Consider the following 112107-nt stretch of genomic DNA (forward strand, 5'->3'; position numbering starts at 1 on the left):
TCCAATGCGGCGGCGTCGTCGTAGCTCGCCTGACGGACCTCGGCCCCTTGCTCGGCCAGATCGGCGACCTTCTGCGGATCACGCACGATCGCGACCACCGCAGCGCCCTCGCGCAGCAGCGCCTGTACGACGAGACGGCCCAGCTGTCCGCTGGCACCGGTCACGGCAACGGTCATAACTACCTCCAGAGGTGTGTACGTTTCGTTAAGCACTAACTATTAGTAAGTACTATGCATTCATACACCACTTTGGTCAAGTTGGGTACTATCGGTTGCATGAGTACGCAGCGCACATCGTCGCCAGACCTGGACGATCCGTCGCTGGAAGCCGACGTGTTCGCCAAAAACTGCACGTCAAGGCCGGTTTTGCAGAATGTGGCGAGCCGCTGGGGCATCCTCGCGCTCGTCGCGCTGCGCGAGGGCCCGTACCGGTTCAGCGCGCTGCGCAGGCGGGTCGACGGCGTCAGTGAGCGGATGCTGTCGCAGACCCTGCAGACGCTGGAACGCGACGGCATGGTGCACCGCGAGGTGCACGAGACCATTCCGCCGCGCGTCGAGTACACGTTGACCGAGCTCGGCACCAAGGTCGCCGATCAGCTGCATGCGCTGATCCTGGTGGTCGAGACGAACATGCCACGGGTGCGCGACGCCCAAGCGGCCTACCACCGCGACTGAGCCGACCCAGGGAAGAGACCCGGATCACCACCGGTTGAATATCGGCATGGAACTCGCCCAAGCAGTCGCCTTCGCCCGCGACCATCGCCGGTCCGTGCTGACCACCATCCGCCGCAACGGCCGCCCGCAACTGTCCAACGTGTTGCATGTGATCGGCGGCGACGGCAACATCCGCATCTCCATCACCGCCGACCGCGCGAAGTACCACAACCTGGTGCGCGAACCCTGGGCCGCCATCCACGTCACCCGCGAGGACTTCTTCGCCTACGCGGTCATCGAGGCGATTGCCTCGGTCACCCCGGTAGCAGCGGATCCGCACGACGAGACCGTCGAGGCGCTCGTCGACTACTACCGTGCCGCGAACGGGGAACACCCCGACTGGGACGACTACCGCCGCGCGATGGTCGCCGATCGCCGGGCGCTGGCCACGCTCACCCCGTCGCACGCGTACGGCATGCTCTGATCAGTGCTTCATCAGCTCCGAGACGGTGACGAATCGATAGCCCTCGGCACGTAGTTCGCCGACGATGCGGGGTATCGCGGCCAGCGCGGGCCCCGCAAACTCGTGCATGACGTGCAGCAGGATGATCGAGCCGGGCCGCACCTCGCGCACCGCCTGCGCGGCGATCTCGTCGGCGGTCGCGGTTTCGCCGGAATCCGGCTCGACGTCCCAGGTCACCGAGGTGCGGTCGTGATCGGACAGGTACTTCGGCAGCGACCAGAGCTTCTTGCCGTAGGGCGGGCGGAAGGTAATCGGGCCCCGATAGCCGGTTTTCGCGATCTCGGCGTCGGTGCGTTCGATCTCGTCGCGGACGGTACTCGCGGAGCTGAACACCATCCGGCGATGGTTGTAGCTGTGGTTACCGATCTCGTGCCCGGCCTCGGCGATGGCCCTGCCGTACTCCGGGTGCGCCGCGAGGTCGCTGCCGACCAGGTAGAAGGTGGCCGTAACCTGCTGCTCGGCAAGCACTTTCAACACACCGGGCGCCCGATCGGTCGGCCCGTCGTCCAAGGTGAGCGCCACCACCTTGTCGCTGGTATCCACCCGATGCACCAGCCGCCCCGCCAACTGAAAACTGCGCGAGTTCATCAGGTAGTACCCACCGACCGCCACCAGCAGTAGCACGACAACAATCAGCGCCCCACCGACCAACCACTTACGCATCATCGCTGTCTAGCAAACCCACACCCGGACCACCAGCCCAGCCGCAACGAAAAACGGTGGCGTCCGGACCCTTTGGTCCGGACGCCACCGTCGGTTTATGCGGCCGCGCTCAGAAGTTGATCATGTGCCCGGCGAGGCCGTGGAAGGCCTCCTGCAGGGCTTCGCTGAGCGTCGGGTGGGTGTGCACGTTGCGGGTGAGCTCGTTGATCGTGAGGTCCCACTTCTGGGCCAGGGTGAGCTCGGGCAGCAGCTCCGAGACGTCGGGGCCGATGAGGTGGCCGCCGAGCAGTTCGCCGTACTTGCTGTCGGCGACCAGCTTGACGAAACCGGTCGGATCGCCGAGGCCGTGCGCCTTGCCGTTGGCGGTGAACGGGAAGGTCGCGACCTTCACGTCGTAGCCCTCGTCGCGGGCCTGCTGCTCGGTCAGGCCGAAGCTGGCGACCTGCGGCTGGCAGAAGGTGGCGCGCGGCATCATCCGGTAGTCACCGAGGGTGACGGTGTCCGCGCCCGCGATGGTCTCGGCGGCGACCACGCCCTGCGCCTCCGCGACATGGGCGAGCTGCAGCTTCGCGGTCACGTCACCGATGGCGTAGATGTGCGCCACGTTGGTGCGCATGTAGTCGTCGATCGCGATGGCGCCGCGGTCGGTGAGCTGGACGCCGGCCGCCTCCAGGCCGTAACCCTCGACGCGGGGCGCGAAGCCGACGGCCTGCAGCACCTTGTCGACGGTGACGGTCTCCACATTGCCGGACTTGTTGTCCTTGATCGCGACGGTGACCTTGGCGCCGTCGTCATCGATGGACTGCACGGCGGCACCGGTGGTGATGGTGATGCCGAGCTTCTTGTACTGCTTGGTGATCTCCTTGGAGACGTCCGCGTCCTCGTTCGGCAGCGCGCGGTCCAGGAACTCCACGATGCGCACGTCGACGCCGTAGTTCTTGAGGACGTAGCCGAACTCCATGCCGATCGCGCCCGCGCCGACGATCAGGATCGAGCCGGGCAGGTCGCGGGTGAGGATCTGCTCCTCGTAGGTCACCACGTTGTCGCTGAGCTGAGTGCCGGGCAGCAGCTTGGTGACGGTGCCCGCGGCGATGATCGCGTTGTCGAAGGTGATCGTCTCGGTGCCGCCCTTGGACAGCTCGACCGAGAGGGTGTTCGCGTCGGTGAAGGTGCCTTTACCGTCGAACTCGTCGATCTTGTTCTTCTTCATCAGGAAGTGGACGCCCTTGACCCGGCCGTCCGCGACCTTGCGGCTGCGATCGAACGCGACACCGAAGTCGAAGTTCACCTCGCCCGAGATCCCGAAGGTCTTGGCTTCCTTGGTGAAGATGTGTGCCAGTTCAGCGTTACGCAGCAACGCCTTGGAAGGGATGCAGCCGACGTTCAGGCACACACCGCCCCAGTACTTTTGCTCGACGATCGCGGTACGGAGGCCTAACTGTGCCGCACGGATGGCGGCGACGTAACCGCCAGGACCGGCACCGAGAACGACAACGTCGTAATGGGAAGTCACGACACCGAGCCTAACTCTGTCGCTACGAGTTGGCCCACCGGTCCCCCACAACGATGAGCCGCAGGCCACACCGGGCTGGAAGTTCGGTGCTCGCGAGCGGGCCGGAGTGGCGAATCAGACAAATCGGCTCGCTACTGTTGGGGCAGCTCGATCGGTGACGATCAGCTCGCCACGGTCCATGGCGTCGACGACGCGGCGCCGACCGGGGAGCTCAATCGGATCCCGCTGAGCTCACTTGTGCAACTGTGGGACCTGCTCGCGCGGGCAAGACCGAAGCCGGGGGCCGGGCTCGCCGTGGTCGATGCCGCGCCGCTCGGGACCGATCCGGTCCGGCTCAGGTGTCGTACCCCGGCGCGATACTTGGCCGGTGGTGACAGCTGATGACGTACGGCGGATCGCGATGAGCCTGCCGCGAACAACCGAGGCGCTGGTCCGCGACCGGGTCAAGTATCGGATCGGCCGGATCGTGTATCTGGCGCTGTCCGCGGACGAAACACGCATGGGCTTCGCGTTTCCCAAGGCCGAGCGAGTGGCGCTGGTCGAGGCGGAGCCGGACAAATTCATGATGCCGCGCCAGTCGGACGAGCGGTACAACTGGGTACGAGTGCGGCTGGCCGCCATCGACGAGGCGGAGCTGACCGAGCTCATCGTCGAAGCGTGGCGGATGTGCGTGCCCAAGCGGGTGGCGGCCGAACACCTCGGCTAGTCGCGCCACACCTGCTCGGCGACCCGGGAAAAGTTTCCGCCGAACACCGCCGCGCGATCCGCTTCGCGGAAACCGCGCTGCGCCAGCACCTCGTCGAGACCGGGCACCCGGCTCGTACCCAGCAGATCCTCCGGCGGAACCCATTGCAGCGGGCCCCATTTGGTGTACGACTCGGGGAACAGCTCCGGGTGGTCCGCGAGCATGCCGTTGAAGTCCTCGGCGTCGAACGAATAGTCCGAACCGATTCCGATGTGCTCGATGCCGACCAACTCGACGCCGTGTTCGACATGGTCGGCCATCGCCTCGACGCGTGCGGCAGCGTCGTCGATTCCGTTGTGGCCCAGGAAGATACCCACGCCATTGAGGCCGATCACGCCGCCGGTCGCGGCACAGGCCTTCGCCTGCTCATCGGTGATATTGCGCGGATGCTCCCGCAGCGCGGCGAAATTGGAGTGGCTGTAGATCATCGGCACCCGCGTGTGCGTGGCCAGATCGAGCCCGGTGCGGCGCGAACAGTGCGATCCGTCGACGAACATGCCGACCTCGTTGAGCTTGTGCACGAGATCCACGCCGAAGGCGGTGAGCCCGGTGTCGTCGGCATCGAGACAGCCGCAACCGGCCTTGTTTGCGCTGTTGTAGGTCGGCAGCATCGAGCGGACGCCAAGGTCGTAGAACAGCTCCACGTTGTCGAGGTCGCCGCCGAGCGGACCGGAGTCCTCCAAATCGAAGGCCAGCGCGATAGTTTCCGGATCGCCGATGTCGGAGTGGCTGTGCACCAATCGGAATCGTCCGTCGGCGAGCGCGTCCGCGCGGTACTGCCGCGTCAGCTTCACCGAATCCTCCGTCGAATGCGGCGAATACCCGACGTTCACCGACAAATACGACCCGAGGGGGTATCGGGCGAGGTCCGCGATCCGTGCCGACGGCACCAACGGTAGACAGCAGTGCTGCTCCCACAGAAAGGGCGGCAAGGAAACCTCCTGGTCGGATCGGCCTCGAACCCGCGATCCTACTGAGCGGGTCCGCCGCCAGGCCGCTGCCGCGCGCGGTGTCGGGCCGATCGACCAAGGTCACCAAACTTTTTCGGGCACCGGCACGCCGTAACGCCCTGTCCTATTCGCCCGATTTACTGATTGCTTCATTCTTACTGCCTGAAGGCGGTGCGACATGCGTCGCGTATTTCTTCTGATTGCCTCCGTCGCGACTCTGGTCGGTATTTGGATCACTCCAGGAACGGCCGCGGCGGCGCCCTCGTATTGCGGCCTGGTGTGGGGTTCGCTCGACAAGGCGAGTTCGCCCATGACGCCCGAACCGATCACCGGTATCCGGTCCGGTCGGCACGAATGTTTCGATCGGCTGGTTGTCGATGTCGCGGGTTCGGCCGCGGGCTATCGCGTCGGCTACGTCGATCGGGTGACGATGGACGGATCGGGTGCGCCGGTGCCACTGCGGGGCGGCGCGTTCCTGAACGTCGTCGTCCTCGCGCCCGCGCACGACACCGCGGGCAACACCACCTACCGGCCGGGCAACCGGAACGAGCTTGTCGACGTGGCCGGGTACCAGACCTTCCGCCAGGTGGCGTGGGCCGGCTCGTTCGAGGGCCAGACCACCGTCGGACTCGGCGTCCGCGCACGGCTGCCGATGCGGGTATTCACCCTCGACGGGCCGGGCAGCGGGTCGCGCGTGGTGGTGGACGTAGCGCACTTCTGGTAACCCCCACGCTGTGATTTGCGCTGGTCGGCAACAATGAGGGGATGACCGGCGTTGAGCAGAATGTGACCGACCCTTACCTCTGGCTCGAACAAGTGACCGATGAGCGGGCCCTCGACTGGGCCCGTGCGCACAACAGTGTGGTCGTCGAGCGATTCGCCTCCGCCGACCGGTTCAGCGAGCTCGAACAGCGCATTCTGGACATGCTCGACACCGACACCAAGATCGCCTACCCGGGGCGGCGTGGCAGCTGGCTGTACAACTTCTGGCGCGATGCCGAGCACCCGCGGGGCCTGTGGCGGCGCACCACGTTCGCCGAGTACGCCAAGGAGTCGCCCGACTGGGACGTGCTGATCGACCTGGACGCGCTGGCCACCGCCGAGGACGAGAACTGGGTGTGGGGCGGCGCGGGGGTGCTGCGACCGGAACAGTCGCGCGCGCTGATCAGCCTGTCGCGCGGCGGCGCGGATGCCAAGGTGGTGCGCGAATTCGATATGGCGACACGGGAATTCATCGATCCTGCGGACGGCGGCTTCTTTTTGCCCGAGGCGAAGTCCGAAATGCGCTGGATCGACATCGATGCGGTGTACGTCGGCACCGACTTCGGCCCCGGCTCGCTGACCGACTCCGGCTACCCGCGCATCGCCAAACGCTGGCAGCGCGGCACCGAGTTGACCGAGGCGGTCACCGTTTTCGAAGGCGAAGCCGGTGACGTCGCGGTGTCGGCGGGCTACGACCGGACCCCCGGCTACGAGCGGCATTACATCGGCCGCGCCACCGACTTCTTCAACGAAGACGTGTACCTGCTCGAAAACGACGGCACCCTACGGCATCTGGAGACCCCCACCGATGCCAGCGAATCCTGGTACAAGGATTGGCTGCTGGTCCGGCTGAAGTCGCCGTGGGAGGTCGGCGGCAACGCCTACCCGGCCGGCGCGCTGCTGGCCATAGACTTCGACAAGTTCCTTTCCGGCGCAAGGGAATTCGAGGTGATCTTCACCCCGGACGCGCACACCTCGCTGCACGGTTACGGCTGGACCGAGAACCACCTGCTGCTCATCACCCTCGAGGACGTGCAGACCAAGCTCTACGTGCTGACACCGGGCCCGGGCGGCTGGCGCAGCGAGTCATTGGCCGACACCCCGCCGATGGCGACCACCAGCGTGATGAATCTCGACCCGCTCGAGGGTGGCGACGAATTCATGCTCACCACAAGCGGATTCACCACCCCGGCGACGCTGCTCGCGAGCTCGGTCGGCGGCGGCACCGAGCAGCTCAAGCAGGAGCCCGGCTTCTTCGACGCCGACGGCATCGAGACCGAGCAGTTCTTCGCGACGTCGGACGACGGAACTCAGGTGCCGTACTTCGTGATTCGCCATCGCGACCGCAAGGGCACCCCGGGCCCGACGGTGATGTCCGGCTACGGCGGCTTCGAGGTCTCGCGCACGCCCGCCTACAGCGGTGCGTCCGGGATGGGCTGGCTGGAGCGCGGCGGCACCTGGGTGATGACCAACATCCGCGGCGGCGGCGAGTACGGCCCGCAATGGCACACCTCGGTGCAGAAGGCGAACCGGCACAAGGTGTACGAGGACTTCGCGGCAATCGCGAAAGACCTTGTCGCACGGGGCATCACCACGGCCGATCAGCTCGGCGCGGTGGGTGGCAGCAACGGCGGGCTGCTCATGGGCGTGATGCTGACCCGCTACCCGGAGCTGTTCGGCGCGATCGTCTGCCAGGTGCCGCTGCTGGACATGAAGCGCTACCACCTGCTGCTCGCGGGTGCCTCGTGGATCGCCGAATACGGCGACCCGGACAAGCCCGAGGAGTGGGCATACCTCAGCAAGTACTCGCCGTATCAGAACGCCAAGGCCGACGTGGCCTACCCGCCGATCCTGCTCACCACCTCCACCCGCGACGACCGCGTGCACCCCGGCCACGCCCGCAAGATGGCCGCGCTGTTGGAGGAGCAGGGCCACGAATTCTGGTACCACGAGAACATCGAGGGCGGCCACGGCGGCGCGGCGGACAACAAGCAGTCGGCTTTCCAGGCGGGGCTGATCTACGAGTTCTTCACCCAGATGCTCATCGAGCGGCGCGGGTAACTGCTGGTTCCGGGGCCCTGAGCCTACGGTGTAGATACCATCTACGTCGTAGACCTGGGCCCAGGAGGAGAGCTGTCGTGGATTCCGAGAACCTCGTCGAGGTGACGCGCGCGCGGCGCGCCCGCACCCGGCGGGCGAGTCCGGCGCCGTCGACGCGAACCACCTTGAACCGCGACTATATCGCCGCGGTCGCGCTGACCCTCATCGATCGGACCGGTGTCGACGGATTTTCTATGCGCAAACTCGGCACCGCGCTCGGCGCCGATCCGATGGCCGCCTACCGGCACTTCACCGATCAGCAGGAGCTGTTCGACGGCATCGCCGACGCGATGTTCGCCGAGCTGGACATGGAATCCCTACCGTGGCAGGAACCTTGGCGCGACCTGATGCGCGCCTACGCGCACCGGCTGCGGTCCACGCTGCGCAGGCACCCGAACGCGGTGCCGGTCTTCGCGACCCGCCCGGTGCGCAGTGAACTGGCCGTCGAAACCGGCAGCTGGATGGTGGAACATCTACAAGGGCATGGGTTTTCGGCGACGGTCGCGCTGCAGCTGACCCGCTGCCTGCGCGAGTACGCGATCGGCCACATCCTCAGCCACGCCATCGCCGCGGTCGCCGCGCAGCGCGGCGACGAGCCGGAGCAGGCCACCGACATCGACCATTTCGAGGTCGGGCTGGACGCCATGCTCGACGGTTTCAGCCGCCATCTCGACGTGGGCCGCCGGCACATCTAACGATCGCGCAGCCACTTCTCGATCTGATCGATGGTGGTGGTGTATTCGCGGATCCAGCCGTTGTGCCCCAGCGATTCCGGCTGATGCCAGGTCGTCACGTCGGCCTTGGGCAGCTTGCTCAACAGGTGTTCGGCCGAACCCGGCGGGGTGAGGTCGTCGCCGGTCATGGTGATGGACAGAACCGGCAGCTTCAGGCGGGCGATCCGCTCCTCGTAGTCGATGTCCGCACCGACCGGCTGGAACCGGCCGGTGCGGGCCAGCCGCGCCCAATCCGCGACCAGCACCTTGGACTGCCTGCCGAAGCCGCCCGCCGGGATCCGGTCGCCCGGCCAGAAGCCGGCCAGGCCCGCGGTGAGCGCGGCGGCCGCCGTGCCCACCAGCATGCCCGGGCTCGAAAGTCCAGGGTAGCCACGGTAATACGGCGTTCCGGAGGCGATCAGGATCAGCCCGCCGAGCCTGCCGCGAATCCGCGACGCGTACATGACCGCGAACTGGCCGCCCATGCTGTGCCCGAGCAGGTACGGCGTGCTCGCCGGGAACCGATCGCGCACCACCTCGAAGATCGCCGGAAAGTCGACCGACACCAGCTCGTGGTAGCCGTAGGTGCTGGCGGCGCTCGGCTTCGGCCTGCTGTCGCCGTTGCCGCGCAGCTCGCCGATCGCCATGTCGAACCCGCGCGCCGCCAGCTTCCCGGCGAACCCCTCGTAATACCCGGCGGGCACCCCGAGACCGGGCACGATCACCAGCACCGGCCGCGGTGCGTCCGGCGTGACCGGATGCCGGTGCGCACCGCTGGCCGGGATCAGCCGCACCGGAACGGTGCTGCCGTCCGGCATCTGGATCGGAACCGTCTCCATGCTGGGCACGCTACCGTGCCCGCTCGGCGGCTACGCGCCGACCGCGCCCATGATCACCCTGCTCAGCACCCTGATCACGTCGTCGAGCGGCGGGCGCGGATCCGCACCGCTCCACGAATCCACCACGTAGTTCACCGCGCCGATGATCGCGAGCACCCGCATCTCGTAGTCACCGGTCGGGATCTCGCCGTGCATGGCCGCGTCCTCCGCGGCACCCGCCAGCAGCGACCCCCAGACCCGGCGCAGTTCCAGCCGGAACTTCTCCACCTTCGGTCCCGCACCGACCACCTCGACCAGTGCGACGCGCGCCTTGCGCGGATCCGAGCCGATGGACTCGACGTAGGCGCGAGTGGACGCGTCGATGATCTCGAGCGCGCTCGCGTCGGCCTTACTTTCCAATGACTTGGCGACCGCGTCACGCGACTCGCGGTCGATCTGTTCGTAGAGCTCGAGTAGTAGGGACTCGCGTCCGGTGAACTCCTCGTAGAACTGTCGTGAGGAGAGTCCGGCGTCCTTACAGATGGCGCCGACCGAACTATTGGCGTAGCCGTCGCGCGCGAAGACCGTCAGGCCCGATTCCAGAAAACGCGCACGCCGCTGACGTTGCCGGTCCTCGACGGGTTGCCCGGCATACATTCGACCCGTATTCGCATCCTGTGACATTGGGCCAGACAATACAGAAGCCCAAGAAGCACTCGACATGGATCGGCCCCTTGGTATCAACCCGCAACTGACCGGCTGTTAGCCGAAAGTTGGCAGAGTTGTTGGGAACTCATCGTACGTTTGCTAAGCATTTTTCACACCGAGTCGGCGGTAGGTTCATATGCTCGCTCGATAGCGCGTCATACCGTCGTTGATGGCGATCAACATCAGGCAAATCCATTGTCACTGACAGTTTGCCGTGACACACGTTACAGATGGACGGAGCGGGCAGTGCGCGATTTTGACGGGAATTCATAGAACGAATTCTTACCGAACTGGTCCGGTGGTTATGCCTGATTCGTCCTGTCCCCCAGTGGACTTCACGCCGTACCGGTAGTTCCGAATGGATCGGTGAATAGACGGCGTAGGCGGCACCCTCGCTCGGCATCCGCGAAGGGCGCCCGACCACGGACTTCGTCTTGATGTGGCTATTGGGGTGAGCCGCATGCCGATTGCGGCGGAGCGGGGACTACCGATCGCCGCCGCGGGACAATGCGTCGGCGGCGGCGCACGAAATCGTGGCGCTACTACTGGTACGCGAATACATTGGGCGGCAACATGTCTGGCGTGCCAGTCGGCCTATTTCTTTGGCGCGGAAGGGGTTTCGGACCGTACAGAGTCGAACAGGTCCGCGCAGCGGGCCAGCAGTTCCTGGAGAGTGACTCGTTCGGCGTCGGTGAATCCGGCCGCTACCGCTCGTTCGACCCGGACGGCGCGCGCGTCGGCGTCTTTCATGACGACGGCGCCCGCTTCGGTGAGCCGGGTTTCCAGGATGTTCTTGTGCCACGCGTGCGGGGTGCGCTCGATGAGGCCGCGGTCCTGCAGGTTGGTCAGCACGGTGTTCATCGTCGGCGGCGTCACGCCGCAGAGCCGGGCCAGCGCGGCGGCCGAGATGCCGGGGTTCTCGTCGAGGAAGAGCAGGGCGGCGTACTGCGGGACGGTGACGCCCGCGGGCTTCAGCGCGGCATGCTTCGCCGTTTGCAGCGCCTGCTCGGCACGCTTCACGTAGGAGCCGAGGCGCTCGGAGGAGTGCAGGGACGTCATGACCGCATGGTATCTGCCCGACCTTTCGTAAGACTCTTGACTAATATTAGAACTCTAATCTATGTTCGTATTCATTCTTAGATTTGAGTACGCCTAAGAGATAGACCTGATGAGAGGTATGAGCATGTCCCACGCATCGCGCCGCCGCATGGCGACCTTCGCCATCGCGGTGGCCTGCACCGCCGTTGCGGCCTGTGGAAGCACCGAAACCGCGGCGCAGCCCGCGCCCGACGCGCCGTCCACCCGGATCACCACCGCCTACGACCTGCCGGGCGACCGCGTCTACCCCGAGGGCATCGCCGCCGATCCACGGACCGGCGACACCTACGTCGGCTCGTTCGCCACCGGGGCCGTCTACCGGGCCGTGCCGGGGGCCAAGCAGGCCGAGATCTTCCTGCCGGAGGGTGCCGACGGTCGTCAGACCGCCAATGGACTGAAGGTCGATCAGGCGGGACGGCTCTGGGTGACCGACTCCACCGCCGGAGTTGCCGTGTACGACATCGCGACTCGCGCATTGATCGCCCGTTTCGACGTACCGGGCCCGGCGGCGCGCTTCGTCAACGACCTGGCCATCACCCCGGACGGCACCGCGTACCTGACCGATACCACGCGCAGCGTCGTCTATCGCGTCACCGCCGCACAGGTGGCCGACGCCGCGGCCCACGGCGGACGTGCCGATATGACAACACAATTCGACCTGAGCACGGTCGTCGCGCCGCATGCCCCCGATGTCTTCACCCTGAACGGGATCGTTGCCGACGCGAGCGGCCGCTACCTGCTGACCGTCGACATGAACGTCGGCGAGCTGTACCGCATCGCCCTCACCCCGGATGCGGCGGACCCGATCAGCAAGGTCGACCTGCACGGCGGCAACATGATCCACGGCGACGGACTGGAACTGCGCGACAACACCCTGTGGGTGGTACAGAACACCGACAACACCATCGCCCGCTGGACCGTCGCCGACGACGGCGCCGCAGCGACCATGGACCACCGCATCACCGACGAATCCCTAGGCCTGCCAACCACATTGGTCCGCGTCAACAATCGAACCCTGGTCGTCGCTTCACAATTCGACAAGGGCGGCCCGATGGGCCCCGGCACCCCGAAGCCCTTCACCGTCCTGTCCGTCGACGGCAGCTGACCCAAACCCCACTTGAACATAGGTTAGCCTTACCTGTAGAGTTCGGATCGAAGCGCGGACGGGACTCCGCAGACGCTGAAAGCCGGTCCACCCGAGGGTGGACCGGCTTTCGGTTTCTAAAGGTGTTGCCGGGTGGCTGGACTCAGAAGTCCATGCCGCCCATGCCACCGGTCGGGTCGCCGGCGGGTGCGGCGGACTTCTCCGGCTTGTCGGCGACGACGGCCTCGGTGGTGAGGAACAGAGCCGCGATGGACGCCGCGTTCTGCAGCGCGGAGCGGGTGACCTTCACCGGGTCGGCGACACCGGCGGCAAGCAGGTCCTCGTACACGCCGGAATCGGCGTTGAGGCCGTGGCCGGCCGGCAGGTTGGAGACCTTCTCGGCGACAACGCCCGGCTCGAGGCCGGCGTTGAAGGCGATCTGCTTCAGCGGAGCCGACAGCGCGACGCGCACGATGTTGGCACCGGTCGCCTCGTCGCCCTCGAGCTTCAGTGCGTCCAGAGCAGGCGCCGACTGCAGCAGCGCAACGCCACCACCGGCGACGATGCCCTCTTCGACGGCAGCCTTCGCGTTACGCACGGCATCTTCGATGCGGTGCTTGCGCTCCTTGAGCTCGACCTCGGTCGCGGCACCGGCCTTGATGACCGCAACACCGCCGGCCAGCTTGGCCAGACGCTCCTGCAGCTTCTCCCGGTCGTAGTCCGAGTCCGAGTTCTCGATCTCGGCACGGATCTGCTGCACGCGGCCCTTGATGGCCTCCGCGTCGCCCGCGCCCTCGACGATGGTGGTCTCGTCCTTGGTGATGACGACCTTGCGCGCCTGGCCGAGCAGCTCGACGCCAGCGGTCTCCAGGGAGAGGCCGACCTCTTCGCTGATGACCTCGCCACCGGTGAGGATGGCGATGTCGGCGAGCTGCGCCTTGCGACGGTCACCGAAGCCCGGCGCCTTGACGGCAACGGACTTGAAGGTGCCACGGATCTTGTTGACCACCAGGGTGGACAGGGCTTCGCCCTCGACGTCCTCGGCGATGATCAGCAGCGGCTTGCCGGCCTGGATGACCTTCTCCAGCAGCGGCAGCAGGTCCTTGACGGTCGAGATCTTCGAGCCGACCAGCAGGATGTACGGATCCTCGAGGACCGCTTCCTGACGCTCCGGGTCGGTGACGAAGTAACCCGAGATGTAGCCTTTGTCGAAGCGCATGCCCTCGGTCAGCTCCAGCTGGAGCCCGAAGGTGTTGCTCTCCTCGACGGTGATGACACCTTCCTTGCCGACCTTGTCCATGGCCTCGGCGATGAGCTCACCGATGGACGAGTCGCCCGCGGAGATACCAGCGGTAGCAGCGATCTGCTCCTTGGTGTCGATCTCCTTGGCGGACTCCAGCAGACGAGCCGTGACGGCCTCGACAGCCTTCTCGATACCGCGCTTCAGACCGAGCGGGTTCGCGCCGGCCGCGACGTTGCGCAGGCCCTCGCGCACCAGCGCCTGGGCGAGCACGGTGGCGGTGGTGGTGCCGTCGCCAGCGACGTCGTCCGTCTTCTTGGCAACTTCCTTGACCAGCTCGGCGCCGATCTTCTCGTACGGGTCCTCCAGCTCGATCTCCTTGGCGATGGAAACACCATCGTTGGTGATCGTGGGGGCGCCCCACTTCTTCTCCAGGACAACGTTGCGACCCTTCGGCCCCAGCGTCACCTTGACCGCATCAGCGAGGGCATTGAGGCCCCGCTCGAGACCGCGACGGGCCTCTTCGTCGTACGCAATTGTCTTGGCCATGGCGTTGTTGAGATCCTCCATGTGTATGGCTGACACACAGGACGACCGCAGGTTGGATCGCCCCATTACGCTGGCCAGGTTCGGTGCCCGCGACGGACGACCGAGGGTGTCGATGGAACCCGGTCTCACCGTCCCGACCTGGCACTCATAGGTAGAGAGTGCCAAAGCCATTTTTAGCACTCGGTCGTGCCGAGTGCAAGGTGCTCTGCCCTATGGCGCCGTTCGCGGTCCCTGCGTGGTCACGCTTCGCTACCGCCTCCGGGCCTGGCGCTCACGGCGCGCCCTATCCCTATGCCCGATCGTCGACGCGCAACACCAACGCGACGAACGCATCGGTCCGGCGTTCCTCCGGGGACCTCGGCTCGCCACCCTCCACGGTGACCAGCTCCGCGTCGTGCAACAACAACTCCGCTTCGACCCGCATGATCGCCCGAATAAAGGGGGGCGCCACCTCGGGGGGAAGGTCGCCGTTGACGACGTAGCCGCCGTCCGGCTGTGACTCTGTGGACACATAAGAAAGCGCACGCAACAGATCGGCGCGTCGTTCCCCCGCGATTAGGTCGGAATCCGTTTCATCCGCCATTGCTATAGCTTAGCGGGCCAGCATCGGGGGTAGGTTCCGGAGGGGAAATCATGATCATCTCCGGCATCCTCGTCGAAGGGGGACGGCAGTGCACGAACTGCCCTTCGCATCGCTCTACCGGCACGACTTCGCGCGGGTGGCGGTGGCCGTGCCCCGGGTGCGGGTCGCGGACCCGGCGTACAACGTCGAGCAGACGCTGCTGCTGGCCAGGCAGGCCGCGGCCGACGCGGTGGTGCTGACCGTCTTCCCTGAGCTGGGGCTTTCCTGCTACACCGCCGACGATCTGTTCCACCAGGACGCGCTGGACGAAGCGGTCGAGGCGGCACTGGCGCGCGTGGTCGCGGAGAGCGTCGACATCGATACGGTGCTGGTGGTCGGCGCGCCGGTGCGGACCCAGGGGCGGCTGTTCAACTGCGCCGTCGCGGTGTGCCGCGGCGTCGTGCTCGGTGCGGTGCCGAAGAGCTACCTGCCGAACTATCGGGAGTTCTACGAGAAGCGCCAGTTCGCGGCGGCTCGGGAGAACCTCGGCACACACGTCACGATCGCCGGGCAGCGGGTGCCGTTCGGCGCCGATCTGCTGTTCACGGCGAACAATCTCGACGGGTTCGTGTTCCATCTGGAAATCTGCGAGGACGGGTGGGTTCCGTTGCCGCCCAGCGGTTATGCGGCACTGGCCGGGGCAACGGTGCTGGTCAACCTGTCGGCGAGCAATATCGTCATCGGTAAGGCGGACTATCGCAGGGCGCTGTGCACGTCGCATTCGGCGCGCTATCTGGCCGCCTACCTGTATTCAGCTGCGGGACATGGGGAATCGACGACCGACCTGGCGTGGGACGGGCAGGCGCTGGTGTGCGAGAACGGAGATCTGCTCGCCGAAGGTGCGCGTTTCGCCGATCAGCCTCAGCTGGTCACCGCCGACCTCGATCTGCGCCGATTGGCCGCGGATCGGCTGCGCACCACCAGCTTTGCTGACAATGTGCACGACCACCGCGAGCGGCTCGCCGAACTGCGTCGCATCGAGGTGGAGTTGCCGATCCCGGCGGGCGCGGTTGATCTTCGGCGCGACATCGAGCGCTTCCCCTACGTGCCGGCCGATCCAGCGGTCCGTAACGAGCGCTGTGCCGAGGTGCAGCACATTCAAGTGGAGGGCCTGAGCACCCGGCTGCGCGCCACCGGGATGCAACGGGTCGTCATCGGCGTTTCCGGCGGGCTCGACTCCACCCTGGCGCTGATCGTCGCCGCCAAGACGATGGACCGGCTCGGGCTGCCGCGCGCAAATGTCTTGGGCTACACCATGCCCGGCTTCGCGACCAGCACCCGAACCCGCACCGACGCGCACCGGCTGATGGACGCACTCGGTGTCACCACGCAAGAAATCGATATCCGCCCGTCGGCCACCCAGATGCTGCGCGACCTCGGCCACCCGGCCGCCCACGGCGTGCCGCAGTACGACATCACCTACGAGAACGTGCAAGCGGGCGAGCGCACCTCGCACCTGTTCCGGCTGGCGAACCAGCACGGCGCGCTCGTCATCGGCACCGGCGATCTCAGCGAACTCGCCCTCGGCTGGTGCACTTTCGGCGTCGGCGACCACATGGCGCACTACAGCGTGAACGCGTCGGTGCCCAAGACACTGATCAAATATCTGATCGCCTGGTCGGTGGACACCGCCGAGTTCGGCCCCGCGGCGGGCGAGGTGCTCGGGTCGATCCTGCGGACGGAGATCTCCCCAGAATTGGTGCCCGACACCGACTCCGCCGCGCCGAGCCAGAGCTCCGAGGCCACCGTCGGCCCCTACGAACTGCAGGACTTCCACCTCTACTACCTGCTCCGCTTCGGCTACCGCCCCAGCCGCATCGCCTACCTGGCCAGGCACGCATGGTCAGACCCGACCCAAGGCCCCTGGCCCGACCTGATTCCCGCCGACCAGCGCAACGCCTACGACCTCCCCACCATCAAACATTGGCTCGCCGAATTCCTGCGCCGCTTCATCCAAACCAGCCAATTCAAACGCTCAACCCTGCCCAACGCCCCCAAGGTAGGCTCCGGCGGCTCCCTGTCCCCCCGCGGCGACTGGCGCGCCCCAAGCGACGCCTCCGCCGCGGCCTGGCTGGACGAACTCGACCGCAACGTCCCGGACGAATAGCCGACGCCCAGCAACGAACGCGGCCCGCGCCAGTCAAACCCGTTGCCCTGCAAGCTGATACAACAAGCCTGTACCCGGCGCTGGAGCGCAGCGACCAAGCCCGATGGACAACGCCGTTTATGGTGGGTTAGTGAGTGAAGCACCCGGCTGGAATGCCATCGACGGCGCGCTGCGTCCGATCTACGGCGATATCGAACCTTTCCATTGGGCCACCGATCACCGCTGGTCGCTCGGCGGACCCGATCCACTCGACGGCATCAGCGCGTACGCACGCACCGAACCGGTACCGCACTGGCACTACATCAGTTACGGCATGACCGAGCTGTACGAGAAGGAGTGGGACAACCCCGAGCAGTCCGGTTGGGGCTTCGAGTTCACCTTCCGGCTGGTGCGCAAGCCGACCGACACCGAGCCGCCGGTGTGGCCCGCGAACTTCCTGCAGAATCTCGCGCGCTACGTCTTCCAGTCCGGCAAGTGGTTCGAGCCGGGACACACCATCAAGGCGAACGGCCCGATCGCCGCCAACCAGCCGAATTCGAGCATTCACGCGGTGAGCTTCACCGTCGACCCGGAGCTCGGCACCATCGAAACTCCGCACGGCAGAATGCGATTCCTGCAGATCGTCGGGCTGACGATGCCCGAGTACCGGGCCGCGCAGGGCGGCAAGACGCTCGCGTTGCTCGCGGAACTGGCACCCCACCTACCGCTGTACGTCACCGATATCGAGCGCGAGCCGCTGGTGTCCGAGCCGAAACCCCAAGCGCAGTGGCCACGTTGGGGCGGCGGGTTGCGCGGGCGCGCCTAGGGTTCAGCCGCCCACCCTCACCCCTTGTCGGTGTAGAACGCGGACAGGAGTTCGACGATGTGGGCTTCGACCTTCGCCTTGTCCACGCCGAGCCCGGTGAGCAGGCCAGCGCCGTTCTCCTGTTCGAGCAGGGCGAGCAGGATATGTTCGGTGCCGACGTAGTTGTGGCCGAGGCGAAGTGCCTCACGGAAGGTGAGTTCGAGGGCCTTCTTGGCTTCCGGATCGAAGGGGATGAGCGGGGGAACCTCGCCTACCCCTGCGGGCAGCGCGGCCGTCGCGGCCTCGCGCACCGCTTCCAGGGTAATGCCGCTGGTGAGGATCTCTTTCGCGCCGATGCCGTTGGGTTCGGCCAAGAGGCCGAGCACCAGGTGCGTGGTGCCGATCTCCGAGTTTCCGGCGGTACGAGCGGCGTCTTGCGCGGCAACGATGATGGACCGAGCCCGGTCGGTGAACCTGGCGAAGCCCGCGTTGGGATCCATCAGGGCGGCCTGGGCCACATCGCCGGGGCCCTTGGCCACGAAACGCTTCTGCGCGGCCTGCTTGGTGACGCCCATGCTGGCGCCGATGTCGGTCCACGACGCGCCGGTGCGGCGGGCCTGGTCGACGAAGTGGCCGATCAGGTGATCGGCCAGTTCACCGAGATGATTGCCGGTGACCACGGCGTCGGACAGTTGGTCGAGCACATTGTCGGGGCGGGCTTTCTTGATGCCGTCGATCAGGTCGTCGAGGCGGTAGGGAATCGTCATGCGTCAACGATAGGTTGACGATCGGTAGCCGTCAACCCCGAGTTGACGAAGGCGGGCCCGGTACCGGACGTCGATGCCGGATCAGCGCATCGGCACCGGGAAGCACCTCGGCGACAGCGGAATTCAGGGGCGAGCGGTCCACCCCGCGCCGCGCACGATCAGCTCCTTCACCCACGCCGCCGTTCGGCCGGTCAGCACGGTTCGCGCCGGCGAATCATCGGCGTGCAGGAACTGGATGAGGCCGTCCCGACGACCGAGGCTCAGGCACTGCAGCGCGTACCGGAACCGCAACCGCCCCGGCTCGGCACCGCGCAATCTGGCGGCCACGGCATCGGCCGCGTACTTGCCGGTGGGCAGCGCGGTCGCGCAGGCCATCCGCAGTTCACGACCGCCAGGACCGGCGACCACCGCGCTGTCGCCCGCCGCGTAAACGTCCGGGTGCGAGACCGACCGCAGCGAGTCATCGGTCCGTACGCGACCCGCGCTGTCGACCGAAAGGCCCGCTCGCGCAGCCAGATCCGGCACCGCGAAACCGGCGGTCCACACGGTCGCCGCCGACTCGATCAGCGTGCCGTCGGCCAGCCGCACGCCGTCCGTTGTCACCTCGATCACCTTGGCATCCGAACGGATCTCGACACCGAGGCGCTCGAGCACACCGCGAATATGTGCCTGCGCACGCGGCGACAGCCACGCACCGGGCTCGTCCGGGCTGAGCAGCAGCACGCGCGAATCCGGTTGCGATTCAGCCAGTTCCGCGGCCAGCTCGATGCCGGTGGCCCCGGCGCCGACCACAATGACGGGCCCCCGCATAGCCTCGAAGCGGTCCGCGTCCTCCGGCGTCGACACCGAGTAGGCATGCTCCGCCACCCCGGGGACGCCGTTCGAGTCGCCGATGCTGCCCAGTGCGTACACCAGGGTGTCGTAATCGAGAGCCGTCGCGGTGTCCAGCACTACCCGCTTGCCCTCGGTGTCGATATCCGTCGCACGGGCACGCACGAAGTGGATCTTCTTGCTTTCCAACAGTTCCCGCAGGTCCCATGCCGAAATCCGTTGCCCGGCCGCCTGTTGATGCAGCCGAACCCGTTCGACGAAGCGGGCGCGCGCGTCCACCACGGTGATCTCAGCAGATGTTGACATCAGGAGTTCCGATGAACACCACCCAGAATCCGCTGCCGGGCACCACTTCCGTCGCGATCGTCGGCGCGGGCCCCGCCGGACTGACCGCGGCGATCACCCTGGCCGACGCCGGAGTCGACTTCGTGCTCCTGGACCGCCTCGCCGAGGGCGCCAACACTTCTCGCGCCGCCGTCGTGCACGCCCGAACCCTCGAGGTGCTGCACGAACTCGGCATTGCCGAGGAGCTCATCACCAAAGGCATTGTGGTGCCGCGATTCACCGTGCACGACGGTGCGCGCACACTGGCGACCATCCGATTCGACGACCTCCCGACGCAGTACCCCTTCACCCTGATGGCGCCGCAGGACACCACGGAGGCAGTACTGCTCGCCCGGCTGCGCAAGGCAGGCGGCGACGTCCGTCGCCCGTATCAGGTGACCCATGTCGTCGACGAAAATGACGGTGTCACTATCGAATACACCGATGCCGCAGGCACTACCGGCGCCCTCCGCGCCGACTACGTCATCGGTGCAGACGGCATGCACAGCCTCGTCCGCGAGCAAGCTGGCATCGGTTTCACCGGCGACACCTACCCCGCTTCCTTCGTGCTCGCCGACGTCCGTATGGACTGGCCGATCGCCCGCGACGAAGTGGCACTGCATCTTTCACCAGAGGGCGTCACCGTTGTCGCACCGCTACCCGACGACGCCGAACCGAACCGCTACCGCGTAGTCGCCACCGTCGACGGGGCCCCCGAACACCCCACCCGCGACGACATCCAAACCATCCTCGACACCCGCGGCCCCGGCGGCAGCAGCAAAGTCCGTGAGGTGCTGTGGAGTTCGCGCTTCCGCGTGCATCACCGCGTCGCCGACCACTACCGCGCCGGCCGATTCTTCTTGGCAGGTGACGCCGCCCACGTACACAGTCCCGCGGGCGGCCAAGGCATGAACACCGGCATCCAAGACGCCGCCACTCTCGGACCGCTACTCGCCCGAGTCGTCAACGGCGAGCCGACAGCCCTGCTCGACGCCTACGAAACAACCAGGCGCCCAATAGCACTCGGCGTGGTGGCCTTCACCGACCGGATGACCCGCATGGCCACCCTGACGCCCCGCCCCGCCCGCGCAGTACGCAACCTGACCATGTCGACCCTCACCCGAATCCCCGCCGTCCGCCAGGCGCTCGCCTACCGGCTCGCCGAACTCGCCAACCGCTGACCGTCGAAAGTCGCTGCTAGATACCGGCCTTCGCCGAAGTGGTGTCGCCGTTGGCGAAATCGACCTGCCGCTCGGCATTCGACAACGCGGTGACCACGCAGGTGCCGAAGGACCCCGCGCGGTCGAACAAGGTGGCGCTGCCGACCGCGACACCGTCCGCGCTGATGTGGCTGTCGGCCTCCACGCCGACCTCGGACCCCACCGGCTGCCTGGCCAGGGCCAGGGTCATATCGGTGTTGATGAAGCCGACGCCTGCGCTGCCCCAATTGGTCATCAGGCTCGTCGCCTCGCCGATCACCACGGCGCCGACGAATGGCGAGGGCGTCTCACCCTCGACCACGCACAACGGCACTTGCCACATGCGCTTTCGACTGTCGTTCTGGTGCTCGCGGATCTCGCCGGACCACCCGTCGGCATGGGCGTCACTGCCCCACAGCGGACGGGTTGGTTCGGTGGCGACCGGCACCGCCGGCGGCTGCGGGACCTCCGCCCGCGTCCACAACTGCCCCGGCGGCTGGACCGATCGCTTGAGAAAGACGACCGTCGCCCTGGCCACGTCCACGCAGTCCTGCATCAGCGCGGCGTCGGCGACGCGGATCCGCCGCCCTTCCCGAACCAGCTCCGTCACCACGGTCAGTGGTTTGGCCAGAGTGGGCCGGAACAGGTCAACGGTCAGTCTGGCGGGCATGAAGCCCGCCGAACAATGCTGCTGTTCCAGCGCTCTGGCCATCAGTCCGCAGATCGCAGGCCCATTGACCATCGTGGGCGACCAGGCGCTCGTGGCGAACGGCAACGGCTCGAAGCCGCGCGCGGTCGTCTCGAAGTACCCGTAGCGGACAACCACTTCGATTTCCCCCTGTTTCCGATGCCTACTTGCGGCTCGCCTCGGCGTGCTCGTCGGCGGCGCGCTCCTCGGTTTGTGTTTTGGCCCAACGATAGTCGGGCTTGCCCGCCGGGGAGCGTTTGATCTCGTCGACGAACCACAGGCTGCGCGGCAGCTTGTAGGGGGCGATCTCTTTGGTGAGGAACGGGCGCAGATCATCGATGGTCGGCCGGTTCTCGCCACGGCATTGCACTACCGCGACGACGCGCTGGCCCCAGCGTTCGTCGTCGACGCCCACGACGAGGGCGTCGAAGATCTCCGGGTGGGTCTTGAGCGCCCCCTCGACCTCTTCGGGGTAGATCTTCTCGCCGCCGCTGTTGATGCTGACCGAGCCGCGGCCGAGCATGGTGACCGTGCCGTCTTCCTCGACCCTGGCGTAGTCGCCGGGGATGGCGTAGCGAATCCCGTTGTACTCCTTGAACGTTGCGGCGGTCTTCGCCTCGTCCTTGTAGTAGCCGAGCGGAATGTGCCCGCGGCGAGCCAGGATCCCGACCGCACCCGAGCCGGGCCGCACCGGGTTCCCGTCCTCGTCGAGCACTTCGGTGGAGCCGTCGATCTTCACCCGCGGCCCACCGGTGTGGTTGACGCCCTTGGCCACGATCGACAGACCACCGAAACCGGTCTCCGAGGAGCCGATGGAATCGGAGATCATCCGGTTCGGCAGCAACTCGAGGAACTGATCCTTGATCGCGGGCGAGAACAGCGCCGCACTGCTGGCCACCACGTACAGGCTCGAAAGGTCATAGGGCTGACCGGTTTCCGGGTTGCCCTCGATCAACGCGTCCAGCATCGGCCGCGCCATCGCGTCACCGGTGATGAAGATCAGGTTGATCTTGTGACGATCGATCGCCTGCCACACACCGTGCCCACTGAACTCGGGCAGCATCACGGCTTTGCCACCGTCGAACAAGCTGTGGAACGTCGCCGTCTGCGAACCACCGTGGATCATCGGCGGGATCGGGAACCGAACCATGCTCGGATTGTTGGCCGCACCCACCTTGGACTGCTGCCACTCGTCCTCGATCGGCTCACCGGTGATGAAGTTGATGCCACCGCCGAGCACCCGCCACCAGTCCTCGTGCCGCCACATCACGCCCTTGGGCAGCCCCGTGGTGCCGCCGGTGTAGAGCATGAAGATGTCGTCGGGGGACCGCTCACCGAAGTCCCGCTCGCCCGACGAGGCCGCCAGCGCCGTCTCGTATTCGACCGAATTCGCTGCGGTCTCGATGGTGCCGGTCGTATCGTCATCGACGACGAGAACCGTCTTCAGCAGCGGGGTCTTCGGCCGCACGCCGGCCACCCGATCGCTGTAGCGGCGCTCGTGGATCAACGCGACCATGTCCGAATTGTCGAAGATGTATTGCAACTCGTTCTCGACGTAACGGAAGTTCACGTTGATCATCACTGCCCGCGCCTTGAACACCGCGACCATCGCCTCGACGGCCTCGATCGTGTTACGCGAGTAGATGCCCACCTTGTCACCCGGTTTTACACCGTGTTCGAGCAGGTAGTGAGCCAACTTGTTGGCGCGCTCCTCCAGCTGTGCGTAGGTCACCTCGCGGCCGTCGTCAGCGAGCGCGACGCGGTCGGGCATCAGGTCGATGGAATGTTCGACAAGGTCCGCTATGTTGTAGCTCACAAGGCTAAAAATAGAACGTGTTACTGTTCCTGGCAAGGCTGAATTCCATTACCCCCGCCGACTTCGTCGGCTGCCGTCCCCTGGAACGTCGGGAGATTCCTCAATGCCACACTGCCTCGTCGAGAAACGCGACCATGTCCTCATCGTGACGATGAATCGCCCCGAGGCGCGCAACGCGCTGTCGGCGGAGATGATGGCGATCATGCGCGACGCCTGGGACCAGGTGGACAGCGATCCGGACATCCGGGTGGCGATCCTGACCGGCGCGGGCGGCGCGTTCTGCGCGGGCGCGGACCTGAAGGCGATGACCACCCAGCACCCCGGCGATTCGTTCGCGGGCGGCGGCTGGGATCTGTCGAAGATCGAGGCACTGCTCAAGGGCCGCAGGCTCACCAAGCCGCTGATCGCGGCGGTCGAGGGTGCGGCCATCGCGGGCGGCACCGAGATCCTGCAGGGCACCGACATCCGGGTGGCCGGCGAAAGCGCGAAATTCGGTGTGTCCGAAGCACGCTGGGGACTGTTCCCGCTCGGCGGCTCCGCGGTACGCCTCGTCCGCCAGATTCCGTACACCGTTGCCGCGGACATCCTGCTCACCGGCAGGCACATCACCGCGGCGGAGGCCAAGGAGATCGGGCTGATCGGGCATGTGGTGCCCGACGGCGGCGCGCTCGACAAGGCACTCGAACTCGCCGCGCTGATCGCGGCCAACGGCCCGCTTGCCGTGCAGGCCATCCTGCGCACCATCCGGGACACCGAGGGTATGCACGAGGAAGAGGCGTTCCAGATCGACGCGAAGCTCGGCACCGCCGTCTTCCGCTCGACCGACGCCAAGGAGGGCCCGAAGGCCTTCGCGGAGAAGCGCAAGCCGACCTTCACCGGTAGCTGAAAAAGTAACGCTCAGAGCGCTTGCGAGCCGCGAATGCGCGAGGCCGCCCTCGGCACCATTCGGTGCCGGGGGCGACCCCTCGCCGGAGCTCAACAGCCCGGGTAGTCCATCCAGAACGGCTCCCATTGGTGCCCGTCCGGATCGAGGAAGGTGCGGCTGTACATGCCGACCTGCTCCTCCTGCGACCGCTTGTCCTCGCTGATCTCCTCGGTGCCGCCCGCGGCCAGCGCCGCCGACGCGAGCGCGTCCACCTCCGCGACGCTGGTCAGCGCCAAACCGTAAGTGGCGCCGATCTTCTCGGTGGTGTCCGCGACCTGGCGCTTGCTGAAGGTGGTGAAATACCCTCTGGTCAGCAGCATCAGGCAGATGTTGTCGTCGATCACGATGCAGGCGGCGTCGTCGTCACAGAATTCCTGATTGACCTTCCAGCCCAGCGCCTCGTAGAAATTCTTCGACCGGTTCAGCTCGGCGACAGGTAGGTTGAGAAAAATCATCCGGCTGGTCATGTCGACACCTTTTCGTAGTCCGCCTGTTTAGTTGCGCACAAATAAGGACGGGCCGCGGCCGCGGAACTCATCGCTCGCCCACACGATGTGACAGGCCGCACTGCGGCGGGCCCGCCGATGATCTTGATCCTGCTGGTAGCAAGGTTTTGGGTCTGGGATGTGTCGGTGGGCTGTGGCAGGGTGACACCCATGAACGACCTGTCCGGCCAGACCGCCGGCCTCGCTCCCGACGTGCTCGAATCCTTCGAGAAGCACCGCCGGGAATTGTGCGCTTACGCTTATCGCATGCTCGGCTCGTCCTTCGAGGCCGAGGATGCCGTCCAGGAGACCTTCACCCGCGCGTGGAAGTCCTACGACTCCTTCGAGGGCCGCGCGAGCCTGCGCTCCTGGCTGTATCGAATCACCACCAACGTCTGCCTCGACATGCTCGACGGACCGCAGCGGCGGGCCAGGCCGATGGACCTGTCCGGACCGTCGCGACCGGATTCCCCACTACCCGCGCCGCAGCCGGACTACGTCTGGATCGAGCCGATCCCGAACGCCCTGGCCTTCGGCGCCGACCCCGCCGACCACGCCTCGGCCAAAGACACCTTGCGGCTGGCCTTCGTCGCGGCCTGTCAGCACCTGCCCGCCACCCAGCGCGCGATCCTGATCATGCGGGAGGTGCTGCGTTTCTCCGCCAACGAGACCGCCGAGGCACTCACCATGTCCCCCGCGTCGGTCAACAGCGCGCTGCAACGCGCCAGAGCCACCATGTCCAAGGTGCAGCCCGCCGCCACCGACACCTACGACGAATCGAACGAGGATCAGCGCAAGCTGATCGACAACTTCGTCGAGGCGTTCGAGGCCTACGACATGGACACCCTCACCACCCTCCTCAAAACCGACGTCTCCCTGTCCATGCCGCCGCTCGAATTCTGGGTCTCCGGTCCGGCAAACGTGGCCGCGTTCATGCTCGGCCACGGCAACGCCTGCCGCGACTCCCGCATGATCCGCCTGCCAGGCGCCAACGGCGAACCCGCCTTCGGCCAGTACAAGCCCGGCGACGAGCCCGGCGTCTGGATCCCCTGGTCGATCATCGTGCTCGAACTGGACGGCAACGCCATTTCGGGAATGTGCTTCTTCCTCGATACGGAGAAGTTGTTCCCGCTGTTTGGTTTGGCTCCGGAGCTGCGCGAATCGGTCTGAGGCTGTTCCCGCCCTGTCCGCGGGGAGGTGGGGGAAGAACCGGCCTGTCGGCCGGATGGTGGACGAGAGCACTGGCCTGTCCGCGGGAAGGTGGACGGAAGCAGTCTTTCGTAGGATCCGCAACGGATCTCGGGCAGCAACCCCACCCAATCAACTGCCCACGCTCAACCGCTCACCCTTTGTGTGACCTGCACCCCCAGTACACATGGTGTGCAGGTCACACAACCGGTGCGCGGCCCCAACTCCCCACGCATGCAGCAGAATCCGCACCCAAACTCGGGATCCGCCCGCCTCTAGGGCGCTATTCCGAGTGCGGATCCCGAGTGAGGGTGCGGATTTGTGGCGATACCGGTTTGGGAGTGCTTGGCAGGGCCATGGGCAACGCGTGGGTCCTAGCGTGAGGACTGGCTATGGTCCCGTTGCGGGATCTTCCGTAATAGAGGTGAGTCAAATGGTCGTTCTCGATCACCGAGGTGAGTCAAAAGGTTGCTTTACAAGATCTTTTGGCGACCATTTGACTCACCTCGACGGGGGTTAGGACGCGGGGACGTAGCGTTCGCGGAGTTTGCGTTTGTAGAGCTTGCCGTTGGGGTCTCGGGGGAGTTCGGGGAGGTAGTCGACGGACTTTGGCATTTTGTATTTCGCCAATTGGGTTGCGGCGAAGGCGAGTAGTTCGGCGGTGAGGTCGGGGGTGCCTTCGATGCCCTCGGCGGGTTGGACTACGGCCTTGACCTCGGCGCCCCAATCCGGGTGCGGGATTCCGAAGACCGCTACGTCGGCGACCTTCGGGTGGGTAACCAGCACGTTTTCGATCTCGGCCGGGTAGATGTTCACGCCGCCGGACAGGATCAGGTCGGAGCGGCGGTCGTGCAGGTACAGGTAGCCGTCCTCGTCGAGGTGGCCGATGTCGCCGACGGTGAAAAGGTCACCGACGCGGGAGTCCTCGGTCTTGGCCTTGTCGTGGTGGTATTCGAAACTCGAAGCGCCCATCCGCATGTAGACCAGGCCTGGCTCACCGGCAGGCACCTCGGTGCCGTCTTCTTCGCTGAGCACCTTGATCACCGACCACGGCCACGCCTTGCCGACCGAGCCGGGCTTTTGCAGCCACTCGGTCCCGTTGATCACCGTGCCACCGCCCTCGGTGGCCGCGTAATACTCGGTGACCGTCGGGCCCCACCAGTCGAGCATCTTCCGCTTGGTCTCCTGCGGGCACGGCGCGGCGCCGTGGATCATGCTGCGCAGGGAGGACACGTCGTACTTGGCCCGCACCTCTTCCGGCAGCGCGAGCAGGCGGTGGAACTGGGTCGGCACCATGTGGCTGTGCGTCACGCGGTACTTGTCGATCAGCCGCAGCATGTCCTCGGCATCCCAGCGATCCATCAGAATGAGCTTGTGCGCCAACTGAATCGAGATGGTCGCATAGTTCAGCACCGCGGTGTGATAGAGCGGTGAGCCACAGATGTGCACGTGGTTGTCGTAGGGTGCCAGGTCGAACAAGCCGAAGAACGCCATCGTATGCGGCGGAACAACATCCGGGTCGGCGCCGGTGAGCGGGCGGCGAACGCCCTTGGGCCGCCCGGTGGTTCCGGAGGTGTAGAGCATCGGCGCGCCGGTGCTGCGGTCGGCCGGTCGCCCGGTATCCGCGGCGCCCAGCCAGGCCACCGACTTGAAGCCCTCGATCTCACCTACCGAGAAGCGTGCCGCGGCAGGCAATTTCGCCTCGTCGGCGGCGGCCTTACCGGTGGCGGCGAAACGATCGCTGACCAGGAAGGCCTTGGCTTCGCTGTCCTGCAGGATGTAGGCGACCTCGGGGCCGGTGAGGTGCCAGTTCACCGCGACGATGTACAGCCCGGCCTGGTACGCCGCGAAGTAGGCGGCGATCGCCTCGACGCAGTTGTGCACCATGCTCACCAGCACATCGCCGGTTTCCAGGCCGAGCCCGCGCAGGCCGGTGGCGTATCGATCGGCGAGCGTGGCCAATTCGCGATACGTCACCTCCCGGCCCGCCGGATCGACCATGGCGATCCGATCGGGTTCGGCTTCGGCGATGTTCCAGAGACCGAGAATTTTTACTGACTCCTGCGTCGACGTCACTCTTTGAATCTAGAACGTGTTCTACATATCGACAAGGGGTGCGAGCCGACGTAAATGTTCGACATCCGGAGCCGACACCAACATCATGGTGACCCCGGCCGCCGACCAGACCCCGAGTTGCTTACGAACATGCTCCTCGTCGCCGATGATCGCGGTATCCAGAATCATTTCGTCCGGCACCACGGCCGCCGCCTCGGCCTTCTTGCCCGCCATGAACAGCCTGCCGATCTCGTCGACCTCACGTTCGTAGCCCATCCGCCGATAGACCTGCGCGTGGAAATTCTGCTCCGGCGCACCCATGCCGCCGATGTAGAGCGACATGATCCAGCGCATCTTTTCCAGCTCGCTCGCCGCGTCGTCGGTGATCACCACCTGGCAGCTCGCGGCGATCTCGAAGTCCTCGCGCGAGCGGCGCGCGCCGGCCCTGGCGAAACCCTCGTCCAGCCAGTCGTTGTACATGTTCGCCAGCCGCGGCGCGTAGTAGATCGCCAGCCACCCGTCGGCGATCTCCGCGGTCAGCGCCACATTCTTCGGGCCTTCCGCGCCGAGCCAGATCGGCAAATCCGCACGTAGCGGATGCACGATCGGCTTGAGCGGCTTGCCGAGTCCGGTCGACCCCGGACCCGTGTAGGGCAGCGGGTAATTCGGCCCGTCATTGGTGACCGGCGCCTGCCGCTCCAGGATGCGCCGGATGATCCCGACGTACTCGCGGGTGCGCTGCAGCGGCTTGGCGAACGGCTGCCCGTACCAGCCCTCCACCACCTGCGGCCCGGACACCCCGAGCCCGAGGATGGCCCGGCCGCCGCTGAGATGATCCAGCGTGAGCGCGTGCATCGCGGTCGCGGCGGGCGTACGGGCCGACATCTGCACCACCGAGGTACCGAGCCGTACCCGCTCCGTCGACGACCCCCACCAGGTCAGCGGGCCGAACGCGTCCGATCCCCACGATTCCGCGGCGAATACCGCATCGAACCCGGCGTCCTCGGCCGCGACCACCAACTCCCCCGCATGCCGCGGCGGCTGCGCCATCCAGTACCCGAGTTGCAGTCCGAACTTCATGGAACACCCTTTCCGAGACAACTGCTTGCCAGCAGAATAAGAACCTGTTCTACTCGACATTGTGACTCAGGGGAATACTGCATCCGGCGTAATCGCGGATGAGAGAGGGGCGAAATTGAACACTTCGTCGCGCAGCGACTCCATGAGGGGTGGCGGCCGGGCGGCGGGTGGGCACGCCGCACCTGACGTGCTGAGCGCGCCCCTTAGGGTGCGATTCGACTACACCCGATCCGTCGGACCGACGATCGGCAACTTCCTGACCAACCTGCGCGCCCGCAAGGTCGTCGGCGTGCGCGGGTCCGACGGGCGAGTGCTGGTGCCGCCGCCGGAATACGATCCGGTGACCGCCGAACCGCTCACCGAATTCGTCGACATCGCCGATACCGGCACCGTCGAATCGTGGACCTGGGTGCGCGAACCGCTGCCCGGCCAGCCGTTCGACCGGCCGTTCGCGTGGGCGCTGATCCGGCTGGACGGCGCCGACACCGCGCTGCTGCACGCCGTCGACGTCGCCACGCCCGACGACATCCAGACCGGCCAGCGGGTGACCGTCCGATGGGCCGCCGAGACCACCGGCAGCATTCACGACATCGCCTGTTTCGTGCCCGGCGAAAAGTCCGGCGCGCCGACCGAGGTCGCCGCCGATGGCGACCCGATCACCGTGATCACCACGCCGGTCGACCTCAGCTACAACCACACCGCTTCCCCGCAGGAGACCGTCTACCTGCGCGGATTGGCCGAAGGCAAGCTGCTCGGCGGCCGCACCGACGCCGCGGGCAAGGTGTACTTCCCGCCGCGCGGCGCCAACCCGACCGACGGCAGGCCCACCGACGAGGTCGTCGAGCTGCCCGACCACGGCACGGTCACCACGTTCTGCATCGTCAACGTGCCGTTCCTCGGTCAGCGGATCAAGCCGCCGTATGTCGCGGCCTATGTGCTGCTGGACGGCGCGGATATCCCGGTGCTGCACCTCGTACTCGGTTGCGAGGCAAGCGAAGTGCGCATGGGCATGCAGGTGGAAGCCGTGTGGAAGCCGCGCGAGGAGTGGGGCTTCGGGTTGGAGAACGTGGACCACTTCCGCCCCACCGGCGAGCCCGATGCCGAGTACGACACCTACAAGCACCACCTCTGAGAGGCGCACGTTGACTGACAACGACCTGTCTACCCACCCCGCCGCCTCCGCACGCTCCGACGGCTACCGCCCCCCGGAGATCGCGGTCGTGGGATTCGCCCACGCACCGCACGTGCCGGAAACCTTCGGCACCACCAATGGTGTGGAGATGCTGGTGCCCTGCTTCCAGCAGCTCTACAGCCAGCTCGGCATCAACAAGTCCGACATCGACTTCTGGTGCTCCGGCTCGTCGGATTACCTTGCCGGACGGGCTTTTTCGTTCATCTCGGCGATCGACGCGATCGGTGCGGTGCCGCCGATCAACGAGTCGCACGTGGAGATGGACGCCGCCTGGGCGCTGTACGAGGCGTGGGTGAAACTCCGCTCGGGACAGGCGAAGACCGCACTGGTGTACGGCTTCGGCAAGTCGTCGGCGGGCACGCTGCGCCAGGTGCTCACTATGCAGCTCGATCCGTATCTGGTGGCCCCGCTGTGGCCGGATGCGTGGTCTATCGCGGGCCTGCAGGCCAGAGCCGGGCTCGACGCGGGCCGCTGGACCGAACGCGATATGGCGGCGGTGGCCGCGGGCGACGGCGACGTCGAAAGTCTGCTCAACGCACCTTATGTCGCCGACCCGCTGCGCGCCCACGACGTCGCGCCGATCACTGACGGCGCGGCCGCCATCGTCCTCGCGGTCGGCGACCGGGCGCGCGAACTCTGCGAGCGACCGGCCTGGATCACCGGCATAGCGCACCGGGTGGACACCCCGGTGCTCGGCGCGCGCGACCTCACCGTCTCGCCGTCTACTTCGGCTGCGGCGCAGGCGGTTACCGGTGGCGACACCACCTTCGACATCGCCGAACTGCACGCGCCGTTCAGTCATCAGCAGTTGATCCTCGCCGAGGCGATCGGCCTGAAGAACGGCACGAAGGTGAATCCGTCGGGTGGTGCGCTCGCCGCGAATCCGATGTTCGCCGCCGGGCTGGAGCGAATCGGCTTCGCGGCCAAGGCCATCATGGCGGGAACGGCGAATCGTGCACTCGCCCATGCCACCAGCGGGCCCGCGCTGCAACAAAACCTTGTGACAGTTCTTGATTCGGAGGCGAGCCGATGAGCGTCCCGGCCGCGGTGCTCGGCACCGGACAAACCCATCACGTGACGAAAAGAACCGATGTATCGATGGCGGGCATGTGCCGCGAGGCCATCGATCGCGCGCTCGTCGACGCCGGTCTCACCATCGCCGACATCGACGCGGTGGTCGTCGGCAAGGCGCCGGATCTGTTCGAGGGCGTCATGATGCCCGAGCTTTATATGGCGGATGCGTTGGGCGCCACCGGAAAACCGCTGCTGCGGGTGCACACCGCCGGCTCGGTCGGCGGCTCCACCGGCGTGGTCGCCGCCAATCTGGTGCAGGCCGGGGTACACAAGCGGGTGCTCGCCGTCGCCTGGGAGAAGCAGTCGGAGTCGAACGCCATGTGGGCGTTGTCGATTCCGGTGCCCTTCACCATGCCGGTCGGCGCGGGCGCGGGCGGCTACTTCGCGCCGCATGTGCGCTCCTACATCCGTCGATCGAACGCGCCGAGCCATATCGGCGCGATGGTCGCGGTCAAGGATCGCCGCAACGGCGCCAAGAACCCGCTCGCACACCTGAAACAGCCTGACATCACCCTGGAATCGGTGCTGGCCTCGCAAATGCTGTGGGACCCCATTCGTTTCGACGAGACCTGCCCGTCCTCCGACGGCGCGTGCGCCGTGGTGATCGGCAACGAAGAGGCGGCGACCGCGGTCGAAGCCACCGGCAAGCAGGTCGCCTGGGTGCACGGCACCGCGATGCGCACCGAACCGACCACCTTCGCCGGCCGCGATCAGGTCAACCCGCAGGCCGGGCAGGACGCGGCCGCCGCGCTGTGGAAGGCCGCGGGCATCACCGATCCGCTCAACGAGATCGACGTTGCCGAGATCTACGTGCCGTTCTCCTGGTTCGAGCCGATGTGGCTGGAAAACCTGGGCTTCGTGCCGCAGGGTGACGGCTGGAAACTCACCGACAAGGGCGAAACCGAGATCGGCGGCATTCTGCCGGTCAACCCGTCCGGCGGCGTGCTCTCCTCCAACCCGATCGGCGCGTCCGGGCTCATCCGGTTCGCCGAGGCGGCCAAGCAGGTCATGGGGCGCGCCGGTGCCTGCCAGGTCGAGGGCGCGCGCAAGGCCTTCGGTCACGCCTATGGCGGTGGGTCCCAGTACTTCTCGATGTGGGTTGTCGGGTCGGACAAGCCATGAGCGCGCTGCAGTTCACCCTCGGTATCGCGCTGAGCCCGCTGGACCAGCTGCCAGAGCTGGCGAAAACCGCTGAGGAGTGCGGGTTCTCGTCGATCGCACTGCCGGACTCGCTGTTCTATATGAAGTCCGCGGCCGCGAAGTACCCCTACACCGCCGACGGCAGCAGGTTCTGGGGGCCGGAGACGCCATGGGTCGACCCGCTCATCGGGGCGACCGCCATGGCGGTAGTGACCAGCCGAATCCGGTTCTACACCAACGTACTGAAGCTGGGTTCGCGCAATCCGCTGCTGCTCGCCCGCCAGGTCGGTTCGGTGGCCAATCTTTCCGGCAACCGCTTCGGCTTCGGCGTCGGGATCGGCTGGGCACCGGAGGAATTCGAGTGGTGCGGGGTGCCGTACGCGCGCCGCGGTGCCAGGGTCGACGAGATGATCGAGGTCATCAAGCTGGTCCTCGGCGGCGGCATGGTCGAATTCCACGGCGAGTTCTTCGATTTCGATGAGCTGCAGGTCAGCCCCGCGCCGACCGAGCCGGTGCCGTTCTATATCGGCGGGCACACCGAGGCGGCGCTGCGCCGCGCCGCCAGGGTCGGTGACGGCTGGACCTCGGCGATGATGACCTACGAGGAGCTGTGCGGCACCATCGGCAAGCTAGACGCGTTACGTGCCGAATTCGGCCGCGGCGATGAGTCGTTCGAGATCCAGGCGGTGTGCGTCGACCGGTTCGGCCGGCCGGGCTATCAGGATCTGGCGAAGGCGGGCGTGACCGACGCGATCGTGGTGCCCTGGCTCTTCGACGGCATCGGCTTCGACGGCGACCTCGCCGCCAAACAGGACTCACTGCGGCGCTTCGCCGCCGCGAACATCGAGGATCCGATTGTCGCGGAGGTATCGGCATAACAACCACAACGGACCATCCGGCTCGGACTGCCGGGCTCGCCTCACAGGCCGCGGTGCGAGCCAGGGACAAGGCGGCGTGGGTCGCGCTGTTCGCCGAGGACGGCATCGTCGAAGACCCCATCGGCCCTTCGAGTTTCGACCCTGAGGGCAAGGGCCACCGGGGCAAAGAGGCGATCGCGGCGTTCTGGGACAAGGCGATCGCGCAGACCGAGTTGATCGAGTTCCTGTTCGGCGACTCGTTCGCCTGCGGGAACGAGATCGCGTTCACCGGCACCATCCGCAGCACGCTCGGCGGCCATCAGATCGACGCCGATGGTGTCTTCACCTACCGGGTCGATGACACCGGCAAAATCGCCGCGCTGCGGGCATTTTGGGAAGTCGACCGCGCGATGGCCACCGCGAAGAAGATCGGCTGAGCCGAGAACCAACAGGCGAAGGGCCCTCGAACCGGAGTGGGGACTACCGGTGCGAGGGCCCTTTTTTCGTCGGTACCCGCCGGCGTCAGTGCGCGACGGGACAGGTCTTGTAGTCGACCGGGAACTCCTTGATCCCGTTCAGCCAGCCCGAACGTAGCCGCTTCGGGTTACCGACCTTGGTGATATCCGGCAGGTGATCGGCGATGGCGTTGAAGATCAGGTCGACCTCCAGCCGGGCCAGATTCGCGCCGACGCAGAAGTGCGCGCCGGTTCCGCCGAAGGACAAGTGCGGGTTGTCCTTTCGCATGATGTCGAACTTCTCCGGGTGCTCGAAAACGTCCTCGTCGAAGTTGGCCGACCGGTAAAGCATGACCAGCCGCTGCCCCTTCTTGATCTGCACGCCGCCGAGCTCGGTGTCCTCCAGCGCGGTCCGCTGGAACGAGGTCACCGGGGTGGCCCACCGGATGATTTCGTCGGCGGCGGTAGCCGGGCGATGCTGCTTGAACAGCTCCCACTGATCCGGGTTCTCCATGAACGCGTTCATGCCGTGTGTGATGGCGTTGCGCGTCGTCTCGTTCCCCGCGACGGCAAGCATGATCACGAAGAACCCGAACTCTTCCTCGCTGAGCTTGTCGCCGTCGACATCCGCCTCGATCAGCGTGGTGACGAGATCGTTGGCCGGGCATTCCTTCCGCGCCGCCGCCATTTGGTATGCGTAGCCGAGGATTTCGGCCGACGCCATGACCGGGTCGGCGTCATTGTCCGGGTCGTCGTAGCCGGTCATATCGTTCGACCAGGTGAAGACCTTCATCCGGTCTTCCTGCGGGACGCCGATCAGCTCGGCGATCGCCTGCAGCGGCAGTTCACACGCGATCTGTGCGACGAAGTCACCGGTTCCGGACGCGGCCGCCGACTTGACGATCGTCTCCGCCCGCGCCGAAAGTTCCGCCCGCAGACCGTTTATCGCGCGCGGCGTGAAGCCACGGGAGATGATCTTGCGGAGCTTGGTGTGCTCGGGAGCGTCCTTGTTGATCAAGACGAACCGCTGCAGTTCGATCTGCTCGCGGGTGATGTCGTCGTTGAACCGCGGGATGGCGGTGTTCTCGAAGGTGGAGAACACCTCGCCGCGCCTGGATACCTCTTTGACCTCGGCGTGCTTGCTCACCACCCAGAAGCCCTCGTCATGGAAGCCACTGACCTCGACCGGCTGCGGATTCCACCAGACCGGGGCGGTGCGGCGCAGCTCCGCGAATTCCTCGACCGGAATCCGCTCCGCGTAGATGTCGGGGTCTGTGACGTCGAATCCGTCCGGCAGATTCGGCCGGACATTCCGAGGGTCTACCACCAGATGTCTCCTTCGACAAACTGAAACACGTTCTATAATCATTGAAGCATAGGCGGCCGGATCAGGAAAGAAACCGGACAGAACCGCCCAGCAACTACGTGAACTCGTTTCAGTTTCAGTCTCAAACGAAAGGTTGGACATGGGCACACCCGTCATCGTCGAGGCCGCTCGAACCCCCATCGGCAAGCGCGGCGGCTGGCTGTCCGGCCTGCACGCCGCCGAACTGCTCGGCCTCGCCCAGCACGGACTGCTCGAGCGCGCGCACCTGGATCCGGCACTGGTCGAACAGGTCATCGGCGGCTGCGTCACCCAGGCCGGCGAGCAGTCCAACAACGTGACCCGGGTGGCCTGGCTGCATGCCGGACTGCCCTGGCAGGTCGGCGCGACCACCATCGACGCGCAGTGCGGCTCGGCGCAGCAGGCCAATCACCTCATCGCCGGACTCATCGCGACCGGCGCGATCGACATCGGCGTCGCCTGCGGCGTCGAGGCGATGAGCCGAGTTCCGTTGGGCGCCAATGTCGGCGAGCACGCCGGGCCGCGCAGGCCCGCGTCCTGGAACATCGACCTGCCGAATCAGTTCGAGGCGGCCGAGCGGATTGCCAAGCGGCGCGGCATCACTCGCGCCGACGTCGACGAGTTCGGCGCGCGCTCGCAGCGGCTGGCCGGACAGGCGTGGGCCGAGGGCCGCTTCGACCGCGAGGTGCTCACCGTCACCGCGCCCGCGGTCGACAAGGCGGGAAACCTGACCGGCGAGAAGCTGGACGTGGCACGCGACCAAGGCCTGCGCGAGACGACAGCCGAGGGACTGGCGAAGCTGAAGCCGGTGCTGGAGGGCGGCATCCACACAGCGGGCAGCTCGTCGCAGATCTCCGACGGCGCGGCCGCGGTGCTGCTGATGGACGAAAAGGCCGCGCAGCGAGCCGGATTGCGGCCGCGCGCGCGGATCGTCAGCCAGGCGCTGGTCGGTTCGGAGCCGGAGTTCCATCTGGACGGTCCGGTGCAGGCCTGCTCGCGCCTCTTGGAGCGATCGGGTATGACCATCTCCGACATCGATCTCTTCGAAATCAATGAGGCGTTCGCCTCGGTGGCGTTGTCGTGGGCCTCGGTGCACCAGCCGGACATGGACCGGGTGAACGTCAACGGCGGCGCGATCGCGATCGGCCATCCGGTCGGCTCGACCGGATCCCGGCTCATCACAACGGCTTTGCACGAGCTGGAGCGAACCGGCCGCAGCACCGCCATGGTGCTGATGTGTGCCGGTGGCGCATTGGCGACAGGGACCATCATCGAACGGATTTAGGGCCTTCGACCCCCGGAAACGGGATTGTTGAACGTTCATCCCCCAGGCCTGGAAACGTGTCGTACGCCACATCACCGCCTCGACTTGCAACTAGATGAGACGTCAGCTATCTTTCCGCTATCAGGACCGTATCGGGGAAGACCTCCGCGACGGGCCAGAACCGGTCCGTACCTCGGCTTCTCGAGAGCCGTTGGGGTGACCCGCAAACGCGACGGTCCCAGTACCTTCGCCGGACCGGCACCTAGAAGCTTCAAGGAAATCCGGAATCAGGCGTAGGTTTTCAGTTACTGAGCCGCTAATATCAATGATACGTATCCGAGATAACGACTGTTAGTACAGCGAAGGGAATTGGGCGGCTCACAATGGCTGATTTCGCGGCGCGGCTGAACAAGCTGTTCGAAACCGTGCATCCCCCGGGGCGTAAGCCGCACACCAACGCGGAGGTTGCGGCTGCGCTGACTGCCTCCGGACATCCGATCTCGAAACCGTACCTGTCGCAGTTGCGGTCGGGACAACGGACGAACCCGTCCGATGAGACGGTCGCCGCCCTGGCGAAGTTCTTCAAGGTCAAGCCGGACTACTTCTTCAACGACATCTATGCCGCCAAGATCGATCATGATCTGGAGTTGCTGTCCCAGCTGCAGGGCTATGGACTGCGACGGCTGTCGAGTAGAGCGTTCGACCTGTCCGAAGAATCTCAGAACCTACTCACGTCCATGGCGGAGAAGTTGCGAGCAAGTGAAGGCTTGCCCGAAATTCCTCCGGATGGCACCGAATAGGTTCGCTTGCACGACAAGCACAGTGCGGCCCTCCGGGTCGCACTGTGCTGTGTTATGTGTGTGTCCAATGTGGAGCGCAGGACAGGGCATGCCCGGAAAAATAGGGGCGGGCACTGTCAAGGCCTCTGACGTTGTCCCGATCACCGCCGGATGCACGAACATTCGACAAACTTGGAACTAGCTCGCACGCAAGTTTTCCCCGGACAACTGATTTCGACTCAGCCGAATCCGGCACCACTGTCCCGGACTACAGATCTAGTGGCACTCAGCAGGGCCCTGAATACGCGCCAGACCCCTTCGCGCTCAATTTCGGACGTGCTCCAGCGATGTCGCGTCATACGCCTTGGCGATCGCCTGGACCCAGCCGCGCGGACTAATCCCCTCCGGCGGAGCAATCCATCGTGCGTCGACCGCCACATCGCCCAACGGGTTTCTCGCCCACTGCGCCACCGTGTCCGCACGATCGCTCACCGACCGCGGTGGCGGTGCCACCATGGCGAGCACCACACCGCCGCCCGACTGCAGATAAAGAGCGTCCATGATCTGCGCCACTTGATCGGATGCCCGCAACTGAGTCGACGTTCCGGTCTGGTCGTGCGCGACCACCTCGGGGAAGCGACCGATCATGACGCGGTGCAGCAGCCGAATCTGGCGCAGCAGCAGCCGCGCTCGCAGCCACAGCTCCACCACGATCCAGACCGCGCCGAACGCGACGAGCAGGCTCGCGATCTCCCACGCCTGCCATGCCCAGTTCGGCTGCCCCGGCGGCACGGGCGCCGCGTCGGTGAACGCGCGCCGGATCTCCAGCACCGCGAGCACCGCGACGACCGCGGATCCGGTGGTGTAGATCGCGATACCGCGACCGAGTGTGGTCCAGTCGAGGTTGCGCAGACCGGTGATGACGATGAACACCGCGCCGAACGCGACGACCTCCCAGCCGAAGGTGAACGACCACGCGATGGCCGCGGCCACCGCCACCAGACCGATGCTGTAGATCACCATGGCGACCTGACGCAGGTTCTGCCGGGAGACGACCGGCCAGGCGGCCGAGGCGACCACCGAGGTGGCCGTCACGAAGGCGATCCAGGCCGAGACCACTACCCCGTCGGACAGCCAGCCCGCGTGCACGCCGTGCGGGCGCAGGTTGTCGATGGCCACCGCGATCTCGGGGACCGCGACGGTGGCGGCCAGCGCGACGGCGGCGACCGCGACCACGATGGCCACCCGGGCCGTCGTGGCGGGCTTGACCAGCACGCGCCCCACGCGCGCGCCGGCCGCCATCCAGACCAGCAGAGCCGTCAACCAGAGGGTCATCCCAGAGCCTCATCGAATCGAAGGACCGAGACGCCTGCGCCACGGCTGTTGAACACGCGGAGTCGGGTCATCAACATGGCGGCGAAGGTCTCGGCCTCCCACTCGGCGAGCTCGTCCGCGCCGTCGTCGACGATCTGCTGGTGCGCCCGCTGGCTCAGCATGTAGGCGATGAGATCGTCGCTGGCTTCTAGCGTCACCTCGGGCGCTGGTGCGCCCTCGTGGTTGAACACGATGTGCCCCAACTCATGTGCGAGGGTGTGTTCCCGGCTCGGCAGTGACTGGGCCAGCACGATCACGTCGCGATCGGGGTAGAGCCTGCGCTGACCGCACACCCCCGGCCCCAATTCCGCACTGGCGATTTCGATTTCGCGATGCCGCTCGCTCGCGATGGCGAGCACCACCTCGTCGAGGGTGGTGGCATCGGAGTCCGCGGCCACGGCGCACACGGCATCGACGGCCGCCGCCACCCGACGGTAGGACCGCGAGCTGTTCTGAGTCTTGCTATCACTCATGCCAGCACCCCTCACGGCCTCGGGAAGAACATGGCACGGGCGGCGTCGACTCGGGCCTGCGCGGCCGAGGCACCCTGGAAACTCACTGCGCCGGAACCGGCTCCGGCCAGTCCGAGGGCGAGCAGGCCGCCGATCACCGACAGAAGTTTGGGTTTGGGGAGGCCGTCGTTCGCGCTTGTCGGGCGAACGTCGGGGTTCGGCTTGGCGGGTGCCGCCAGCACCGGGGCGGGCGGTGCCGGCGGAGGAGGCGGCGGCGGCACTGCGGCAGGAGCCGCCGCCGGGGCAGGCGCGAGCACCGGGAGCCCGGGGATGCTCGGCAGGACGGGAGCGGGCACCGGCGGCACCGCGATGGGCGGCAGCGCCGGCGGGGCAGGGGGCGCGGGGATCGGGATCAACAGCAATAGCAGCGGGGCGGCCGAACCGACCGCCGCCGAACCGACTGCGGCGGAACCCACTGCGGCAGAACCGGTTGCGGCAGATCCGACGCCCGCAGATCCGACCCCGGCAGAACCGACACCCGCGGAACCGACACCGGCCGATCCAACGCCCGCGGAACCGACGGCAGCCGAACCTGTTGCGCCGACACCGATTCCGGCGGAGCCCACGGCAGCGGAGCCCGTCGCCAGCGCGCCGACTCCGGCCGAGCCGGTGGCACCGAGCGCGGCCGAACCGGTACCGAGGAGGATGCCGAGGCCCGCCGACCCCGAACCGAGCGTCAGGCCGAGTCCGGCGGAACCGGTACCGAGTACCGCGCCCAGCCCGGCGGAACCAGCGGCGCCCGCCGCGGCAGAACCACCGGCCGCCGCGGAACCGGCCGCGGCGGAACCGGCAGCCGCCGATCCGGCAGCGGAACCCGAACCGATCGCGGGGTTGGTCGGCACCGCACTGACATCTGACGGCTGACCGGGCACCGACAGTGGGTGCCACGGATCTCCGGTGTCATAGGGCGGCGGAGCGGGGTCTACGGCGCATGCTGGACAGCGCTCCGAGGGCCGCGCTTCGGCCGCTACCGGGCCGAGCAGCGCAAAGCCGGCCACAGTCCCAGCTACTGCAACCACACGGAACGTGCGACCAACGGCCATGCGCCAAACCTTCCCCTCATTCGCAAAGCGCAGATCTCACCCGGTCGCGACTCTCACACGGGACTTTTAACGGATGGGGGCCATAGTAAACCCCTATCGTCAGGTGCGCAGGAAGAAGGTCGGAAGCCCGATCAGGCCCCGTACACCGGTTCGGGTGGCATACCCTTGGCAATCAGGTCAGCTACCACCGGGCCTAGTTCGGCAGGCGACCACCTGGCACCGCGGTCGACCGCGACACCGTGCCGCCACCCCTCGGCCAGTGCCACTTTCCCGCCCTCGACCTCGAACATGCGTCCGGTGACCGCCGCGGATTGCGCGCTGCCGAGCCAGACGACCAGCGGCGAAATGTTCTCCGGAGCCATCGCGTCGAAGCCGTCCGCCGGCCGCGCCATACTGTCGGCAAACACCGTTTCGGTCATCCGCGTGCGGGCCGCGGGTGCGATGGAATTCACAGTGACGCCGTAGCGGCCGAACTCTGCGGACGCGGTCAGCGTCAGTCCCGCGATGCCCGCCTTGGCCGCGCCGTAGTTGCCCTGGCCGACGCTGCCCTGCAGGCCCGCACCGGAGCTGGTGTTGATGATGCGGCCGTCGACCGGGCGGCCCGCTTTGGACTCACCGCGCCAGTACTCGATCGCGTGCCGCATGGTGACAAAGTGGCCCTTGAGGTGCACGCGGATCACCGCGTCCCACTCGTCCTCGCCGAGGTTGACCAGCATCCGGTCCCGGACGAAGCCCGCGTTGTTGACCAGCACATCCAAGCCGCCGAAGGTGTCCACGGCCTGCCGGATAAGTCGTTGGCCGCCTTGCCAATCCGCGACATCGTCGCCGTTGGCCACGGCGCTGCCGCCGAGCGCCTCGATCTCCGCGACGACCTGTTCGGCGGGGGTCTCGCCGGTCGCGGCGCCGTCGAGCGCCGAGCCGAGGTCGTTGACCACCACGCGCGCCCCGGCCGCGGCGAAGGCGAGCGCGTGCGCGCGTCCGATGCCGCGGCCCGCGCCGGTGACGATGACGGTGCGGCCTGCGCAGATCTGCTCGGTGTCCATAGCGGTGTCCTCTTCGTGTGTGTCCGTTTTATTCAGGACTGCTGGCCGATGGCCGCAGTGGACGCGGCCAGGAAGGCCGGACGCTCGCCACCGCCGTGCACCAGCAGGGCGGCCCCGCTGACGTAGCCGGCCAGCGGGGAGGCCAGGAAGACGGCGCAGCGGCCGACGTCGTCCGGCTCGGCCATCCGGCCGAGCGGAATGGTCTCCCCCACCGCGTCGATGCCTGCCTGGTCGCCGTAGTGCAGTTGGCTCTGCTCGGTGACGACCGGACCGACGACGAGCGAGTTGACCCGCACCTTCGGCGCCCATTCGACGGCGAGCGACGAGGTCAGGCTGTCCATCCCTGCCTTGGCGGCGCCGTAGGCGGCCGTGCCCGGCGACGGCCGGTGGCCGCTGACGCTGGAGATGTTGACGATCGAGCCGCCGTCCGGCTGCTGCTGCATCACCGCGTTCGCCGCCTGGGAAACCAGCAGCGGGGCAAGCAGATTCAGCTCGACGATCTTGGCGTGGAAGTTCTTGCTCGCGGTGGCGGCGAGGGCGAACGGGGCGCCGCCCGCGTTGTTGACCAGGTGGTCGAGCCGGCCGTGCCGCTCGACGACCGCGTCGATCAGCTCGCGCACCGCGTCGGCGTCGCGAATATCACAGGACAGGAATTCGATGGTTCGGCCGTCGGCCTCGATCGGTGCGTCGCCCGGCCGCCGTGCGCAGGCGATCACCGTCGCACCCGCCGCGAGGAACGCCCTGCTCACGCCGGCACCCACGCCACGGACGCCGCCGGTCACCAGAACGACGCGGTCGGCCAGATCGATTTCGAGTGCCACCGTGCTAACCTACCAAGCAACTGCTTGCTTTGCCAATGCTGAGCTCAGGCCGGGCCGGGTCGATACGACGGGCCGTGGCCGCCATGAAGGGATAGGGCGATGGGGATCAACCGTCACTCCGAATCAACCGGCATCACCGTGGTCACGGTCGACTATCCGCCGGTCAACGCCATACCGACGGACGGTTGGTTCGATATCGCCGATGCCGTCCGGGAGGCGGGCCGGGACAAGGAAACGCGAGTCGTGGTGCTGCGCGCCGAGAATCGCGGTTTCAACGCGGGCGTCGACATCAAGGAGATCCAGAGCAAGCCGGGTCATCAGGCCCTGATCGACGCGAATCATGGCTGCTTCGAGGCCTTCGCGGCGGTATACGACTGCCCGGTGCCGGTGATCGCGGTGGTGCAGGGCTTCTGCCTCGGCGGCGGGATCGGCCTGGTCGGCAACGCCGACGTCGTGATCGCCTCGGACGACGCCACTTTCGGCCTGCCCGAGGTGGACCGCGGCGCGCTCGGCGCGGCCACCCACCTGTCCCGGCTGGTGCCGCAGCACCTGATGCGAGCCCTGTTCTACACCGCGAGCACCATCACCGCGCAGCAGTTGCAGCACTTCGGCTCGGTGTATCAGGTGGTGCCGCGCGCCGAACTCGACGCCGCGGCAATGGAAGTCGCCAAGAACATCGCGGCCAAGGACGGCCGGGTGATCCGGGCGGCGAAGCGGGCGCTCAACGGCATCGATCCGCAGGACGTGCACCGCAGTTACCGGTACGAGCAGGGATTCACCTTCGAACTCAATCTCGCCGGTGTCGCCGACGAGATCCGCGCGCGGTTCGACGACGATCTGGCCGCGCGTAAGTCCGAGCAGTAACGGCGGCGTGCGCGCAGGCCCGGAGGCGGCAGCCTGCGTAACCACGAAGGGACCGGGAACGCCGCCAATCACACACGGAGCGGAAAGTCATGCGAGACAAGCGAATGTCGCTCGACGAGGTCGTCGGCGAGTTACGCAGCGGAATGACCATCGGGATCGGCGGCTGGGGGTCGCGGCGCAAGCCGATGGCGCTGGTGCGGGCCATCCTGCGGTCGGATATCACCGACCTGACGGTGGTCGGTTACGGCGGACCGGATCTGGGGCTGTTGTGTTCGGCGGGCAAGGTGCGCAAGGCGTACTACGGCTTCGTGTCGCTGGATTCGGCGCCGTTCTACGATCCGTGGTTCGCGCACGCCAGGACCTCGGGCGCGCTGGTGGCGCGGGAGATGGACGAGGGCATGCTCAAGTGCGGGCTGGAGGCGGCCGCGGCGCGGTTGCCGTTCCTGCCGATCAGGGCCGGGCTCGGCTCGGATGTGCCGAACTTCTGGGACGGTGAATTGCGCACGGTCGCTTCGCCTTACCCCGATGCCGAGGGACAGACCGAGACCTTGATCGCGATGCCCGCGCTGAAACTCGATGCGGCGCTGGTGCATCTGAATATCGGTGACCGGCACGGCAATGCCGCTTACACCGGCGTCGACCCGTATTTCGACGACCTGTACTGCCTGGCCGCCGAACGGCGCTACGTGTCGGTCGAACGGATCGTCGAGACCGATGAGCTGGTGAAAACCGTTCCACTGCAATCGCTGCTGCTCAATCGGATGATGGTCGACGGCGTCGTCGAGGCGCCCAACGGCGCGCACTTCACCCTGGCCGGGGACAGCTACGGACGGGACGAGAAGTTCCAGAAGCACTATGTGCAGTCGGCGAAGACACCCGAGGCGTGGCAGCAGTTCGTCGACAAGTATCTGGCCGTCTCCGAGGACGAGTATCAGGCGGCCGTACGCGAGTTCGCCCAGGAGGGTACGAAATGACAGCATCGCGAAGCGATTCAGTGGGCGGTGACGGTCAGGCTACGGGCGGGCCTGCCACCGAAACCATTACCCGTGCCGAAGTGTGCGCGGTCGCCTGCGCGGATATCTTCAGTGGCGCGGGCGAAATCATGGCCAGCCCGATGTCGCCGATGTCGATCATCGGTGCCCGCCTCGCCAAGCTGACCACCGAACCGGATCTGCTGCTCTCCGACGGCGAGGCGCTGCTTTTCGCCGACACTCCCCCGCTCGGCGGCAAGGCACCGATCGAAGGCTGGATACCGTTCCGTCGCGTGTTCGATGTGGTCGCCTCCGGTCGGCGGCACGTGGTGATGGGCGCCAACCAGATCGACCGGTACGGCAATCAGAACCTGTCCGCGTTCGGCGCGCTGCAGCGGCCGACCCGGCAGATGTTCGGCGTCCGTGGCGCGCCGGGCAACACGATCAATCACTCGACCAGCTACTGGGTTTCGCGGCATACCAACCGGGTGTTCACCGACAAGGTCGACATCGTCTCCGGCGTCGGCTACGACAAGGTCGACCCGGCCAACCCCGCCTTCCGGTTCCATCATCTGCATCGAGTGGTCACCAACCTGGGCGTCTTCGACTTCGAGGGACCCGACCACACCATGCGGGCCCGCAGCCTGCACCCCGGCGTCACCGCCGCCGAGGTCGCCGAGAACACCTCGTTCGAGATCCACGGACTGGCCGACGCCGGAGCATCCCGGCTGCCCACCGTCGAGGAACTGCGGCTGATTCGGGACGTGCTGGATCCCAAGAAGATTCGCGAGACCGAGGTGCCGGCATGACCGGCAGGTTGCGGACACCGCTGACTGAGCTGGTCGGCATCGAGCACCCCGTGGTGCAGACCGGCATGGGCTGGGTGGCGGGCCCCAGCCTGGTCGCGGCCACCGCCGAGGCGGGCGGTCTCGGCATCCTCGCCTCGGCCACCATGACCTATCCGGAACTCGGAGCGGCGATCGCGAAGACGAAGGCGCACACCACGAAACCGTTCGGCGTGAACATCCGTGCCGACGCTTCGGACGCGGTCGAGCGCATCGATCTGCTGATCCGGGAAAAGGTGGCGGTCGCGTCGTTCGCACTCGCGCCCAAGCAAGATCTCATTGCCAAGCTGAAAGACGCGGGCGTGGTGGTCATTCCGTCGATCGGCGCGGCCAAGCACGCGGTGAAGGTGGCGGCATGGGGCGCCGACGCGGTGATCGTGCAGGGCGGCGAAGGCGGCGGGCACACCGGCCCGGTGGCCACCACCCTGCTGCTGCCGTCGGTGCTGGACGCGGTCGATATCCCGGTGGTCGCGGCGGGTGGCTTCTTCGACGGTCGCGGCCTGGCCGCGGCGCTGGCCTACGGTGCGGCGGGCGTCGCGATGGGCACCCGCTTCCTGCTCACCCAGGAGAGCACCGTGCCCGAGGCCGTCAAGCAGGAGTACCTGCGCAGGCAGCTGCAGGACACCGTGGTCTCCACCAAGGTCGACGGCATGCCGCACCGAGTGCTGAACACCGAATTGGTGCAGCGCCTAGAGCATTCGGGCCGCGCCCGGGGGCTGACCGCCGCGGTGGCCAATGCCGCCAAGTTCAAGAGCATGACCGGCATGAAATGGTCCACTCTGGTTCGTGACGGACTGAGTATGCGAAAGACCAAGGACCTCACCTGGTCTCAGGTCGTGATGGCCGCCAATACGCCGATGTTGTTGCGCGCCGGTCTGGTCGAGGGCAACACCAAGGCCGGGGTGCTCGCCGCCGGTCAGGTCACCGGCATCATCGAGGATCTGCCGACCTGTCAGGAACTCATCGACCGCATCGTCGCCGACGCGGTCGCCCGGATCGAAGCGCTGCAGAAGAACCTCTGAGTCCATGCCGCGAATACCCCGCTCCGGCCCAGGGAGCGGGGCACTTCGCGGTGCGCATTACCGGTACCCACCCGCACGCGCAAGCCGGGCAAACCGCGGTCGCCGCGCACCTCGCAGTGCCCGTAGCATCCCGCTCATGAACCAGCCGATGCCCCCGCAACAGCCGCACTATCCGCAGCAGCAGCCCGGATACCAGCAGCAACAGCCACCGGGGTACCAGCAGCAACAGCAGCCGCAGCCCGCACCGCAATTCCCGATCCTCGTCTCCACGATGAACGACGTACCTGGCCACCGGGTCGTCCGGGTATTCGGCGAAGTAGCGGGCCTGACCGTGCGCAGCCGCGGCATCGGCTCCAACCTCGCCGCGGGCTTCCGCTCGCTCGGCGGCGGCGAGATCACCGAATACACCCAGCTGCTCTACCAGTCCCGCCACGAGGCGATCATGCGAATGTGTCAGCACGCCATGTCTTTCGGCGCCAACGGCATCCTCGCCATGCGCTTCGACTGCAACGAGATCGCCAACACCATGAGCGAGGTCGCGGCCTACGGAACCGCGGTGCTGCTCGAGCCCGCCGACAAGCCGTAGCTACCTGGCGAGCCATTCCGGTCGGCCGGAGCCGAGTGGCATCAGACCGAAGGGGTACCGGCCCGGTGTCTGCGACATCTGTATCTGATCGGTCACGCCGCGCCGGGGCAGTCCAGCCGGTGCGGCGCCTTGCGCAGGTCCATGCTGATGTCCTGGCCGGGGCCACCGCGAAGTCGCCACAGCTTGGCCATACCGACCGACTTGGCGACCAGCGCGATGCCGGGCGCCGAAGCCAGACTCAGCGTGCTCGGCACGATCGGTTCGGCACCGACGAAGCTGATCTCGCCGCCGGAGTCCGCGGCGGTGAGGACCGACGCCGCCGAGCACCTCCTGCAATTCGGCGTGCGGGTCGACCGGCTGATTCTTGTTGTGCAGCGCGTTCTTCAGACGTTGGGTGAGCATGGCTGTCCTCTCAGACGCTCGGGCTCGGGTAGACGGCCGGCCGGTCGTCGAGCTTCGCCAGTGCTTCGAGCACCGCGTTCGTCCGGCGATCTCGCTTGGCCACCAGGCGCTGATAGTTCTGTTCGCCGGAACCGTATGTGTCCTCGATGTTTTCGATGAGTTCCGCCATCGCCTCGGGTTCCGACGACGGCTTGCCCGCCTCGATCTTGCCTACCTCCGCGCCGACCCCGGCGAACAGGTGCTCTGCCCCGCCGGGCCCGCCGCCGAGGACATTGCCTTCGAAGAGGCCGATGGTGGCCCAGCGCAGGCCGATGGAGTTCTGCAGGATGGTGTCGAGATCCGCGACGCTGACCACGCCGGACTGCACCAGATAGGTCGCCTCGCTGCTCAGCACCTTCTGCAGCCGGTTGGCCACGAATCCGGGGAGTTCCTTACGGATAACGACCGGCACGCGGTCGAGCTCGGTGTACAGCGCGACGGCGCGGGTGACCGTCGATTCGTCGGTCTTCTTGCCGGGCAACACCTCTACGAGCGGCATGAGCTCCGGCGGGTTGAAGGGATGCCCGACCACGATGCGCCCGGCGCTGTCCAGGTCGGCCGCGATGAGGGACGCGGTGATCGACGAACTGGAGGTGGCCAGCACCGCGTCGGCGGGTGCGGTACGCAGGATGTCGGTGAATATCTGTTGCTTGACGGGCAGCCGCTCGGGGCCGTTTTCCTGGACCAGATCGGCGTCGCGCACTGCCTCGGCCGGGTCTGCCGTCCAGGAAATGCGATCGTCCTCGCCGAATTCGGACTCGACGAGCTCGCCGAGGTCGGGACGCGGATCGGTGATCGTCACCCGCCAGCCGTGCCGGTGGGCCAGTCGGGCCCAGGACAGACCGATAACGCCCGCGCCGACCACGGCCATGGTGCGTGACTGTCGAGTGCTCATTGAACACCTATGATTCCGGTCAGTGGCTGACCCTCGAATTTCGCGATGACGCTGTCGGATGAGCCGTCCAGGGCGACCGCGCGAACGCTGCCGCCGAGATCGGTGACATAGGCGAAGCCTGCCTCGATATCGACGGCAAGCCCGATGGCCTCGGCGAAGCCGCGGGCCAGTATTTCCGGCGCACCGCCGGACTCGCCGCGCGCTGGAATCGGCGCGCGATTGAGCGTGTTACCTGCGGGCTCCGCGCCACGATCGGTCCAGTAGAGGTAGTGGTTCGCGGTGTCGAGCCAGAGGTCGATCGGCTCGGGCCGGTGTTCCCACAGCACCTCGATATCGGTGCGGGTCGCCGCCGTCTGTCCTTCCGGCATAACGAGATTCGCGCGGAAAATGCGCCCACGACCGCCCTTGGCCGGGCCTTTCTGGGTCCAGTACAGCGCGTTCCCGGCCGGATCGATGGCGACGCCGACGCATTCCTCGGCCTTGTCTCCGGTCGCGGGATTGACCACCAGATCGGTGAGTCCGGTGCCGTCGAGGCGGGACCGGCTCACCCGGCGACCTTCGCGGTCACTCCAATAGAGTTGTCCGGCAACGAAATCGGCGTCTAGTTGCTTGCCGGTGGTCAACGCGCCCGCCGGAAGAACCTGTCTGCGCTCGGCGCCGTCGAGTGCGGCGGACTCGACCGAACCGTTCTTCGGCGTGAAGTCGACGTTGTGTTCGTCGACGGGAAGGGCGGGATCGACATCGGGCGCACCCATGGTGGTCCAGTAGATGCGTCCGGCGGCTCGGTCGTAGGCGATGCCGTCGGGAACCGGGCCCGCGTCGCCGACAACCGTCGTGACGGACGCGTCGGTCAGATCGATGCGGTCGACGGTGTTGTGCGCGAGGTTGAGCACCAATAACGCCTGGAACACGAGGCACCTCCATGGTGTTGCCGCCTGCTCAGCGGGTCGGCTTCCACGCTAATTCGATAGGTCAGCTAACGGAATTACTATGTTCCACAGTGTGATTATGTCCATGCTGATAACAATAGGAAACGGCGTCTAGCTGCGACTTTATTGCACTGGTCGAATTGTCGGAAATGTCGGAGCAAGCCAACCGAATCACGACATGGTCAGATAGTTACCATGTCGCAAATGGAGATCTACCATCTGCGCTACTTCCTGACCGTCGCCAGAGAACTGAATTTCACCAAGGCGGCCCAGGCGTTGCAGATGTCGGTTCCACCGCTCAGCCAGCGCATCAAAGCGCTCGAAACCGAACTCGGCGCGGCACTGTTCGAACGATCGACCAGGCACGTCCGGCTGACCCCGACCGGCGAACGGCTGGTGCCACTGGCCCTGTCCATCGTCACCGACTTCGACGCGCTGCCCGGTCGGCTGACCACACCCGATGTCGCGACGGTCGACGTGCGCTTCGCCATCCCGGAACTGCTCGGCGCCGACATCAGCCACCGGCTCACCACCGCGATGACCGACCTGGCCGCCGACTACACCTTCTCGCTGGAGCAGCTGCGCTCGGCCGACATCGGGGCAAGCCTGCGCAGCAACCACATCGACCTCGCCCTGTCGCACATCCCGTCCTCCGGGTCGGGGGTCGAGTCCGTCGTCATCGCCACCGACTCGATGGGCGTCCTGGTCGATGCCACCCTGTTCGGCGGGCGAACCTCGTTGCGAGTGGCCGACTTACGCGGTTTCACCCACATTCAGGGCCCCAAACATTGGGAACTCACTCTCGGCGACCGAACGCGGGCCGCCCTGTCCGGCGCGGGCATCAGCGAGGGCCGAGGCCGTTTCAAGACGGTCGACGGCATGCTGATGATGCTGCGCCAAACCCGCGCCTTCATCATCGCCCCTTTCGATTCCGAGGGCCTGCACGCCGTCGACCGAGCCGAGTTCCGCTTCCTCCCCGTCGGAGACCTGAACCTCGACGTCAGCACCGCCCTACTCTGGCGCGGCGACGACCCGCGGTTCACCCGGCTCGCCGCCGAGCTCGCCGCCCGCCTGTCCGGCTAGACCGCGGGCGACCAGCGCCCTGTTTGCGTATCGGGACACAGGGCCGGGCGCGATCTGTTGCCGCTCGACGAACCCGCGGAGTACTTTCGACCAAGGCTGACAGGGGGCTATCTTGCCAAAAGACACCTACGGGCTCTATGACGACGCCCCAGATGATTACTGGGACGACGATGACCAGATCAGTAAGCCGAAGTCGGCGGTGCAGAAGCCGCTCAGCTATTCCCCGTCCCCACCCGATCTAACCGTGCCGACGGAGCCGCCGACCCGGATCGGAGTATCGCTACCACCGGTTGTCGTGGTTCCCGCTCATCCGCGGCCGGACGGTAGTGGGGCCTACTTCGAACTCAGCGCTCAGGTAACCGGCCAGCCCGTTGTGGTCGTGTTCTCCACCGTCGAACGGCTCATCGAACGTCTCGGTAGCTACCAACCATGGATCATGACCCCCGCCGCGGAGTTGTCGAACCTGCTCGGTACGACCGCATTCACGGTCGTGCTCGACCCATCGGAAAAGGTATGTCGCGTTCAGTGGACAGCTGAACGGCTGCGCGCCTTGAAGGAGTACCGACCATGAGTGACTGGATGCAGGTCGTCCTCGATGACCTCACAACGATGGCCCAAACCTTCGATGACGAGGCCACCGCTTACGAACGCGCGGTACCGAAGTTCTTACCGGGGACGGCGGTCGAATCCGGCGATGCCACCCTGAACGAGGCCATGAAGGGTGCCTTGGATCTCTTGGAGATTCTTCATCATCAGATGGTCCGCACGATCCAGACGCACTCCGAGAAGCTCGCATACGCGCGTGACTCGTACGAGCGCCACGATATCGACAACCGCAAGCTGTACGACGATTTGACCAAGAGCCTGGACTGAACGGCCGAGGGGGAATTATCAGATGAGTTGGATCGGCGGCGATCTCGGCGGACTTCAGTCCATGGGCACCATAATGAAGGCCGCCCAGGAATCCACGGACGACATCGTAAAAGCGCTGGGTAACCAAGTCGACAAGGTCGTTGGTGACGCCGGTTATTCGGGCAATGCCGCCGACGCGTTCCGTAAGGCATGGACCAGCACCTCGATTCAGGTGGGCGGCCTCGCCACTGTCACCAGCGGCATCGGCCAGACCATCGCGACCCTGGGCGATCGGTTGCAGCAGATCGAGGCGGACCTCTACAACGCCGCCTACGAGGCCAAAGGCCAAGGCGCGCAGATCGATGACAACGGCAAGCCGCTCATCCTGGCCATCACCGGTGACCCGGACTCGGACAGCGCGAAGAATGCACGGCAGGCCCAGGTCGACTACACCGATGCTTACAACTCCGCGATCACCATCGCGCAGGGCTATCGGTTACAGGCGGCGAAGGATATCGCCGATGCGATCAAGCCCGTCCAACCTACTGGCAAGGACAGCGACTTCACCTGGGACAAGCGCATCACTATCGCCGACTACCTGCGCGGCTTGTACGCGGTGCCGAACGAGCGAAACTCGCAATGGGCCAAGGACCTGCCGGACAAGGTCAAATCAGCGCAGACCGGGCTCGAGAAGGCACGGGCCGACTGGAATACCGCCAATGATGCCTACCACGCTCAGAACAAGATGATGCCTTTTGACGACCCCGCTCGAATCAACCACATCGAGGCGTTCAAAGACCTGAGGGACCTCAACACCAATCTTGCTGCGGCGGAGGCGAACAAAGGTGAACTGCCCGCGTCGAAGGCCTTGAATGTCAAGGTTGGTGATATCGACAAGCTGCTTCCGGAGTTATCGAAGGTAGCGCCGAAGGGACTCGAGTTCATGAAGAACATCCCTGTCGTCGACGTGGCAGCGTCGGGATTGGTCGCCGAACTTCAGGCACAAGATGACATTGAAAAAGGGCAGAGCCCAACCAAAGCACGAACCCAGGACTATGGGGCTGCCGCGGTTGGCTTGGCGGCAGGCGCCGGGACCGCCGTAGGGATCGGCGCAGCCGCGACATTCGCCGGTTTCACCGCACCTGCGTGGGGCACGGCACTGGCCGCCGGTTTTGTCGTGGTCGGCGTAGGAGACGTCGCCTACGAAGGATTCCATGAACACTGGAGCGAAGACATCCACGACCGCGGCGTATGGAACGGAACAATGCAGGGACTCGGCAGCACCTTCGCCAACACAGGACACGATATCGGAGACCTCGCTTCCAGTGCCAAGGATGCGGCAACCAGCGTCTGGCACAAGATTTTCTGATGGTCCCCAAGTCGATGCGACACCCCGGGCTCGAGTTCCCACGTATCCCGTTCCTCGGAACCAGTTGGTACGGCAGAGGATTCGTCTACTGGATCAGGCGCGCCATGGCCACACTCTTCGTCGTCCTCGTATGCGTGTTCCCGGTGTGGGGCGTCGGCATCGTCATCGACCTCATAGCCCGCGATACGCGAGGTCCAGCCAGAAGCGGCTTACTCGCAGTCGCGATACTGGTGATCTGCTGGAGTTTCTACACTGGCTTCCGATCAATTGCCCAAACGAAGCGGGAAGAACATCTACTCCTGACCGGTCAGCAGGACGATGGAGGGGCGAAGAAAGCACAGCGGGCGGGTAAAGGCGCGGGCCTCGGCCTCGGTGCGGCCGCTTACGGCGGCGCCCCAATCGCTGGAGCAATCCTCGTGGTCGGTCAGCTGTTCATAGTCGGCTGGTTAGCCGCTCTGCTGATAAAGACTCTCGGGCGCTACTCCGGCCCACCGGAGATCCGCGCCATCCTGGCCGTCCGGGACTGGTACCAGCAGCATCCCGAGATCCCGAACGACCAGCGACCGACGCAATTCCGACAATGAGATTCGCGGCAGCGATTCAGCTGCCGAGCCGCTCGATGATGGTGACGTTGGCGGTGCCGCCGCCCTCGCAGATGGTGAGCAGGCCGTAGCGGCCGTCGACGCGCTCGAGTTCGTTGAGCAGGGAGGCGAAAAGCTTTGCGCCCGTTGCGCCGAGGGGGTGGCCGAGGGCGATGGCGCCGCCGTTGACGTTGACCCGCTCCGGGTCGGCGCCGGTTTCCTTCAGCCAGGCCAGCACGACCGGGGCGAAGGCTTCGTTGATTTCGATGACGTCGATGTCATCGATGGTGAGGCCGGTCTTTTCCAGCGCCCACTTGGTGGCCGGGATCGGCGCGGTGAGCATGAAGATCGGGTCGGCGCCGCGTGCGCTGACGTGGTGGATGCGGGCCCTCGGCGTCAATCCGTATGCCTCGACGGCCCATTCGGAGGCGAGCAGGGTGGCGCTCGCGCCGTCGGAGATCTGGCTCGCGACGGCCGCCGTCAGCGGGCTGCCCTCTGCCAGCGGCGGCAACGACGCCATCTTCTCCAGGCTGGTCTCGCGTGGTCCCTGATCGATCCAGAAGTCGCCGACCGGCACGATCTCCCGATCGAAGCGGCCGTTTTTGATGGCATCGCGGGCCCGCTCATGGCTGCGTAAGGCCCAGCGCTCCATGTCTTCTCGGCTGATGTTCCACTTCTCGGCGATCAGCTGAGCGGCACGGAACTGGGTGACCTCGGCGGTGCCGTAGCGGTGGTCCCAGCCCTGCGAGCCGACGAACGGCGAGTCGAACCCGTACTCCTTGCCCGCGTACATGGCGGCCGAGATCGGGATGGCGCTCATGTTCTGCAGCCCGCCCGCGACGATCACCTCGGCGGTGCCGCTCATGATGGCCTGCGCGCCGAAATTGATGGCCTGCTGGCTGGATCCGCACTGGCGATCGACGGTGACGCCAGGCACCTCTTCCGGATAGCCCGCGGCCAACCATGCGGTGCGGCCGACGTTTCCGGCCTGCGGGCCGACATTGTCGACACAGCCGACGATCACGTCGTCGACATTGCCCGGGTCGATGGTGGTGCGGTCCAACAGCCCGCGCAGCGCGGCCGCGCCGAGGTCGGCGGGGTGCACGGCGGCCAGCGCGCCGCCGCGCTTGCCGACCGGGGTGCGCACCGCGTCGATCACGTAGGCGTCGCGCAGCGGGGTGTAGGGGCGGCGTGGTGCGGATGGTGCTGACATCTAGAACTCCTACGTGGTTTGCTCGGCCTTGGACAGCGTGAGGCCGTCGAGCACGATGGTCAGGTACTGCTTGGCGAGGTTGTCGACGGTGATGGGGCCGCCCGGCTGATACCAGCGCACCGCGACCCACACGGTGTCGCGCAGGAATCGGTAGGCCAGTTCGACGTCGATCTCGGGCCGGAAGCTGCCGTCGGTCACGCCGTTGGTCAGCACTCGGTGCCAGAGCTCGCGGAATTCGCGGTTGTAGTCGGCGATGTAGGTGAACCGCTCGGCGGTGCGCAGCCGCTTGGCCTCGGCCTGGTAGATCGCCACTGCGGCGTGATGGCGGTCGAACGATTGGTAGGACGCGATCACCAAGGCTTCCAAGGTGTCTCGCGGGCTGAGCCCGGCGCCGACGATCTCCCGGTAGTGCCCGAACAGGTCGTCGAGGAAGCCGCGCAGGATCTCGTCGACCATCGACTCCTTGGAATCGAAGTGGTGGTAGAGACTCCCGGATAGAATTCCGGCCGCGTCGGCGATGTCGCGCACGGTGGTGGCGCGCAGGCCACGCTCGGCGAACAGTTCGGCCGCCAGCGTGAGCAGTTCATTGCGCCGTGCGGATTTCGAAGCCTCGGGTGCGGTCACATCGGCCATAATACAACCAAGCATTTGCTTGGTACAGGGTGGCGCGCTATTCATCGCGCCAGCGGCGCGTTGATAGGTCGTGTCGGAGCGGGTTCAGCGCACCGAATGGCGCAGCGGTGAGGACACCGATAGGTCGGCTAGCAGCCGATCGCAGATCACCACGGGGGCGATGCCCGCTCGCGCCATCCGCGCCACCAAGGCCAGCCGGCGTTCGCAGCTGTCCCACTCGACGATGAGCTGGCCGCGCCCCGGCCCGGCGTCCACCGTCGCCATCACCCGCGGCGGCCCGTAGTCCACCGGCTCCTCGATCAGCTTGAGCACCATGCCGCGCTGCCAAGCCTGGTAGGTGTCCATGTCGGCGCCGATCACCAACTTGTCGGTGGCGGCGCACAGGCCCTGGGCGATCTCCTCGTCGAAGGCCACCCGGTCGAAGCGGAACTTCCGGCACTTGGCCACCACGTCGAGCAGGTCGGCGCGCACCTCGCACAGCAGCGCGGACTGCCGATGCCTGCGCTGCTCGTGCTCGGATTCCGCCGGATCGGAGCCGAGCCCGATCTGCTTGGCCCGCTCCCGATCTCGCGCCATATCGGCGCGTAGCGCGCCGCGCGGGTCGCGCGTCACCTCGCGCTCGTCGACGGCATATTGCTCGAGAATCTGTGCCGCGCGCATCGCGGTCGCACATTCGGAGGCGTGCTCCATCAATTCGGCGCCGAGTGTTAGCGCGGCGAGCACCATGCTATCCAGCCTGCGCCTGGCTAGCACCACTTCGCGCACCAATTCGAGTTCCAGTTGTTCGCGGGCAGCTGGGCTATCCAGGCCCATAGCCATCGCCCCTTTGGAGAGTGCGGGATCCGATCTAAACCAGCATGGCACACCCCGGGGACATCTGGCGCGACCTTTTCTACCTGATCAGCCGCCCATTTGCTCGATGTGCGCGGGATGCTGGAAGGCGATCGCACTTTGGCGTGATCCGCCATCCGTCCAGTCTGCTGTCCGCCGTGGGACACCTACCGCAGCCAACGACCGGCAACGCGAACGTGATTGGCTCGATCGATAGTGAAAAATGTTGCGCGCTACGACAGATCGCCGAAATTTCGGGTGCGCGGCACCGGTTATGCGCGAAGATCGCGGAGAGCCATCCGTCAGTGCGATACCTACTCGGCTCCCGCGAAATAACCCATCCGGACCACCGATCGAGTTCGTCACGAAGGGATATTCATGCCTATTGCCACCACACCACGACTGCTCGCGGTCGCCGCACTGGCCGCGCTGCCGGTGCTCGCCACCGCGACGCCTGCCGCAGCGGCACCAGCTGGGGAATCCTGGGACACGATTTTCACCGTGGCCCGAGCCGGGCTCTGCGTCGGCCGGATCGACCCGAGCGTCGGCTACGGCGGCCTGCCGAACGGCGGTGCCCTGTTGAACTTCCAGGCCACGCTGTGGGGCGCCGGGGACTGCCGGGTGACCATCACGGCCAACTGGACCAACACCGACAACGGGCGCAGCGGCTCGGTCAGTCAGGAGGTCACCGGGCCGGGCTATCACCACTACGGTGCCGAGCCCCGGTTGTATCCGGGACCCGGCCACGTCGAGGTGACCTTCACGATGGACGCCGCGGCGGTCCCCGCGCCCGCGCACGGCCGCTGGATCATGCCGGATTACGAAAACTGAACCGTCTCAGGCGCGTTGACTGCTGACCGAGACGACTTCGCCGGTCAGATAGGACGTGTAGTCACTGGCCAGCATGGCGATGGTGGCCGCGACCTCCCACGGCTCGGCGGCCCGGCCGAAAGCTTCGCGCTCGGACAACCGGTCGAGCAGTTCGGTCGAGCTGACCTTGTCGAGGAAGGCGTGCCTGGCGATGCTCGGTGCGACCGCGTTGATCCGCACGCCGAGCTCGGCGGCCTCGACGGCACTGCACCGGGTCAGCGCCATCACCCCCGCCTTGGCCGCGGCGTAGTGCGCCTGACCGTGCTGCGCCCGCCAGCCGAGCACGCTGGCGTTGTTGACGATCACGCCGCCGTGGCCCGCGTCGCGGAAGTAACCGAGCGCGGCGCGGGTGCAGCGGAAGGTGCCGTTGAGGGTGATGTCAAGGACGCGATCCCACTGCTCGTCGGTCATGTCGACCACCGGGGTCTCGCCGCCGAGCCCCGCATTGTTGACCATGATGTCGATCCGGCCGAGCGCCTCGACCGAGCCGCGAACCAGCGCGTCGACCTGTTCGGTGCTCTGCACGTCACAGGCGATCGAGGCGACCTTGCGCGCCGGGAACTCGGCCGCCAGCTCGGTCGCGGTTTCGGCCAAACGCCGCTCGTGCCAATCGGAGACGACCACATCGGCGCCCTCGGCGAGCAGCCTGCGCGCGGTGGCCGAGCCGATGCCGGTGCCCGCCGCGGCGGTGATGACCGCGGCACGCCCGGCGAGCAGGCCGTGGCCGGGAATCGGCGGTGGCGCAACAGAAAGATCGCTCATGGGCGGGCCTCCCGCGGCAGGCCGAGCACCCGCTCGGCGATGATGTTGCGCTGCACTTCGTTCGAACCTCCGTAGATCGTGTCGGCGCGGGTGAACAGGTAGAGCCGCTGCCATTCGTTCAGGTCGTTCTCGTCGGCCACCAGGCCCGCCGGGCCGAGCACGGCCATGGCGAGTTCGCCGAGGCCGCGATGCCAGTTGGCCCACAACAGTTTTGCGACCGAGGCTTGTCCGCCGTCGTCGACGCCGGCGCCCTCCATGGTGCGGATGGCATGGGCGCGCAGCACGCGCAGCCCGACCCAGGCCCGGTCGATCCGATCGGCGATGAGCGGGTCGTCGGCGGCACCGGTGCGGCGGGCCAGCGCCTCGACATCGGCGAGTTCCCTGGCGAACCTGATCTGCTGGCCGAGCGTGGAGATGCCGCGCTCGAAGGTCAGTGTGCCCATGGCGATGCGCCAGCCGTCGCCCGGCGCGCCGATCACCAGATCTGCGGCGGTGCGCGCGTTGTCGAAGAAGACCTCGTTGAATTCCGAGGTCCCGGTCAGCTGGACGATCGGGCGCACGTCGACGCCCTGCTGATTCATCGGAACCAGCAGGTAGGACAGGCCCTTGTGACGGGCCGAGCCGCGCTCGGTGCGCGCGATCACGAAGCACCAGTCGGCGAGGTGGGCCAGCGAGGTCCAGATCTTCTGGCCATTGATCGACCATTCGTCGCCGTCGAGCTGGGCCGCGGTGGTGATCGCGGCCAGGTCCGAGCCTGCGCCCGGCTCGGAATAGCCCTGGCACCACAGCTCGGTCACCGTGCGGATGCCGGGCAGGAAGCGTTCCTTCTGCGCCTGGGTGCCGAAGGCGAGCACGGTCGGCCCGAGCAGTTCCTCGCCGACGTGCGAGACCCGCGATGGCGCGTTCGCCTTCGCGTACTCCTCGTGGAAGATCACCTGCTGGCGCACGGTCGCCTCGCGGCCGCCGTACTCCTTGGGCCAGCCAAGGCAGGTCCAGCCCGCGGCGGCCAGGTGCCGGTCCCAGGCGAGGCGCTCGTCGAAGGCCTCGTGCTCGCGGCCCGGTCCGCCGAGCCCGCGCAGTTCGCGGAATTCGCCGTTCAGGTTTTCCGCGAGCCACTCGCGCACGTCGGCGGCGAATTGCGCGTCTCGAGTCGTGGAAAACCGCCCGCCATGCGCGGCGGTGTCGGATTCTGAGGTCTGGATCGCACCCACGCCGGTAGGATAACCTACCAAGCACTTGCTTTGTAGGGCGCTTGCATAAGTGCCCCGACACGGACGGTAAGGACAACCGTGACAACCCCTGCACTTACGACACCGCTGGCGCTGCAGCATGCCGCGCGCACCTTCGGCGCCGCCGCTGCCCTGGCCGACGGCGCGGTCCGGCTGGACTGGACCGAGCTGTTGGCGGCCGTCCAGGAGGTGGCACGGGCACTCATCGCGCGCGGCGTGCAATCGGGCGACCGGGTGGCCATGTGGGCACCCAACACCCATCACTGGGTCGTCGCGGCGCTGGCCGCGCACTATGTCGGCGCGTCGCTGGTGCCGCTGAACACCCGCTATGTCGCCGACGAGGCCGCCGATGTGCTGGTGCGGGTCGACGCGCGGGCGTTGTTCATCGCGGGCACCTTCCTCGGCCGCGACCGGCTCGCCGAATTGCGCGCGACCGCACCGGAACTCGACATCGAGACGGTGGTCGTCATCCCGGTCGAGCCCGGCAGCACGACCAGCGACGAGACCGCGTTCGACTGGTCCGAGCTCGCGGGCGTCGCCGAGAAGGCCACCCTGGCGGAAGCGGAGGAGCGCGCGGCGGCGGTGAGTCCCGAGGACACCGCCGACATCCTGTTCACCTCCGGCACCACCGGCCGCAGCAAGGGCACCGTGGTGGCGCACCGGCAGGCGCTGTCGGTGGTGCGGGCCTGGGCGGAATGCACGACGCTCAACGGCGCCGACCGGTATCTCGTGGTGAGCCCGTTCTTCCACAACTTCGGCTACAAGGCGGGCATCCTCGCCTGTCTGGTCACCGGGGCCGCGATCGTCCCGCAGGCGGTGTTCGACGTACCCGCCACGATGCGGCTGGTGAGCGAGGAGAAGATCACGGTGCTGCCCGGGCCGCCGACGATCTACCAGACGATCCTCGACTTCCCCGACCGCGACAACTTCGACCTCAGCACCCTGCGGGTCGCGGTGACCGGCGCGGCGACCGTGCCGGTGGTGCTGGTCGAGCGGATGCGCTCGGAGCTCGACTTCGATGTCGTCATCACCGGTTACGGGCTGTCCGAGGCGTCGGGGTTCGGCACCATGTGCCGCCCGGACGACGACGTCGAGACCATCGCTGGCACCTGCGGGCGCCCGATCGCGGACTTCGAACTGCGGCTCGCGCCGAACGGCGAGGTGCTGTTGCGCGGGCCGAACGTGATGCTCGGCTACCTCGACGATCCCGAAAGTACCGCGGAGACCATCGATTCCGAGGGCTGGCTGCACACCGGTGATGTCGGCACGGTGGATGAGCGCGGATATCTGAAGATCACCGACCGGCTCAAGGACATGTACATCTCCGGCGGGTTCAACGTGTACCCGGCCGAGATCGAGCAGGCGCTCGCGCGGCTGGACGGCGTCGCCGAATCCGCCGTGATCGGGGTGCCGGATACCCGAATGGGCGAGGTGGGCAAGGCTTTCGTGGTCCGCAAGGGGGGCGCGCAGCTCACCGAGGATCAGGTGCTCGCCCACGCCACCACCGTGCTGGCCAATTTCAAGGTGCCGCGGTTCATCGAATTCCGCGACCAGCTGCCCTACAGCGCCGCCGGGAAAGTGCTCAAGCGTCAACTACGTGAGGAGATTTCGTAATGTCGGAACCGATCCCGGACGAGGGTGACGTCGTCACGTACGAGGTGCGCGGTCGCACGGCGATCGTCACGCTGAATCGGCCGGACTACCGCAACGCGCAGAACTCGGTGATGACCTACGCTCTCGACGCCGCCTTCGAGCGCGCCGTCGAAGACGACGAGGTCGGCGTCATCGTGTTGGCGGGCAACGGCAAACACTTCAGCGCCGGGCACGACATCGGCACCCCGGGGCGCGATCACCACATTCACTACCCGAACAAGGCCGCGCTGTGGTGGGACCACGTCGACAAGGTCGGCGGCGATCAGCGCTTCGCCCGTGAGCTCGAGGTCTACCTCGGCATGTGCAGGCGCTGGCGGGAGATCCCCAAGCCGACCATCGCGATGGTGCAGGGCGCGTGCATCGCGGGTGGGCTCATGCTGGCCTGGGTGTGCGATCTGATCATTGCCTCCGATGACGCGTTCTTCTCCGATCCCGTTGTGCGAATGGGCATTCCAGGCGTCGAGTACTTCGCGCATCCGTGGGTGATGGGCCCGCGTGCCGCGAAGGAGTTCCTGTTCACCGGTGACCGGTTCAGTGCGGCACAGGCCAAGGAATGGGGCATGGTCAACCGGGTGGTGCCGCGTGCCGAACTGACGGCCGAGACGCTCGCGCTGGCCGAAAAGATCGCCACCATGCCGCGATTCGGGCTGGCGCTGACGAAGAAGGCGGTGAACCAGGCCGAGGATCTGATGGGCATGCGCACCGGGATGGATTCGGTGTTCGGACTCCATCACTTCGCGCACGCGCACAATGCCGAGGTGGGTGCCGACTCGCTGGGCGGCATGAACGCCAAAACGATGAAGGCCTCCTCGACCGGCGAGAACGGGGCGAGGTAAGTGGATCTCGATATCGACCAGGCCACACAGGAATTCCAGATCGAGGTCCGAGAGTTCCTGGCCGCCAACAAGCCTGCGCAGCCGTTGCCCTCGATGGATACCAAGGGCGGATTCGAGGCGCATCGCGCCTGGGAGCGCACCCTCGCCGACGCTCGGCTCTCCGTCGTCGCGTGGCCCGAGGAGTACGGCGGTCGCGATGCCTCGCTGTTGGAGTGGGTGCTGTTCGAGCAGGAGTACTACGCCGCGGGTGCGCCGGGGCGGGTCAGCCAGAACGGCATTTTCCTGCTGGCACCAACACTTTTCGAGCATGGCACGCCCGAGCAGCTCGAACGGATCATGCCGCGGATGGCGCGTGGTGAGGACATCTGGGCCCAGGCGTGGTCGGAGCCGGAGGCGGGTAGCGATCTCGCGGGCATCCGCTCGACCGCGCGGCGTACCAATGGCGGCTGGCTGTTGAGCGGACAGAAGACGTGGAGTTCGCGAGCGGCCTTCGCGGACTGGGCCTTCGGGCTCTTCCGCAGCGATCCCGAGGCGGAACGGCACAAGGGGCTGACCTATGTGATGTTCCCGCTGTCCGCGGATGGTGTGTCCGTGCGGCCTATTCCGCAGTTGGATGGCGAGCCCGGTTTCGCGGAGATATTCCTCGATGAGGTATTCGTGCCCGATCGCGATGTGATCGGGGAGCCCGGCGAGGGCTGGCGAGTGGCGATGAGCACGTCGAGCAACGAGCGCGGCCTGTCGCTGCGCAGCCCGGGTCGATTCAGCGCGACGGCACAGCGGTTGATCGATCTGTGGCTCGACACCGGCGACGAGACCAACACCGGGCAGCGAGATGCCGTGGTGGACGCCTGGATCGGCAGCGAGGCGTACCGGCTGCACACCTTCGGCACGGTGACCAGGCTGAACGAGGGCGGCAAGCTCGGCGCGGAATCCTCGATCACCAAGGTGTTCTGGTCCGAGCTCGATATCGCCATGCACGAGACCGCGCTGGACGTACTCGGCGCGAGCGCCGAGCGATCCGGGCCATGGACCGACGGCTACCTGTTCTCGCTCTCCGGCCCGATCTACGCGGGTACCAACGAGATTCAGCGCAACATCATCGCCGAGCGGCTGCTCGGACTACCTAGGGGGTCGGCAGCTGGCGGAGCCGGCGGGGTGGGTAAGCACAGAGGGAGCAGCCGATGAGGTTCGCGCTCAGTCCCGAACAACTCGACTTCGGCACCAGCGTGCGCAAGCTGCTCGACGCGGGACGGACGCCCGCCGCGGTGCGCGGCTGGGCGACCGGTGATCCACGCCCGGGGCGCGGGCTGATCCGGCAGCTCGCCGGGGCGGGCGTGCTCGGCCTGGCCATCGATGAAGAGCACGGCGGTGTCGGTGCCGAACCGATCGATCTGGTGGTCGCGTTCGTCGAACTCGGTCGCGCCGCCGCGCCCGGTCCGCTGGTGGAGACCGCGGCCGCGATACCCGCACTGCTGCAAGCGCTTCCGGACAAGAGTGCGGCCGCGCGCTGGCTGCCCGATTTCGCCGACGGTGCCGAGATGGGCACCATCGCCTTGCACAACGGTGTGGCACTGGACGCGGACAGCGCAGAGGTCGTGCTGATCGCGGCGGGCGGGCAACTGCACACCGCGCATCGGACCGGGCTGGTGCGGTCGGTGGATCCGGCGCGCCGCCTGTTCACCGTCGCGGCCGACGAATCAATCGCCGAGGGCGACGGAGTCGACGACGCCATTGCCAGCGCCTTCGACACCGGCGCGCTGGCCTGCGCGGCACAGCTGCTCGGCGCCGGACGCGCATTGCTGGACTCCACCACCGGATATGCCAAGCAGCGCAAGCAGTTCGGTAAGCCGATCGGTGAATTCCAGGCCGTCAAACAGAAGCTCGCCGACGTGCTGATCGGGCTGGATCTAGCCGAGCCGCTGCTCTATCGCGCCGCGCTCACCATGGGCGACGCGACCCGCACCCGCGATGTCTCGGCCGCCGTGATCGCCTGCGGCGACGCGGCTTACCGGGCGGCCAGAGCCGCCCTGCAGGTACACGGCGCGATCGGCTACACCGCCGAATACGACCTGTCGCTGTGGCTGACCAAGGTCACCGCGCTCCGTTCCGCCTGGGGCACACCGGATCTGCACCGAGCCCGCATCGCCCGGTCGCTCCGCGACGAAGCCGAGCGGCAACTACGAGGGACCGCATGACGACCACCGAACATCAGGAATTCACCGCCTCGGTGCGCGCGCTGCTCACCAAGCACGCCGGATCGGCCGCGGTGCGTACGGCGATGGACACCGAACTCGGCTACGACCAGGCGCTATGGCAGCGACTCTGCGAGCAGATCGGTGTCGCGGCACTGGCCGTCCCCGAGGAATACGGCGGCGTCGGCGCAAGCCTGGTCGAATCCCTGCTGGTGGTCGGCGAACTCGGCCGCACCCTCGCCGGCGTCCCGATGCTCGGCTCCGCTGTCCTCGGCGTACAAGCCCTGCTGCTGTCGGACGACGCGGCGGCCTGCGCCCGGCTGCTCCCCGAGGTCGCCGAGGGCACGCGCACGCTCGCGGTGTGCTGGGCGGGCGAAAACGGCTGGGACGAGCCGGGAGTCCACGAGGAAAACGGAACCCTCTCCGGCACCGCCCTTTACGTGCTGGACGGCAGCATCGCCGACACCCTGATCGTGGTCACCGAGACCGGTTTCTTCGAAGTAGCCCCCAGCACGACCGGGGTCACGCGGCGCGTCATGCCCACCATGGACCCCACCCGCAAACTGACCGAAATCACCTTCACCACCGCCGAAGCCCACCGCCTCGGCACCGCCGGCCCCGCACCGGCCATCACACGCCTACGCGAAATCGCCTGGGCCGCAATCGCCGCCGAACAGGTAGGCGCCGCCGACCACTGCCTGACCATGACGGTCGAATACACCAAGTCCCGAGTCCAATTCGGCCGCCCCATCGGCAGCTTCCAAGCCCTCAAACACCGCATGGCCGACATGTACGTCCTCCTCGAATCGGCCAAGTCCGCCTCCGCCGCCGCCACCCTCGCGGTAGCCGAAGACACCTCCACCGCCGCCGAAGACGTCTGGACCGCCCGCCTGCACTGCACCGAAGCCCTCACCACAATCACCGCCGAAACCATCCAACTACACGGCGGCATAGCCATAACCTGGGAACACGACGCCCACCTCTTCTTCAAACGAGCCCACAGCAACGCCCACCTCTTCGGCACCCCGAGACGCCCAGTCACCGCACCGTCATGAGCCTGTCGCTGCCGTAGCTTTTGGCAACACATACGTCCAGAACTCCAGGTCAAAGCCCCGGTATGCGCCGCATGCCGGGGCTTTTTTCGGATCGGTGATCGAGTTCACGGGACATAGATAGTTAGCTTATGTAATAATATTTGGGTGACGCAGGCTCAGGTGAACACAGCGGATGACATTGTCGTCGATCTACTCGTAACCGCGGGCAGGCTCACTCGGCTGGCCGGGGTGATCAGCGGCGACGACCTGCCGCGGGCGGTGTTGCGGGCACTCGCGGTGCTCGATGAACACGGGGCCGTGCGGGTCAGTGAGTTCGCCAGGATCGACCGCTGTTCCCAGCCGGCAGCAACGACGCTGATCGGCAGGCTGGTCGCGGATGGCTTCGCGACCAGGCGCAAGGACTCGGCGGACTCCAGGGCCGTCGTCGTCGAACTCACCCCGGCCGGACGCAACCGGCTCACCCAGGCGCGGCAGGCGTTCGCCGCCGCTCTCACCACGCGGCTCGGCGGCTTCGATACCGAACGCCTCGCCCGCATGGACACCGATTTGAACGAACTGCTGGAGGCCCTGAAAACGGCTACGCCACAGCACAATCCGATATAAAGGGAAAGTCGATGAGCACTTTTGCTCCTGCACGCGCCGCAGGCGCGGACACCACCGCGACGAACCGCCAACCGAAAGCCGTTTGGGCCGTTGCGTTTGCGAGCGTGATCGCCTTCATGGGGATCGGGTTGGTAGATCCGATCCTGAAACCGATCGGCGAGCAACTGCACGCCTCACCGTCGCAGGTTTCGCTGTTGTTCACCAGTTACATGCTGGTGACGGGCGTGGCCATGTTGATCACTGGCGTGGTGTCCAGCCGGTTCGGCGCGAAGAAGACGCTGGTGGCCGGCCTGGCCATCATCATCGTGTTCGCGGCGCTGGCAGGGTTGTCCGACACCGTCACCCAGATCGTCGGATTCCGCGCGGGCTGGGGGCTCGGCAACGCCTTGTTCATCGCCACCGCGCTTGCCACCATTGTCGGCGCGGCCAGCGGCGGGGTCGCCCGCGCGATCATCCTCTATGAGGCCGCGCTCGGCATCGGCATCGCGACCGGTCCACTGCTGGGCGGCGTACTCGGCGGAATCAGCTGGCGTGGACCATTTTTCGGGGTTTCCGTACTGATGGCCGTGGCATTGGTCAGCATCGTTGTGCTGCTGCCCGAAGGACCGAAGCCGACGCATCACACCTCGATCGCCGCCCCGTTCCTCGCACTGCGGCACCGCGGCCTGCTGACCGTCAGCCTCACCGCGCTGCTCTACAACTTCGGCTTCTTCACCCTGCTCGCCTACACACCGTTCCCGCTGGATATGGGCACCTACGCGATCGGCTTCATCTTCTGCGGCTGGGGCATTCTGCTCGCGCTTTCGTCGGTGTTCCTGGCGCCGCGGTTGCAGCGGCGGTTCGGTTCGCTGCCGATGATGGGGCTGTCGATCGCGTTGTTCGCCGCGGACCTCGCGGTGATGGCGGCGTTCGCCGAGCACAAGCCGGGGCTGATCATCGGCACCGTGCTGGCCGGACTGTTCCTCGGCGTGAACAACACCCTGATTACCGAGGCCGTGATGATCTCCGCGCCGGTCGAACGTTCGACCGCCTCGGCGGCCTACAGCTTCGTCCGCTTCGCCGGTGGTGCGGCCGCCCCGTATCTCGCGGGCAAGCTCGGCGAGCACAGCATCGCGCTGCCGTTCTGGGTCGGCGCGGCCTGCACCGCGGCCGCGGTGCTCGTGCTGCTGGCTGGTCGTGCGGCACTCGCGCACATCGACGAGCACGATCCGGCGCCGCACAGCGTCGCCGAGGCCGAGGCGATCACCGTCGGCGACTGAGCCGACCAACAGCTGCCTGGACCCCGGCAGGGTTCAGGCAGCTGTGCTGCCTGCGATACCTGCTGGAGACGCTGCTCGGGAGTACCGTCGGATGTCATGGGCGATGCGCAGCGAGGCCGGGTAAAGATCGAAACCAGCCAGAAGCGAGTTCGGGTATTTCTCGGTGGCCGGGTAGTGGCCGATACGGCTCACCCGGTGCTGGTGTGGGAGGGTCCGCACTATCCGACCTACTACATTCGGGCCGCGGATCTGCGGGCGAAACTCGAGCCGACGGGCCAATCCCACCACTCCACCAGTCGCGGTGACGCGACGGAATACGACGTGGTCGTGGACGGCACCACCGCCGCCGCTGCCGCGCTGCGCTATCACGATTCACCGCTGACCGAGCTGAACGACCTGGTGCGGCTCGACTGGAACAAGATGGACGAGTGGTTCGAGGAAGACGAGCCGGTCTACGTCCACCCGCGCGATCCGTACTCCAGGGTCGACATCCTCGGCAGCTCCCGGCACGTGCGGATCGAAATCGACGGCGTCACCGTCGCCGATTCGCACTCCCCCCGGATCCTCTTCGAAACCGGCCTTCCCGCAAGGTATTACCTGCCGATGACCGACGTCCGAATGGACCTTTTGCACGCATCGGACACCCACACCAGCTGCCCATACAAGGGCACCGCCGACTACTGGACCGTTCGCCTCGGCGACACCGAATACCAGGATTACGTATGGGGCTACCGCACGCCGCTCCCGGAGAGCCAGAAGGTCGCGGGCCTGGTCTGCTTCTACAACGAGAAGGTCGACACCTACCTCGACGGAGAACTACAGGCACGCCCGAAGTCGCCGTTCAGCTGAGTTGGAATTGGCCGTCTTTCCAGCGTGCAGCCCTTCGGCATATGGGCAGCCCGCGTCGCCTCCACCACCGAACCTGCAGCCGTAGGTCAGACTGCGACGAGTGGGGGCTTGTCTTCGGATCGGCGGTATTGGCCTGGGGCTAGGCCGTATTCGCGTTTGAAGGCCTTGGCGAAGGCGAATTCGGAGGTGTAGCCGACCTTTCGGGCTACGGTGCCGAGCGGCGCGTCGGTGTCGCGGAGCAGGCGGGCGGCGGTGAGCATGCGCCAGCGGGTGACGTAGGCGAGGGGTGGTTCGCCGACGGTGGCGCTGAAGCGGCGGGCGAGGGTGGCGCGGGAGACGCCTGCGACATCGCTGAGATCCGGGACGGTCCACGATCGCGCCGGATCCTCGTGCACGGCACGCAGCGCCGAGGCGACCGCGGGATCGGCGAAAGCGCCTGCCCAGCCAGTGGATTGAGTATTGGACTGTTCATCTAGCCACGCGCGCAGGACGAAGAGCACCAGCGTTTCGAGCAGGGCGGGGACGGCGGCATCGCTGCCGGGACGCGGTTCGGCGATTTCGGCGGCAAGGAGGTCGACTGCGCCGCGCAGCGCGGGATGCCGTCCCGGCAGGGCCGGAAGGTGGATGAACTCGGGCAGCTCGTCGAGCATCGGATGGCTCCGCTGCCTGCCGAGTTCGTAGGCACCGCACAGCAATGCCGCGCGCACCCCGGGACCGGTAACCTCCCTCGGTTCCCCCGGCTGCGCTCGCTCGGTAACCGAACTGTCGAGGCTGTCGACCAGGTCGTGGTCGGCGCCACGCGGCATGAAGACGACGTCGCCGACACCGAGCGCCATCGGCGTGCCACCCGGCGGCACCAGCCAGCAGGAGCCCTGCAGCACGACGTGGAACCCGGCGCCGGGCACAACCGGGTAGCTGCGTCCCCATGGTGCGTGCCGAATGAACATCCCGGAGGTCGGACTGCCTGTGCGGATGGCGGCAATGGTTTCGCTGAGAATATCCACACACTCACCCTAGCGCTCCGAACTGAGTGTTTGAGATATATCAACGAGCAATACAGCCATTGGTTAACTCATTCACCGGCCATAGGTTTGAGCCATGACATCGACGAGCCCCACCCAGTCCAGCAAGACCATCGCCGTCTATGGCGCCACCGGGATCACCGGCGGTTACGTCCTCACCGAACTTCACCGTCGCGGCTTCACGCCAATCCTGGTGGGCCGCAACGAAGCCCGCATCCGTGCCGCCGCAGTGGCCGCCGACCTCCCGAACGCCCAGATCCGGGTAGCCGATCTTGCCGACCACGACGCACTGGTCGCCGCGTTCACCGGCGCCGACGTGGTGATCAGCAGCCTGCCCGCGTACGTCGAGCACGGACCGGCGGTGCTGGCCGCGGCGATCGACGCCGGAGCGAACTACACCGACATGTCCGGCGAGCAACTGTTCCTGAAGCAGGTGTTCGACGAGTTCGGACCGCGCGCCGAAGCGGCCGGGGTGAGCCTGGTTTCCGGCGTCACCGACAGTAATCTGCCCGGCGACCTGCTCGGATACCTGACCACCCGCCGGGTCGCCGGTCCGGCCGAGGTCGTGGTCAGCCATCTCAGCAAGAGCGGCGGCAACGGTTCCAAGGGCAGCGCGAAGACGGTGCTGGCCAGCCTGGACTGGTTCCGCAGCGGCGGCTGGAACTACGCGGACGGCGAATTGCACACCGGCGCAACGGCTCGGCACGCCTCGATGACCTTCCCGGGTGACACCGCACCGACCGCGGTCGCGAAATTCCCGCAGCCGCCGGTACTTACCATTCCGCGCCACTCGAATGTCTCGTATGTCGAAGGCGTGCTTGCCACTTCGATCCTGGACACGCTGAGCGGCTTCACCGCCGACATCATCGACTCGCTACCCGACGCACCGAGCGCAAACCTGCGCTACGACCTCGTCGTCGACGCGTTCGGAGTGGACGGCCACGCAGTCCGCGGCGTCGTGAGTGGCGTGCACTCCTACCGCGATTCGGCCCTGATGGCGGTGGCGGTCGCCGTCCGGCTGGCGGAGGGCACCACGAAGCCGGGCGCGCTGGCGGCGGCCGAGGCCTTCGACGCGGCCGAATTCCTCGACGCGCTGGTGCCGTTCGGCATCACCTGGCGCATCGCGGAGCGCTGAGCGCGCGAGAGGCGCCGGACCGGCGCCTCTTTCGGGTGAGTGACCGGACTTGAACCCGCGACCTCCTGGTCCACAACCAGGCGCTCTGACCAACTGAGCTACACCCACCATGGTGTTCAGCCACGGTATCGCGGCAGTTCAGCTCCGGTCACCTGATTTTTCACCGCGGGCGTCCGGCAGCACCGTCCGCGAATCAGGCATAGTCGAATGATGACCGACAACCGACCCGAACTCGCCGCCGCCCTCGACCTGGCACCGCACCCGGAGGGTGGCTGGTTCCGCGAAACCTGGCGCAGCGCCGTCGAATTCAAACCGGAAGGCTACGACGGCGCACGATCCAGCGCGACCGCGATCTACTTTCTGCTGCTGGCCGGCGAGCAGTCCGCGCCGCATACGGTCCGCTCCGACGAACTGTGGCTCTGGCAGCGCGGCGGCCCGCTGGTGCTGAACATCGGCGGCGAGGAAGTCGTCCTCGGCCCCGACGTCGAGCACGGTCAGGTGCTGCAGGCCGTGGTGCCCGGCGGTGTCAGTCAAGCCGCACGACCCGCTGGCGACGAGTACGTGCTGGTGAGCTGCTTCGTCTCCCCCGGTTTCGACTTCGCCGACTTCCAAATGGATTGATCCCTACCTTCCGCAGTTGCCCACTCGGCTTTACGTTTGGTCGGTAGGGCGGTGAACGCGGAGGTCAGCACCACGTCGTCGAGGCTGGACGTGGCCACCAGGTCCTTGTGCGCGGGCGCCGCCGTGCCGTGAGTTCGATGAATCCAGCCTGCTGCGTGGGCGCCCCCATCTCCGGAACAGTTTCGTTCCGGACAATAGAACAGCCCACGCGACATGGGAAAACGGTCAGCTACGCCTTGGCCAACTGCCGATACGACGGCCGCCGACGTTGTCAGATCGACTACTCCGGAACCTCGACCACACCTTCGTCCACAGCCCATTTGATGGTCTTCTCCAACTGCGGGCAGGAGTCGGGACGACCGAGACCGGCCCCGTTCCGGCTGAGCTCCGCGAAGACAGGGCAGTGTGTCTGCGGCGGCTCGGTCCACTGCACCGAGGTCTGGTGCGAACTGCTCTTGCGCACCAGCACCTGGCTCTGGCAGGCCTGACACCGCAGTGGTGTCAGGCCCTGCTCCAGATAGTGCTGCTTGTCGACCACCGTCTGGGCGCGCACTTCGGCCTGCCGCGCAGGCTGGTCGGCGAAGTCGGGTGCTTTCGCCCAGGTGGCCGCCATCAGACCCCGGCCTCCGCCTGCTTGGCCGCTGCCTCGTCGGCCTCGCGCTTGCGGCGCAGGTTCTCCGCGACCTCGGCCTCCCACACCTCGTTCGCCTTGGTGGTGTCCACCTCGAACTCGAAGCGCTGCGTCATCTTGTCGGTCACGTCGGCCAGGTCGACATAGAACTGGTCGTACCAGCGTCGCAGCTGGTAGACCGGGCCGTCCTCCTCGCACAGCAGCGGATTCTCGACCTTGGACTTGTGCTTCCAGATCTCGACGTCCTGCAGGAAGCCGACGCTGATGCCCTCGGTCATCTTCGCGGCCAGCTTGTCGGCCATGTCGCCCTCGACGCCCTGTGGCTTCTCCAGCGTGATGCCCCACTGCAGCATGAAGGAGTCCTGGCTCACCGGGTAGTGGCAGTTGATCAGGACGCTCTTGACCTCGTAGCCGGTGTAGAGATTCACCAGCGGATTGATCATGTAGGACGGCCCGAAGTACGAGGCTTCCGAGGTCAGCGTGGTGTCGCCGCCATATTTGGAGGCCATCCCGATGTCCGGCCTGCCCTTGGTATTCAAGTACTGAGTGGCGATGTGCCCCTCGAAGATGTTCTTGAAGTAGGTCGGGAAGGCGAAGTGGATGTAGAAGAAGTGCGCCATGTCGACCACGTTGTCGATGATCTCGCGGCAGTTCGCGCCCTCGATCAGCATGGAGTTCCAGGTCCAGTCGGTCCAGCCGCTGTCGAGCTGCTCGACCGGGTTACCGTCGACATCGGTGTAAGGGCCCTTGATATGCGGGATCGTCACCTCCGGCGGCGGCTGGCTGCCCTCGACGTCGTGCCAGACGAACAGCTGGCCGTTGCGCTCCAGCGTCGTCCACTTCCGGGTACGCGCCAAGGGAGGCACCCGCTTCCCATACGGGATCGCGGTGCATTTGCCGTTCGTGCCGGACCAGCGCCAGTCGTGGAACGGGCAGGCGATGTCGTCGCCCTTGACCTCGCCCATGCTCAGGTCGCCGCCCATATGCCTGCAGTAGGCGTCGAGCACCCGCAGCTCATTGCCGCTATCGACCCAGATCACGAGTTTGGTGCCGAACACATTCACCGCGTGCGGCTTGCCGTCGCGGAACGACTTGGCCAGACCGAGGCAATGCCATCCCCTCGCATAGCGGGTGGGCACGGTCCCGACGTCTAACTCCCGGACCTTCGCACCGCTCCCCTGTGGGGTAACTGCCATCGCGAATCCTCCTCCTTCTGTACTAGAACACGTTACAAAAATGTCGCGTTCCACGCCAGCGATTCCCGCCACTTCCTGCACATGTCCATCTACGCCACGCGATCGACACCCGTTCTCGACAGAAATAAGAACCTGTTCTAGTCTCAGAAGCAAATGAGTACCGGTTATCCAATTGACCAGGCAGGAGCAGGTCCCGAGATGACGCAAGAAGTGACCGAACGGGTCGACGCGCTGTTGCCGACCCTGCGCGAGCGCGCGCAGGAGGCCGAGGACCTGCGGCGCATCCCCGACGAATCCATGAAGGCACTGCAGGAAACCGGGTTCTTCCGGCTGCTGCAGCCCAAGCAGTGGGGTGGTCACGCGGCCGACCCGGTGGTGTTCTACGACACGGTGCGCAAGCTGGCGAGTGCGTGCGGGTCCACCGGCTGGGTGGCAGGCATTGTCGGCGTACACAATTGGCATCTGGCGCTGTTCGACCAGCAGGCGCAGCAAGACGTCTGGGGCGAGGACACCGAGGTGCGGATCTCCTCGTCGTACGCGCCGATGGGCGCGGGCGTGGTGACCGAGGGCGGATACCTCGTCAACGGCTCGTGGGCCTGGTCCTCGGGTTCCGACCACGCCACCTGGGCGGTGCTCGGCGGCCCGGTCATCAAGGACGGCAAGCCGGTCGACTTCGGCAGCTTCCTCATCCCGCGCGACGACTATCAGATCGATGACGTCTGGAATGTCGTCGGGTTGCGCGGCACCGGCTCCAATACCGTTGTGGTGAAGGACGTTTTCGTCCCGAGACACCGATTCCTCAGCTTCCGCAAGATGAGCGAGCTGACGGCCCCCGGCCTGGCACAGAACACCGATCCGGTGTACCAGATGCCCTGGGGCACTATCCATCCCACGACCATCGCCACCCCCATCGTCGGCATGGCCTACGGCGCGTACGACGCCCACGTCGAGCACCAGGGCAAGCGGATTCGCGCGGCCTACGCGGGCGAAAAGGCGAAGGACGACCCGTTCGCCAAGGTGCGCATCGCGGAGGCGTCCAGCGATATCGACGCGGCCTGGCGGCAGCTGTCGGGCAATGTCGCCGACGAATACGCGCTCTTGTTGGCGGGCAAGGAGATTCCGTTCGACCTGCGAGTGCGGGCCCGACGGGATCAGGTGCGCGCCACCGGACGCTCGATTGCCGCTATCGACAAGCTGTTCGAGAGCTCCGGGGCCACCGCACTGGCCAACGGCACGCCGCTGCAACGCTTCTGGCGTGACGCGCACGCGGGCCGAGTCCACGCGGCCAACGATCCCGAGCGGGCCTACCAGATGTACGGCCAGCACGAGTTCGGGCTGCCCGTCACCGACGCGATGGTGTAGGAGTTCTGGTGAACGAGCGTCAGCGAGTGAACCGAAATTACAGCGCCCTAGTAGGCACGGCGGAGCCGAGCGCCAGCGAGGTGGAGTCGTGACTACTACCGCGGAAATCACCGCCGAGTCGACCTCCCGCTTCGCGCAGGTGCGGCCGGATCTGCGACTGCACTACCACGAGGCGGGTGTGGGCAACGGGCCGACGATCGTGCTGCTGCACGGCGGCGGGCCCGGCGCGTCGTCCTGGTCGAACTTCTCCCGCAATATCCCGGTGCTGGCGCAGAACTTTCATGTGCTCGCCGTGGACCAGCCCGGGTACGGGCAGTCGGACAAGCCGACCGAGCATCCGCAGTACTTCGTGCACAGCGCCTCGGCGCTGAAGGATCTGCTCGATCACCTGGAGATCACCTCGCGGGTGCACCTGCTCGGCAATTCGCTGGGTGGCGGTGCGGCCGTGCGGTTCGCGCTGGACTATCCGGATCGGGCCGGGAAACTGGTACTGATGGGTCCGGGCGGGTTGAGCACCAACCTGTTCGCGCCCGACCCGACCGAGGGCGTCAAGCTGCTCGGCAAGTTCAGCTACCAGCCGACCAGGGAAAATCTCGAGGCGTTCCTGCGGATCATGGTCTTCGATCAGTCGCTGATCACCGACGAGCTGATCGATGAACGGTTCGCCTCGGCGAGCACGCCGGAATCACTTGCCGCGGCCCGCGCGATGGGGAAGTCTTTTGCCGGTGCGGATTTCGAGAAGGGCATGCTCTGGCGCGACGCGTACAAGTTGCGTCAGCCGGTGCTGCTCATCTGGGGTCGCGAGGACCGGGTGAATCCGCTCGACGGCGCGCTGGTCGCGACCAAGGTCATTCCCCGGGTCCAGCTGCACGTGTTCGGCGGCTGTGGACACTGGGCACAATTGGAGAAGTTCGACGAATTCAACCGGCTGACAGGCGATTTCCTCGCCGGTCCCAAGGAGAAGTGATGGGGATTCGATCACTGGCCTACCTGCGCATCGAGGCGACCGACATGGCCGCCTGGCGCGAGTACGGGCTCAAGGTGCTCGGCATGATCGAAGGCAAGGGCGGGAATCCGGACGCGCTGTATCTGCGGATGGATGAATTCCCGGCGCGGCTGGTGATCGTGCCCGGCGAGAAGGACGCACTGCAGATCTCGGGCTGGGAGACCGCCAACGCCGAAGAGCTGCAGGATATTCGGACTCAGCTGGAGACCGCGGGCGTGCCCTACAAGGAGGGCACCGCCGCGGAGCTGGCCGATCGACGGGTACACGAGCTGATCCGTTTCGACGACCCCTCCGGGAACACCCTGGAGGCGTTTCACGGTGCGGCACTGGAACATCGGCGGGTGGTGAGCCCGTACGGGCACCGGTTCGTCACCGAGGAGCAAGGGCTCGGGCACGTGGTGCTCAGCACCAAGGACGATCAGGCCGCACTGGAGTTCTACCGGGACGTGCTCGGTTTCCGGCTGCGCGACTCGATGCGGTTGCCGCCGCAGATGGTCGGGCGCCCGGCCGACGGCGACCCGGCCTGGCTGCGCTTCTTCGGTTGCAACCCGCGGCACCACTCGCTGGCGTTCCTGCCCATGCCGACGTCGAGCGGCATCGTGCACCTGATGCTCGAGGTGGAAGACGCCGACGATGTCGGGCTGTGCCTGGATCGCGCGCTGCGCAAGAAGGTTCGGATGTCGGCGACCCTCGGCAGGCACGTCAACGACAAGATGCTGTCCTTCTACATGAAGACGCCGGGTGGCTTCGACGTCGAATTCGGCTGCGAGGGACTCGAAGTCGATGACACTGATTGGATCGCGCGCGAGTCCACCGCCGTGAGCCTGTGGGGGCACGACTTCACCGTCGGGCAGCGCCAGCAGTGATCGGCAAGGGGACGGCAGCTGGCGAAGCCAGCGGGGTGGGTGAGCAGAGGGCGAGCGAAACGATGACCCAACCCGAGATCGACGCACGGGCCTTCCGCACTGTGCTCGGCCAGTTCTGCACCGGCATCACCGTTATCACCACCTTCGATGATGCCGAAGCGCCGATCGGTTTCGCCTGTCAATCCTTCGCCGCTCTCTCCCTCGACCCACCCCTGATCCTGTTCTGCCCCACCAAGACGTCGCGCTCCTGGGCGGCCATCGAAAAATCCGGCCGCTTCTGCGTCAACGTCCTCGCCGAAGAACAGCGAGAAGTGTGTGCCCGCTTCGGTTCCCGCGAACCCGACAAGTTCGCGGACACCCCATGGCACACGTCCCCCCTCGCCGTCCCCGTCCTGGACGACGCCCTCGCCACCATCGAATGCACCGTAGACAGCGTCGTAGACGGCGGCGACCACTACATAGTCATCGGCCGAGTCCAAGCCCTCTCGGAATCCACGGACTCCGGCCGCCCCCTCCTCTTCTACCGCGGCCAATACACCGCCATAGAACCCGAAAAGACCACCCCGGCCCCCTGGCGCGCCGACCTCGACCACTTCCTCACCACAACCACCCTCGACACCTGGTTGTAAACACCGGGCGGCAGGATCCAGTGTCTGCATACACTGGGCCGATGTCCCTGCTCGGCCGGATCACCACCGACCCCTCCGTCTGTCACGGCAAGCCCGTCGTGCGCGGCCTGCGCCATCCCGTGGAGCTGATCCTAGGCCTGCTGGCATCAGGGATGATCGCCGAGGAAGTCGTCGCGGACTACCCCGAGCTGGAGACAGCGGACATCCTCGCCACGCTGGAATACGCTGCGGCAGTGGTTCGCCGCGGCACAACCGTCGCCGACCCCCTGCAGCCGGACGACGACGACTCACCACTGACGAACTGATCGAGCGATACCGAAGTCTGCCGCGCGTCGACGCCGCGGCGATGCGGCGAGAAGCCGACGAACTCTGCCAGTCCTAGCGCCGGATTCTGCGGTGGGTATCCGTAGACCGTGGGGTGAGCGGCTCGACATGGTGGGCGGGACCGGTGCACTGAATGCGATCATCGTCGAACTGCTCGGGTGGTCGGGCTGGCGAATTCAGTACGGATACAGCTGATGTCGCGGCGCGTTATCGCGACATCAGCTGGTCGGTCAGGTGGCGGGGACGGTTTCTTTTTCCCGCTGGAGTTCAAGGGCGATGTCGATGAGCTGGTCTTCTTGGCCGCCGACGAGTTTGCGTTTGCCTGCGCGGACGAGCATTTCGGCGGCGGAAACTCCGTAGCGTTCGGCTTGGCGTTCGGCGTGCTTGAGGAAGCTGGAGTAGACGCCCGCGTAGCCCATCATGAGGGAGGAGCGGTCCAGGAGGCATTCCTGGGGCATGGCCGGCCGGACTACGTCTTCGGCGGCGTCGGCGATGGCGTAGAAGTCGATGCCGGTTTTGATATCGAGTTTGTCGCAGACGCCGACCAGCGCCTCGACGGGGGTGTTGCCTGCGCCCGCGCCGAAACGGCGGGCGCTGCCGTCGATTTGGGTGGCGCCGGCCCGGATGGCGTAGATGGAGTTGGCGACGGCAAGGTCGAGGTTTTCGTGGCCGTGGAAGCCGACCTGGGCATCGGAACCGAGTTCGGCGACCAGGGCCGCTACCCGGTCGGTGACCTGGTCGAGCACGAGGGCGCCTGCCGAGTCGACGACGTAGACGCACTGGCAGCCCGCGTCGGCCATGATGCGCGCCTGCTTGGCCAGCATCTCGGGCGGTTGGCTGTGCGACATCATCAGGAAGCCAACGGTTTCCAGGCCGAGGTCGCGTGCCAGGCCGAAGTGCTGGATGGAGACGTCGGCCTCGGTGCAGTGGGTGGCGATGCGGCAGATCGAGGCGCCGTTGTCCTGGGAGACCTTGATGTCTTCCTTGACGCCGACGCCGGGCAGCATCAGCACCGCGATCTTGGCGTGGGTCGCCGTCTCCGCGGCGATCTTGATCAGTTCCTGCTCAGGGGTTTTGGAGAAGCCGTAGTTGAACGAGGACCCGCCGAGGCCGTCGCCATGGGTCACCTCGATGACCGGAACGCGCGCGCCGTCGAGGGCGGCGACGATATCGCGGACCTCGGTGGCGGTGAACTGGTGCCGCTTGTGATGGGATCCGTCGCGCAGCGAGGTGTCGGTGACCCGGATGTCGAGTTCTGCTGAGTAAGACATGTTTTCGCTCCTTACACCCGTGCCGAGACGATCTGCCCGGCGATGACCTCGCCGACCTGCGTCGCGGCGGCGGTCATGATGTCGAGGTTGCCCGCGTACGGCGGCAGGAAGTCGCCCGCGCCTTCGACCTCGACGAACACCGAAACCTTCGCCATGCCACCGGAAATCACCGACGGCGGGTCGTACTGCGGATCGTTGAGCAGGCGGTAACCGGGCACGTACTGCTGGATATCGGCGACCATCCGGTGGATGGAGTCGGTGATGGCGTCGGTGTCGGCGTCCTCGGGGATGGCGCAGAAGATGGTGTCGCGCATGATCATCGGCGGCTCGGCCGGATTCAGGATGATGATCGCCTTGCCACGCTGGGCGCCCCCGATGGTCTCGACGCCGCGGCTGGTGGTCTTGGTGAACTCGTCGATGTTGGCGCGGGTACCCGGGCCTGCCGAGACCGACGACACCGAGGCGACGATCTCCGCGTAAACCACCGGGACCACGCGCGATACGGCCGCCACGATCGGGATGGTCGCCTGCCCACCGCAGGTGATCATGTTGACGTTCGGCGCATCCAGATTCGCGCCGAGGTTCACCGGCGGCACCACGGCGGGGCCGACGGCGGCGGGCGTGAGATCCACCGCCCGGATGCCCGCTTCGGCATACTTCGGCGCGGCGGCGCGATGCACATACGCCGAGGTCGCCTCGAAAATCAGGTCGGGCAGCTCGGATTGGCCGAGCAGCCAGTCCACCCCTTCGGCCGAGGTCGCCAACCCCAGGCCGCGGGCCCGCTTCAAACCCTCGCTGTCGGGATCGATCCCGATCATCCACCGCGGCTCGATCGCCTCCGAGCGCAGCAGTTTGTAGAGCAGATCGGTACTGATATTGCCGGACCCGACGATCGCGGCGGTGACGGTCCCGTTGTCGGACACCACAAGCCTCCTAGATGAATTGCAAACGGACAGAACCGAGTCCAGCGAACTCGGCATGAAAGTTGTCGCCCGGCCTTGCGTCGATGGCGCGGGTGCACGAGCCGGGCAGCACGATGTCGCCCGCCTTCAGCCGCACCCCGAAGCCGGCGACCTTGCGGGCCAGCCAGGCCACCGCGATCACCGGGTCACCGAGCACGGCGTCGCTGCGTCCCTCGGCCACCACCTCGCCGTTGCGGGTGAGCACCGCGTCGATCGACTTGACGTCGATGTCCTTGGGCGCCACCCGTTCCGGGCCGAGGACGTAGCCGGCGGAGGACGCGTTGTCGGAGATGGTGTCGGTCAGGCCGATCTTCCAGTCCTTGATCCGCGAGTCGATCAGCTCGACGGCGGGCGCGAAGGCGACCGTCGCGGCGAGCACGTCGGCCTCGGTGCAGTCCGCGCCGGGCAGGTCGGCGCCGAGCACGAAGCCGACCTCCACCTCGACCCGGGGGAACAGATAGCGATCGGCCTCGACCGGAACGTCCTCGTAGACTTCCATTTCCGCGAGCAGATGACCGTAGTCGGGTTCATCCACACCCATCATCTGCTGCATGGCCTTGGACGACAGGCCTACCTTGTGCCCGACGATCCTGGCGCCGGTGTCGAGCCTGCGCCGGATGTTGATCAGCTGGATCTCGTAGGCATCGACCACATCGATGTCCGGATGCCGCGCTACCAGCGGATCGATCGCCACCCGATCGCGTTCGGCGAGCTCGAGCTCGTCGGCCAGTGCGGTTCGTACCGTGTCGGACAGCACGCTAGTTTCCCTTCCCTATTGCTTGATCGAGCGTCCCGAGTTGATCGGACAGCACCGCTTGTTCGCCTGCCGCGGACCGACCGGCCCGGCGGCCGGAGAAGATGCAGTCCGACAGCGACAGCCCGCTGACATAAGACTCCGAGCAGATGCCGATGGCGGTCCTACCGGCCGCGAAAAGCCCTGGAATATCGTTTCCAGCAGTCGATTTCACCGCGCCGGTGTGCTCGTCCACGACGATGCCGCCGAGGGTGAGCATCGGGCACGGATTGGCCAGGCTCGGTTTGATGCCCACATCCAACAACCAGAACGGCCCGGTGTGCAGCGGTTTGGTGAACTCGGCCGGCTTGCCGACCGGGTCCGGGGTGCCGTGTTCGATCGCGGCATTGTGCGCGTCCACCGTCGCCCGCAATCCGATCACGTCGATCCCGGCCTTCGCCGCGACGGCCTCGAGGGTGGCGCCGCGAATGGCGGTGCGCCGCATCGCCTCGAACTGCCCGCGCTGGAACCAGGCGCCCTGCTTGCCGATCTGGCCGATGGCGGTCCGCATCAGCTCGTCGTCGGCGAGTAGCCAGCCTTTGCCGTCGTGTTCGGTGATGAGCGCGTGGCCGACCGCGGCGCCGTATCTGGTCTCGTCGATGACCCGAAGGCCCGCGGCATCGACCAGCACCGCGCCGGTAAACGCGCTGGGCGGCAGCAGGAATCGCCACGCGGACACATTGCCCATTCGATCGGTGGCCGCGCCGACCCGCTGGGCGAGCAGGATGCCGCTGCCGTCGTCGCCGGTGGTGCCGAGCGCGAGCCCGCCGCGATAGGCCGGCGCGTATTCGCGCAGCATGCCTCGGTTGGCGATGAACCCACCGGCGCTGAGCACCACGCCACGCCTGGCGAGCACGTGAATTGTCTTGCCGTACTGCCGATCCAATCGGTCCAGCCGCTTTTCCAGCGCGGCGCGCAGCGGCGGGTAGTAGATGCCGGGCTTGGCGGCGACCTTCGCCATCCGCGTGTACCGCTCGCGGACCCGGCCCGGTGCGTCACGCAACGTCCGGCACTCGACGCCGATCACCGTGCCCGCTTCGTCGAGGATCAGTTGGGTTACCTGCGTGAGGGTTTCGACTCGGACGCCGAGCCGGGAAGCGGCGGCGGCGAGCGGACCCGTGAGCTGCTTGCCGGAGGTACCCTTGCCCTTGACCCGATGCCCGCGCTGCGCCGCCGGGATGTCGCGGAACGCGCCGGAGATCTCACTGCCCGAGTAATACAGGTAGTAGCTGTCGTTCGGATACGACGTCTTGTACGGGCACAGCGACGCCTCGAACGGAACGCCATGGCCCTTCAGCCACTCGATCATCGCCGGGCTGCCGTCCACGAAACGGCGCAGCGTCTCGGGCGACACCGCGGCGCCGACCTCACGCTCCAGGTACGCGAGCATCGCCTCGGGCGTATCCGCGACACCGGCCTCGCGCTGCACCGACGTCCCGCCGCCCGCGTAGATGATGCCGCCGGACAACGCCGACGCCCCGCCACCGGCGAACCGCTCCAGCGCGAGCACCTGCGCGCCCTCGGCCGCCGCTTCCAGCGCGGCGGCGGCACCGGCCGCGCCGTACCCGACGACGACCACGTCGGCAACCAGGTCCCAATCGAACCCCATGTAGTTCACTCCGGTCTGAAACTGAAACGAGTTTCTCAGCAAGCGGAAAGCCAAGTAAGTCTTCTGCCACACAACATAGACCAATGGCCGCATCATTCTATAACGTGTTCTACATGATTGATCGGGAATACGATGTGGTGGTCGTCGGCAGCGGCGCTGCGGGCATGACCGGCGCCCTCACCGCCGCCCACCACGGGCTCAGCGTGGTGCTCATCGAGAAGGCCGCGCACTACGGCGGGTCCACCGCACGCTCCGGCGGTGGCGTCTGGATCCCCGGCAACAAGGCGCTGCGCGCGTCCGGCCGACCTGACGACCGCGAGGTGGCACGCACCTACCTGCACAGCATCATCGGCGACGTGGTGCCCAAGGAACGGATCGACACCTACATCGACCGGGGTCCGGAGGCGTTCGACTTCGTGCTCGACCACACCCCGCTGAAGATGAAGTGGGTGCCTGGCTACTCCGACTACTACCCCGAGGCGCCGGGCGGGCTCGGCGAGGGCCGCTCGTGCGAACCCGCGCCGTTCAATGCCAAGGTGCTCGGCGCGGAACTGGCCAACCTGGAGCCGCCCTACGCCAAGGCGCCGCTGAACGTAGTCGTGATGCAGGCCGACTTCGTCCGGCTCAACCTGATCCGCAGGCATCCGAAGGGCATCGCGCGGGCACTGCGGGTCGGCGCGCGCGCCTACTGGGCCAAGGCCACCGGCAAGCACATCCTCGGCATGGGCCAGGCGATCATCGCCGCCATGCGCAAGGGACTGCTCGACGCGAATGTGCCGGTGCTGCTGAACACCCCGCTGACCGGGCTGGTGGTGGAGGACGGCGTGGTCACCGGGGTCGAGGCCGAACACGAGGGCGAGCAGGTCACCTTCACCGCGCGGCACGGCGTGGTACTCGGTACCGGCGGCTTCGAGCACAACGCCGAGCTGCGCACCAAGTACCAGCGCCAGCCCATCACCACCGAGTGGACCACCGGCGCGGCCGCCAACACCGGCGACGGCATCGTCGCGGGCATGGCGGCGGGCGGCGACGTCGGCTTCATGGAGGACGCCTGGTGGGGTCCGACCATCTTCAAGGGTGGGCGGCCGTGGTTCGCGCTGGCCGAGCGCAATCTGCCGGGCACCATCATGGTCAACGCCGAGGGCAAGCGGTTCGGCAACGAGTCCGCGCCCTACGTCGAGGCCGTGCACACCATGTACGGCGGCGAGTACGGCCAGGGCGACGGGCCGGGCGAGAACATCCCGGCCTGGCTGGTTTTCGACCAGCGCTACCGCAACCGCTACATCTTCGCCGGTCTGCAGCCAGGACAGCGTTTTCCGGCGCGCTGGATGGAGAACGACAACATCGTCAAGGCGGACACCATCGAGGAGCTGGCCACCAAGATCGGCGTGCCCTCGGCCGACCTCGCCGCCACCGTCGCCCGCTTCAACACCTTCGCCGAGACCGGGAAGGACGCCGACTACGGCCGCGGCGACAGCCACTACGACCGGTACTACGGCGATCCGACGGTGCAGCCGAACCCGTGCCTCGCGGCGCTGGTGCAAGGCCCGTTCTATGCCGCCAAGATCGTGCCCGGCGACCTGGGCACCAAGGGTGGCCTGGTCGCCGACACCTCGGGCCGGGTGCTGCGCGAGGACGGCAGCCCGATCCAAGGGCTGTACGCCGCGGGCAACAGCTCGACTCCGGTGATGGGTCACACCTACGCGGGCCCCGGTGCCACCATCGGACCCGCGCTCACCTTCGGCTACCTGGCCGTGCTCGACATCGTCGAGAAGCGAGCCGCACAGCCGACCCGTCCGCTGCCGAGCAACAAGGAATCCTGATGCCCATCGATCCGAAAGTCGCGCTCGGGGCGCAACTTCCGAGCCGCGAATTCGCGTGGACACCGTCCGATGTGCAGCTGTACCAGCTGGGGCTCGGCGCGGGCACGCGATGGACCGATCCGGCCGAGCTGCGCTACCTCGACGACCGCGGGCCGCAGGTGCTGCCGACGTTCGCGACGGTAGCGCCGACCCTGCACGAGACCGAACCGCCGCGGGTCAGCTTCCCCGGCATCGACATCGACCTGGCGAAGGTGGTGCACGGCCATCAGGAGGTGGAGGTGCACCGCCCGATCCCGGCGTCGGGCAAGGCGACGAGCACGGGGCGGATCACCGAGCTCTGGGACAAGGGAGCCGCGGCGGTGGTGGTGCAGGAGCAGACCGTCACCGGTTCCGACGGTGCGCCGCTGTGGACCGCGCGATCCTCGATCTTCGCGCGCGGTGAAGGCGGCTTCGGTGGCGAGCGTGGGCCGAGCACCAAGACCGAACTGCCCGATCGCGCACCGGATTTCGACGTGACGACGCCGACGCTGCCGCAGCAGGCGCTGCTCTACCGCATGTGCGGCGACCGTAATCCGCTGCACTCGGATCCCGAATTCGCCCGCGCCGCTGGGTTTCCCGCGCCCATCCTGCATGGGTTGTGCACGTACGGCATCGTCTGCAAAACGGCCACCGACACCGTGCTCGGCGCGGATGCGAGCCGGGTCACCGGATTCCGGGCCCGCTTCGCGGGTGTGCTCTATCCGGGCGAGACGATCCGCACGCGCATTTGGCAGCAGGACGACGCATTGACTATCGCCGCGACAGTCGTCGAGCGCGAGGACGCGCCCGTCCTCGGCGACGTGACCCTGCGGTTCCGATCCGCCTGACATTCCCGCGCGCCCCCTGATCCATCTCGCACGCGACTAGGTCAGGGGGTGTGTGGCTGTGTTTGGGGCGCGCCCGCCGGGCGGGGCTCGCCACCGTTGCGGGCGCGGCGGATCGCCGCACCGTGGACTACCAAGGCGTACAACAGGATTACCAGTATCGGCGCCGCGAGCGGAGCCCACGCCAGGCGCAGCGGCAGCAGGGCGGCACCGACGCCCGCGGCGGCGAAGCCGACCGCGCCGGTCACCGACGGCACCGTGGTCGGGACAACGCCGTGCGGTGCGGTGACGGTGGCGGCGTTGAGAAGATAGGTGGTGGCGACCAGTCCCGTTGCCGCGGCCGCGAGTACGCCGGGATTCGCGACGGCGAGCACGCCGACGGCCGACAGCACGGCCGCGACGGCGACCGGACGAAACCACCAGCCGAGCGCGACCAGGACCAGGGCTGGAACGGCGGCCCATGGCTCCAGCAGCGCCACCGACGTCACCAGCAATACACCCGACAGGACGGCGAGGAATCTGGTCATCGGCGCACCCGCACGGTGCGGCGGTGCTCGGGTAGCACGCGCATGATCTGATCGAGCCGGGTGTCGGCGGGCCAGGCCACGATGTCGACGCCGACGGTGCCCATGTCGCGGTACATGGAGGCCCGCTCGAGCTGCCACATCTTGGCAAGGGTCGGATCGAGCGATCCACGAAACGGTGTGCCGCGCAAGACATCCACCACGACGACGACGTGTCCGCGTTTGCGAAGATCGATCAGCGCGAGCGCGAACTGGGTGTCGAGCAGGGTGGAGAAGGCGACCACGATGGCGCCGAGCGGCACGGCCGAGTGTGGCGCCAGGGTGCCGGTGGTGGGGATGTACTCGTCGCCGACGTCGAGCACGGTGTCGACGATCCGATAGAACTGGCGCCGCCCGATATCCGGGCGCAACCAGCGCGGCCCCCGGCCGAGGCAGACGACCGCGGTCCGGTCACCGGCCTGCAAGGTGGATTGGACCACCTGTGCCGCGCCGCGCACCGACAGTTCGAGGGAATCGGTGGCCGGGCCCGGCGCCTGCTGCGAGGTGTCTACCAGCACAACGACATCCGCGGAACGGTTGGTCAGCCGCTCGGTGACGTACAGCCTGCCGCGCCGCGCACTCACCGGCCAGTTGACGATGCGCAGCTGGTCACCTGGCGCGTAGGCGCGGATATCGGCGTACTCGACGCCCGGTCCGTGCCGCCGGGTCAGGTGGGTGCCGAGCCGCTCGGGAAGTTCGGTGCGCGGCAACCGCATTCGCTGCGGATCGGTGATCGGATAGACGAACAGTTGCCCGGCGGGCAGCACGACGTTCGCGACCGCCAGGCCCGCCGGACTGAGCGCGGACACCCGCACCGACACCGGATAGCGGCCCCACCGATCCGCCGACAGGGCGAGTCGCAGACCGGCCGGCGCGAGGCCGGAATCACTGGCCTCCTCGACCTCGAAACCCAGTGCCGCGACCATTTCCGGCTTCAGCCGCAACAGCGCGTGCCCCCGCTCGACGAACGCGGCGACGGTCAGCACCACCTCTTCGGACTCGAAGCACCGCAGCGTCCCGCCGCCGTCGACCTGGATCTTGGTCGAGGACTGCTGCCACGGCGCGGTGGCGAGCACGCCGAGCAGGGGCGCGGCGAAAACGACGAGCTGCCACCGGCCGAGCACGACCGCGAGCACCAGCGCCACCGCGGCGCAGACGGCCAGCATGAAGACCAACGGTGCCGGGCGCCAACGCAATTCGGCCTCTACCGCAGTGCTGGCGTCGCGATGCCTCATGACTGCGCCTCGCTGGCGCTCGGCTCCGTCATGGACATAGCGCGCTGGCACATGATTCGCTCACTGCGTTCACTCATGTCACAGTGGCGCGCGGAACAGGCAGGCGGCGCAGCAGTTCGGTGATCACGTCCTCGCCGCGGATCCGGCGCACCCACATCTCCGGCCGCAGGGTGATCCGGTGCGCCATGGCCGGAATCGCCAGTGCCTTGACGTCTTCCGGAATCACATAGTCGCGGCCGAGCAGCAGCGCGCGGGCCCGCGACATCTGCACCAGGTCCAGTTCAGCGCGGGGGCTCGCGCCGACCTCCACCTGTGGATGCGCCCTGGTGGCCGAGGCGAGCGCGACCACGTAGCTCACCACGTCCGGGTGCACCGTGACGTACTCGACCGATTGGCGCATCTCCATCAGCCCGTTCGCGTCCACCACCTGGGTGACCTGCGGCGTGGTCGAACCACGCTCCAACCGCCGCCGGATCATCTGCTTCTCGTCCTGTTCGGACAGGTAGCCGAGCCGGAGCTGGATCGCGAACCGGTCCAGCTGGGCCTCCGGCAGCGGGTAGGTGCCCTCGTACTCGATCGGGTTGTCCGTCGCGAGCACGATGAAAGGCTGTGGCAGCTGGAAGGTTTCGCCATCGATGCTGACCTGCCCCTCGGCCATCGACTCCAGCAGCGCGGCCTGGGTTTTCGGCGGGGTCCGGTTGATCTCGTCGGCCAGCAGCACGTTGGTGAACACCGGTCCGCGCCGAAAGGTGAAGCGGCCGGAGGTCATGTCGTAGATGGTCGACCCGAGCAGATCGGCGGGTAGCAGGTCGGGCGTGAATTGCACCCGGGTGAACTGCAGGCCGAGCGCCGCGGCGAACGATCTGGCGATCAACGTCTTGCCGAGGCCGGGAAGATCCTCGATCAGCACGTGACCGCCGGCGAGCACCGCGACCATGATCAACCGCATCTCTTCCTGCTTGCCGACGATCACCCGGGATAGCTCCCTGAGCACGGCATCGCTGCGCTGGACAGTGACATCCATCGGCATCGTCATGTGTGTACCCGCACTTGCCTCAACCCATTTCACATTCTCTGCAGGCGGCTCAGGATCTCGTCCAGCGCCGCCCGGCCCGGTGCCCTAGTGGTCTGATCACGCAATGCCGAATTGGCCGGGTCCACCCAGCGCCACAGTTCCGGCCCGAACAGATGGATACCCGCCGCCTCGGTCGCTCGGCGGTTCTTCGCGACCCGCTGCCCGCTGGATAGCTCGAACTCCTTGGCCAGCAAGGGACGTAGGTGCCGGTCCCAGTCGGCCCGGGTGCCGTCGGCCCGGTCGGCGAGCATCTGCGCCCTGGCGTGCCAGCGGCGCAGCATCTCGGCCGGGCCGTTCTCGATCTCGTCGATATCCTGGTAGCCGCGTGGTTCCGCACGTTCCAGCAGCGACCAGACGAGCCAGCCGAAGGCGACCGCGACGGGTACCGCCGCGACGAACAACAGCACCCCGCGTGCCCGGTCGAGGGTGACGATCTCGATCAGCGCGACGACGATCGCGGCGCTGACGACGATGGCCGTTCGATTCAAGCTGCCGCCTCTCCTTGCAAGTCCGCCAGGACGATTCGCAACAGTTGCTCGGCGCGCATCCGCTGCCATTCGAGCATCGCGTGCGGGCTGAACCTGGCCTCCTCGAACAGCGAGACCAGTTCCCGCGCGGACGCGTCGTGCAGCGCGCCGCGCTCGAACGCGCGGGCCAGCACTTCCATCGGGGTGTCCGAGGCCAGCGGGGCGGCGGCCCGATCGAAGGCGAGGCCGCGTTCCATCGCGACATAGCAGGCGATGATCGCGGCGCGTGGCTCTTGACCGGGCACATTCATTGCGGCCAAGCCCATTTCGGCCGCCCTGGCCAGCGAGTCCACCGCGGTCGGTGCGACCGGGACCAAGGGCAGTGCCGCAGGCGCGGGCCTACGCCGCGCGGCCACCGTGACCACGACCAGGCCTGCGATGGCCACGCCGACCAGCGCGGCGGCCGCGATGGCGGTCAGTAGCAAGGCGGTGCCGGTCAGTTCGGCAGGGGTGCTGCCGGGGTCCGGCGCGCTGGTGGCGAACTCGGCCGGTGGCTGGCCGGTGGTCGGGGCCGATGCCGGTGGTGGGGGCGCGCTTTCGCGTCCCGTGCCGACGAAGAACACCGCGGCCGCGGCCGCCAGAATGAGGACGAAGACCGCGAGGCCGGCCAGCACCAGTAGGCCGACGCGGCCGAGGCGCCACTGCTGACGGTCGGTGTCGCGGTCGGGCTCGGGCATGGCCAGCGGCAGGCGGTGCTGGCTGGCGATCACCCCGGCGAGCAGGATCACCATGGACACGGTGAGCAGCACCGGCATCAGCGCCACCGACAATGCCGAAGAGGCGGGGCGATTATCGCGGGATTCGGTCACTCCTGGGATGTATCCGTGCAGGGTGATCGCGGCAAGGACCAGCAGCGTGATCAGCACGATCACGCGCATTATCGGCGCTCGCGCCCCGGCCACTGATTACCACCAAATCTGAGTACTGCACAAAACAGCCACATAGTTACATGCCGGGCGGTCCGCTCGGGAGGGAATCGAATACTTCGGAATACATCCTCTTAAACCGTGCATGCTGCTGCTCAGACCCAGGTCGGCCGCGTCGTGCGCAACTATCCGACGCGGGAAGGTACTAATTGGGATAGTTCACAAAGACGGCTGGCGAGTCGCGCGATATCGGGGACATTCCGGACACCGCCGGTCAGGTCCGCCAAGGGGACTCGGGCCCGCAGGGTCAGTGCCAGATCGGCGTCGTAGAGCACGTCGACCACGTTGACGAAACGCATCGCCCAGTCGGCTGGGACGTCGCGCAGGGGTGGCACGTCGCAGATGGTCCACCGCCGGAAGCGCTGGGCCAGTTCGACATAGTCGGCGGTGGCGGTGGGAGTGCCGCACAGCGAGGCGAATTCGATGGTGAGTGTGTCATCGGCGGTGGATCGGGCGCGCAGTCGGCGGGTGCCGATCTGGATCTGGATTGTGTCCGGATTCGCGTGATCCCGAGTCGTGCGATCGGCTGCCCGATCGTGACGGTCCGCAGGATCGCTTTGATAACGACCGGCCGCGAAACCTGTTCGGCGGTCCGGTGATCGGTTCACCCGAGTGCGATAGTCCATCGGACCGTTGACCGAAATCACGTCCAGGTTCGCTACGATCCGCGCGATCGTCGGCAGAAACCGCTCGTGGAACAGCGGATTCGGCAACAGGTCCTCGGGTGGGTAATTCGACGTCACCACCAGAATCACTCGGCGCTTGAACAATGCGTCGAGCATTCGAGCGATGAGCATCGCATCACCGATGTCGTGCACATGGAATTCGTCGAAGCAGACCAGGCGCGCGTCGCCGAGCAACGAGTCGACCGCCTTATCGATGGAACCGCAATCATGCGCTGCCGCGTGCAACCGGACAAAGAACTGATGAAAGTGAAAGCGCCGCTTGCGTTCCGAAGCGACCCCGGCAAAGAACCGGTCCATCACCATCGTCTTCCCCCGCCCCGGCCGCCCATACAAATAAATCCCCCGATGCCGCCGCACCGGCCTCCCCCGCCGATCCACCAGCTCCCCCAGCCGCGCCACCGCCCGCTCCTGATCCGCGTCCAGGACAATCCGCGCGGCCACGTCCGTTTCACCGTTGATTTCCATGACACCTCCCTGTCCTCTACATTTGTAGAGGACCTGCTGAGGCGAGGCCAGGAAAGGTGACCATGTCCACAACCGACCGGCGCACCCTGATCGTCGATGCCGCGATCGATCTGATTGCGCACCAAGGCATTCGAGCGCTCACCCATCGAGCCCTCGACACCGCGCTCGAGCTCCCCGCAGGCTCGGCCTCGTACTACTTCCGCACGAAACGCGCGCTCATCGAGGCGATCGTGGACCGGATCACGACCCGATCCCGCGACGACTTCACGGCGGCTCAACTCGCCCCGACCGGTCCTATCGTTGCCGATACCATCGCGGCCGGCATCGCGGTGTGGCTCGATCACCTGGTGGCCGAACGCCGCAATCAGCTCATCGCCCGCCACGCTCTGATCCTCGACCTACTGTCGGACCCCGAGCTGCGCACGCGCTTGGCGCGCAGCCTGTTCTCGGCCGAGCGGGCCCGAGAATTGTTCCACGCCATGGGCATCGCCGACCCCGCGACCGCCGCCGCCGACTTCATCGCCCTACTCGAAGGCGCTGTCTTCGACCGATTCGCGGGAAACCGCGCCGATCTCACGCCGGGCACCCCCGAGAGCGTCCGCCAGTTCGCCACTCCGCTGACGATCTACTTGCGCGGAGTCATCGCCTAGTCAATCGAGATCCGCGCCTCGGGCATGGTCCCCCCACTCAGGCAGGTTCAGCTCGATATCCTCGGCCCCATCAGGCAAGCCGAGCAGCTCGGCGGCGTACCAGCCGCGTTCGCTGTAGGTGGCACCGGTGAAATGGGCGCGGATGCCCGCGGCGGGGTAGGCGATGATGGCGTCGGGGAGGGCGTCCAAGGGGAACCAGCGGAGCTCGTGGCATTTGTCGGGTTCGCGGTTGGTGGGGTTGCCGGTCCAGTGGCGGGCTTCGAAGAAGAGACCGAGGCGGGGGTCGCGGCCGGAGCCGACCACGTGGGAGGTGTGGATGTGGCGCAGGTCGGCGGGTGCGATGTGGACGCCGGTTTCCTCGTTCGCCTCGCGGACCGCGGCGGCGGTGGCGGATTCGCCCGCCTCGAGTTTGCCCGCGGGGAGATGCCAGCGGCCGTCGAATTCGTCGTCGCTGCGGCGCTTGCTGAGCAGCAGGCGGCCGTCGCGGATGAGCAGGACGTGGACGTCGACCAGGTGCCGAGCGGTCATGGGGCTCCTCAGGTGCGGCGATCGTGCTGTGTCGAACTTACCGTCGCACGCCTAGTTCGAGAGCGATTGCGCCGCGCACCAATTCACGGGCCCTGGCCAGTTCGACGGTGCCGCTGAGCCAGCGCATGCTGATGCCCTCGACCAGCGCGGTGAGCCGCTCGGCGGCATCGGCGGGCACGACCTCGGCGGGGACGGTGCCGCGTTCCTTGGCGTTGCGGATCAGGCCGCTCAAGTGGTCGGTCCAGCCAACGGTGGCATCGCGGAGTTGATCGCGCAGCTCCGGCTGGAAGACGGCGGTGGCGCGGGATTCGCCCCACGCGGTGCTGTTCTCGATGACCAGCGGGGTGTCCTGCAGCTCGAGCAGCAGCAGTTCCCGGAGGTGGCCGAGCGGATCGGCGGCGGCGTCGACGTCGGATTCGGTGTAGCGCTCGGCCCTGGTGCTGATGAAGTCGAGGGTCTGCGCGAGCAGGCCCGCTCGGTCCTTGAAGTGGTAGTAGATCAGCGAGGTGGAGACACCGGCCGCTTCGGCCAGCTCCTCCACCCGCAGGCCACGGATACCGCGTTGGGCGACCACCCGGGCGGCCGACTCCAGGATCGAATCACGACGAGACATGCGGACAATGGTACCGTGAAATCCTGACTGAAATTTCAGTCGGGATCTTTGACCAGGATCCTCGACTATCGGAGCCCGTGATGGAGAACGACATGTCCCGCCGATCTGCCTTCAGCGTCTTGGCCGGTCTGTTCGCCGCAGGCGTCTCGGCATGCGGCTCATCCCAGCCCTCCACCGCCGCCAAGTCCGGCACCTCCGAGCCGCAGCAGGCGGGGCCCGGTGGCCGGTTCGGCGCCGAGTGGGAGAGCCATGCGCGCACCTACATGTCCTGGCCCGCCCAGGCGGCGATCTGGGGCCGATACCTCGGCGACGTCCGCGAGGACATCGCCGGACTGGCTCAGGAGATCGCCGAGTACGAGCAGGTCGTGATGCTGGCCAGGGACGATCAGCGCGACGCGGCACAGCGGGCGTGCGGCGGCGGCGTCGAGGTGATTTCGCTTGCGGTGGACGACCTCTGGGCGCGCGACACCATCCCGGTCTTCGTCGAGCAGGCAGGCAAGGTGGTCGGAGTCGATCTGGGCTTCAGCGGCTGGGGCAACAAGCAGCGGCACGACAACGACGGCCCGCTCGGCCGGAAACTGTTGTCGCGCTATCAGATTCCCCGCTATCAGGCCCCGTTCGTCGCCGAGGGCGGCGCACTGGAGACCGACGGCGAGGGCACCCTGCTCGTCACCGAGAGCTCGATCGTCAACGACAACCGCAATCCCGGCAAGAGCCGCGACCAGCTCGAGGCCGAGCTGAAGCGGACCCTCGGCATCGAGAAGGTGATCTGGTGCGCGGGCGTGCGCGGCGAGGACATCACCGATGCCCACATCGACTGCCTGGTCCGCTATGTGGCCCCCGGAGTCGTGCTGCTGGACACCGCGTTTCCCGGCTCGCCCGCCGACTCGTGGTCACGTTCGAGCGAGCAGGCCAGGCAGGTGCTCGCCGAGGCCACCGACGCGCGCGGACGCACACTGCGGGTGATCGACCTGCCACAGCCCGATCCCGACGAGATCACCGGCGAGGGTGCGGAATTCGTGTCCAGCTACGCGAACTTCTACATCGCCAACGGCGCGGTGTTCCTGCCCGAGTTCGGTGACCGGCGGGCCGACGACCGGGCACAGGGCATCCTGCGCGATCACCTGCCGGGCCGGGACATCGTCCCGGTCCCGATCGATGAGATCGCCGCGGGCGGCGGCGGCATCCACTGCTCGACGCACGACCAGCCGGGCGCGCCGAGCCACTAGCTCAGTTGGCGCTGAGCACCAATCCCGAGGTCGGTACGCCGGTACCCGCGGTGACCACGATGTTCTCCAGGTTCTCGACCTGGTTCACCGAGGAGCCGCGAATCTGGCGGACCGCCTCGGCGATTCCGTTCATGCCGTGGATGTAGGCCTCGCCGAGCTGTCCGCCGTGCGTGTTCAGCGGCAGCCTGCCACCGACTTCGATGGCACCGTCGGCGATGAAGTCCTTGGCCTCGCCACGACCGCAGAAACCGAGTTCTTCCAGCTGCATGAGGACGAACGGGGTGAAGTGGTCGTAGAGGATGGCGGCCTGCATATCCGCAGGGCGCAAACCACTTTGGGTCCAGAGCTGGTCGCCGACCAGACCCATCTCCGGCAGGCCGGACATCGCGTCGCGGTAGTAGCTGGTCATGACGTACTGGTCGGCGCCGGAACCCTGTGCGGCGGCGGTGATCACCGCCGGACGCTGCGGCAGATCGCGGGCGCGTTCGGCACTGGTGACCACGATCGCGACGCCACCGTCGGACTCCTGGCAGCAGTCGAGCAGGTGCAGCGGTTCGGCGATCCACCGCGAATTCTGGTGGTCCTCCAGGGTGATCGGCTTGCCGTAGAAGAACGCGTCCGGGTTCACCGCGGCGTGCTTGCGGTCGGCCACCGCGACGCGACCGAAATCCGCACTGGTGGCGCCGTATACGTGCATGTAACGCCGGGCGACCATGGCGACCTGCGCGGCGGGCGTGCCGAGACCCTGCGGGTAGGACCAGCCCGCGTCGATCCCCGACGAGGTGGGGGCGGACGCGAGCGCGGTGGAGAACTGGCCGAATCGCGACACCGAACGCTCGTTGAAGGCGCGGTAGGCGACCACCACATCGGCGACGCCGGTGGCCACCGCCATGGCGGCCTGCTGGATGGTGGCGCAGGCCGCGCCGCCGCCATATCCGATGTGGCTGAAGAACTTCAGCTGCGGGATGCCGACTGCCCTGGCGACGGCGGCCTGGGTGTTGGTGTCCATGGTGAACGTGGTCAGGCCGTCGACGTCGTCGGGCGTCAGGCCCGCATCGGCCAGCGCCGCGGTGACCGCCTCGGCGGCCAACCGTAATTCGCTGCGGCCGGAGTCCTTGGAGAAGTCGGTGGCGCCGATGCCGACGATGGCCGCGCGGCCCGAGATACTCGGCATCGCGGAACGATTCGCTGAGGGGTGGCGGTCGGGCGACGGGTTGGCCTGCTCACTCATGCGAACTCCGGTAAGTGATAACGGCTTTCGCCGTGATGTGGTCGCCGAGGCTGTCCTTGCCGACCACGTCGATGTGGATGTCGCCGCCGTCGATGGCGGTCACGGTGCCGGTCAGGATGAGCGTGTCGTTGGCGTACAGCGGCACGCCGAGACGCAGCGAGATCGACTTCACCACCGCGCGCGGCCCGGCCCAGTCGGTGACGAACCGCTGCACAATGCCGGTGTCGGTCAGGATGTTGACGAAGATATCCTTGGAACCGCGGGCGACCGCCTTGTCCCTGTCGTGGTGCACATCCTGAAAGTCCCTGGTGGCCAACGCGGTACTGACCACGAAGGTGGGATCGGCGAGGATTGCCAACTCGGGCAGCTCGGTACCGACCCGCACGGCGGCCGGTTCGACGGTCGTTGTCATGCGATCACCTCCCAGAAGGGTAGCGTCGCCTCGTCGTCGAGCTTCTCGAACGCCACCTGGACCGGCAGGCCGACCTCGACCTCCGCCGGATCGATACCGCGCAGTTCCCCGAGCATGCGCACTCCTTCCGCCAATTCGACCAGCGCGACCACGAACGGCAGTTGCCGCCCGGGCACTTTCGGCGCGTGGTGCACCACGTAGCTGAATACGGTGCCGCGCCCCGACGCGACGACGTAGTCGGTCTGCTCCGACTTGTCCTTCCACAGGGCGGGGATCGGCGGATGCCGCAGCGAACCGTCGGGCAGCTTCTGAATGCGCAGCTCGCCCGCTTTCGTGCCCGCCCAGAAGAATTCGGTGTCCAAGGAGACCAGCGGCTTGACCCGTGCCCCGGCCGGTGCCGCGGGCGCGGCGGTGCCCGGCGCGAATTTCAGCAGCCGGAACAGCATTTCGGCGACCAGCTCGTCGCCGACGTGCCAGCTGGTCAGGAAGGTGACGAACCAACCCTCCCCCAGCGCCGTCCGCTTCGGACCGCGGATCTCGGACAACCTGCTGGTCGCCGAAACCTGCTCGCCGACATTGAGATACCGGTGGTAGGTCTGCTGGCAGTCGGTGGCGACGACGGAGGTGTATCCGGCCGCGTCCAGCAGTTCGGTGGCCTCGCCCATCGGATCGTCCGTCGGGCGAACACCGTTGAGTCCGAACATGGTCCATACCTGGGCCATCGCGGGCGGTGCGACGATGCCGGGGTGCCCGGCCTCCTTCGCGGCCGCCTCGTCGACGTAGATGGGGTTGGTATCGCCAAGCGCCTCGACCCAGTTGTTGATCATCGGCTGGTTCACCGGATCACGCGCGAGACGCGGCGTGCAATCACCGACCGCCTTGATCCGTTCCGCCTCGGCGACAATCGCTTCCGGACTGGTGGTTCCCGGCACGCGCGGCTCCTTCTCGACTAGCACTTGCGATGGCTATCTGGGTACTCGTGGCAGCTTCAGGCCGGCCGTGGCGACCAGCTCGCGCATCACCTCGTTGACACCGCCGCCGAAGGTCACCGTCAGGTTCTGTTTGGTCCGCCGGTCCAGCCAGGTGAGCAGCTGTGCGGTGCCTGCTTCGGCGGGATCGCCGTAGCGGCCGACGATCTCCTCGGCGAGCCTGCCCGCCTCCTGTAGCGATTCGGTGGAGAACACCTTGGTGGCCGACGCATCGGCGATCACGCTGGACTGGTCGCCGTCGACAGTCGCGGCCACTTGCCAGTTCAACAGCTCGTTCAACCGGACCATGGCATGAATGCGGCCGAGCGAGCGGCGCACATCGATCTCGCCGAGCGCGCCACGTAGCTGCGCCCAGTCCCGCACTCGGTCGTAGAGCTGCTCGATCTTGCCGGACGGGCCGAGGCTGACCCGCTCGTGATTGAGCTGGGTGGTGATCAGCCGCCAGCCCGCGTTCTCCTCGCCGACCAGCATGTCCGCGGGCACCCGGACATCGTCGTAGTAGGTCGCGTTGGTGTGGTGCGCGCCATCGCAGGTGATGATCGGCGTCCAGCTATAGCCGGGATCGGTGGTGTCCGCGATCAGGATGGTGATGCCGCGGTGCCGCGACTCGACCGATCCGGTGCGGCAGGCGAGCCAGATGAAGTCCGCCTCGTGCGCGCCGGTGGTGAAGTACTTCTGCCCGTTGACAACCCAGTCGCCGGCGGAATCGCGCACGGCGGAGGTTCGTAACGAGGCCAGGTCGGTGCCCGCCTCCGGCTCGGAGTATCCGATCGCGAAATGAATGTCACCGGAAAGGATTCCGGGGAGGAACTTCTTTTTCTGGGCGTCGGTACCGAACTGTTGCAGTGTCGGGCCGACCGTGAACAGCGTGACCAGCGGCAGCGGAACATCCGCGCGCACCGCCTCATTGAAGAAGATCTGCTGCTCGACGGGACCGAAACCCTGCCCGCCGTACTGCTTGGGCCAGCCGACGCCGAGCCAGCCGTCGCGGCCCATCCGGCGCACCACGTCGCGGTAGGCGTCGCCGTGCCGGTTCACCGCCATCGCGGCTTCCTCGTCCGGCGTGACGAGATCAGCGAAATACGAACGCAATTCGCCGCGCAGCTGACGCTGCTCGGCGGTCAGATCGATGAACATCTGGCCCCCAGTCGATCCAGCCGGAACGATGCGCCGCCGAGCCAGCGGGCGATGTCCTTGGCCTGTGAGTAGTAGCGGTGCATCGGGTGGGTGATGTCCACGCCGAGACCGCCGTGCAGGTGATGACACTTCTGCATGGCGGCGGGCAGGTCGGCGGCCACGCAGTAGGCGAGCACGTCGAGGTCGTCGTCGATCCGCGTCTGGTGCTCCTGGCTCGCATCATCCTGCGCCAGTGCCCAATTCGCCGATACCGCCGCGACGTGCAGGGTGCGCGAGACGACGTACAGATCGGCGATCTGCTGAGCGACCGCCTGGAATTCGGCCAGCGGCCTGCCGAATTGCCGCCTGGTTCGCAGATGTTCGGCGGTCAGCACGAGCGCGCCCTTCAGCAGCCCGTCCGCGACGGCGCCGATCGATGCCAGGGCTAGTCGGTGCAGGTCGGCCAGGCCACCGGGTAGTAGCTGCTCGGCCGGGATCTGCACCCGGTCCAGCCGCACGGTGCATTCGGGGATGCCACCGGAGACCGGCGACGGCACCCGGATCAACCCCTTGGCGTCCGAATCGATCAGCGCGATACCGGAATTGGTCGGAATCAGCAGCCAGCGGGCCTCCTCCGCGTACGGCACGGCGACCTTGTGGCCGGTGATCCGCACCGAATCGCCGTCGATGACCGCCGCCGTCTCCGGCTTGACCGCGAACGGCGCGGCCGGTTCGCTGAGCGCGGCGGTGAGCACCGCGCCCTCGGCGACCTCGCGGAACACCCGCTCGGCCAGGCTGTCCGGCAGCAGCGACCGTAGCGGCAGCAGCCCGAAGCCCAACGTCGGCAGCGTGGGCACCGCGACGGCGTCGGTCGCCAGCTCGGTCAGCAGCACCGACACCTCGGGCAGGCCCATGCCGTCACCGCCGAAACGCTCCGGCACCGCGACCGAAAGCAGCCCGCTGTCGACCAGGCTCGGCCACAACGCGAAATCACGGGCCGATTCCCGCTCCAATAAACTCACGACGACCTCGGCCACCGCGTCCTGGCCCTCGTCCCTGGTGAAATCCACGCTTTACTCCAGTCAAGTTCAGTATCGCTCCGCGATTCGATGGCGGCGGGTGGGCTTGCCTAGCTGTCCGCGTCGCGCGGTAGCCCGAGAATCCGCTCACCGGCAACGGTCAGCAAGATTTGTTCGGTGCCGCCCGCAATCGATAAACAGCGTGTGAGCAGGAATTCTTTTACCACTTCCGCGTCCTGAGCACCGGCGGGACCTGCCGTCTCGACGGCGAATTCCGCGACCGCCTGACGATGCCGGACGCCGACGAGTTTGCGCACGCTGCTTTGGGCGCCCGGGTCGGCCCCCGCCAGCATTTTGACGGCGGCGCGCTGCTCGAGCAGTAGCCCGGCGATCGCCTCGGCGACGAATCCGCCGAGCCGGTCGTTCACCAATTCCGCGCCGGGCCCGGCCGCGGGCGATTTCGCGATCAGCTCTTCGAGCTCGGGCCCGATGCCGTTGCCGCCCATCGCCACCCGCTCGGTCGACAGCGTGGACCGAGCGATCTTCCAGCCGTTGTTCAGTGCGCCGACCACGCCGTCGTCCGGGACGAAGACGTCGTCGAGGAACACCTCGCTGAACCGCGCCTCGCCGGTGATCTGCACCAGCGGACGCACTTGCAGTCCCGCGCTGTGCATGTCGACGAGGAAGTAGCTGATACCGCGATGTTTCGGTGCGTCGGGATCGGTGCGGGCCAGGCAGATCGCCCAGTTGGCCTTGTCGCCCAACGAGGTCCACACCTTCTGCCCGTTCAGCACCCAGCCGCCGTCCACCTTCTTCGCGGTGGTGCGCAACGCGGCCAGGTCGGACCCGGCGCCCGGTTCGCTGAACAGCTGGCACCAGACGACCTCGCCGCGCAGGGTCGGCCAGGCGAAGCGATCGATCTGCTCCGCAGTGCCGTGCTGCAGCAGCGTGGGGATGGCCCAGCCGCCGATGGCCAGGTCGGGCCCGGCGAGTCCGGCGCGCCGCAATTCTTCCGAAATCAGCAGGCCCGTCATCGGATCCGCACCGCGGCCGTACGGGTGCGGCCAGTGCGGCATGGCAAGACCGGCGTCGACCAACGCGCCGGGCTGCTGGTCGACGGGCAGCGCGGCGATCCGCGAAACCTCCGCCGCCAGCTCGTCGGCGCTGTTGCCGTCAACGGCCGCGACGCCTTCGGCGGCGAAGATCCGATCGGCACCGGTGGTCCGTCGTCGGCCGGCCCGGGTCAGTTCGGTCAGCCTGGCCCGCCAGCGCGCCGACCCGCCGAGCAGCTGGCGCAGCGCCACGGCCCGGCGCAGGTACAGATGCGCGTCGTGCTCCCAGGTGAAGCCGATGCCACCGAGCACCTGAACGCAGTCCTTCGCGGTATCGACCGCGGCGTCCAGCGAAATGGCGGCGGCGATGGCGGCCGCGACGGCCAGCTCCGCGCCGCCCTCGTCGACCGCGGCCGCGGCGTCGGCCGCGACGGCACGGATCAGTTCGGCCCGGCACAGCATCCAGGCGCAGATGTGCTTGACGGCCTGGAACGAGCCGATCTTGCGGCCGAATTGCTCACGGACCTTGGCATATTCGACCGCGGTTTCCAGGCACCAGCCCGCAACTCCGGCCAGCTCGGCGGCGGCCAGCACCACCACCAGATCCTCGACCGGGTGCGGCGAGGCGAATATCTGATCGGCCGGTACCCGCACGTCGGCGCAGTGCACGCGAGCGAGCGGCGTGCTCAGGTCGAGCGGCGAAAGCGATTCGATCCGAAGCCCTTCGGCGTTCGGCGGCAGCAAGACCCAGCGCTGCCCGTCCGGGAGGGAAACCGGAAGCAGCACAGCGGTTTCCGGTGCCGCGCCGAGGACCGAATCCCAGGAACCGGTGAGCACCAGCTCGCCGTCCGTGGCCGGTAAGCTGACCTGCGCCCCGACAATGAAGTCGAGTGCGACCCCGCACGGCAACTGCTCATCGAGCCGACCCGCGGTGATCAGATTGGCCAGCGCCGTCGCCAGCACCGGCCCGCCGACCAGATCGTGCGCGGCCTGCTCGACCAGCACGGCGAGATCGGCGACCGAGCCGCCCGCCCCGCCCGAGTCCTCGGCCACGGCGACCCGGAAGATGCCCAGATCGGCGAGACCGGGCCAATACGCACGCCAGAAGGCGCTCGGATCGGTTCGCATTGTTGCAATTGGGCGCACCGATCCGGCCCACCCACGCATCGACTCCTGGACGGCTTTATGCTCGTCAGTGGTGGCGATGGTCACACTCCGTACCGCCTTCCCGGCGTGACTCCCACACCTAGAACATGTTCTAATATCCTAGCTGTGCGGAAGTCAAGAGACGACCGCCGAGCCATACTCGGGCCAGTTACACCAACGACGTCTCCGGAAAGGACTCTCACCGATGGCCAGTCCCTCCCGATCGCAGCCGGCCGGATCCACTACCGCACCGGTTACCGCGACGGTTACGACGCTCAGCGAGGACGAGCTGAGTTCGGCCGCGCAGCGGGAACGGCGTAAGCGGATTCTGGACGCGACGCTGGCGCTGGCCTCGAAGGGCGGCTACGACGCGGTGCAGATGCGCGCCGTGGCCGAACGCGCCGATGTCGCAGTCGGGACGCTGTACCGGTATTTCCCCTCGAAGGTGCACCTGCTGGTGTCCGCGCTCTCCCGGGAATTCGAACAGATCGAAGGCAAGCGCAAGCCGCTTGCCGGACAGTCGCCGCAGGAGCGCATGCACCTGCTGCTGCAGCAGATCACCCGGATGATGCAGCGCGACCCGCTGCTCACCGAGGCGATGACGCGGGCGTTCATGTTCGCTGACGCGTCGGCGGCGGCCGAGGTCGATCGGGTCGGCAAGGTGATGGATCGGGTCTTCGCCCGCGCCATGAACGACGGCGAACCCGACGAACGTCAGCTGGCCATCGCCAGGGTGATCAGCGATGTGTGGCTGTCCAACCTGGTCGCCTGGCTCACCCGGCGCGCCTCGGCGACCGACGTGACCGAGCGGCTCGAGCTGACCGTCGATCTGTTGCTCGGCGACCGCGCCTAGCATTCGGACAGCCAGCGCATACCCGGCAAATCCTGAACGGCTGCCGGGTTCGTGCGGAAGATCACATTCGAGCCGAAGGCGGGCCGGGCGCACAGAATTCGCGCCTGCGGCCCGCTGCTCGGTGTAGCCGGGTAGCGCGAGTTTTGCGAGGCCCCCGCACTACCGATCGCACATCGGCATGATTGCAGCGCACGCGAAGAAGTGACCAGTCGTGGCCGCTCGGACCCGAGTTCGGGCGGTCGCCGCGCACTCCGGTGCGAACGGGCGGAAAATTACACACAGCGCACGCATAGCGGCGGGCGTCGGTGCGGCAAATCTGACCCAGTATTGTTCTGCCCGCCCATGAAAAAACTCCTCCGATCACTAGGTTGGATGCGTGAGCGCACAGGATCTGCCACTGGAACTTCGTCGTGCACTGTCGACAGTCGCGCGAGTGCCGAGACTGTTGGTTGCCTCGGACTATGACGGGACGCTTGCGCCCATCGTTTCCGACCCGGCGAAGGCCTTTCCACACCGGGAATCGGTGAGTGCGTTACGCGCGCTCGCCGGACTCACCGGTACCACCGCCGCGGTCATTTCCGGCCGCGCACTGCGAGACCTCGCGGCATTGTCGAGACTTCCGGTCGAGGTACAACTCATCGGTAGCCATGGCTCGGAATTCGATGTCGGTTTCGTGCACGCCATCGACAACGACGCCAAACAACTGCTCCAAGAGGTGCAGACCGCGCTGACCCAGGTCGCCTCGGAAAACCCGGGCGTCACCGTGGAGATCAAACCGGCCAGTGTCGCGCTGCACGTGCGCAACGCGAGCCCGGAGATCGGGCACCGGGCGCTGACCAACGTCCGGCAGGGTCCGGCGCTGTGGTTCGGCGTGCAGGTGACCGAGGGCAAGGCCGTCATCGAACTGGCCGTGGTGCAGACCGACAAGGGCACCGCACTCGACACCATCCGGCATCAGGCCGCCGCGTCCGCCGCGGTGTTCTTCGGTGACGACGTGACCGACGAGAAGGCCTTCCGCGTCCTGTCCGGCCCCGACCTCGGCATCAAGGTCGGCGAGGGCGACAGCCAGGCCAAGTACCGGGTCGACAGCACCGAGGCCGTGTCCTGCGCGCTCGCCTTCCTGCTCGAGGAGCGGCGCACCTGGCTGGCCGGTGCGAGCGCGCCCCGGATCGAGCGGCTGACCATGCTGGCCAGCCCGCGCTCGGTGGCGCTGCTGACACCGGACGCGACGGTCACCTGGTTCTGTCACCCGGAGCCGGATTCGGCCGCGGTGTTCGCCCATCTGCTCGGCGGTCCGCAGGCCGGGCACTTCACCATCGAGCCGGAGCGACCGGGCCTGCCGCTCTCGCAGCGCTACATCGACAGCACCATGACGGTCGAAACCCGTTGGGCCAAGCTGCAAGTGGTGGACTATCTGCCGCACGATGTGCCCGCGACGCGCACCGACCTGACCCGGGTGATCACCGGTGACGCGAAGGCCGTCGTGACGTTCGCGCCGCGCCCGGAATTCGGCCAGGTGCCGGTGAGCATCGAGGCGACGGAGCACGGGCTGCGGGTGCTCGGCACCAACGATCCGATGGTGTTGCGGTCCCCCGGCCTGACCTGGGAGATCCTCAGCGACGGCACGCACGATTCCGCGCGCGCCATCGTCGACCCGGCCAAGGGGCCGATCGTGCTGGAAATGCGTTGCGGCACCTCCGATCTCAAGCCGGCCAAGGCCGACGAGCTGGAGCGGCGGCGGCTCGCCGAAGGCTACTGGTCGCAGTGGGCGGGCACCTTGCAGCTGCCGCCGCTGAAGCCGGATCTGATGAAGCGCTCGGCACTCACCCTGCGTGGTCTCGTGCACGCGCCGTCCGGCTCCATCCTGGCCGCGGCCACCACGTCGCTGCCGGAAGACATTGGCGGCGTGCGTAACTGGGACTACCGCTACTGCTGGTTGCGCGACGCGTCGCTGACCGCGCAGGCGCTGGTTTCGCTCGGGTCGCTCGGCGAGGCCGAGCAATTCCTCGACTGGGTGCACAAGGTGCTCGAGACGCTGCCCGGCCCCGAACGGCTGCACCCGCTGTACACGCTGTACGGCGAGACGCTGCCGCCCGAGGCCGTGATCGACCAGCTGCCCGGTTACGCGGGGTCGCGCCCGGTCCGGGTCGGCAACGCGGCCAACATGCAGGTGCAGCTGGACGTGTTCGGTCCGATCGTCGATCTCATCGCCAGCCTGTCGCACGCGCGGGAGCTCCAGGGCATCACCGATCCGGCCGCGGCACTGCCGGACGCGGACTGGGAACTGGTGCGCGCCATGGTTTCCGCGGTGCAGCGGCGCTGGCAGGAACCCGACCACGGCATCTGGGAGATCCGCGGTAACCCGCGCCATCACGTGTACTCGAAGGTGATGGGCTGGCTGACCGTCGACCGGGCGCTCATCCTGGCGCAGAAGTTCGCGCGCGAGGTCGACCCGGCCTGGGCGGTGCTGCGCGACACCATCGCCGACGAGGTGAAGTCCAAGGGCTGGAACGACGAGGTCCAGTCGTTCACCGCGGCCTACGACGGCACCGACCTGGACGCGGCCACCCTGCACATCGGGCTGAGCGGATTGATCGATCCGTCCGATCCGCGCTTCGCCGCGACCGTCGTCGCGACCGAGGCCGAATTGCGCAGCGGCTCAACGGTGTACCGGTACCACCACGACGACGGCCTGCCCGGCGGCGAGGGTGGCTTCCACCTCTGCGCGGCCTGGCTGGTGGAGGCGTACCTGCTGATCGGCAAGCGCTCGGACGCCGAGGCGCTGTTCGCTCAGCTGGTGGACGTGGCCGGACCGACCGGACTGCTCAGCGAGGAGTACGACCCGGTGGCCGAACGCTCGCTCGGCAATCACCCGCAGGCCTACAGCCACCTCGGCCTGCTGCGCTGCGCGCAGCTGCTCGGCCAGCCGGTGGAGGTGCTCGTCTAAACCGTTCCATCTCGGTTCTCCCGGGCCCGTCGACGGCCGCGCAAGCGCGCGTCCCGGTCGGCGGGCCCGGACTCGTCTCAGCGGCGCTCAGTTGCTAAAGTGAAACAGAAACCATTTCCATTAAGCTGCGTAGTGTCACCCGCTCGAGTGCGTCACCAGCTGTTGAGCGTCACAGGAGTGCCCCCGCGTGAAGACAAGCATTGCCATACGGTTCGCCGGCGTCGCTGTGGGGGTTGTCGCCGCACTCTCGCTTGCCGCGTGCGGCGGCGACACGAAGGATTCGGGTAAGCCGACCGTCATCGCCTCCACCAATGTCTGGGGCGATATCGCCGCGACGATCGCGGGGCCGGACGCTACCGTCGAGTCGATCATCAGCGATCCCACCGCCGACCCGCACTCGCACGAGACCTCGGCCGTCGAGTCCGCCAAGCTGCGCGACGCCGACCTGGTCGTCTTCAACGGCGGCGGCTACGACGAGTTCGCCGAGAAGGCCGTGGCGGGACGGAACAAGCGCACGGTGGACGCGTTCGAGTCCCGGCCGGACAAGGGCGACCAGAACGAACACGTCTTCTACGACATGAGCACCGTCGCCGCCGTCGCGGACCGCATCGCGGGCAGCCTCGGCGAGCTGACCCCCGGCGCCGCGAGCGCCTTCACCGAGCGCGCCGCCACCTTCAAGAGCGGACTGGCCGGAATCACCGCGATCGCGGGCAAGCTCGCCGCCGAGCACCCGAAAACGCCGGTGCTGCAGACCGAACCGCTGGCGCACTACCTGCTGCTGGCCGCCGGGGTCGAGGATCGCACGCCGCACGAGTTCCAGGAGGCGATCGAGCAGGAGACCGATCCGGCGCCCGCCGCGGTCGCCGCGACCCGGGAGCTGTTGACGGGCAGGCAGGTTCGCGCGCTGGTGTACAACGTGCAGACGCAAGACAAGATCACCAAGGACCTGCGTTCGGTGGCGCAGTCGAACGGGCTGAAGGTCGTCGAGGTGACCGAAACCCTGCCCGCCGGAGTGGATTACCTGCAGTGGCAAACCAAGAACGCGCAGGCACTCAGTGCGGCACTGAGTTGACGAGCACTGCGATGAACCAGGGGGTCGCGGTGACCGAATACACCGAACAGGCTCGGCGGCAAGCATTGTCGAACGGTGCACCGGCGGTCCGGCTCGACGGGGCCCGGTTGGCCTTCGGCGAGCGGACCCTCTGGCAAGAGTTGGATCTCGAAGTGGCGCAGGGCGAATTCGTCGCCGTGCTCGGGCCCAACGGATCCGGCAAGACCTCGCTGCTGAAGGTGCTGCTCGGCCAGCTCGGCCTCAGCGCGGGCACCGCGCAGGTCGCGGGCGCGCCCGCGCGGACCGGCAACCCCGATATCGGCTATGTGCCGCAACAGCAGACGATCGACGCCGGGGTGCAGCTGCGCGGCGTCGACCTGGTCGGGCTGGGCTATGACGGCCACCGCTGGGGGCTCGGACTGCGGGCGCGGGCCGACCGCAAGCGCAGGGTCGCGGCCGCCATCGCCGATGTCGGTGCGGAGAAGTTCGCGCACGCGCCGCTGGAGACCATGTCCGGCGGCGAGCAACAGCGGCTACGGGTGGCCCAGGCGCTGGTCGGCGACCCGAAGGTGCTGCTCTGCGACGAACCGCTGCTCAGCCTGGACCTGGCGAATCAGCGGCTGGTGGCGGAGCTGATCGACAAGCGGCGGCGAAGCCACGACACCGCGGTGCTTTTCGTGACGCATGAGATCAATCCGATTCTGCCGCTGGTGGATCGGGTGCTGTACCTGGTGGACGGCAAATTCCGGATCGGCACGCCTGCGGAAGTGATGACCTCGGCGGTGCTGTCGGAGCTGTATCAGACCGAGGTCGATGTGCTGCGGGTGCGCGGGCGGTTGGTGGTCGTCGGAACCGGGGACACGATGGACGCGCTCGGCACGGCCGGAGCGCACTGCCACGGTGACACCCCGGCGGTCGTCGAACCGGAAGCGAGCGTGGTCCGTTCGTGATCGACAAGCTTTCCGGGGTGCTCGGCAAGATGTTCGACTTCGGCACCACCGCGAACCTGATGTCCTACGACTTCGTGCAGCAGGCGGTGCTCGCCGCCGCGCTGCTCGGGCTGCTGTCCGGGGTGATCGGGCCGCTGATCATCAGCAGGCAGATGTCGTTCGCGGTGCACGGCACCAGCGAGCTGTCACTGACCGGGGCGGCCGCGGCGCTGCTCGCCGGGGTCGGCGTCGGCGTGGGTGCCATCGCCGGATCGGTGGTGGCGGCGGTGCTCTTCGGATTGTTGGGAACGCGTGCCCGAGAACGTGATTCGGTGATCGCGGTGGTGCTGTCGTTCGGGCTCGGGCTGTCCGTGCTGTTCCTGTGGCTCGGTCCGGATCGGGCGGGATCGAAGTTCTCGCTGCTGACCGGGCAGGTGGTCAGCGTGGGCAACAACGGGATCACGTTGCTCGCGGCCTGCACCGTCGGCGTGCTCGCGGTGCTCGCGATCGTCTACCGGCCGTTGCTGTTCGCCAGCTCCGACCCGGAAGTGGCGGTGGCACGGGGTGTTCCGGTGCGGGCACTGTCGATCGTGTTCGCGGTGCTGCTCGGCATCACCGCGGCCTTCGGGGTGCAGATCGTCGGTGCCCTGCTGGTGCTCGCGTTGCTGATCACGCCCGCCGCGGCAGCCGCCCAGCTGACCGCGAATCCGGTGCGGGCCACCCTACTTGCGGTGGTCTTCGCCGAAATCGCCGCGGTAGGCGGCATTCTGCTGTCACTCGCGCCCGGCGTTCCGGTGTCGACGTTCGTCACCACGATCTCGTTCCTGATCTATCTTGTCAGCCGGGTGATCGGCACCCGACGCCGCCGGGTCGCCCGCGCCCGCTGAGGTCCTGCCCCTTCGGATTTCACGCGGTCGGCTGGCCGACTCGGTAGCGGACGAGGAGGTTGTCGGAGTCGTCGAAGGTGCGGGCGTCGATGGGGTGCAGGGATGGCAGGTTCGCCGGAAACAGCGGGGTGCCCGCGCCGAGCGGGGTCGCGCCGATCATCAGGTGCAGTTCGTCGATCAGGCCGGGTGCCGCCAGGTCGTTCCACAGCACTCGGCTCGCGAAAACGACTATGTCGCCGCCGCTTTCCTGCTTCAGCGCGCGCAATGTCGCGTGCGCGCCGGCCCGGGCCACGATGGTGGTGTTGGCCGCCCACGGGTGGCCGGCGGCGGGTGGTTCGGCGTGATCGGCGACGACGAGCTTGTCGATGGCGTTGTAGCGCTTGGCGAATTCCTGGTTCGTCGCCGACGCCGACGCGTCCTGCGCGACGTTCGGCCAGAAGCCCTGGAACAGACCGTACGAGTTGCCACCGAGTACCACGGTGCCTGCCGTGCTGATCCGCTCCAGGTTGTAGCGATCGAAGGCCGCGTCCATCGGCATGGCCATCACGTTGCCACCGGGGCCCTCGTAGCAGCCGTCCAAGGACATGACGTTGACGACGATGAGCTTGCGCATCGGTTTGTTCCTTTCGATTTCGCGAGCCACGGTGGCGCGCACTGACAGGTCGAAACATGGCCGCTGATCTCTACGCATCTCCGGCGCAAGTTGCATAACGTTCGGGTAACGGCCCGCCAGGCGTGTTGATGGCAGGTGCCTTCAGTCACGCGGCCGGGGTTTCGTATGCTCGACGCACGCATCCTCCGAACGATTGGTGACCAACGATGATCGACTTCTCGATGCCCGCCGAGCTCGCCGCCGAACGCGATCGCGTCCGGCAGTTCGTCATCGACAAGATCGTTCCGTTCGAGCGGGATCCGCGGCTCACCGCGCACGGGCCGACCGACGAGCTGCGCCAGGAACTGGTCGAGCTGGCCCGCGCCGAGAAGCTGCTCACCGTGCAGGCGCCCGAGTCGCTCGGCGGACGCGGGCTGTCCCATATCGAGCAGGCGGTGCTCTACGAGGCGGCGGGCTGGTCCACCCTCGGCCCGATCGCGATGAACTGCGCGGCACCGGACGAGGGCAATATGTTCCTGCTGTCCAAGGTCGCGAACCCGGAGCAGATCGAGCACCACCTGGCGCCGATGATCGCCGGGCAGCACCGCTCGGTCTTCGCCATGACCGAACCGGACGGCGCGGGCTCGGACCCGGCCCAGCTGGCCACCGCCGCCACCTTCGACGGCGAGAACTTCACCATCAACGGCCGCAAATGGCTGATCACCGGAGCCAACGGCGCCAAGACCTGGATCATCATGGCGCGCCTCGCGGAGAACCCGCACCTGCCCGCCGGACCGACGCTGTTCCTGACCGACGGCGACCAGCCTGGCATCGTCATCGAACGCACCATGAACACCATGGACCGCAACTACGTGGCCGGGCACGGCGTCGTCCGCTTCGACAACCTCACGCTGCCGCAGTCCGCGCTGCTCGGCGACGCGGGCCAGGCGCTGCGCTACGCCCAGCTGCGGCTGGCCCCGGCCCGGCTCACCCACTGCATGCGCTGGCTCGGTGCGGCCGAGCGGGCGCAGCGCATCGCGGTGGACCACGCGCGCACCCGCACCGCGTTCGGCAAGCCGATCGGCGACCACGAAGGCGTGTCGTTCATGTTGGCGGACAACGAGATCGCGCTGCATCAGTGCAGGCTCACCATCTGGCACGCCTGCTGGCTGATGGATCAGGGCGAAAAGGCGCGGCACGAGAGCTCGATCGCGAAGTCGTACGTCTCCGAGGAGCTGTTCAAGGTGGCCGACCGGTGCGTGCAGGTGCTCGGCGGCATCGGCATCAGCGACGAGACGGTGGTCGAGATGATCTTCCGCGACATCCGCGCCTTCCGGCTCTACGACGGTCCGACCGAGGTGCACAAGTACGCGATCGGGCGCAAAGTACTGCGTGGTTGAGCGAGGTTTTTCGGGCCAGGGTCAGGGCGCGGCCTCCTGGACTAACATCGCTGGCATGAGTTCGGAACTGCACGTCGATGTCTCCGCGGGCATCGCCGTGCTCACGCTCAATCGGCCCGCTCAGCAGAACGCCTTCACCCCGGCAATGGCCGCCGAATTGAGCGCCGCGTTGCAGCGCTGCGATGTCGAGGACAACATCCGGGCCGTCGTGATCACCGGCACCCCGCCCGCGTTCTGCGCGGGCGCGGATCTATCCAGCCGGGTCGGCGACGTCAGCGCCACCATCGAGCCCGCGCCGTGGCGGGTGCGCAAACCGGTGATCGCCGCGGTGAACGGGCACGCGGTCGGCATCGGGCTCGCCCTGGCGTTGCAGTGCGACCTGCGCTACATGGCGCAGGACGCGATCTACGGCCTCAACCAGGTTCGGCGCGGCGTACTCGCCGACGGCTACTCGCACTGGACGCTGCCCCGCCTGGTCGGCATGGCCAATGCCGCGGACATCATGCTGACCGGTCGCACCTTCGACGGCGACGAGGCCAAGGCGATGGGCCTGGCCAACGGGTGCATGCCGGGCGGCGAGGTGCTGCCGATGGCGCTGGCCATCGCGCACGACATCGCCAACGGGTCCGCGCCGCTGCCGGTGGCGATGTCCAAGCGGCTGCTGTGGGAGGGACTCGGGATGAGCCCGACCATGGTCGGGCAGCTGGAGACCGACCTGAACGAGCACGTCACCAAGAGCATCGACGGCGGCGAGGCGATGGCGGCGTTCAAGGAACGCAGACAACCCAATTGGACCGGCAGCGTCAGCGAGGAATGGCCGGCCTGGGACGACAAGGGCGACCAGGAGCGACCCAGCCTAGGCTAAGCGTGGCCGCCGAGCAGGATCATCAGGTACAGCAGCGCGAAGACGATCATCAAGACGGTGCCGATGATGCCGAGGACGTACCCGACCACCACCTGAACGCGCCCACCGTAGGCGCCGTGGGATTCCTCGATCTGATCCAGTGCCCGCTTACCCATCGCCCACGCCACCGGCCCGAGCACGCCACAGCAGAGCACGCTCGCCGCACCGAGCCACAGCACCGCCGTCGCGTTTGGATGCTCGACCGGATTCCCGATGGGCTGGTTGGGTATCACCACGAGCCGAATTCTACGGTGCTCCTCCGCCTCTCCGAGACTTTTGCCGGTCGCGGTGTGCCCGGGCGCGTTTCGCGCCGGGCCTGCGGTCGAGCAGCCGGGCAAGTTTCGGGCGTGCCCGGCGAGTTACCCGCGTTCTCGCCAAATCAGTTGTCGCGCGGCAATTTTCAGATGGCCGGATCCGATCGCGGATCCCGCGGTGCTCAGCCTCGGCGCTGGCGGGCGATCTCGGCGAGGACGACGCCCGCGGCCACCGAGGCGTTCAGCGATTCGACCGGGCCCGCCATCGGGATGCCGAGGATCGAGTCGCAGTTCTCGCGGACCAGGCGCGACAGGCCCTTGCCCTCCGAGCCGACCACGATGACGGTGGGTTCGCGGCCGTCGAAGTCGTCGAGGGTGGTGTCGCCGCCCGCGTCGAGGCCGACCACCTGGATGCCCTGCGAGGCCCAATCCTTTAGCGTGCGAGTCAGATTGGTGGCGCGGGCGACGGGCAGCCGCGCGGCGGCACCGGCGCTGGTTCGCCAGGCGACCGCGCTGACGCTGGCGCTGCGGCGCTGCGGGATCAACACGCCCTGGCCACCGAAGGCGGCGACCGAACGGATCACGGCGCCGAGGTTGCGCGGGTCGGTGATGTTGTCCAGGGCGACCAGCAGCGCGGGCTCCGGCGAATTGCGGACCTCGGCGAGCAGATCGTCCGGATGCGCGTAGCGGTACGGCGGCACCTGCAGGCCGACGCCCTGGTGCAAACCGTTGGCGCTCAACCGGTCCAGGTCGCCGCGCGGCACCTCGAGAATGGAGATGCCCGCGTCGGCGGCCAGCTGCACGCTTTCGGACAGCCGTTCGTCGTTCTCCGCGCCGAGTGCGACATACAGCGCCGAGGCGGGCACGCCCGCACGCAGGCACTCGACCACCGGGTTGCGACCGAGCACCATTTCCGGAGCGTCGTCGTCCTTGCGTCCGGCCGCGCGGCCCGCGCTGCCACGCGGGCCACTGCCGCCCTTGGCGGCGGCCTTCGCCGCGGCGGCGGCGCGCTTGGCCGCGGGATGCTTGGTGCGCTCGACGGCGGGCGGGGTCGCGCCGCGACCCTCGAGCCCGCGCCTGCGCTTACCGCCGGAGCCGACGACGGCGCCCTTTTTGGTTCCGCCCTTGCGGATCGCACCACGACGCTGCGAATTGCCTGCCATTACTTGGCCTTTCCAGGTTGTAGCGCGTCCGGCGCCGTAAGCGGCGCAGCGCCAAGGGCCCATTCAGGCCCATTTTGCGTGTCGGTGACCTCGATTCCGGCTGCCTGCAATCGATCGCGCGCGGCATCGGCGCTCGCCCAATCCTTGTCTGCTCGCGCCTGTTGACGGCGGTCGAGCTCGGCGCGCACCAGCACGTCGAGCGCGCCAAGTGCCGCCGACGAGTCGCGTGGGGTGAACCAGTGCGGATCCAGCGGGTCGACACCCAGAATACCGAGCATGGCGCGGAGCTGTCCGGCCAGGTCCCGCGCGCTGTCGATCGCGCCCGATTCGAGCGCCTTGTTGCCCTCGTGCACCACGCGGTGGATTTCGGCAAGGGCCTTCGGCACGGCGAGGTCGTCATCGATGGCCGCGGCGAACGCGTCGGTCCACTTGCCGACCGGGATGTCGCCCGCGCGGTCCGCGGTCCGGTGGATGAAGGCCTCGATGCGCTGATAGGACTGGGCCGCGTCGTTGAGCGCCTTGTCCGAGTACTCCAGCATCGAGCGGTAGTGCGCGCTGCCGAGGTAGAACCGCAGTTCCACGGCGCGCACATGGGTGAGCACGTTCGGCACCGACAGCACGTTGCCCAGCGACTTGGACATCTTCTCGCCGCCCATGGTCACCCAGCCGTTGTGCAGCCAATACTGGGCGAAACCGTCGCCGGCCGCCTTGGATTGGGCGATCTCGTTCTCGTGGTGCGGGAACACCAGATCCATTCCGCCGCAATGGATATCGAAGTCGGGGCCGAGGTAGAACTCGGCCATCGCGGAGCATTCCAGATGCCAGCCGGGACGACCCGGTCCCCACGGCGACGGCCAGGTCGGCTCGCCGGGTTTGGCGGCCTTCCACAGGGTGAAGTCGCGCTGGTCGCGCTTGCCTTCGCCCGCGCTCTCGCCCTGATGCACGTCATCGAGGCGATGACCGGACAGGCTGCCGTAGTCGGGGTAGCTCACCACGTCGAAGTAGACGTTGCCCTCGGAGGCGTAGGCGTGCCCGCGATCGATCAGTCGCCGCATCATGTCGACCATCTGCGTGATGTGGCCGGTAGCCCGCGGCTCCACCGACGGCGGCAGCACGCCGAGGGTCTCGTAGGCGTTGTCGAAGGCGCGCTCGTAGGTGGCCGCCCACTCCCACCACGGCCTGCCCGCCTCGGCGGCCTTGTTGAGGATCTTGTCCTCGATGTCGGTGACGTTGCGGATGAACCACACGTCGTAGTCGTGCGCGAGCAGCCAGCGGCGCAGCACGTCGAAGGCGACGCCGCTGCGCACGTGGCCGATGTGTGGCGCGCCCTGCACGGTGGCACCACACAGGTACACCGTGGCCCGGCCGGGGACCAGGGGCGCGAAGTCGCGCATGGTCCGCGTGTCGGTGTCAAAAAGGCGCAGCGTCACGGCGTTCGATCCTAGCTGGTAGATGAGGCTGTACCCGGACCCGGCTCAGGTCCTTCGGAGCGGGGTCAGCGACAGGATTGCAGCAGGGCGGTAGCCATGGCGGCAATGCCTTCGCCGCGGCCGGTGAGCCCGAGGCCATCGGTGGTGGTGCCGGAAACCGAGACGGGGGCGCCGAGCAGCTCACCGAGCAATTGCTGGGCCTCGTCGCGGCGCGGTCCGATCTTGGGTCGATTGCCGATCACCTGGACCGCCGCGTTGACGACTTCGAAGCCGGCCTCGCCGAGCAGCCTGCGCACTTCCTTCAGCATGGCGGCGCCGGAGACGCCCGCCCATTCCGGGCGTCCGGTGCCGAAGACCGCGCCGACATCGCCGAGCCCGGCCGCGGACAGCAGCGCGTCGCAGAGGGCGTGGGCGGCGACGTCACCGTCGGAGTGTCCGGCGCAGCCGTCGTCGCCGTCGAAGCGCAGTCCGGCCATCCAGCATGGGCGGCCGGGTTCGATGGGGTGCACGTCGCTGCCGATGCCGACTCGCATGGTCACCAGGCCACCGCCCGGCGCGCGTCCGCGCCGTCGAGCACCGCGTGTGCGAGCACCAGATCGAGCGGGGTGGTGATTTTGAAAGCCAGGGGGTCGCCAGGGATGGTGTGCACCTGGTTGCCGAGCAGTTCGACCAGTCCGGCGTCATCGGTGGCTTGGACGCCCTCGGACAGGTAGGCCGAGCGCAGCAGTTCGCCCGCGAAGCCTTGCGGAGTTTGAATGGCGCGCAGCTGTGCGCGGTCCGGGGTGCCGGTGACCGCGCCCGCCGCGTCGACGGACTTGATGGTGTCGGTGACCGGAAGCGCGGGGACCACGGCGAGATGTCCGGCGCGCAACTCGGTGGCGACGCGAGCGATGAGCTCGGGCGGCGTGAGGGCGCGCGCGGCATCGTGCACGAGGTAGTAGGCGGCCTCGGGTGCGGCGGCGAGGCCTGCCCGCACCGAGTCGATGCGTTCGGCGCCGCCGACGACCACGTGCACCGAATCCGAGGGCGGCAGCAGGGCAACGGCGCTCTCGACGAATTCGGCGGGAACCATAACGATGATCCGATCGACCGCGCCGGAGGCGATCAAGCCTTCGACGGCGAGTCGGACCATAGGGCTGCCGCCGATCGGGACGAACGCCTTGGGTGTGGCTTCACCCAGGCGGACGCCGCGACCGGCGGCAGGCACCAAAGCAACGACGGTTCCGTCGGTGAGACGAGCACCGTTGTCGAGATTATTCACGGTCAGGAAGCCGCGGCGAGGACCTCGTCCAGCAGCGTCTCGGCCTTGCCGTCATCGGTCCCCTCGGCGAGCGCGAGCTCACCGACGAGGATCTGACGGGCCTTGGCGAGCATCCGCTTCTCACCGGCGGACAGGCCGCGATCCTGCTCTCGACGCCACAGGTCGCGGACGACCTCGGCCACCTTGTTCACATCGCCGGAGGCGAGCTTCTCCAGGTTGGCCTTGTAACGGCGGGACCAGTTGGTCGGCTCCTCCGTATGTGGCGCGCGCAGGACCTGGAAGACTTTATCGAGACCTTCCTGGCCGACGACATCACGTACGCCGACGTATTCAGCGTTCTCTGCGGGAACCCGAACAGTCAGATCGCCTTGGGCGACCTTCAGGACCAGATACTCTTTTTGCTCACCCTTGATGGTGCGAGTCTCGATAGCTTCGATCAGCGCCGCTCCGTGGTGGGGGTAAACGACGGTGTCTCCGACCTTAAAAATCATGTGTCCCGTGCCCCTTTCGATGTTCACAGTTTAACATGCGACTCGGTAACGGCGCGAT

Annotated in this window: 115 protein-coding genes and 1 tRNA gene (1 of these 116 only partly in view); 57 read left to right on the forward strand and 59 right to left on the reverse strand. The window is 67.1% G+C overall.

The genetic code is table 11. From position 1 onward, the window contains the following. Nucleotides 1-176 carry the start of an SDR family oxidoreductase gene (locus ACIBCN_RS11550; protein WP_396991444.1) on the reverse strand. The gene continues 673 nt to the left of window position 1, outside the view, so the window shows 176 of its 849 coding nt (coding positions 1-176); the start codon lies at nucleotides 174-176; the stop codon falls past the left edge of the window. 99 nt (nucleotides 177-275) lie between these two features. Here ACIBCN_RS11550 and ACIBCN_RS11555 point away from each other — a divergent pair, with 99 nt between their 5' ends. Next, entirely contained in the window at nucleotides 276-674 is a 399-nt protein-coding gene (locus ACIBCN_RS11555; RefSeq protein WP_396991445.1) for a winged helix-turn-helix transcriptional regulator, read from the forward strand. A gap of 46 nt (nucleotides 675-720) precedes the next feature. After that, nucleotides 721-1137, forward strand: coding sequence for a PPOX class F420-dependent oxidoreductase (locus ACIBCN_RS11560; RefSeq protein ID WP_396991446.1), 417 nt, complete (start codon nucleotides 721-723; stop codon nucleotides 1135-1137). On the opposite strand, the gene ACIBCN_RS11565 is transcribed toward ACIBCN_RS11560, so the two are convergent. After that, nucleotides 1138-1842: a polysaccharide deacetylase family protein gene (locus ACIBCN_RS11565; RefSeq protein ID WP_396991447.1), complete on the reverse strand. Its 705-nt coding sequence runs from the start codon at nucleotides 1840-1842 to the stop codon at nucleotides 1138-1140. 106 nt (nucleotides 1843-1948) lie between these two features. Further along, nucleotides 1949-3352, reverse strand: coding sequence for a dihydrolipoyl dehydrogenase (gene lpdA, locus ACIBCN_RS11570; protein WP_396991448.1), 1404 nt, complete (start codon nucleotides 3350-3352; stop codon nucleotides 1949-1951). Between the two features lie 367 nt (nucleotides 3353-3719). Between lpdA and ACIBCN_RS11575 the strand changes: the two genes are divergently transcribed. Then, nucleotides 3720-4058, forward strand: a complete 339-nt coding sequence (locus tag ACIBCN_RS11575) for an MmcQ/YjbR family DNA-binding protein (RefSeq protein ID WP_396991449.1) — start codon at nucleotides 3720-3722, stop codon at nucleotides 4056-4058. Here the strand turns inward: ACIBCN_RS11575 and ACIBCN_RS11580 are convergent. Then, a complete protein-coding gene (locus ACIBCN_RS11580; RefSeq protein ID WP_396991450.1) occupies nucleotides 4055-5029 on the reverse strand; it encodes a dipeptidase in 975 nt (324 codons plus the stop codon). The two genes, ACIBCN_RS11575 and ACIBCN_RS11580, sit on opposite strands and share 4 nt — an antisense overlap. A gap of 328 nt (nucleotides 5030-5357) precedes the next feature. Here ACIBCN_RS11580 and ACIBCN_RS11585 point away from each other — a divergent pair, with 328 nt between their 5' ends. The 3 genes from ACIBCN_RS11585 (at nucleotide 5358) to ACIBCN_RS11595 (ending at nucleotide 8604) form a co-directional block, all read left to right on the forward strand. Next, nucleotides 5358-5771, forward strand: coding sequence for a hypothetical protein (locus ACIBCN_RS11585; RefSeq protein WP_396991451.1), 414 nt, complete (start codon nucleotides 5358-5360; stop codon nucleotides 5769-5771). A 41-nt stretch (nucleotides 5772-5812) separates the two neighbouring features. Continuing rightward, on the forward strand, nucleotides 5813-7870 hold the full coding sequence (locus ACIBCN_RS11590; protein ID WP_396991452.1) for a prolyl oligopeptidase family protein: 2058 nt from the start codon (nucleotides 5813-5815) through the stop codon (nucleotides 7868-7870). 77 nt (nucleotides 7871-7947) lie between these two features. Further along, nucleotides 7948-8604 (forward strand): TetR/AcrR family transcriptional regulator C-terminal domain-containing protein, encoded by a 657-nt coding sequence (locus tag ACIBCN_RS11595; protein ID WP_396991453.1) that lies wholly within the window; start codon nucleotides 7948-7950, stop codon nucleotides 8602-8604. On the opposite strand, the gene ACIBCN_RS11600 is transcribed toward ACIBCN_RS11595, so the two are convergent. The 3 genes from ACIBCN_RS11600 to ACIBCN_RS11610 all read right to left on the reverse strand — a co-directional run bounded on the left by ACIBCN_RS11600 (nucleotide 8601) and on the right by ACIBCN_RS11610 (nucleotide 11207). Next, nucleotides 8601-9461 (reverse strand): alpha/beta fold hydrolase, encoded by an 861-nt coding sequence (locus ACIBCN_RS11600; protein WP_396991454.1) that lies wholly within the window; start codon nucleotides 9459-9461, stop codon nucleotides 8601-8603. The two genes, ACIBCN_RS11595 and ACIBCN_RS11600, sit on opposite strands and share 4 nt — an antisense overlap. Nucleotides 9462-9491: 30 nt before the next feature. Beyond that, nucleotides 9492-10124: a TetR/AcrR family transcriptional regulator gene (locus ACIBCN_RS11605; protein WP_379284343.1), complete on the reverse strand. Its 633-nt coding sequence runs from the start codon at nucleotides 10122-10124 to the stop codon at nucleotides 9492-9494. 618 nt (nucleotides 10125-10742) lie between these two features. After that, complete coding sequence (locus tag ACIBCN_RS11610) at nucleotides 10743-11207, reverse strand: MarR family winged helix-turn-helix transcriptional regulator (RefSeq protein WP_396991455.1); 465 nt, start codon at nucleotides 11205-11207, stop codon at nucleotides 10743-10745. A 124-nt stretch (nucleotides 11208-11331) separates the two neighbouring features. On the opposite strand from ACIBCN_RS11610, the gene ACIBCN_RS11615 reads away from it, so the two are divergent. Further along, nucleotides 11332-12351: an SMP-30/gluconolactonase/LRE family protein gene (locus ACIBCN_RS11615; RefSeq protein WP_396991456.1), complete on the forward strand. Its 1020-nt coding sequence runs from the start codon at nucleotides 11332-11334 to the stop codon at nucleotides 12349-12351. A 142-nt stretch (nucleotides 12352-12493) separates the two neighbouring features. Here the strand turns inward: ACIBCN_RS11615 and groL are convergent, their stop codons facing one another. Both groL and ACIBCN_RS11625 read right to left on the reverse strand, forming a co-directional pair. After that, a complete protein-coding gene (gene groL, locus ACIBCN_RS11620; RefSeq protein ID WP_396991457.1) occupies nucleotides 12494-14119 on the reverse strand; it encodes a chaperonin GroEL in 1626 nt (541 codons plus the stop codon). 289 nt (nucleotides 14120-14408) lie between these two features. Next, nucleotides 14409-14702: a hypothetical protein gene (locus ACIBCN_RS11625; RefSeq protein WP_040739548.1), complete on the reverse strand. Its 294-nt coding sequence runs from the start codon at nucleotides 14700-14702 to the stop codon at nucleotides 14409-14411. A gap of 88 nt (nucleotides 14703-14790) precedes the next feature. Between ACIBCN_RS11625 and ACIBCN_RS11630 the strand changes: the two genes are divergently transcribed. Together ACIBCN_RS11630 and ACIBCN_RS11635 are read left to right on the forward strand one after the other, a co-directional pair. Continuing rightward, nucleotides 14791-16848: an NAD(+) synthase gene (locus tag ACIBCN_RS11630; protein ID WP_396991458.1), complete on the forward strand. Its 2058-nt coding sequence runs from the start codon at nucleotides 14791-14793 to the stop codon at nucleotides 16846-16848. A gap of 130 nt (nucleotides 16849-16978) precedes the next feature. Beyond that, a complete protein-coding gene (locus ACIBCN_RS11635; protein ID WP_396991459.1) occupies nucleotides 16979-17653 on the forward strand; it encodes a suppressor of fused domain protein in 675 nt (224 codons plus the stop codon). A gap of 17 nt (nucleotides 17654-17670) precedes the next feature. Here ACIBCN_RS11635 and ACIBCN_RS11640 read toward each other — a convergent pair whose 3' ends face one another. Further along, nucleotides 17671-18399 carry a Clp protease N-terminal domain-containing protein gene (locus tag ACIBCN_RS11640; RefSeq protein ID WP_396991460.1) on the reverse strand — a complete coding sequence of 243 codons (729 nt, stop codon included), beginning with the start codon at nucleotides 18397-18399 and terminating at the stop codon, nucleotides 17671-17673. A gap of 123 nt (nucleotides 18400-18522) precedes the next feature. Further along, entirely contained in the window at nucleotides 18523-19536 is a 1014-nt protein-coding gene (locus tag ACIBCN_RS11645) for an NAD(P)/FAD-dependent oxidoreductase (protein ID WP_396991461.1), read from the reverse strand. Nucleotides 19537-19547: 11 nt separating this feature from the next. Here ACIBCN_RS11645 and ACIBCN_RS11650 point away from each other — a divergent pair, with 11 nt between their 5' ends. Further along, complete coding sequence (locus ACIBCN_RS11650) at nucleotides 19548-20735, forward strand: FAD-dependent oxidoreductase (RefSeq protein WP_396991462.1); 1188 nt, start codon at nucleotides 19548-19550, stop codon at nucleotides 20733-20735. Between the two features lie 16 nt (nucleotides 20736-20751). Here the strand turns inward: ACIBCN_RS11650 and ACIBCN_RS11655 are convergent, their stop codons facing one another. Together ACIBCN_RS11655 and ACIBCN_RS11660 are read right to left on the reverse strand one after the other, a co-directional pair. After that, nucleotides 20752-21579, reverse strand: coding sequence for a thioesterase family protein (locus tag ACIBCN_RS11655; protein WP_396991463.1), 828 nt, complete (start codon nucleotides 21577-21579; stop codon nucleotides 20752-20754). A 25-nt stretch (nucleotides 21580-21604) separates the two neighbouring features. After that, nucleotides 21605-23257, reverse strand: a complete 1653-nt coding sequence (locus tag ACIBCN_RS11660; protein WP_396991464.1) for an acyl-CoA synthetase — start codon at nucleotides 23255-23257, stop codon at nucleotides 21605-21607. Between the two features lie 103 nt (nucleotides 23258-23360). Here ACIBCN_RS11660 and ACIBCN_RS11665 point away from each other — a divergent pair, with 103 nt between their 5' ends. Beyond that, entirely contained in the window at nucleotides 23361-24143 is a 783-nt protein-coding gene (locus tag ACIBCN_RS11665) for a crotonase/enoyl-CoA hydratase family protein (RefSeq protein ID WP_396991465.1), read from the forward strand. Nucleotides 24144-24232: 89 nt separating this feature from the next. Here ACIBCN_RS11665 and ACIBCN_RS11670 read toward each other — a convergent pair whose 3' ends face one another. After that, the gene (locus ACIBCN_RS11670) at nucleotides 24233-24649 is read right to left on the reverse strand and encodes a VOC family protein (RefSeq protein ID WP_396991466.1); all 417 of its coding nucleotides are present in this window, start codon (nucleotides 24647-24649) and stop codon (nucleotides 24233-24235) included. A gap of 189 nt (nucleotides 24650-24838) precedes the next feature. Here ACIBCN_RS11670 and ACIBCN_RS11675 point away from each other — a divergent pair, with 189 nt between their 5' ends. Further along, nucleotides 24839-25837, forward strand: coding sequence for a sigma-70 family RNA polymerase sigma factor (locus tag ACIBCN_RS11675; RefSeq protein ID WP_396991467.1), 999 nt, complete (start codon nucleotides 24839-24841; stop codon nucleotides 25835-25837). A 534-nt stretch (nucleotides 25838-26371) separates the two neighbouring features. Here the strand turns inward: ACIBCN_RS11675 and ACIBCN_RS11680 are convergent. Beyond that, entirely contained in the window at nucleotides 26372-27931 is a 1560-nt protein-coding gene (locus ACIBCN_RS11680) for an acyl-CoA synthetase (RefSeq protein ID WP_396991468.1), read from the reverse strand. Nucleotides 27932-27952: 21 nt separating this feature from the next. After that, nucleotides 27953-28990, reverse strand: coding sequence for an LLM class F420-dependent oxidoreductase (locus tag ACIBCN_RS11685; RefSeq protein ID WP_396991469.1), 1038 nt, complete (start codon nucleotides 28988-28990; stop codon nucleotides 27953-27955). 142 nt (nucleotides 28991-29132) lie between these two features. Here ACIBCN_RS11685 and ACIBCN_RS11690 point away from each other — a divergent pair, with 142 nt between their 5' ends. From ACIBCN_RS11690 to ACIBCN_RS11710, 5 genes are read left to right on the forward strand one after another with little or no spacing between them, the layout of a single operon-like run. Beyond that, entirely contained in the window at nucleotides 29133-30122 is a 990-nt protein-coding gene (locus tag ACIBCN_RS11690) for a Zn-ribbon domain-containing OB-fold protein (RefSeq protein ID WP_396991872.1), read from the forward strand. 25 nt (nucleotides 30123-30147) lie between these two features. After that, the gene (locus tag ACIBCN_RS11695; protein WP_396991873.1) at nucleotides 30148-31215 is read left to right on the forward strand and encodes a thiolase domain-containing protein; all 1068 of its coding nucleotides are present in this window, start codon (nucleotides 30148-30150) and stop codon (nucleotides 31213-31215) included. Then, nucleotides 31212-32378: a thiolase domain-containing protein gene (locus tag ACIBCN_RS11700; protein ID WP_396991470.1), complete on the forward strand. Its 1167-nt coding sequence runs from the start codon at nucleotides 31212-31214 to the stop codon at nucleotides 32376-32378. Before ACIBCN_RS11695 ends, ACIBCN_RS11700 begins: the two co-directional genes overlap by 4 nt. Nucleotides 32379-32383: 5 nt before the next feature. Continuing rightward, the gene (locus ACIBCN_RS11705) at nucleotides 32384-33274 is read left to right on the forward strand and encodes a TIGR03619 family F420-dependent LLM class oxidoreductase (RefSeq protein WP_396991874.1); all 891 of its coding nucleotides are present in this window, start codon (nucleotides 32384-32386) and stop codon (nucleotides 33272-33274) included. Then, entirely contained in the window at nucleotides 33271-33690 is a 420-nt protein-coding gene (locus ACIBCN_RS11710; RefSeq protein WP_396991875.1) for a nuclear transport factor 2 family protein, read from the forward strand. The genes ACIBCN_RS11705 and ACIBCN_RS11710 overlap by 4 nt, the downstream gene beginning before the upstream one ends. Nucleotides 33691-33775: 85 nt before the next feature. On the opposite strand, the gene ACIBCN_RS11715 is transcribed toward ACIBCN_RS11710, so the two are convergent. Further along, complete coding sequence (locus ACIBCN_RS11715; RefSeq protein ID WP_396991876.1) at nucleotides 33776-35077, reverse strand: cytochrome P450; 1302 nt, start codon at nucleotides 35075-35077, stop codon at nucleotides 33776-33778. A 97-nt stretch (nucleotides 35078-35174) separates the two neighbouring features. On the opposite strand from ACIBCN_RS11715, the gene ACIBCN_RS11720 reads away from it, so the two are divergent. Together ACIBCN_RS11720 and ACIBCN_RS11725 are read left to right on the forward strand one after the other, a co-directional pair. Continuing rightward, complete coding sequence (locus tag ACIBCN_RS11720) at nucleotides 35175-36338, forward strand: steroid 3-ketoacyl-CoA thiolase (RefSeq protein ID WP_396991471.1); 1164 nt, start codon at nucleotides 35175-35177, stop codon at nucleotides 36336-36338. Between the two features lie 362 nt (nucleotides 36339-36700). Beyond that, entirely contained in the window at nucleotides 36701-37117 is a 417-nt protein-coding gene (locus ACIBCN_RS11725) for a helix-turn-helix domain-containing protein (protein ID WP_011207048.1), read from the forward strand. 303 nt (nucleotides 37118-37420) lie between these two features. Here the strand turns inward: ACIBCN_RS11725 and ACIBCN_RS11730 are convergent, their stop codons facing one another. The 5 genes from ACIBCN_RS11730 to ACIBCN_RS11750 form a co-directional block, all read right to left on the reverse strand. Continuing rightward, nucleotides 37421-38431: a hypothetical protein gene (locus tag ACIBCN_RS11730; protein ID WP_396991472.1), complete on the reverse strand. Its 1011-nt coding sequence runs from the start codon at nucleotides 38429-38431 to the stop codon at nucleotides 37421-37423. After that, nucleotides 38428-38943 carry an ImmA/IrrE family metallo-endopeptidase gene (locus ACIBCN_RS11735; protein WP_396991473.1) on the reverse strand — a complete coding sequence of 172 codons (516 nt, stop codon included), beginning with the start codon at nucleotides 38941-38943 and terminating at the stop codon, nucleotides 38428-38430. The genes ACIBCN_RS11730 and ACIBCN_RS11735 overlap by 4 nt, the downstream gene beginning before the upstream one ends. Before the next feature lie 11 nt (nucleotides 38944-38954). Then, on the reverse strand, nucleotides 38955-39980 hold the full coding sequence (locus ACIBCN_RS11740) for a hypothetical protein (RefSeq protein WP_396991474.1): 1026 nt from the start codon (nucleotides 39978-39980) through the stop codon (nucleotides 38955-38957). Between the two features lie 176 nt (nucleotides 39981-40156). Next, nucleotides 40157-41068 carry an SDR family oxidoreductase gene (locus tag ACIBCN_RS11745; protein WP_396991475.1) on the reverse strand — a complete coding sequence of 304 codons (912 nt, stop codon included), beginning with the start codon at nucleotides 41066-41068 and terminating at the stop codon, nucleotides 40157-40159. Nucleotides 41069-41100: 32 nt separating this feature from the next. Further along, nucleotides 41101-41889 (reverse strand): SDR family oxidoreductase, encoded by a 789-nt coding sequence (locus ACIBCN_RS11750; RefSeq protein WP_396991476.1) that lies wholly within the window; start codon nucleotides 41887-41889, stop codon nucleotides 41101-41103. Between the two features lie 99 nt (nucleotides 41890-41988). Between ACIBCN_RS11750 and ACIBCN_RS11755 the strand changes: the two genes are divergently transcribed. From ACIBCN_RS11755 to ACIBCN_RS11775, 5 genes are all read left to right on the forward strand, one after another. Continuing rightward, nucleotides 41989-42753: an enoyl-CoA hydratase family protein gene (locus ACIBCN_RS11755; RefSeq protein WP_396991477.1), complete on the forward strand. Its 765-nt coding sequence runs from the start codon at nucleotides 41989-41991 to the stop codon at nucleotides 42751-42753. A gap of 89 nt (nucleotides 42754-42842) precedes the next feature. Next, the gene (locus ACIBCN_RS11760) at nucleotides 42843-43727 is read left to right on the forward strand and encodes a CoA transferase subunit A (RefSeq protein ID WP_396991478.1); all 885 of its coding nucleotides are present in this window, start codon (nucleotides 42843-42845) and stop codon (nucleotides 43725-43727) included. Further along, a complete protein-coding gene (locus ACIBCN_RS11765) occupies nucleotides 43724-44533 on the forward strand; it encodes a CoA-transferase subunit beta (RefSeq protein ID WP_396991479.1) in 810 nt (269 codons plus the stop codon). The genes ACIBCN_RS11760 and ACIBCN_RS11765 overlap by 4 nt, the downstream gene beginning before the upstream one ends. Then, nucleotides 44530-45591, forward strand: a complete 1062-nt coding sequence (locus ACIBCN_RS11770) for a nitronate monooxygenase (RefSeq protein ID WP_396991480.1) — start codon at nucleotides 44530-44532, stop codon at nucleotides 45589-45591. Before ACIBCN_RS11765 ends, ACIBCN_RS11770 begins: the two co-directional genes overlap by 4 nt. A gap of 256 nt (nucleotides 45592-45847) precedes the next feature. Beyond that, nucleotides 45848-46177 (forward strand): YbjQ family protein, encoded by a 330-nt coding sequence (locus ACIBCN_RS11775; protein WP_396991877.1) that lies wholly within the window; start codon nucleotides 45848-45850, stop codon nucleotides 46175-46177. A gap of 92 nt (nucleotides 46178-46269) precedes the next feature. On the opposite strand, the gene ACIBCN_RS11780 is transcribed toward ACIBCN_RS11775, so the two are convergent. The 3 genes from ACIBCN_RS11780 to ACIBCN_RS11790 all read right to left on the reverse strand — a co-directional run bounded on the left by ACIBCN_RS11780 (nucleotide 46270) and on the right by ACIBCN_RS11790 (nucleotide 48424). Beyond that, complete coding sequence (locus ACIBCN_RS11780; RefSeq protein WP_396991481.1) at nucleotides 46270-46431, reverse strand: hypothetical protein; 162 nt, start codon at nucleotides 46429-46431, stop codon at nucleotides 46270-46272. A 158-nt stretch (nucleotides 46432-46589) separates the two neighbouring features. Continuing rightward, nucleotides 46590-47513, reverse strand: coding sequence for a 3-hydroxyacyl-CoA dehydrogenase NAD-binding domain-containing protein (locus tag ACIBCN_RS11785; RefSeq protein ID WP_396991482.1), 924 nt, complete (start codon nucleotides 47511-47513; stop codon nucleotides 46590-46592). Continuing rightward, a complete protein-coding gene (locus tag ACIBCN_RS11790) occupies nucleotides 47510-48424 on the reverse strand; it encodes a hypothetical protein (RefSeq protein WP_396991483.1) in 915 nt (304 codons plus the stop codon). Before ACIBCN_RS11790 ends, ACIBCN_RS11785 begins: the two co-directional genes overlap by 4 nt. A gap of 222 nt (nucleotides 48425-48646) precedes the next feature. Here ACIBCN_RS11790 and ACIBCN_RS11795 point away from each other — a divergent pair, with 222 nt between their 5' ends. The 5 genes from ACIBCN_RS11795 to ACIBCN_RS11815 all read left to right on the forward strand — a co-directional run bounded on the left by ACIBCN_RS11795 (nucleotide 48647) and on the right by ACIBCN_RS11815 (nucleotide 52330). Continuing rightward, entirely contained in the window at nucleotides 48647-49525 is an 879-nt protein-coding gene (locus tag ACIBCN_RS11795) for a LysR family transcriptional regulator (protein WP_396991484.1), read from the forward strand. Nucleotides 49526-49637: 112 nt separating this feature from the next. After that, nucleotides 49638-50096 carry an SAV_915 family protein gene (locus ACIBCN_RS11800; RefSeq protein ID WP_396991485.1) on the forward strand — a complete coding sequence of 153 codons (459 nt, stop codon included), beginning with the start codon at nucleotides 49638-49640 and terminating at the stop codon, nucleotides 50094-50096. Then, a complete protein-coding gene (locus tag ACIBCN_RS11805; RefSeq protein WP_396991486.1) occupies nucleotides 50093-50398 on the forward strand; it encodes a DUF6317 family protein in 306 nt (101 codons plus the stop codon). The genes ACIBCN_RS11800 and ACIBCN_RS11805 overlap by 4 nt, the downstream gene beginning before the upstream one ends. A gap of 22 nt (nucleotides 50399-50420) precedes the next feature. Then, a complete protein-coding gene (locus ACIBCN_RS11810) occupies nucleotides 50421-51746 on the forward strand; it encodes a WXG100 family type VII secretion target (protein ID WP_396991487.1) in 1326 nt (441 codons plus the stop codon). After that, nucleotides 51746-52330 carry a hypothetical protein gene (locus ACIBCN_RS11815; RefSeq protein WP_396991488.1) on the forward strand — a complete coding sequence of 195 codons (585 nt, stop codon included), beginning with the start codon at nucleotides 51746-51748 and terminating at the stop codon, nucleotides 52328-52330. The genes ACIBCN_RS11810 and ACIBCN_RS11815 overlap by 1 nt, the downstream gene beginning before the upstream one ends. 16 nt (nucleotides 52331-52346) lie before the next feature. Here the strand turns inward: ACIBCN_RS11815 and ACIBCN_RS11820 are convergent, their stop codons facing one another. From ACIBCN_RS11820 to ACIBCN_RS11830, 3 genes are all read right to left on the reverse strand, one after another. Further along, nucleotides 52347-53501, reverse strand: a complete 1155-nt coding sequence (locus ACIBCN_RS11820) for an acetyl-CoA C-acetyltransferase (RefSeq protein ID WP_396991878.1) — start codon at nucleotides 53499-53501, stop codon at nucleotides 52347-52349. A 48-nt stretch (nucleotides 53502-53549) separates the two neighbouring features. Continuing rightward, the gene (locus ACIBCN_RS11825) at nucleotides 53550-54173 is read right to left on the reverse strand and encodes a TetR/AcrR family transcriptional regulator (protein ID WP_396991489.1); all 624 of its coding nucleotides are present in this window, start codon (nucleotides 54171-54173) and stop codon (nucleotides 53550-53552) included. A gap of 84 nt (nucleotides 54174-54257) precedes the next feature. After that, nucleotides 54258-54986 (reverse strand): hypothetical protein, encoded by a 729-nt coding sequence (locus ACIBCN_RS11830; protein WP_396991490.1) that lies wholly within the window; start codon nucleotides 54984-54986, stop codon nucleotides 54258-54260. A gap of 396 nt (nucleotides 54987-55382) precedes the next feature. On the opposite strand from ACIBCN_RS11830, the gene ACIBCN_RS11835 reads away from it, so the two are divergent. After that, complete coding sequence (locus ACIBCN_RS11835; protein WP_396991491.1) at nucleotides 55383-55835, forward strand: hypothetical protein; 453 nt, start codon at nucleotides 55383-55385, stop codon at nucleotides 55833-55835. Between the two features lie 6 nt (nucleotides 55836-55841). Here the strand turns inward: ACIBCN_RS11835 and ACIBCN_RS11840 are convergent, their stop codons facing one another. Then, entirely contained in the window at nucleotides 55842-56636 is a 795-nt protein-coding gene (locus ACIBCN_RS11840) for an SDR family oxidoreductase (protein WP_396991492.1), read from the reverse strand. Continuing rightward, entirely contained in the window at nucleotides 56633-57847 is a 1215-nt protein-coding gene (locus ACIBCN_RS11845; RefSeq protein WP_396991493.1) for an acyl-CoA dehydrogenase family protein, read from the reverse strand. Before ACIBCN_RS11845 ends, ACIBCN_RS11840 begins: the two co-directional genes overlap by 4 nt. Nucleotides 57848-57925: 78 nt before the next feature. Here ACIBCN_RS11845 and ACIBCN_RS11850 point away from each other — a divergent pair, with 78 nt between their 5' ends. The 8 genes from ACIBCN_RS11850 to ACIBCN_RS11885 all read left to right on the forward strand — a co-directional run bounded on the left by ACIBCN_RS11850 (nucleotide 57926) and on the right by ACIBCN_RS11885 (nucleotide 66312). Then, the gene (locus ACIBCN_RS11850) at nucleotides 57926-59479 is read left to right on the forward strand and encodes a FadD3 family acyl-CoA ligase (protein WP_396991494.1); all 1554 of its coding nucleotides are present in this window, start codon (nucleotides 57926-57928) and stop codon (nucleotides 59477-59479) included. Continuing rightward, nucleotides 59479-60354, forward strand: a complete 876-nt coding sequence (locus ACIBCN_RS11855; RefSeq protein ID WP_396991495.1) for an enoyl-CoA hydratase — start codon at nucleotides 59479-59481, stop codon at nucleotides 60352-60354. Before ACIBCN_RS11850 ends, ACIBCN_RS11855 begins: the two co-directional genes overlap by 1 nt. Then, complete coding sequence (locus tag ACIBCN_RS11860; protein WP_396991496.1) at nucleotides 60355-61539, forward strand: acyl-CoA dehydrogenase family protein; 1185 nt, start codon at nucleotides 60355-60357, stop codon at nucleotides 61537-61539. Beyond that, nucleotides 61536-62549: an acyl-CoA dehydrogenase family protein gene (locus ACIBCN_RS11865; protein ID WP_396991497.1), complete on the forward strand. Its 1014-nt coding sequence runs from the start codon at nucleotides 61536-61538 to the stop codon at nucleotides 62547-62549. Before ACIBCN_RS11860 ends, ACIBCN_RS11865 begins: the two co-directional genes overlap by 4 nt. After that, on the forward strand, nucleotides 62546-63601 hold the full coding sequence (locus ACIBCN_RS11870; RefSeq protein WP_396991498.1) for an acyl-CoA dehydrogenase family protein: 1056 nt from the start codon (nucleotides 62546-62548) through the stop codon (nucleotides 63599-63601). The genes ACIBCN_RS11865 and ACIBCN_RS11870 overlap by 4 nt, the downstream gene beginning before the upstream one ends. 144 nt (nucleotides 63602-63745) lie before the next feature. Beyond that, entirely contained in the window at nucleotides 63746-64204 is a 459-nt protein-coding gene (locus tag ACIBCN_RS11875) for a MarR family winged helix-turn-helix transcriptional regulator (protein WP_396991499.1), read from the forward strand. 11 nt (nucleotides 64205-64215) lie between these two features. Then, complete coding sequence (locus ACIBCN_RS11880; RefSeq protein ID WP_396991500.1) at nucleotides 64216-65463, forward strand: MFS transporter; 1248 nt, start codon at nucleotides 64216-64218, stop codon at nucleotides 65461-65463. Nucleotides 65464-65559: 96 nt separating this feature from the next. Then, a complete protein-coding gene (locus tag ACIBCN_RS11885) occupies nucleotides 65560-66312 on the forward strand; it encodes a DUF427 domain-containing protein (RefSeq protein ID WP_396991501.1) in 753 nt (250 codons plus the stop codon). An 86-nt stretch (nucleotides 66313-66398) separates the two neighbouring features. Here ACIBCN_RS11885 and ACIBCN_RS11890 read toward each other — a convergent pair whose 3' ends face one another. Then, a complete protein-coding gene (locus ACIBCN_RS11890; RefSeq protein ID WP_396991502.1) occupies nucleotides 66399-67316 on the reverse strand; it encodes an AraC family transcriptional regulator in 918 nt (305 codons plus the stop codon). 94 nt (nucleotides 67317-67410) lie between these two features. On the opposite strand from ACIBCN_RS11890, the gene ACIBCN_RS11895 reads away from it, so the two are divergent. Next, nucleotides 67411-68469, forward strand: coding sequence for a saccharopine dehydrogenase NADP-binding domain-containing protein (locus ACIBCN_RS11895; RefSeq protein ID WP_396991503.1), 1059 nt, complete (start codon nucleotides 67411-67413; stop codon nucleotides 68467-68469). A 34-nt stretch (nucleotides 68470-68503) separates the two neighbouring features. Here ACIBCN_RS11895 and ACIBCN_RS11900 read toward each other — a convergent pair. After that, nucleotides 68504-68577 (reverse strand) — tRNA-His (locus ACIBCN_RS11900). 99 nt (nucleotides 68578-68676) lie between these two features. Here ACIBCN_RS11900 and ACIBCN_RS11905 point away from each other — a divergent pair. Further along, nucleotides 68677-69090 carry a cupin domain-containing protein gene (locus tag ACIBCN_RS11905; protein ID WP_396991504.1) on the forward strand — a complete coding sequence of 138 codons (414 nt, stop codon included), beginning with the start codon at nucleotides 68677-68679 and terminating at the stop codon, nucleotides 69088-69090. 280 nt (nucleotides 69091-69370) lie between these two features. Here the strand turns inward: ACIBCN_RS11905 and ACIBCN_RS11910 are convergent, their stop codons facing one another. Next, nucleotides 69371-69703 carry a hypothetical protein gene (locus ACIBCN_RS11910; protein ID WP_396991505.1) on the reverse strand — a complete coding sequence of 111 codons (333 nt, stop codon included), beginning with the start codon at nucleotides 69701-69703 and terminating at the stop codon, nucleotides 69371-69373. Next, entirely contained in the window at nucleotides 69703-70917 is a 1215-nt protein-coding gene (locus ACIBCN_RS11915; RefSeq protein WP_396991506.1) for a Rieske 2Fe-2S domain-containing protein, read from the reverse strand. Before ACIBCN_RS11915 ends, ACIBCN_RS11910 begins: the two co-directional genes overlap by 1 nt. Nucleotides 70918-71115: 198 nt before the next feature. Here ACIBCN_RS11915 and hsaA point away from each other — a divergent pair, with 198 nt between their 5' ends. From hsaA to ACIBCN_RS11945, 6 genes are all read left to right on the forward strand, one after another. Next, entirely contained in the window at nucleotides 71116-72279 is a 1164-nt protein-coding gene (gene hsaA, locus ACIBCN_RS11920) for a 3-hydroxy-9,10-secoandrosta-1,3,5(10)-triene-9,17-dione monooxygenase oxygenase subunit (RefSeq protein WP_396991507.1), read from the forward strand. An 88-nt stretch (nucleotides 72280-72367) separates the two neighbouring features. Then, the gene (gene hsaD, locus ACIBCN_RS11925; protein ID WP_396991508.1) at nucleotides 72368-73246 is read left to right on the forward strand and encodes a 4,5:9,10-diseco-3-hydroxy-5,9,17-trioxoandrosta-1(10),2-diene-4-oate hydrolase; all 879 of its coding nucleotides are present in this window, start codon (nucleotides 72368-72370) and stop codon (nucleotides 73244-73246) included. Further along, a complete protein-coding gene (hsaC, locus tag ACIBCN_RS11930; RefSeq protein WP_396991509.1) occupies nucleotides 73246-74151 on the forward strand; it encodes an iron-dependent extradiol dioxygenase HsaC in 906 nt (301 codons plus the stop codon). Before hsaD ends, hsaC begins: the two co-directional genes overlap by 1 nt. 62 nt (nucleotides 74152-74213) lie before the next feature. Beyond that, a complete protein-coding gene (hsaB, locus tag ACIBCN_RS11935; protein ID WP_396991510.1) occupies nucleotides 74214-74780 on the forward strand; it encodes a 3-hydroxy-9,10-secoandrosta-1,3,5(10)-triene-9,17-dione monooxygenase reductase subunit in 567 nt (188 codons plus the stop codon). 41 nt (nucleotides 74781-74821) lie between these two features. Further along, the gene (locus ACIBCN_RS11940) at nucleotides 74822-75085 is read left to right on the forward strand and encodes a DUF433 domain-containing protein (protein WP_396991511.1); all 264 of its coding nucleotides are present in this window, start codon (nucleotides 74822-74824) and stop codon (nucleotides 75083-75085) included. 91 nt (nucleotides 75086-75176) lie between these two features. Next, nucleotides 75177-75299, forward strand: coding sequence for a hypothetical protein (locus ACIBCN_RS11945; RefSeq protein WP_396991512.1), 123 nt, complete (start codon nucleotides 75177-75179; stop codon nucleotides 75297-75299). A 35-nt stretch (nucleotides 75300-75334) separates the two neighbouring features. Here ACIBCN_RS11945 and dmpG read toward each other — a convergent pair whose 3' ends face one another. From dmpG to ACIBCN_RS11965, 4 genes are read right to left on the reverse strand one after another with little or no spacing between them, the layout of a single operon-like run. Beyond that, complete coding sequence (gene dmpG, locus ACIBCN_RS11950) at nucleotides 75335-76375, reverse strand: 4-hydroxy-2-oxovalerate aldolase (RefSeq protein WP_396991513.1); 1041 nt, start codon at nucleotides 76373-76375, stop codon at nucleotides 75335-75337. An 11-nt stretch (nucleotides 76376-76386) separates the two neighbouring features. Further along, the gene (locus ACIBCN_RS11955) at nucleotides 76387-77298 is read right to left on the reverse strand and encodes an acetaldehyde dehydrogenase (acetylating) (protein ID WP_396991514.1); all 912 of its coding nucleotides are present in this window, start codon (nucleotides 77296-77298) and stop codon (nucleotides 76387-76389) included. Nucleotides 77299-77308: 10 nt separating this feature from the next. Next, the gene (locus ACIBCN_RS11960; RefSeq protein ID WP_396991515.1) at nucleotides 77309-78094 is read right to left on the reverse strand and encodes a 2-keto-4-pentenoate hydratase; all 786 of its coding nucleotides are present in this window, start codon (nucleotides 78092-78094) and stop codon (nucleotides 77309-77311) included. Between the two features lies 1 nt (nucleotide 78095). After that, a complete protein-coding gene (locus ACIBCN_RS11965; protein ID WP_396991516.1) occupies nucleotides 78096-79739 on the reverse strand; it encodes an FAD-binding protein in 1644 nt (547 codons plus the stop codon). 104 nt (nucleotides 79740-79843) lie between these two features. On the opposite strand from ACIBCN_RS11965, the gene kstD reads away from it, so the two are divergent. Both kstD and ACIBCN_RS11975 read left to right on the forward strand, forming a co-directional pair. Next, nucleotides 79844-81562, forward strand: a complete 1719-nt coding sequence (gene kstD / locus ACIBCN_RS11970) for a 3-oxosteroid 1-dehydrogenase (RefSeq protein ID WP_396991879.1) — start codon at nucleotides 79844-79846, stop codon at nucleotides 81560-81562. Continuing rightward, nucleotides 81562-82428: a MaoC/PaaZ C-terminal domain-containing protein gene (locus ACIBCN_RS11975; RefSeq protein WP_396991517.1), complete on the forward strand. Its 867-nt coding sequence runs from the start codon at nucleotides 81562-81564 to the stop codon at nucleotides 82426-82428. Before kstD ends, ACIBCN_RS11975 begins: the two co-directional genes overlap by 1 nt. A gap of 41 nt (nucleotides 82429-82469) precedes the next feature. Here the strand turns inward: ACIBCN_RS11975 and ACIBCN_RS11980 are convergent, their stop codons facing one another. From ACIBCN_RS11980 to zapE, 6 genes are all read right to left on the reverse strand, one after another. Continuing rightward, nucleotides 82470-82952: a hypothetical protein gene (locus ACIBCN_RS11980; RefSeq protein WP_396991518.1), complete on the reverse strand. Its 483-nt coding sequence runs from the start codon at nucleotides 82950-82952 to the stop codon at nucleotides 82470-82472. Then, nucleotides 82949-84223, reverse strand: coding sequence for a DUF58 domain-containing protein (locus ACIBCN_RS11985; protein ID WP_396991519.1), 1275 nt, complete (start codon nucleotides 84221-84223; stop codon nucleotides 82949-82951). Before ACIBCN_RS11985 ends, ACIBCN_RS11980 begins: the two co-directional genes overlap by 4 nt. A gap of 73 nt (nucleotides 84224-84296) precedes the next feature. Next, nucleotides 84297-85259, reverse strand: a complete 963-nt coding sequence (locus ACIBCN_RS11990) for an AAA family ATPase (RefSeq protein ID WP_396991520.1) — start codon at nucleotides 85257-85259, stop codon at nucleotides 84297-84299. A 29-nt stretch (nucleotides 85260-85288) separates the two neighbouring features. Next, nucleotides 85289-85786, reverse strand: coding sequence for a hypothetical protein (locus tag ACIBCN_RS11995; RefSeq protein WP_396991521.1), 498 nt, complete (start codon nucleotides 85784-85786; stop codon nucleotides 85289-85291). After that, nucleotides 85783-86727: a DUF4129 domain-containing protein gene (locus ACIBCN_RS12000; protein WP_396991522.1), complete on the reverse strand. Its 945-nt coding sequence runs from the start codon at nucleotides 86725-86727 to the stop codon at nucleotides 85783-85785. Before ACIBCN_RS12000 ends, ACIBCN_RS11995 begins: the two co-directional genes overlap by 4 nt. Nucleotides 86728-86876: 149 nt before the next feature. Next, a complete protein-coding gene (zapE, locus tag ACIBCN_RS12005; protein WP_396991523.1) occupies nucleotides 86877-87902 on the reverse strand; it encodes a cell division protein ZapE in 1026 nt (341 codons plus the stop codon). A 62-nt stretch (nucleotides 87903-87964) separates the two neighbouring features. On the opposite strand from zapE, the gene ACIBCN_RS12010 reads away from it, so the two are divergent. Beyond that, entirely contained in the window at nucleotides 87965-88552 is a 588-nt protein-coding gene (locus tag ACIBCN_RS12010) for a TetR/AcrR family transcriptional regulator (RefSeq protein WP_396991524.1), read from the forward strand. Here the strand turns inward: ACIBCN_RS12010 and ACIBCN_RS12015 are convergent, their stop codons facing one another. Both ACIBCN_RS12015 and ACIBCN_RS12020 read right to left on the reverse strand, forming a co-directional pair. Beyond that, complete coding sequence (locus ACIBCN_RS12015; RefSeq protein ID WP_396991525.1) at nucleotides 88553-89080, reverse strand: NUDIX domain-containing protein; 528 nt, start codon at nucleotides 89078-89080, stop codon at nucleotides 88553-88555. A gap of 37 nt (nucleotides 89081-89117) precedes the next feature. Continuing rightward, entirely contained in the window at nucleotides 89118-89693 is a 576-nt protein-coding gene (locus ACIBCN_RS12020; protein WP_396991526.1) for a TetR/AcrR family transcriptional regulator, read from the reverse strand. A 92-nt stretch (nucleotides 89694-89785) separates the two neighbouring features. On the opposite strand from ACIBCN_RS12020, the gene ACIBCN_RS12025 reads away from it, so the two are divergent. Then, nucleotides 89786-90922 (forward strand): agmatine/peptidylarginine deiminase, encoded by a 1137-nt coding sequence (locus ACIBCN_RS12025; RefSeq protein WP_396991527.1) that lies wholly within the window; start codon nucleotides 89786-89788, stop codon nucleotides 90920-90922. A 1-nt stretch (nucleotide 90923) separates the two neighbouring features. Here ACIBCN_RS12025 and ACIBCN_RS12030 read toward each other — a convergent pair whose 3' ends face one another. The 6 genes from ACIBCN_RS12030 to ACIBCN_RS12055 are packed head-to-tail and all read right to left on the reverse strand — an operon-like array spanning nucleotide 90924 to nucleotide 97953. After that, entirely contained in the window at nucleotides 90924-92096 is a 1173-nt protein-coding gene (locus ACIBCN_RS12030; protein ID WP_396991880.1) for a lipid-transfer protein, read from the reverse strand. Between the two features lie 49 nt (nucleotides 92097-92145). After that, nucleotides 92146-92565, reverse strand: coding sequence for a MaoC family dehydratase (locus ACIBCN_RS12035; protein WP_396991528.1), 420 nt, complete (start codon nucleotides 92563-92565; stop codon nucleotides 92146-92148). Continuing rightward, entirely contained in the window at nucleotides 92562-93497 is a 936-nt protein-coding gene (locus ACIBCN_RS12040) for a bifunctional MaoC family dehydratase N-terminal/OB-fold nucleic acid binding domain-containing protein (RefSeq protein ID WP_396991529.1), read from the reverse strand. The genes ACIBCN_RS12035 and ACIBCN_RS12040 overlap by 4 nt, the downstream gene beginning before the upstream one ends. 33 nt (nucleotides 93498-93530) lie before the next feature. Further along, nucleotides 93531-94691, reverse strand: coding sequence for an acyl-CoA dehydrogenase family protein (locus ACIBCN_RS12045; RefSeq protein WP_396991530.1), 1161 nt, complete (start codon nucleotides 94689-94691; stop codon nucleotides 93531-93533). After that, nucleotides 94676-95740 (reverse strand): acyl-CoA dehydrogenase family protein, encoded by a 1065-nt coding sequence (locus ACIBCN_RS12050; RefSeq protein ID WP_396991531.1) that lies wholly within the window; start codon nucleotides 95738-95740, stop codon nucleotides 94676-94678. The genes ACIBCN_RS12045 and ACIBCN_RS12050 overlap by 16 nt, the downstream gene beginning before the upstream one ends. 59 nt (nucleotides 95741-95799) lie before the next feature. Next, nucleotides 95800-97953 carry an acyl-CoA dehydrogenase family protein gene (locus ACIBCN_RS12055; RefSeq protein WP_396991532.1) on the reverse strand — a complete coding sequence of 718 codons (2154 nt, stop codon included), beginning with the start codon at nucleotides 97951-97953 and terminating at the stop codon, nucleotides 95800-95802. Nucleotides 97954-98092: 139 nt separating this feature from the next. Between ACIBCN_RS12055 and kstR the strand changes: the two genes are divergently transcribed. The 5 genes from kstR (at nucleotide 98093) to ACIBCN_RS12080 (ending at nucleotide 104554) form a co-directional block, all read left to right on the forward strand. After that, nucleotides 98093-98740: a cholesterol catabolism transcriptional regulator KstR gene (gene kstR, locus ACIBCN_RS12060; RefSeq protein WP_396991533.1), complete on the forward strand. Its 648-nt coding sequence runs from the start codon at nucleotides 98093-98095 to the stop codon at nucleotides 98738-98740. 376 nt (nucleotides 98741-99116) lie between these two features. After that, nucleotides 99117-101687 (forward strand): trehalose-phosphatase, encoded by a 2571-nt coding sequence (gene otsB / locus ACIBCN_RS12065; RefSeq protein ID WP_396991534.1) that lies wholly within the window; start codon nucleotides 99117-99119, stop codon nucleotides 101685-101687. Nucleotides 101688-101874: 187 nt separating this feature from the next. Then, entirely contained in the window at nucleotides 101875-102759 is an 885-nt protein-coding gene (locus tag ACIBCN_RS12070; RefSeq protein ID WP_396991535.1) for a metal ABC transporter solute-binding protein, Zn/Mn family, read from the forward strand. Between the two features lie 11 nt (nucleotides 102760-102770). Beyond that, nucleotides 102771-103688 carry a metal ABC transporter ATP-binding protein gene (locus ACIBCN_RS12075; RefSeq protein ID WP_396991536.1) on the forward strand — a complete coding sequence of 306 codons (918 nt, stop codon included), beginning with the start codon at nucleotides 102771-102773 and terminating at the stop codon, nucleotides 103686-103688. 29 nt (nucleotides 103689-103717) lie between these two features. Further along, the gene (locus ACIBCN_RS12080; RefSeq protein WP_396991881.1) at nucleotides 103718-104554 is read left to right on the forward strand and encodes a metal ABC transporter permease; all 837 of its coding nucleotides are present in this window, start codon (nucleotides 103718-103720) and stop codon (nucleotides 104552-104554) included. Nucleotides 104555-104573: 19 nt separating this feature from the next. Here the strand turns inward: ACIBCN_RS12080 and ACIBCN_RS12085 are convergent, their stop codons facing one another. Next, complete coding sequence (locus ACIBCN_RS12085; RefSeq protein ID WP_396991537.1) at nucleotides 104574-105167, reverse strand: dihydrofolate reductase family protein; 594 nt, start codon at nucleotides 105165-105167, stop codon at nucleotides 104574-104576. Between the two features lie 206 nt (nucleotides 105168-105373). Here ACIBCN_RS12085 and ACIBCN_RS12090 point away from each other — a divergent pair, with 206 nt between their 5' ends. Together ACIBCN_RS12090 and ACIBCN_RS12095 are read left to right on the forward strand one after the other, a co-directional pair. Beyond that, nucleotides 105374-106546: an acyl-CoA dehydrogenase family protein gene (locus ACIBCN_RS12090; protein WP_396991538.1), complete on the forward strand. Its 1173-nt coding sequence runs from the start codon at nucleotides 105374-105376 to the stop codon at nucleotides 106544-106546. A 55-nt stretch (nucleotides 106547-106601) separates the two neighbouring features. Further along, nucleotides 106602-107411, forward strand: coding sequence for an enoyl-CoA hydratase/isomerase family protein (locus ACIBCN_RS12095; RefSeq protein ID WP_396991539.1), 810 nt, complete (start codon nucleotides 106602-106604; stop codon nucleotides 107409-107411). On the opposite strand, the gene ACIBCN_RS12100 is transcribed toward ACIBCN_RS12095, so the two are convergent. The 6 genes from ACIBCN_RS12100 to carD all read right to left on the reverse strand — a co-directional run bounded on the left by ACIBCN_RS12100 (nucleotide 107408) and on the right by carD (nucleotide 112049). Then, nucleotides 107408-107686, reverse strand: a complete 279-nt coding sequence (locus ACIBCN_RS12100) for a DUF4190 domain-containing protein (protein ID WP_396991540.1) — start codon at nucleotides 107684-107686, stop codon at nucleotides 107408-107410. The two genes, ACIBCN_RS12095 and ACIBCN_RS12100, sit on opposite strands and share 4 nt — an antisense overlap. A gap of 200 nt (nucleotides 107687-107886) precedes the next feature. Continuing rightward, a complete protein-coding gene (rlmB, locus tag ACIBCN_RS12105; protein ID WP_396991541.1) occupies nucleotides 107887-108867 on the reverse strand; it encodes a 23S rRNA (guanosine(2251)-2'-O)-methyltransferase RlmB in 981 nt (326 codons plus the stop codon). Next, a complete protein-coding gene (cysS, locus tag ACIBCN_RS12110) occupies nucleotides 108867-110297 on the reverse strand; it encodes a cysteine--tRNA ligase (protein ID WP_396991542.1) in 1431 nt (476 codons plus the stop codon). Before cysS ends, rlmB begins: the two co-directional genes overlap by 1 nt. Nucleotides 110298-110362: 65 nt before the next feature. Further along, nucleotides 110363-110830, reverse strand: a complete 468-nt coding sequence (gene ispF, locus ACIBCN_RS12115) for a 2-C-methyl-D-erythritol 2,4-cyclodiphosphate synthase (RefSeq protein WP_396991882.1) — start codon at nucleotides 110828-110830, stop codon at nucleotides 110363-110365. Between the two features lie 2 nt (nucleotides 110831-110832). Next, a complete protein-coding gene (gene ispD, locus ACIBCN_RS12120; RefSeq protein ID WP_396991543.1) occupies nucleotides 110833-111558 on the reverse strand; it encodes a 2-C-methyl-D-erythritol 4-phosphate cytidylyltransferase in 726 nt (241 codons plus the stop codon). A 2-nt stretch (nucleotides 111559-111560) separates the two neighbouring features. Next, nucleotides 111561-112049, reverse strand: a complete 489-nt coding sequence (carD, locus tag ACIBCN_RS12125) for an RNA polymerase-binding transcription factor CarD (protein WP_058853337.1) — start codon at nucleotides 112047-112049, stop codon at nucleotides 111561-111563. Nucleotides 112050-112107 lie beyond the last annotated feature (58 nt).

The organism is Nocardia sp. NPDC051052, assembly GCF_044456045.1.
Classification (GTDB): Bacteria; Actinomycetota; Actinomycetes; order Mycobacteriales; family Mycobacteriaceae; genus Nocardia.

Coding starts and splice junctions, on each gene's coding strand:
- ACIBCN_RS11555 (WP_396991445.1), top strand. CDS start 276: ATGAGTACGCAGCGCACATCGTCGCCAGACCTGGACGATCCGTCGCTG.
- ACIBCN_RS11560 (WP_396991446.1), top strand. CDS start 721: ATGGAACTCGCCCAAGCAGTCGCCTTCGCCCGCGACCATCGCCGGTCC.
- ACIBCN_RS11565 (WP_396991447.1), bottom strand. CDS start 1,842: ATGATGCGTAAGTGGTTGGTCGGTGGGGCGCTGATTGTTGTCGTGCTA.
- ACIBCN_RS11585 (WP_396991451.1), top strand. CDS start 5,358: ATGACGCCCGAACCGATCACCGGTATCCGGTCCGGTCGGCACGAATGT.
- ACIBCN_RS11590 (WP_396991452.1), top strand. CDS start 5,813: ATGACCGGCGTTGAGCAGAATGTGACCGACCCTTACCTCTGGCTCGAA.
- ACIBCN_RS11600 (WP_396991454.1), bottom strand. CDS start 9,461: ATGGAGACGGTTCCGATCCAGATGCCGGACGGCAGCACCGTTCCGGTG.
- ACIBCN_RS11605 (WP_379284343.1), bottom strand. CDS start 10,124: ATGTCACAGGATGCGAATACGGGTCGAATGTATGCCGGGCAACCCGTC.
- ACIBCN_RS11610 (WP_396991455.1), bottom strand. CDS start 11,207: ATGACGTCCCTGCACTCCTCCGAGCGCCTCGGCTCCTACGTGAAGCGT.
- ACIBCN_RS11615 (WP_396991456.1), top strand. CDS start 11,332: ATGTCCCACGCATCGCGCCGCCGCATGGCGACCTTCGCCATCGCGGTG.
- groL (WP_396991457.1), bottom strand. CDS start 14,119: ATGGCCAAGACAATTGCGTACGACGAAGAGGCCCGTCGCGGTCTCGAG.
- ACIBCN_RS11625 (WP_040739548.1), bottom strand. CDS start 14,702: ATGGCGGATGAAACGGATTCCGACCTAATCGCGGGGGAACGACGCGCC.
- ACIBCN_RS11640 (WP_396991460.1), bottom strand. CDS start 18,399: ATGACGATTCCCTACCGCCTCGACGACCTGATCGACGGCATCAAGAAA.
- ACIBCN_RS11645 (WP_396991461.1), bottom strand. CDS start 19,536: ATGTCAACATCTGCTGAGATCACCGTGGTGGACGCGCGCGCCCGCTTC.
- ACIBCN_RS11650 (WP_396991462.1), top strand. CDS start 19,548: ATGAACACCACCCAGAATCCGCTGCCGGGCACCACTTCCGTCGCGATC.
- ACIBCN_RS11665 (WP_396991465.1), top strand. CDS start 23,361: ATGCCACACTGCCTCGTCGAGAAACGCGACCATGTCCTCATCGTGACG.
- ACIBCN_RS11670 (WP_396991466.1), bottom strand. CDS start 24,649: ATGACCAGCCGGATGATTTTTCTCAACCTACCTGTCGCCGAGCTGAAC.
- ACIBCN_RS11675 (WP_396991467.1), top strand. CDS start 24,839: ATGAACGACCTGTCCGGCCAGACCGCCGGCCTCGCTCCCGACGTGCTC.
- ACIBCN_RS11685 (WP_396991469.1), bottom strand. CDS start 28,990: ATGAAGTTCGGACTGCAACTCGGGTACTGGATGGCGCAGCCGCCGCGG.
- ACIBCN_RS11690 (WP_396991872.1), top strand. CDS start 29,133: ATGAGGGGTGGCGGCCGGGCGGCGGGTGGGCACGCCGCACCTGACGTG.
- ACIBCN_RS11700 (WP_396991470.1), top strand. CDS start 31,212: ATGAGCGTCCCGGCCGCGGTGCTCGGCACCGGACAAACCCATCACGTG.
- ACIBCN_RS11715 (WP_396991876.1), bottom strand. CDS start 35,077: ATGATTATAGAACGTGTTTCAGTTTGTCGAAGGAGACATCTGGTGGTA.
- ACIBCN_RS11720 (WP_396991471.1), top strand. CDS start 35,175: ATGGGCACACCCGTCATCGTCGAGGCCGCTCGAACCCCCATCGGCAAG.
- ACIBCN_RS11725 (WP_011207048.1), top strand. CDS start 36,701: ATGGCTGATTTCGCGGCGCGGCTGAACAAGCTGTTCGAAACCGTGCAT.
- ACIBCN_RS11730 (WP_396991472.1), bottom strand. CDS start 38,431: ATGACCCTCTGGTTGACGGCTCTGCTGGTCTGGATGGCGGCCGGCGCG.
- ACIBCN_RS11735 (WP_396991473.1), bottom strand. CDS start 38,943: ATGAGTGATAGCAAGACTCAGAACAGCTCGCGGTCCTACCGTCGGGTG.
- ACIBCN_RS11745 (WP_396991475.1), bottom strand. CDS start 41,068: ATGGACACCGAGCAGATCTGCGCAGGCCGCACCGTCATCGTCACCGGC.
- ACIBCN_RS11755 (WP_396991477.1), top strand. CDS start 41,989: ATGGGGATCAACCGTCACTCCGAATCAACCGGCATCACCGTGGTCACG.
- ACIBCN_RS11760 (WP_396991478.1), top strand. CDS start 42,843: ATGCGAGACAAGCGAATGTCGCTCGACGAGGTCGTCGGCGAGTTACGC.
- ACIBCN_RS11765 (WP_396991479.1), top strand. CDS start 43,724: ATGACAGCATCGCGAAGCGATTCAGTGGGCGGTGACGGTCAGGCTACG.
- ACIBCN_RS11770 (WP_396991480.1), top strand. CDS start 44,530: ATGACCGGCAGGTTGCGGACACCGCTGACTGAGCTGGTCGGCATCGAG.
- ACIBCN_RS11785 (WP_396991482.1), bottom strand. CDS start 47,513: ATGAGCACTCGACAGTCACGCACCATGGCCGTGGTCGGCGCGGGCGTT.
- ACIBCN_RS11795 (WP_396991484.1), top strand. CDS start 48,647: ATGGAGATCTACCATCTGCGCTACTTCCTGACCGTCGCCAGAGAACTG.
- ACIBCN_RS11805 (WP_396991486.1), top strand. CDS start 50,093: ATGAGTGACTGGATGCAGGTCGTCCTCGATGACCTCACAACGATGGCC.
- ACIBCN_RS11810 (WP_396991487.1), top strand. CDS start 50,421: ATGAGTTGGATCGGCGGCGATCTCGGCGGACTTCAGTCCATGGGCACC.
- ACIBCN_RS11815 (WP_396991488.1), top strand. CDS start 51,746: ATGGTCCCCAAGTCGATGCGACACCCCGGGCTCGAGTTCCCACGTATC.
- ACIBCN_RS11825 (WP_396991489.1), bottom strand. CDS start 54,173: ATGGCCGATGTGACCGCACCCGAGGCTTCGAAATCCGCACGGCGCAAT.
- ACIBCN_RS11830 (WP_396991490.1), bottom strand. CDS start 54,986: ATGGGCCTGGATAGCCCAGCTGCCCGCGAACAACTGGAACTCGAATTG.
- ACIBCN_RS11835 (WP_396991491.1), top strand. CDS start 55,383: ATGCCTATTGCCACCACACCACGACTGCTCGCGGTCGCCGCACTGGCC.
- ACIBCN_RS11840 (WP_396991492.1), bottom strand. CDS start 56,636: ATGAGCGATCTTTCTGTTGCGCCACCGCCGATTCCCGGCCACGGCCTG.
- ACIBCN_RS11855 (WP_396991495.1), top strand. CDS start 59,479: ATGTCGGAACCGATCCCGGACGAGGGTGACGTCGTCACGTACGAGGTG.
- ACIBCN_RS11865 (WP_396991497.1), top strand. CDS start 61,536: ATGAGGTTCGCGCTCAGTCCCGAACAACTCGACTTCGGCACCAGCGTG.
- ACIBCN_RS11870 (WP_396991498.1), top strand. CDS start 62,546: ATGACGACCACCGAACATCAGGAATTCACCGCCTCGGTGCGCGCGCTG.
- ACIBCN_RS11880 (WP_396991500.1), top strand. CDS start 64,216: ATGAGCACTTTTGCTCCTGCACGCGCCGCAGGCGCGGACACCACCGCG.
- ACIBCN_RS11885 (WP_396991501.1), top strand. CDS start 65,560: ATGGGCGATGCGCAGCGAGGCCGGGTAAAGATCGAAACCAGCCAGAAG.
- ACIBCN_RS11895 (WP_396991503.1), top strand. CDS start 67,411: ATGACATCGACGAGCCCCACCCAGTCCAGCAAGACCATCGCCGTCTAT.
- ACIBCN_RS11905 (WP_396991504.1), top strand. CDS start 68,677: ATGATGACCGACAACCGACCCGAACTCGCCGCCGCCCTCGACCTGGCA.
- ACIBCN_RS11910 (WP_396991505.1), bottom strand. CDS start 69,703: ATGGCGGCCACCTGGGCGAAAGCACCCGACTTCGCCGACCAGCCTGCG.
- ACIBCN_RS11915 (WP_396991506.1), bottom strand. CDS start 70,917: ATGGCAGTTACCCCACAGGGGAGCGGTGCGAAGGTCCGGGAGTTAGAC.
- hsaA (WP_396991507.1), top strand. CDS start 71,116: ATGACGCAAGAAGTGACCGAACGGGTCGACGCGCTGTTGCCGACCCTG.
- hsaC (WP_396991509.1), top strand. CDS start 73,246: ATGGGGATTCGATCACTGGCCTACCTGCGCATCGAGGCGACCGACATG.
- hsaB (WP_396991510.1), top strand. CDS start 74,214: ATGACCCAACCCGAGATCGACGCACGGGCCTTCCGCACTGTGCTCGGC.
- ACIBCN_RS11940 (WP_396991511.1), top strand. CDS start 74,822: ATGTCCCTGCTCGGCCGGATCACCACCGACCCCTCCGTCTGTCACGGC.
- dmpG (WP_396991513.1), bottom strand. CDS start 76,375: ATGTCTTACTCAGCAGAACTCGACATCCGGGTCACCGACACCTCGCTG.
- ACIBCN_RS11965 (WP_396991516.1), bottom strand. CDS start 79,739: ATGGGGTTCGATTGGGACCTGGTTGCCGACGTGGTCGTCGTCGGGTAC.
- ACIBCN_RS11975 (WP_396991517.1), top strand. CDS start 81,562: ATGCCCATCGATCCGAAAGTCGCGCTCGGGGCGCAACTTCCGAGCCGC.
- ACIBCN_RS11980 (WP_396991518.1), bottom strand. CDS start 82,952: ATGACCAGATTCCTCGCCGTCCTGTCGGGTGTATTGCTGGTGACGTCG.
- ACIBCN_RS11985 (WP_396991519.1), bottom strand. CDS start 84,223: ATGAGGCATCGCGACGCCAGCACTGCGGTAGAGGCCGAATTGCGTTGG.
- ACIBCN_RS11990 (WP_396991520.1), bottom strand. CDS start 85,259: ATGACGATGCCGATGGATGTCACTGTCCAGCGCAGCGATGCCGTGCTC.
- zapE (WP_396991523.1), bottom strand. CDS start 87,902: ATGGAAATCAACGGTGAAACGGACGTGGCCGCGCGGATTGTCCTGGAC.
- ACIBCN_RS12010 (WP_396991524.1), top strand. CDS start 87,965: ATGTCCACAACCGACCGGCGCACCCTGATCGTCGATGCCGCGATCGAT.
- ACIBCN_RS12015 (WP_396991525.1), bottom strand. CDS start 89,080: ATGACCGCTCGGCACCTGGTCGACGTCCACGTCCTGCTCATCCGCGAC.
- ACIBCN_RS12020 (WP_396991526.1), bottom strand. CDS start 89,693: ATGTCTCGTCGTGATTCGATCCTGGAGTCGGCCGCCCGGGTGGTCGCC.
- ACIBCN_RS12025 (WP_396991527.1), top strand. CDS start 89,786: ATGTCCCGCCGATCTGCCTTCAGCGTCTTGGCCGGTCTGTTCGCCGCA.
- ACIBCN_RS12030 (WP_396991880.1), bottom strand. CDS start 92,096: ATGCCGAGTATCTCGGGCCGCGCGGCCATCGTCGGCATCGGCGCCACC.
- ACIBCN_RS12035 (WP_396991528.1), bottom strand. CDS start 92,565: ATGACAACGACCGTCGAACCGGCCGCCGTGCGGGTCGGTACCGAGCTG.
- ACIBCN_RS12045 (WP_396991530.1), bottom strand. CDS start 94,691: ATGTTCATCGATCTGACCGCCGAGCAGCGTCAGCTGCGCGGCGAATTG.
- kstR (WP_396991533.1), top strand. CDS start 98,093: ATGGCCAGTCCCTCCCGATCGCAGCCGGCCGGATCCACTACCGCACCG.
- ACIBCN_RS12075 (WP_396991536.1), top strand. CDS start 102,771: ATGAACCAGGGGGTCGCGGTGACCGAATACACCGAACAGGCTCGGCGG.
- ACIBCN_RS12080 (WP_396991881.1), top strand. CDS start 103,718: ATGTTCGACTTCGGCACCACCGCGAACCTGATGTCCTACGACTTCGTG.
- ACIBCN_RS12085 (WP_396991537.1), bottom strand. CDS start 105,167: ATGCGCAAGCTCATCGTCGTCAACGTCATGTCCTTGGACGGCTGCTAC.
- ACIBCN_RS12090 (WP_396991538.1), top strand. CDS start 105,374: ATGATCGACTTCTCGATGCCCGCCGAGCTCGCCGCCGAACGCGATCGC.
- ACIBCN_RS12095 (WP_396991539.1), top strand. CDS start 106,602: ATGAGTTCGGAACTGCACGTCGATGTCTCCGCGGGCATCGCCGTGCTC.
- rlmB (WP_396991541.1), bottom strand. CDS start 108,867: ATGGCAGGCAATTCGCAGCGTCGTGGTGCGATCCGCAAGGGCGGAACC.
- ispF (WP_396991882.1), bottom strand. CDS start 110,830: ATGCGAGTCGGCATCGGCAGCGACGTGCACCCCATCGAACCCGGCCGC.
- carD (WP_058853337.1), bottom strand. CDS start 112,049: ATGATTTTTAAGGTCGGAGACACCGTCGTTTACCCCCACCACGGAGCG.